107 protein-coding genes, 2 pseudogenes and 1 riboswitch (2 of these 110 cut by a window edge) are annotated in these 115,343 nt (G+C 37.3%); of the genes and pseudogenes, 33 read left to right on the forward strand and 76 right to left on the reverse strand.

Annotated features, from left to right (window positions below; all coding sequences use genetic code 11):
- Together ACIQVU_RS03810 and ACIQVU_RS03815 are read right to left on the reverse strand one after the other, a co-directional pair.
- A protein-coding gene (locus ACIQVU_RS03810; protein WP_340804568.1) for an LrgB family protein crosses the window boundary here: on the reverse strand, nt 1–241 show its beginning. The gene continues 437 nt to the left of window position 1, outside the view; the window shows 241 of its 678 coding nt (coding positions 1–241); the start codon lies at nt 239–241; the stop codon falls past the left edge of the window.
- The gene (locus tag ACIQVU_RS03815) at nt 234–686 is read right to left on the reverse strand and encodes a CidA/LrgA family protein (protein ID WP_340804567.1); all 453 of its coding nucleotides are present in this window, start codon (nt 684–686) and stop codon (nt 234–236) included. Before ACIQVU_RS03815 ends, ACIQVU_RS03810 begins: the two co-directional genes overlap by 8 nt.
- Before the next feature lie 316 nt (nt 687–1,002).
- Between ACIQVU_RS03815 and ACIQVU_RS03820 the strand changes: the two genes are divergently transcribed.
- The 5 genes from ACIQVU_RS03820 to ACIQVU_RS03840 all read left to right on the forward strand — a co-directional run bounded on the left by ACIQVU_RS03820 (nt 1,003) and on the right by ACIQVU_RS03840 (nt 6,570).
- Nucleotides 1,003–2,625, forward strand: a complete 1,623-nt coding sequence (locus tag ACIQVU_RS03820; RefSeq protein ID WP_340804566.1) for an ATP-binding protein — start codon at nt 1,003–1,005, stop codon at nt 2,623–2,625.
- Nucleotides 2,618–3,307, forward strand: coding sequence for a response regulator (locus tag ACIQVU_RS03825; protein WP_340804565.1), 690 nt, complete (start codon nt 2,618–2,620; stop codon nt 3,305–3,307). The genes ACIQVU_RS03820 and ACIQVU_RS03825 overlap by 8 nt, the downstream gene beginning before the upstream one ends.
- A gap of 126 nt (nt 3,308–3,433) precedes the next feature.
- Nucleotides 3,434–4,453 (forward strand): tripartite tricarboxylate transporter substrate binding protein, encoded by a 1,020-nt coding sequence (locus ACIQVU_RS03830; RefSeq protein ID WP_340804564.1) that lies wholly within the window; start codon nt 3,434–3,436, stop codon nt 4,451–4,453.
- 96 nt (nt 4,454–4,549) lie between these two features.
- Nucleotides 4,550–5,026 (forward strand): tripartite tricarboxylate transporter TctB family protein, encoded by a 477-nt coding sequence (locus ACIQVU_RS03835; RefSeq protein WP_340804563.1) that lies wholly within the window; start codon nt 4,550–4,552, stop codon nt 5,024–5,026.
- A gap of 17 nt (nt 5,027–5,043) precedes the next feature.
- Nucleotides 5,044–6,570, forward strand: a complete 1,527-nt coding sequence (locus ACIQVU_RS03840; protein WP_340804562.1) for a tripartite tricarboxylate transporter permease — start codon at nt 5,044–5,046, stop codon at nt 6,568–6,570.
- Nucleotides 6,571–6,624: 54 nt separating this feature from the next.
- Here the strand turns inward: ACIQVU_RS03840 and ACIQVU_RS03845 are convergent, their stop codons facing one another.
- From ACIQVU_RS03845 to pdhA, 5 genes are all read right to left on the reverse strand, one after another.
- Entirely contained in the window at nt 6,625–7,407 is a 783-nt protein-coding gene (locus tag ACIQVU_RS03845; protein ID WP_340804561.1) for an SDR family NAD(P)-dependent oxidoreductase, read from the reverse strand.
- 119 nt (nt 7,408–7,526) lie between these two features.
- Nucleotides 7,527–8,942, reverse strand: a complete 1,416-nt coding sequence (lpdA, locus tag ACIQVU_RS03850) for a dihydrolipoyl dehydrogenase (protein ID WP_053993768.1) — start codon at nt 8,940–8,942, stop codon at nt 7,527–7,529.
- 5 nt (nt 8,943–8,947) lie between these two features.
- Entirely contained in the window at nt 8,948–10,285 is a 1,338-nt protein-coding gene (locus tag ACIQVU_RS03855; protein WP_340804560.1) for a dihydrolipoamide acetyltransferase family protein, read from the reverse strand.
- Between the two features lie 49 nt (nt 10,286–10,334).
- Complete coding sequence (locus tag ACIQVU_RS03860; RefSeq protein ID WP_340804559.1) at nt 10,335–11,312, reverse strand: alpha-ketoacid dehydrogenase subunit beta; 978 nt, start codon at nt 11,310–11,312, stop codon at nt 10,335–10,337.
- A gap of 3 nt (nt 11,313–11,315) precedes the next feature.
- A complete protein-coding gene (gene pdhA, locus ACIQVU_RS03865; protein ID WP_340804558.1) occupies nt 11,316–12,431 on the reverse strand; it encodes a pyruvate dehydrogenase (acetyl-transferring) E1 component subunit alpha in 1,116 nt (371 codons plus the stop codon).
- A 395-nt stretch (nt 12,432–12,826) separates the two neighbouring features.
- On the opposite strand from pdhA, the gene def reads away from it, so the two are divergent.
- On the forward strand, nt 12,827–13,384 hold the full coding sequence (def, locus tag ACIQVU_RS03870) for a peptide deformylase (protein WP_340804557.1): 558 nt from the start codon (nt 12,827–12,829) through the stop codon (nt 13,382–13,384).
- 65 nt (nt 13,385–13,449) lie between these two features.
- Here the strand turns inward: def and phnX are convergent, their stop codons facing one another.
- From phnX to ACIQVU_RS03905, 7 genes and pseudogenes are all read right to left on the reverse strand, one after another.
- Nucleotides 13,450–14,250: a phosphonoacetaldehyde hydrolase gene (phnX, locus tag ACIQVU_RS03875; RefSeq protein ID WP_402893929.1), complete on the reverse strand. Its 801-nt coding sequence runs from the start codon at nt 14,248–14,250 to the stop codon at nt 13,450–13,452.
- Nucleotides 14,250–15,341, reverse strand: coding sequence for a 2-aminoethylphosphonate--pyruvate transaminase (locus ACIQVU_RS03880; protein WP_402893932.1), 1,092 nt, complete (start codon nt 15,339–15,341; stop codon nt 14,250–14,252). The genes phnX and ACIQVU_RS03880 overlap by 1 nt, the downstream gene beginning before the upstream one ends.
- A 13-nt stretch (nt 15,342–15,354) precedes the next feature.
- Nucleotides 15,355–16,341 (reverse strand): extracellular solute-binding protein, encoded by a 987-nt coding sequence (locus tag ACIQVU_RS03885; RefSeq protein WP_402893935.1) that lies wholly within the window; start codon nt 16,339–16,341, stop codon nt 15,355–15,357.
- Nucleotides 16,338–17,969: an ABC transporter permease gene (locus ACIQVU_RS03890; RefSeq protein ID WP_402893938.1), complete on the reverse strand. Its 1,632-nt coding sequence runs from the start codon at nt 17,967–17,969 to the stop codon at nt 16,338–16,340. Before ACIQVU_RS03890 ends, ACIQVU_RS03885 begins: the two co-directional genes overlap by 4 nt.
- Nucleotides 17,962–18,342 (reverse strand): annotated as a pseudogene (locus ACIQVU_RS03895) (ATP-binding cassette domain-containing protein); the annotation flags it as partial. The gene ACIQVU_RS03890 and the pseudogene ACIQVU_RS03895, both read right to left, overlap by 8 nt.
- Nucleotides 18,343–18,484: 142 nt before the next feature.
- Complete coding sequence (locus ACIQVU_RS03900; RefSeq protein ID WP_402893941.1) at nt 18,485–19,624, reverse strand: IS110 family RNA-guided transposase; 1,140 nt, start codon at nt 19,622–19,624, stop codon at nt 18,485–18,487.
- Nucleotides 19,625–19,870: 246 nt separating this feature from the next.
- A pseudogene (locus tag ACIQVU_RS03905) lies at nt 19,871–20,251 on the reverse strand (ATP-binding cassette domain-containing protein); the annotation flags it as partial.
- 151 nt (nt 20,252–20,402) lie between these two features.
- On the opposite strand from ACIQVU_RS03905, the gene ACIQVU_RS03910 reads away from it, so the two are divergent.
- Complete coding sequence (locus tag ACIQVU_RS03910) at nt 20,403–21,170, forward strand: DeoR/GlpR family DNA-binding transcription regulator (RefSeq protein ID WP_340804552.1); 768 nt, start codon at nt 20,403–20,405, stop codon at nt 21,168–21,170.
- Nucleotides 21,171–21,221: 51 nt separating this feature from the next.
- On the opposite strand, the gene ACIQVU_RS03915 is transcribed toward ACIQVU_RS03910, so the two are convergent.
- Nucleotides 21,222–21,992: a Cof-type HAD-IIB family hydrolase gene (locus tag ACIQVU_RS03915; RefSeq protein ID WP_340804550.1), complete on the reverse strand. Its 771-nt coding sequence runs from the start codon at nt 21,990–21,992 to the stop codon at nt 21,222–21,224.
- A gap of 439 nt (nt 21,993–22,431) precedes the next feature.
- On the opposite strand from ACIQVU_RS03915, the gene ACIQVU_RS03920 reads away from it, so the two are divergent.
- From ACIQVU_RS03920 to ACIQVU_RS03930, 3 genes are all read left to right on the forward strand, one after another.
- Nucleotides 22,432–22,641: a DNA-dependent RNA polymerase subunit epsilon gene (locus ACIQVU_RS03920; protein WP_340804549.1), complete on the forward strand. Its 210-nt coding sequence runs from the start codon at nt 22,432–22,434 to the stop codon at nt 22,639–22,641.
- A 5-nt stretch (nt 22,642–22,646) separates the two neighbouring features.
- Nucleotides 22,647–24,314, forward strand: coding sequence for a ribonuclease J1 (rnjA, locus tag ACIQVU_RS03925; RefSeq protein ID WP_402893946.1), 1,668 nt, complete (start codon nt 22,647–22,649; stop codon nt 24,312–24,314).
- Between the two features lie 529 nt (nt 24,315–24,843).
- Nucleotides 24,844–25,614 carry a serine/threonine protein kinase gene (locus ACIQVU_RS03930; RefSeq protein WP_402893948.1) on the forward strand — a complete coding sequence of 257 codons (771 nt, stop codon included), beginning with the start codon at nt 24,844–24,846 and terminating at the stop codon, nt 25,612–25,614.
- 49 nt (nt 25,615–25,663) lie between these two features.
- On the opposite strand, the gene ACIQVU_RS03935 is transcribed toward ACIQVU_RS03930, so the two are convergent.
- On the reverse strand, nt 25,664–26,497 hold the full coding sequence (locus ACIQVU_RS03935) for a TetR/AcrR family transcriptional regulator (RefSeq protein WP_402893951.1): 834 nt from the start codon (nt 26,495–26,497) through the stop codon (nt 25,664–25,666).
- Between the two features lie 99 nt (nt 26,498–26,596).
- On the opposite strand from ACIQVU_RS03935, the gene ACIQVU_RS03940 reads away from it, so the two are divergent.
- Nucleotides 26,597–29,686 carry an efflux RND transporter permease subunit gene (locus ACIQVU_RS03940; protein ID WP_340808529.1) on the forward strand — a complete coding sequence of 1,030 codons (3,090 nt, stop codon included), beginning with the start codon at nt 26,597–26,599 and terminating at the stop codon, nt 29,684–29,686.
- A gap of 60 nt (nt 29,687–29,746) precedes the next feature.
- Here the strand turns inward: ACIQVU_RS03940 and ACIQVU_RS03945 are convergent, their stop codons facing one another.
- On the reverse strand, nt 29,747–31,315 hold the full coding sequence (locus ACIQVU_RS03945) for a glycoside hydrolase family 10-like protein (RefSeq protein WP_340804542.1): 1,569 nt from the start codon (nt 31,313–31,315) through the stop codon (nt 29,747–29,749).
- A 372-nt stretch (nt 31,316–31,687) separates the two neighbouring features.
- Between ACIQVU_RS03945 and ACIQVU_RS03950 the strand changes: the two genes are divergently transcribed.
- Both ACIQVU_RS03950 and ACIQVU_RS03955 read left to right on the forward strand, forming a co-directional pair.
- On the forward strand, nt 31,688–32,911 hold the full coding sequence (locus ACIQVU_RS03950; protein ID WP_340804540.1) for an MFS transporter: 1,224 nt from the start codon (nt 31,688–31,690) through the stop codon (nt 32,909–32,911).
- Nucleotides 32,912–32,989: 78 nt separating this feature from the next.
- Nucleotides 32,990–33,532: a GNAT family N-acetyltransferase gene (locus ACIQVU_RS03955; RefSeq protein WP_402893955.1), complete on the forward strand. Its 543-nt coding sequence runs from the start codon at nt 32,990–32,992 to the stop codon at nt 33,530–33,532.
- Nucleotides 33,533–33,704: 172 nt separating this feature from the next.
- Here the strand turns inward: ACIQVU_RS03955 and ACIQVU_RS03960 are convergent, their stop codons facing one another.
- The 4 genes from ACIQVU_RS03960 to ACIQVU_RS03975 all read right to left on the reverse strand — a co-directional run bounded on the left by ACIQVU_RS03960 (nt 33,705) and on the right by ACIQVU_RS03975 (nt 36,122).
- Nucleotides 33,705–34,184 carry a hypothetical protein gene (locus ACIQVU_RS03960; RefSeq protein WP_340804537.1) on the reverse strand — a complete coding sequence of 160 codons (480 nt, stop codon included), beginning with the start codon at nt 34,182–34,184 and terminating at the stop codon, nt 33,705–33,707.
- A gap of 6 nt (nt 34,185–34,190) precedes the next feature.
- Complete coding sequence (locus ACIQVU_RS03965; RefSeq protein ID WP_340808528.1) at nt 34,191–34,853, reverse strand: potassium channel family protein; 663 nt, start codon at nt 34,851–34,853, stop codon at nt 34,191–34,193.
- A 137-nt stretch (nt 34,854–34,990) separates the two neighbouring features.
- Nucleotides 34,991–35,446 carry a TlpA family protein disulfide reductase gene (locus ACIQVU_RS03970; RefSeq protein WP_340804536.1) on the reverse strand — a complete coding sequence of 152 codons (456 nt, stop codon included), beginning with the start codon at nt 35,444–35,446 and terminating at the stop codon, nt 34,991–34,993.
- A 133-nt stretch (nt 35,447–35,579) separates the two neighbouring features.
- Nucleotides 35,580–36,122 (reverse strand): peroxiredoxin, encoded by a 543-nt coding sequence (locus ACIQVU_RS03975; RefSeq protein WP_340804535.1) that lies wholly within the window; start codon nt 36,120–36,122, stop codon nt 35,580–35,582.
- Nucleotides 36,123–36,502: 380 nt separating this feature from the next.
- On the opposite strand from ACIQVU_RS03975, the gene ACIQVU_RS03980 reads away from it, so the two are divergent.
- The 7 genes from ACIQVU_RS03980 (at nt 36,503) to thiW (ending at nt 42,951) form a co-directional block, all read left to right on the forward strand.
- Nucleotides 36,503–37,045 carry a helix-turn-helix domain-containing protein gene (locus tag ACIQVU_RS03980; RefSeq protein ID WP_340804534.1) on the forward strand — a complete coding sequence of 181 codons (543 nt, stop codon included), beginning with the start codon at nt 36,503–36,505 and terminating at the stop codon, nt 37,043–37,045.
- Between the two features lie 17 nt (nt 37,046–37,062).
- Nucleotides 37,063–38,169, forward strand: a complete 1,107-nt coding sequence (locus ACIQVU_RS03985; protein WP_402893960.1) for an ABC transporter ATP-binding protein — start codon at nt 37,063–37,065, stop codon at nt 38,167–38,169.
- The gene (locus ACIQVU_RS03990; RefSeq protein WP_340804532.1) at nt 38,159–38,968 is read left to right on the forward strand and encodes an ABC transporter permease; all 810 of its coding nucleotides are present in this window, start codon (nt 38,159–38,161) and stop codon (nt 38,966–38,968) included. Before ACIQVU_RS03985 ends, ACIQVU_RS03990 begins: the two co-directional genes overlap by 11 nt.
- Nucleotides 38,965–39,762 carry an ABC transporter permease gene (locus tag ACIQVU_RS03995; protein ID WP_340804531.1) on the forward strand — a complete coding sequence of 266 codons (798 nt, stop codon included), beginning with the start codon at nt 38,965–38,967 and terminating at the stop codon, nt 39,760–39,762. The genes ACIQVU_RS03990 and ACIQVU_RS03995 overlap by 4 nt, the downstream gene beginning before the upstream one ends.
- Nucleotides 39,759–40,832, forward strand: coding sequence for an ABC transporter substrate-binding protein (locus ACIQVU_RS04000; RefSeq protein WP_402893963.1), 1,074 nt, complete (start codon nt 39,759–39,761; stop codon nt 40,830–40,832). The genes ACIQVU_RS03995 and ACIQVU_RS04000 overlap by 4 nt, the downstream gene beginning before the upstream one ends.
- Nucleotides 40,833–40,982: 150 nt before the next feature.
- The gene (locus ACIQVU_RS04005; RefSeq protein ID WP_340804529.1) at nt 40,983–42,179 is read left to right on the forward strand and encodes an MFS transporter; all 1,197 of its coding nucleotides are present in this window, start codon (nt 40,983–40,985) and stop codon (nt 42,177–42,179) included.
- A 68-nt stretch (nt 42,180–42,247) separates the two neighbouring features.
- A riboswitch (TPP riboswitch) is annotated at nt 42,248–42,355 on the forward strand.
- A 92-nt stretch (nt 42,356–42,447) separates the two neighbouring features.
- Nucleotides 42,448–42,951: an energy coupling factor transporter S component ThiW gene (thiW, locus tag ACIQVU_RS04010; RefSeq protein ID WP_340804528.1), complete on the forward strand. Its 504-nt coding sequence runs from the start codon at nt 42,448–42,450 to the stop codon at nt 42,949–42,951.
- 101 nt (nt 42,952–43,052) lie between these two features.
- Here thiW and ACIQVU_RS04015 read toward each other — a convergent pair whose 3' ends face one another.
- The 18 genes from ACIQVU_RS04015 to ACIQVU_RS04100 all read right to left on the reverse strand — a co-directional run bounded on the left by ACIQVU_RS04015 (nt 43,053) and on the right by ACIQVU_RS04100 (nt 64,393).
- Entirely contained in the window at nt 43,053–45,650 is a 2,598-nt protein-coding gene (locus ACIQVU_RS04015; RefSeq protein ID WP_340804527.1) for a VWA domain-containing protein, read from the reverse strand.
- Nucleotides 45,634–47,379: a vWA domain-containing protein gene (locus tag ACIQVU_RS04020; RefSeq protein ID WP_402893967.1), complete on the reverse strand. Its 1,746-nt coding sequence runs from the start codon at nt 47,377–47,379 to the stop codon at nt 45,634–45,636. Before ACIQVU_RS04020 ends, ACIQVU_RS04015 begins: the two co-directional genes overlap by 17 nt.
- 11 nt (nt 47,380–47,390) lie before the next feature.
- On the reverse strand, nt 47,391–48,266 hold the full coding sequence (locus ACIQVU_RS04025; RefSeq protein ID WP_340804525.1) for a DUF58 domain-containing protein: 876 nt from the start codon (nt 48,264–48,266) through the stop codon (nt 47,391–47,393).
- Complete coding sequence (locus ACIQVU_RS04030; RefSeq protein ID WP_402893970.1) at nt 48,263–49,258, reverse strand: AAA family ATPase; 996 nt, start codon at nt 49,256–49,258, stop codon at nt 48,263–48,265. Before ACIQVU_RS04030 ends, ACIQVU_RS04025 begins: the two co-directional genes overlap by 4 nt.
- Before the next feature lie 11 nt (nt 49,259–49,269).
- Complete coding sequence (locus ACIQVU_RS04035) at nt 49,270–50,727, reverse strand: hypothetical protein (protein ID WP_402893972.1); 1,458 nt, start codon at nt 50,725–50,727, stop codon at nt 49,270–49,272.
- 12 nt (nt 50,728–50,739) lie between these two features.
- A complete protein-coding gene (locus ACIQVU_RS04040; RefSeq protein WP_340804520.1) occupies nt 50,740–51,585 on the reverse strand; it encodes an ABC transporter permease in 846 nt (281 codons plus the stop codon).
- Complete coding sequence (locus tag ACIQVU_RS04045) at nt 51,582–52,517, reverse strand: ABC transporter ATP-binding protein (protein ID WP_340804519.1); 936 nt, start codon at nt 52,515–52,517, stop codon at nt 51,582–51,584. The genes ACIQVU_RS04040 and ACIQVU_RS04045 overlap by 4 nt, the downstream gene beginning before the upstream one ends.
- Nucleotides 52,517–54,907 (reverse strand): DUF7408 domain-containing protein, encoded by a 2,391-nt coding sequence (locus ACIQVU_RS04050; RefSeq protein WP_402893977.1) that lies wholly within the window; start codon nt 54,905–54,907, stop codon nt 52,517–52,519. The genes ACIQVU_RS04045 and ACIQVU_RS04050 overlap by 1 nt, the downstream gene beginning before the upstream one ends.
- Before the next feature lie 300 nt (nt 54,908–55,207).
- Nucleotides 55,208–55,381, reverse strand: coding sequence for a hypothetical protein (locus tag ACIQVU_RS04055; RefSeq protein WP_402893980.1), 174 nt, complete (start codon nt 55,379–55,381; stop codon nt 55,208–55,210).
- Nucleotides 55,382–55,713: 332 nt separating this feature from the next.
- A complete protein-coding gene (locus tag ACIQVU_RS04060) occupies nt 55,714–56,601 on the reverse strand; it encodes a transcriptional regulator CcpC (RefSeq protein WP_340808527.1) in 888 nt (295 codons plus the stop codon).
- A gap of 68 nt (nt 56,602–56,669) precedes the next feature.
- Complete coding sequence (cbpB, locus tag ACIQVU_RS04065) at nt 56,670–57,110, reverse strand: cyclic-di-AMP-binding protein CbpB (protein WP_340804516.1); 441 nt, start codon at nt 57,108–57,110, stop codon at nt 56,670–56,672.
- A gap of 219 nt (nt 57,111–57,329) precedes the next feature.
- Nucleotides 57,330–57,569, reverse strand: a complete 240-nt coding sequence (locus tag ACIQVU_RS04070; protein ID WP_340804515.1) for a short-chain dehydrogenase — start codon at nt 57,567–57,569, stop codon at nt 57,330–57,332.
- Nucleotides 57,570–57,631: 62 nt separating this feature from the next.
- Entirely contained in the window at nt 57,632–58,399 is a 768-nt protein-coding gene (fadH, locus tag ACIQVU_RS04075; protein ID WP_340804514.1) for a 2,4-dienoyl-CoA reductase, read from the reverse strand.
- 137 nt (nt 58,400–58,536) lie between these two features.
- On the reverse strand, nt 58,537–59,721 hold the full coding sequence (locus ACIQVU_RS04080; protein ID WP_340804513.1) for an iron-containing alcohol dehydrogenase: 1,185 nt from the start codon (nt 59,719–59,721) through the stop codon (nt 58,537–58,539).
- Between the two features lie 17 nt (nt 59,722–59,738).
- Nucleotides 59,739–60,500 (reverse strand): 3-hydroxybutyrate dehydrogenase, encoded by a 762-nt coding sequence (locus tag ACIQVU_RS04085; protein ID WP_340804512.1) that lies wholly within the window; start codon nt 60,498–60,500, stop codon nt 59,739–59,741.
- A gap of 12 nt (nt 60,501–60,512) precedes the next feature.
- On the reverse strand, nt 60,513–61,829 hold the full coding sequence (locus ACIQVU_RS04090) for a GntP family permease (RefSeq protein ID WP_402893985.1): 1,317 nt from the start codon (nt 61,827–61,829) through the stop codon (nt 60,513–60,515).
- Between the two features lie 134 nt (nt 61,830–61,963).
- Nucleotides 61,964–63,484: a CoA-acylating methylmalonate-semialdehyde dehydrogenase gene (locus tag ACIQVU_RS04095; RefSeq protein WP_340808526.1), complete on the reverse strand. Its 1,521-nt coding sequence runs from the start codon at nt 63,482–63,484 to the stop codon at nt 61,964–61,966.
- A 15-nt stretch (nt 63,485–63,499) separates the two neighbouring features.
- Entirely contained in the window at nt 63,500–64,393 is an 894-nt protein-coding gene (locus ACIQVU_RS04100; RefSeq protein ID WP_340804511.1) for an NAD(P)-dependent oxidoreductase, read from the reverse strand.
- A 243-nt stretch (nt 64,394–64,636) separates the two neighbouring features.
- Here ACIQVU_RS04100 and ACIQVU_RS04105 point away from each other — a divergent pair, with 243 nt between their 5' ends.
- On the forward strand, nt 64,637–65,248 hold the full coding sequence (locus tag ACIQVU_RS04105) for a TetR/AcrR family transcriptional regulator (RefSeq protein ID WP_402893989.1): 612 nt from the start codon (nt 64,637–64,639) through the stop codon (nt 65,246–65,248).
- Nucleotides 65,249–65,293: 45 nt separating this feature from the next.
- On the opposite strand, the gene ACIQVU_RS04110 is transcribed toward ACIQVU_RS04105, so the two are convergent.
- The 8 genes from ACIQVU_RS04110 to ACIQVU_RS04145 all read right to left on the reverse strand — a co-directional run bounded on the left by ACIQVU_RS04110 (nt 65,294) and on the right by ACIQVU_RS04145 (nt 75,528).
- Nucleotides 65,294–67,303: a putative bifunctional diguanylate cyclase/phosphodiesterase gene (locus ACIQVU_RS04110; RefSeq protein ID WP_340804509.1), complete on the reverse strand. Its 2,010-nt coding sequence runs from the start codon at nt 67,301–67,303 to the stop codon at nt 65,294–65,296.
- A 30-nt stretch (nt 67,304–67,333) separates the two neighbouring features.
- Nucleotides 67,334–69,487: an RNA degradosome polyphosphate kinase gene (locus tag ACIQVU_RS04115; RefSeq protein WP_340804508.1), complete on the reverse strand. Its 2,154-nt coding sequence runs from the start codon at nt 69,485–69,487 to the stop codon at nt 67,334–67,336.
- Nucleotides 69,484–71,031 (reverse strand): Ppx/GppA phosphatase family protein, encoded by a 1,548-nt coding sequence (locus ACIQVU_RS04120; RefSeq protein WP_402893991.1) that lies wholly within the window; start codon nt 71,029–71,031, stop codon nt 69,484–69,486. The genes ACIQVU_RS04115 and ACIQVU_RS04120 overlap by 4 nt, the downstream gene beginning before the upstream one ends.
- 166 nt (nt 71,032–71,197) lie before the next feature.
- On the reverse strand, nt 71,198–72,100 hold the full coding sequence (locus ACIQVU_RS04125; protein ID WP_340804506.1) for a chemotaxis protein: 903 nt from the start codon (nt 72,098–72,100) through the stop codon (nt 71,198–71,200).
- 65 nt (nt 72,101–72,165) lie between these two features.
- Nucleotides 72,166–73,488 (reverse strand): MFS transporter, encoded by a 1,323-nt coding sequence (locus ACIQVU_RS04130; RefSeq protein WP_340804505.1) that lies wholly within the window; start codon nt 73,486–73,488, stop codon nt 72,166–72,168.
- A gap of 439 nt (nt 73,489–73,927) precedes the next feature.
- Entirely contained in the window at nt 73,928–74,794 is an 867-nt protein-coding gene (locus ACIQVU_RS04135) for an NAD(P)-dependent oxidoreductase (protein ID WP_402893995.1), read from the reverse strand.
- A gap of 276 nt (nt 74,795–75,070) precedes the next feature.
- Nucleotides 75,071–75,247, reverse strand: coding sequence for an aspartyl-phosphate phosphatase Spo0E family protein (locus tag ACIQVU_RS04140; RefSeq protein WP_340804502.1), 177 nt, complete (start codon nt 75,245–75,247; stop codon nt 75,071–75,073).
- 92 nt (nt 75,248–75,339) lie between these two features.
- Nucleotides 75,340–75,528, reverse strand: coding sequence for a hypothetical protein (locus ACIQVU_RS04145; RefSeq protein WP_340804501.1), 189 nt, complete (start codon nt 75,526–75,528; stop codon nt 75,340–75,342).
- A gap of 114 nt (nt 75,529–75,642) precedes the next feature.
- Here ACIQVU_RS04145 and ACIQVU_RS04150 point away from each other — a divergent pair, with 114 nt between their 5' ends.
- The 3 genes from ACIQVU_RS04150 to ACIQVU_RS04160 all read left to right on the forward strand — a co-directional run bounded on the left by ACIQVU_RS04150 (nt 75,643) and on the right by ACIQVU_RS04160 (nt 77,307).
- Nucleotides 75,643–75,831, forward strand: coding sequence for a YkvS family protein (locus ACIQVU_RS04150; protein WP_402893999.1), 189 nt, complete (start codon nt 75,643–75,645; stop codon nt 75,829–75,831).
- An 84-nt stretch (nt 75,832–75,915) separates the two neighbouring features.
- Nucleotides 75,916–76,533, forward strand: a complete 618-nt coding sequence (locus ACIQVU_RS04155; protein ID WP_340804500.1) for a CPBP family intramembrane glutamic endopeptidase — start codon at nt 75,916–75,918, stop codon at nt 76,531–76,533.
- 60 nt (nt 76,534–76,593) lie between these two features.
- Nucleotides 76,594–77,307 (forward strand): hypothetical protein, encoded by a 714-nt coding sequence (locus ACIQVU_RS04160; protein ID WP_340804498.1) that lies wholly within the window; start codon nt 76,594–76,596, stop codon nt 77,305–77,307.
- A 220-nt stretch (nt 77,308–77,527) separates the two neighbouring features.
- Here the strand turns inward: ACIQVU_RS04160 and ACIQVU_RS04165 are convergent, their stop codons facing one another.
- Together ACIQVU_RS04165 and ACIQVU_RS04170 are read right to left on the reverse strand one after the other, a co-directional pair.
- Nucleotides 77,528–77,974, reverse strand: coding sequence for a MarR family winged helix-turn-helix transcriptional regulator (locus tag ACIQVU_RS04165; RefSeq protein ID WP_340804497.1), 447 nt, complete (start codon nt 77,972–77,974; stop codon nt 77,528–77,530).
- A gap of 121 nt (nt 77,975–78,095) precedes the next feature.
- Complete coding sequence (locus ACIQVU_RS04170) at nt 78,096–79,463, reverse strand: ATP-binding protein (protein ID WP_402894000.1); 1,368 nt, start codon at nt 79,461–79,463, stop codon at nt 78,096–78,098.
- A gap of 310 nt (nt 79,464–79,773) precedes the next feature.
- On the opposite strand from ACIQVU_RS04170, the gene ACIQVU_RS04175 reads away from it, so the two are divergent.
- On the forward strand, nt 79,774–81,540 hold the full coding sequence (locus ACIQVU_RS04175; protein ID WP_340804495.1) for a B12-binding domain-containing radical SAM protein: 1,767 nt from the start codon (nt 79,774–79,776) through the stop codon (nt 81,538–81,540).
- A 664-nt stretch (nt 81,541–82,204) separates the two neighbouring features.
- On the opposite strand, the gene ACIQVU_RS04180 is transcribed toward ACIQVU_RS04175, so the two are convergent.
- From ACIQVU_RS04180 to ACIQVU_RS04210, 7 genes are all read right to left on the reverse strand, one after another.
- On the reverse strand, nt 82,205–83,560 hold the full coding sequence (locus ACIQVU_RS04180) for a TrkH family potassium uptake protein (protein ID WP_340804494.1): 1,356 nt from the start codon (nt 83,558–83,560) through the stop codon (nt 82,205–82,207).
- 111 nt (nt 83,561–83,671) lie between these two features.
- Nucleotides 83,672–84,430 (reverse strand): TerC family protein, encoded by a 759-nt coding sequence (locus ACIQVU_RS04185; RefSeq protein ID WP_340804493.1) that lies wholly within the window; start codon nt 84,428–84,430, stop codon nt 83,672–83,674.
- A 300-nt stretch (nt 84,431–84,730) separates the two neighbouring features.
- Nucleotides 84,731–85,816 carry an SDR family oxidoreductase gene (locus ACIQVU_RS04190; protein WP_402894004.1) on the reverse strand — a complete coding sequence of 362 codons (1,086 nt, stop codon included), beginning with the start codon at nt 85,814–85,816 and terminating at the stop codon, nt 84,731–84,733.
- A 22-nt stretch (nt 85,817–85,838) separates the two neighbouring features.
- The gene (locus ACIQVU_RS04195; RefSeq protein WP_402894006.1) at nt 85,839–88,889 is read right to left on the reverse strand and encodes an efflux RND transporter permease subunit; all 3,051 of its coding nucleotides are present in this window, start codon (nt 88,887–88,889) and stop codon (nt 85,839–85,841) included.
- A 225-nt stretch (nt 88,890–89,114) separates the two neighbouring features.
- Nucleotides 89,115–90,692, reverse strand: coding sequence for a peptide chain release factor 3 (locus tag ACIQVU_RS04200; protein ID WP_340804489.1), 1,578 nt, complete (start codon nt 90,690–90,692; stop codon nt 89,115–89,117).
- 135 nt (nt 90,693–90,827) lie between these two features.
- The gene (locus tag ACIQVU_RS04205) at nt 90,828–92,294 is read right to left on the reverse strand and encodes a UDP-N-acetylmuramoyl-L-alanyl-D-glutamate--2,6-diaminopimelate ligase (protein WP_340804488.1); all 1,467 of its coding nucleotides are present in this window, start codon (nt 92,292–92,294) and stop codon (nt 90,828–90,830) included.
- 274 nt (nt 92,295–92,568) lie between these two features.
- Entirely contained in the window at nt 92,569–93,957 is a 1,389-nt protein-coding gene (locus ACIQVU_RS04210; RefSeq protein WP_340804487.1) for an aldehyde dehydrogenase, read from the reverse strand.
- 160 nt (nt 93,958–94,117) lie between these two features.
- Between ACIQVU_RS04210 and ACIQVU_RS04215 the strand changes: the two genes are divergently transcribed.
- Entirely contained in the window at nt 94,118–94,273 is a 156-nt protein-coding gene (locus ACIQVU_RS04215; protein WP_340804486.1) for a hypothetical protein, read from the forward strand.
- A gap of 127 nt (nt 94,274–94,400) precedes the next feature.
- Here the strand turns inward: ACIQVU_RS04215 and ACIQVU_RS04220 are convergent, their stop codons facing one another.
- A complete protein-coding gene (locus ACIQVU_RS04220) occupies nt 94,401–96,482 on the reverse strand; it encodes a catalase (RefSeq protein ID WP_340808525.1) in 2,082 nt (693 codons plus the stop codon).
- A gap of 329 nt (nt 96,483–96,811) precedes the next feature.
- Between ACIQVU_RS04220 and yhfH the strand changes: the two genes are divergently transcribed.
- The gene (yhfH, locus tag ACIQVU_RS04225; RefSeq protein ID WP_340804485.1) at nt 96,812–96,937 is read left to right on the forward strand and encodes a protein YhfH; all 126 of its coding nucleotides are present in this window, start codon (nt 96,812–96,814) and stop codon (nt 96,935–96,937) included.
- Nucleotides 96,938–97,218: 281 nt separating this feature from the next.
- On the opposite strand, the gene ACIQVU_RS04230 is transcribed toward yhfH, so the two are convergent.
- From ACIQVU_RS04230 to ACIQVU_RS04250, 5 genes are all read right to left on the reverse strand, one after another.
- Nucleotides 97,219–97,794: an RloB family protein gene (locus ACIQVU_RS04230; RefSeq protein ID WP_340804484.1), complete on the reverse strand. Its 576-nt coding sequence runs from the start codon at nt 97,792–97,794 to the stop codon at nt 97,219–97,221.
- The gene (locus ACIQVU_RS04235; protein WP_340804483.1) at nt 97,791–99,068 is read right to left on the reverse strand and encodes an AAA family ATPase; all 1,278 of its coding nucleotides are present in this window, start codon (nt 99,066–99,068) and stop codon (nt 97,791–97,793) included. Before ACIQVU_RS04235 ends, ACIQVU_RS04230 begins: the two co-directional genes overlap by 4 nt.
- Before the next feature lie 100 nt (nt 99,069–99,168).
- A complete protein-coding gene (locus tag ACIQVU_RS04240; protein ID WP_340804481.1) occupies nt 99,169–100,110 on the reverse strand; it encodes an NAD-dependent epimerase/dehydratase family protein in 942 nt (313 codons plus the stop codon).
- A gap of 338 nt (nt 100,111–100,448) precedes the next feature.
- Complete coding sequence (locus tag ACIQVU_RS04245) at nt 100,449–100,976, reverse strand: YceI family protein (protein ID WP_340804480.1); 528 nt, start codon at nt 100,974–100,976, stop codon at nt 100,449–100,451.
- A 256-nt stretch (nt 100,977–101,232) separates the two neighbouring features.
- Nucleotides 101,233–101,805: a manganese efflux pump gene (locus ACIQVU_RS04250; protein ID WP_340804479.1), complete on the reverse strand. Its 573-nt coding sequence runs from the start codon at nt 101,803–101,805 to the stop codon at nt 101,233–101,235.
- Between the two features lie 164 nt (nt 101,806–101,969).
- On the opposite strand from ACIQVU_RS04250, the gene ACIQVU_RS04255 reads away from it, so the two are divergent.
- The gene (locus tag ACIQVU_RS04255) at nt 101,970–102,845 is read left to right on the forward strand and encodes a glycine betaine ABC transporter substrate-binding protein (RefSeq protein ID WP_340804478.1); all 876 of its coding nucleotides are present in this window, start codon (nt 101,970–101,972) and stop codon (nt 102,843–102,845) included.
- Nucleotides 102,846–102,891: 46 nt separating this feature from the next.
- Here ACIQVU_RS04255 and ACIQVU_RS04260 read toward each other — a convergent pair whose 3' ends face one another.
- Both ACIQVU_RS04260 and ACIQVU_RS04265 read right to left on the reverse strand, forming a co-directional pair.
- On the reverse strand, nt 102,892–103,509 hold the full coding sequence (locus tag ACIQVU_RS04260; protein ID WP_340804477.1) for a thermonuclease family protein: 618 nt from the start codon (nt 103,507–103,509) through the stop codon (nt 102,892–102,894).
- Nucleotides 103,510–103,767: 258 nt separating this feature from the next.
- Nucleotides 103,768–104,349 (reverse strand): phosphatidylglycerophosphatase A family protein, encoded by a 582-nt coding sequence (locus ACIQVU_RS04265; protein WP_340804475.1) that lies wholly within the window; start codon nt 104,347–104,349, stop codon nt 103,768–103,770.
- A 111-nt stretch (nt 104,350–104,460) separates the two neighbouring features.
- Here ACIQVU_RS04265 and ACIQVU_RS04270 point away from each other — a divergent pair, with 111 nt between their 5' ends.
- From ACIQVU_RS04270 to ACIQVU_RS04280, 3 genes are all read left to right on the forward strand, one after another.
- Nucleotides 104,461–105,180, forward strand: coding sequence for an alpha/beta hydrolase (locus tag ACIQVU_RS04270; protein ID WP_340804474.1), 720 nt, complete (start codon nt 104,461–104,463; stop codon nt 105,178–105,180).
- A gap of 83 nt (nt 105,181–105,263) precedes the next feature.
- A complete protein-coding gene (locus ACIQVU_RS04275) occupies nt 105,264–105,779 on the forward strand; it encodes a YjcG family protein (protein WP_340804472.1) in 516 nt (171 codons plus the stop codon).
- 4 nt (nt 105,780–105,783) lie between these two features.
- Nucleotides 105,784–106,212 (forward strand): GNAT family N-acetyltransferase, encoded by a 429-nt coding sequence (locus tag ACIQVU_RS04280; RefSeq protein ID WP_340804470.1) that lies wholly within the window; start codon nt 105,784–105,786, stop codon nt 106,210–106,212.
- A gap of 98 nt (nt 106,213–106,310) precedes the next feature.
- Here the strand turns inward: ACIQVU_RS04280 and ACIQVU_RS04285 are convergent, their stop codons facing one another.
- The 6 genes from ACIQVU_RS04285 to ACIQVU_RS04310 form a co-directional block, all read right to left on the reverse strand.
- Nucleotides 106,311–106,559 (reverse strand): stage VI sporulation protein F, encoded by a 249-nt coding sequence (locus tag ACIQVU_RS04285; RefSeq protein WP_340804469.1) that lies wholly within the window; start codon nt 106,557–106,559, stop codon nt 106,311–106,313.
- 111 nt (nt 106,560–106,670) lie between these two features.
- Nucleotides 106,671–106,832 (reverse strand): YjcZ family sporulation protein, encoded by a 162-nt coding sequence (locus ACIQVU_RS04290; protein WP_340804468.1) that lies wholly within the window; start codon nt 106,830–106,832, stop codon nt 106,671–106,673.
- A 65-nt stretch (nt 106,833–106,897) separates the two neighbouring features.
- A complete protein-coding gene (spoVAE, locus tag ACIQVU_RS04295; RefSeq protein WP_340808524.1) occupies nt 106,898–107,257 on the reverse strand; it encodes a stage V sporulation protein AE in 360 nt (119 codons plus the stop codon).
- A gap of 16 nt (nt 107,258–107,273) precedes the next feature.
- The gene (locus ACIQVU_RS04300) at nt 107,274–108,269 is read right to left on the reverse strand and encodes a stage V sporulation protein AD (RefSeq protein WP_340804467.1); all 996 of its coding nucleotides are present in this window, start codon (nt 108,267–108,269) and stop codon (nt 107,274–107,276) included.
- Nucleotides 108,263–108,718 (reverse strand): stage V sporulation protein AC, encoded by a 456-nt coding sequence (gene spoVAC / locus ACIQVU_RS04305; protein ID WP_340804466.1) that lies wholly within the window; start codon nt 108,716–108,718, stop codon nt 108,263–108,265. The genes ACIQVU_RS04300 and spoVAC overlap by 7 nt, the downstream gene beginning before the upstream one ends.
- A complete protein-coding gene (locus ACIQVU_RS04310; RefSeq protein ID WP_340804465.1) occupies nt 108,719–109,123 on the reverse strand; it encodes a YhcN/YlaJ family sporulation lipoprotein in 405 nt (134 codons plus the stop codon). It lies immediately after the preceding gene.
- Nucleotides 109,124–109,257: 134 nt separating this feature from the next.
- Between ACIQVU_RS04310 and ACIQVU_RS04315 the strand changes: the two genes are divergently transcribed.
- Nucleotides 109,258–109,782 carry a CotY/CotZ family spore coat protein gene (locus ACIQVU_RS04315; protein WP_053993687.1) on the forward strand — a complete coding sequence of 175 codons (525 nt, stop codon included), beginning with the start codon at nt 109,258–109,260 and terminating at the stop codon, nt 109,780–109,782.
- 62 nt (nt 109,783–109,844) lie between these two features.
- Here ACIQVU_RS04315 and ACIQVU_RS04320 read toward each other — a convergent pair whose 3' ends face one another.
- From ACIQVU_RS04320 to ACIQVU_RS04345, 6 genes are all read right to left on the reverse strand, one after another.
- Complete coding sequence (locus ACIQVU_RS04320) at nt 109,845–110,240, reverse strand: hypothetical protein (RefSeq protein ID WP_340804464.1); 396 nt, start codon at nt 110,238–110,240, stop codon at nt 109,845–109,847.
- Between the two features lie 53 nt (nt 110,241–110,293).
- The gene (gene mgtE / locus ACIQVU_RS04325) at nt 110,294–111,670 is read right to left on the reverse strand and encodes a magnesium transporter (protein WP_340804463.1); all 1,377 of its coding nucleotides are present in this window, start codon (nt 111,668–111,670) and stop codon (nt 110,294–110,296) included.
- A 397-nt stretch (nt 111,671–112,067) separates the two neighbouring features.
- Nucleotides 112,068–113,006, reverse strand: coding sequence for an RluA family pseudouridine synthase (locus tag ACIQVU_RS04330; protein WP_402894022.1), 939 nt, complete (start codon nt 113,004–113,006; stop codon nt 112,068–112,070).
- Entirely contained in the window at nt 112,981–113,775 is a 795-nt protein-coding gene (locus tag ACIQVU_RS04335) for an NAD kinase (protein WP_340804460.1), read from the reverse strand. Before ACIQVU_RS04335 ends, ACIQVU_RS04330 begins: the two co-directional genes overlap by 26 nt.
- The gene (gene yjbM, locus ACIQVU_RS04340; protein WP_340804458.1) at nt 113,772–114,443 is read right to left on the reverse strand and encodes a GTP diphosphokinase; all 672 of its coding nucleotides are present in this window, start codon (nt 114,441–114,443) and stop codon (nt 113,772–113,774) included. The genes ACIQVU_RS04335 and yjbM overlap by 4 nt, the downstream gene beginning before the upstream one ends.
- Before the next feature lie 53 nt (nt 114,444–114,496).
- Nucleotides 114,497–114,880 carry a UPF0738 family protein gene (locus tag ACIQVU_RS04345; protein WP_340804457.1) on the reverse strand — a complete coding sequence of 128 codons (384 nt, stop codon included), beginning with the start codon at nt 114,878–114,880 and terminating at the stop codon, nt 114,497–114,499.
- Nucleotides 114,881–115,007: 127 nt separating this feature from the next.
- On the opposite strand from ACIQVU_RS04345, the gene ACIQVU_RS04350 reads away from it, so the two are divergent.
- Nucleotides 115,008–115,343, forward strand: the 5' portion of a protein-coding gene (locus ACIQVU_RS04350) for a CYTH domain-containing protein (protein WP_340804456.1). 255 nt of this gene lie beyond the right edge of the window; the window shows 336 of its 591 coding nt (coding positions 1–336); the start codon lies at nt 115,008–115,010; its stop codon lies beyond the right edge, outside the window.

Below are 115,343 nucleotides of genomic sequence, written 5' to 3' on the forward strand. Positions count from 1 at the left end.
TTGCTCGTTGATTATAAAGTGGATAGGCAAGTGCAACAACTGCTGGTCCTAACATTTTTTGTAGCCACTCCCCACCTTGCATATAGGTTGCATATGGGATATCAAATACAAGTAAAATAACTGCACTGACAATTGTTGTTGTCACCAATGGAATCATAATGGGATGCGGATAGCGCTGATAAAGTTTTGTAAATAATATAAACATTACAACTGTGCTTAACACAACAATCGCTTCAATCAACTGTCAATTTCCCCTCCCTTTCCTCTGTAACAGCCTCTTTTTTTGACAGCTCTTTTTTCTCAATAAGTTGTGTCAGCACACCTGTTACATAAATAGAGATTAATGTACTAGCAATAACGGCTAAAATAATAAGCACACCTGTGCCTGATAATAGCTCTGGATAATCAATAACACCTACTGTTGCTGGAATAAAGAACAGTGTTAATACACCAATTAAAAAGCCAGCACCATCTTGAATATATTCAACCTTAATCACTTTAAAAATGAGTGAAAGTGCTAATAAAAGCAAGCCCACAATACTGCCTGGAAGTGGAATATGTAAATAAGATACAATGCCTACCCCCAAGTAATAATAAATATTCAGTATGCCGATTTGAACAATGATACGCACAGCTCGTAAAAACATTGCAGCAAAATTTTCATTCAACATTTCGCCACGTTTCACCCCCCATGTCACCTATTCTACATCTGTAGGAATTTTCTGTCTATTATAATTTTAGAAAAATAATTAACAGCTACAGAACAAAACAAATAATTCTATGAAACAGCATTAAAATTCTTTTTCTGCAAAAATATTTATGATGACATAACATAGTTATTGCTTTATGATCAACACCCTTTTACCAATTAGAAATATACACTATTTAGAACTTTTTATTTTCCTCACTATCTAGTAAATTTTTAAATTTTTCTATATAATCGGAAATTACAAAAGATACTAGCTTTTATATCATACTAAAATTTCCAGAATACATCATAAGGTGGGGTCTTCTATTATCTTTAAAACGTTAAAACTCCAAACACGCTTTGCCTATTACAGCAGCTTTTTAATTTTTATTATTGTTACTTTAGCAGGTCTACTTTTTTATGTCACAATTTCTGATGCATTACAAACACAAATTGGTAACCGAGCGCTATATTTGGCAGAAACAACTGCTAGTAGAGGCGATGTTGTGGCAGCCTTTCACACAGACAACCCATCAGAAAGTCTGCAAAAAATTAGCAATGATATTATGCATGCCGCAAAAGCTACTTATGTTGTCATAGGTGATAAAAATGGCATTCGTTACACCCATCCCATCGCAGACCGTATTGGCAAATCCATGGTTGGTGATGATAATGACAGGGCATTGCGAAACGGTGAATCCTATATATCAATCGCTGATGGCTCAATGGGACAATCTATTCGCGGAAAAGCACCTATCTTTGACGCCAATGGCTCTATTATAGGCGTTGTATCAATTGGCTACTTAACAAGCGAATTAGGGAACTTATATTTTTTATACCTTGATAATATTTTTTATACGATGGTAATTGCACTAAGCATCGGTATTATCGGCTCTATTTTTTTATCCCGTAATATTAAAAAGCAAATTTTCAATCTGGAGCCAAATGAAATCGCCAGCCTATTAACAGAAAAAAATACGTTAATCGAGTCTGTTCGTGAAGCGATTATTACGGTAAATGATAAAGGCGAAATTACAACCTTAAACAATGCTGCCGCCAATATTTTAAATTTAACTGACAAAGCTTCTATCATTGGTAATAGTATCGAGCAACATATACCGCATACACACCTTCTTAATGTGCTAATGAATGGTGAAAAACAGCTTGATAAATTAATGATTGTTAACGGACATGAAATTATTGTAAACCGCGTCCCTATGAGGGTGAATGGTAAAATTGTTGGTGCTGTTGCAAGCTTCCGTTTACAATCAGAAATTGAGCAAATGGCAATTGAATTATCACAAGTAAAACAATATACAGAAGCTTTGCGTGCACAAACACATGAATTTAATAATGTTCTTTATACAATTTCAGGTCTTATTCAATTAAATGCATCTGATGAAGCATTATCGATTATCCATAAAGAGGTACAGGGGCACTCCTCTTTAACACAATTTATTACAAATCGTGTGAAAGACCCATTTTTAAATGGTCTAATTATCGGGTTTTTTAATCGCGCTCGCGAATTAAAGATTCAGTTGATTTTTGATGAGGATAGTTATTTAGAAACATTCCCTGAAACTATCGAAAAAAGCCTTATTATTTCGATTATGGGCAATTTATTAACCAATGCCTTTGAAGAGGTTGAAAAAAATAAAGAGCAACAACCAATTGTAAGGCTTTTTATATTTGATAATGGAGAGGAAATCATCTTTGAGGTTGAGGACTCTGGCAATGGTTTAGCGCAAGAAAAATTAGATGTACTCTTTTCAGAAAATATTTCTACAAAAGATAGTAAATATCGCGGCTATGGATTAAGGAAAGTAATCACCAGCATCCATGATCTAAATGGCACACTCGCTCTTGGGGAGGGCGATTTAGGAGGTGCCCTATTCATCGTATCTATTAGCAAAAGGGGGACTATTATCCATGAATGATATTGAAGTGCTAGTAATTGAAGATGATGCACGTGTAGCAGACGTACATTGTCGTTTTTTAGAAAAAATTGAAGGCTTTACAGTCATTGCACGTGCAAACACTGGTGAAGAAGCTTTAGATTGGCTCCAATCATTTTCACCACAGCTTATCTTACTTGACGTATTTTTACCAGATATACTTGGCGTTGATTTAATTGATAAAATCAATGAAATAAGCCCAACAAGTAGCATCATTTTAATTACCGCAGCCACCGAGGCACATATTGTCCAGAAGGCTTATCGAAAAAAAGTCACGGACTATATTTTAAAGCCATTTACATTCGATCAGCTAAAAGAAAGTATAGAAAAATTCCGTTTCAAACATCTATTGCTTCAAAATAATGAGAAGTTTACACAAGAAAAAATTCAATATCTTTGGCCAAAAGCAGCTTCAGCTATCCCAAAAGATACACAGCTGCTATTACCAAAGGGCATTGATCCAACAACAATGAATCATGTGATCAATTACTTAAGTTCAATAGAGGATGGTAGTACAGCTGAACTGCTAGGCAAAAATATTGGTGTGAGCCGTTCCACTGCTCGTCGTTATTTAGAATTTTTAGTTACACAAAAGCAAGTATACACTGAACTGACTTATGGCACAGTGGGTCGTCCTGAACGACGATACTTTATTTCCAAATAAACTTTATGAACAAAATGACATTAATCCACATTATTATCACAATATTGTCACAATTCAGATATAAGTTATAGTAATGGTAGCGCTAGATTGATAGCGCTACCATTTCATTTTTTAAGGGGGATTTTTATGTGGAGGAAAATTTCAAAAATAATGGTAGCTGGCTTACTATTTACTAGTTTAGTTGGCTGTTCAGCATCAAATGGAGAAACAACAGAAGGAAAGAAAGCAAGCGATTATCCGAAAAGTAATATTACGATTGTCGCTCCATCTGGTGCTGGTGGTGGCTGGGATTTAACAGCCCGCGCAGTAGCGAAAACAATGAATGATACAGGTTTAATTGATAAAGCAATTCAAGTTGAAAACAAGCCAGGTGGTGGTGGTGCTGCCTTTATGGCAACATTTGCTACAAAGGAAGCAGATAATGATTATATGTTAATGGTTAAATCACCACCAATTCTTATTAATCATGAAAAAGCTGAAGGAAATAGTAAATTCGGCTATAAGGACACTACACCTTTAGCACAATTAACGCGTGACTATGGTGCAATTGTTGTTAAAAATGATTCTCCATTCCAAACGCTTGAGGATGTCTTAAATGCCATGAAAACCTCGCCAAAAGATATTACATTAGCAGGTGGCTCTGCACCGGGCTCTATGGATCATCTAGTAGGCATTATTCCTGCTTATAAAGCTGGCATTGATTTAAAAACAATTAAATATGTTTCCTATGATGGTGGCGGTGAGGCTGTAACAGCATTACTCGGCGGCAATGCTGATGTAATTGCAACAGACGCTTCTACAATTGCTACTTATGTTAAATCAGGAGATGTACGTGTACTAGCCGTAAGTTCATCTGAGCGCTTAGAAGGTGAGCTAGCAGAGGTTCCTACATTTAAAGAGGCTGGTATTGACGAGGAATTTACAATTTGGCGTGGTATTTTTGGTCCTAAAAATATGAGTGAGGATGCAGTTGCTTATTGGTCTGAAAAATTACAAGCAATGTCTGAATCAGAAGAATGGCAAGCTGAAGTAACACGTAATGGCTGGCAGGCTGAATACCGCAATGCTGAAGAATTTACAGCTTACTTAGATAGTCAAAATGAAATAATCGTTGAACTGTTAACAGCTCTTGATATGCAAAAATAAAGAGCAACTTTTGTCAAGAAAGGAGCACAAGTATTTTCATACAATATGAAACTACTTGTGTAATCTTCTATTATTTTCAATGGAGGTGTAAAACGATTGAGCTACACATTTGATAAAACATTTAGCATTATCCTTTTAGCACTTAGCATTTTATTTGTTGTTCAAGCAACACAAATTTCTGATAGTGCTTACGGGTCTACTGTCGGCCCTAAAATATTTCCACTAGGTTTAGGTATTGTTTTAGGTTTATTAAGTCTTCAATTATTTTATGAGTCATGGAAAAATGCTGTGAGAGAGCGTATCACAGGAGGACCAACATCAGCTTCTAAAACCTCCTCTACTGAGCTCAAAAAGTTTTTAATTATTTTTGGTAGTGCTGTTGCATATGTATTTTTCCTTGAAAAAATCGGTTATATCATTACAACATTCTTATTTTTATGTATCAGCTTCCAAGCATTGGAACGATCTAAATTGATTTATTCAATCATTATTGCAGCTGGATTTTCACTAGGCGTCTATTATTTATTTACAGGTTTACTAGGAGGAGTCTTACCTAGTTTCCCAACTTTTTAGTGTAAAGGAGTGAACATATGTCAACATTGCAATTTTTAGCTGATGGATTTGCTGTTGCCTTTCAATGGCAAAATCTTCTATTCGCTCTTGTCGGCGTTATAATCGGAACAGCGGTTGGTGTACTTCCAGGCATAGGACCTATGAGTGGTGTTGCTTTACTAATTCCTGTTACAGCAACCATTACAGCTGGGCTACCAACGGAGGCTGCTGCTACAAGCTCTATTATTTTACTTGCAGGCGTATACTATGGAGCTATGTATGGTGGTTCAACAACCTCCATTTTATTAAATACACCTGGTGAATCCTCATCAGTTGTCACAACATTGGATGGCTATCAAATGGCTAAGCAAGGTCGTGCTGGAAGTGCTCTTTCTATTGCAGCCATCGGTTCATTTTGTGCTGGTGTTGTAGCATTACTAGGTCTAATCTTATTAGCGAATCCATTATCAAAATTAGCACTTAAATTTGGACCAGCTGAATATTTTTCATTAATGTTACTAGGGCTTGCAGCAGTAAGTGGACTTGCAGGACGTTCTATTACAAAGGCTTTAATTATGACTGTTCTAGGGCTTATGCTCGGTACAGTAGGGATTGATGCCGTATCTGGTATCGAACGCTTTACATTTGGTCAGCCAATGCTGTTCTCTGGTATTGAATTTTTAACAATTGCTGTTGGTTTATTTGCATTAGGTGAAGTATTCAAAACGATTCTTGAAAAAGATGAAGAAGATGGTCAAATAGCAAAAATTAATCGTGTACTACCTACAAAGCAAGATTTAAAGGATAGCGCTGTTCCCATTGCCCGTGGCTCACTGCTAGGCTTTTTCATTGGCGTATTACCTGGTGCTGGTGCAACACTTGCCTCATTCTTTTCTTATATCACTGAAAAAAAATTCAGTAAAACACCTGAGCAATTTGGAAAAGGCCATATTGCAGGTGTAGCTGGACCTGAATCAGCGAATAATGCTGCATCAGGTGGTGCAATGATTCCATTACTAACACTAGGTATTCCCGGTTCAGGTACTACTGCTATTTTAATGGGTGCACTTATTATGTATAATATTCAGCCGGGTCCATTATTATTTGATGAGCATCCTCAGGTTGCTTGGGGATTAATTGCCAGTATGTTTCTTGGAAACTTAATGTTACTAGCATTAAACATGCCACTAGTCCGCATTTTTGCAAAAATCATTGAAACACCAAAAAAATATTTATTGCCAATTATTATTGCGATTTCAATTTTTGGTGTTTATGCAGTACAATTCGCTACTTTTGATTTATTTTTATTACTAGCTTGTGGGGTGCTTGGCTATCTATTTGCTAAAAACGATTATCCAGTAGCACCATTAGTGCTTGCACTTGTACTAGGTCCGATGATTGAAAATAATATGCGTCGTGCATTAACAATTTCGAATGGAGATTTTTCAATTTTTGTCACAAAGCCTTTATCATTAATATTTTTAATCGTTGCTATTTCTTGGTTACTTATACCACTAATCATGAAAATGCGTGGCAAAAATGTCCTTATTAACGAAGAAGGATAAAAATAGATAAAATCCACTACACTTTCTTTTAGTGATAGTGGATTTTTACTTTTGCTATAATGCGTGTGCAGAGCCACCATCAATATTTACAGCAGTACCTGTTACATAGCTAGCTGCATCTGATACTAAAAATGTAATCACATTTGCAGCTTCCTGTGTATCTCCTACACGACCGAGTGGAATCGCTTGTCCAACCTTTCGCGAATAGTCCTCCCATGATAAATTCGGCTCTTCCCTCTTCCATTTCTTTTCGATTTGATCACTGCGAATAAGCCCAATACAAACGGAATTCACACGAATATTATCCTTTCCTAAATCCTTGCTCATTGCCTTTGTTAATGCAAGTCCTGCAGCACGGCTTACCGTTGTTGGAAGCGAGCTTGCAGGAGGCGTTTTCGCCATAACTGCTGTCACATTAACAATTGCACCACCGCCAGCCTTTCGCATATATGGCGCAGCGTATTTTGAGCAATGAATAGCGCCAAATACTTTTAAATCCAAGTCTGCTTGCCATAGCTCACTGCTAACAGCTTCAAAAGGATTAGCTGAAGCTGTACCTGCATTATTAATAAGAATATCAATCTGTCCATAGTGTGCGATTGTACGCTCAATTAGCTCTTTACAATCCTTTTCCTTTGTAATATCCGTTGGAATGATTAGAACCTCTTCACCTGTTTCGTTTTTTATACAGCCTGCCGCCACTTGAAGCTGTTTTTCACCACGCGCACATAGCACCACTCTCGCGCCCTCTTTGACAAGCTGCATTGCGGTATAATAACCGATTCCTTTACTTGAGCCTGTAATAATGGCTACTTTCCCCTTTAAACCTAATTCCATTATGATCACCCCAAATAATTTCGAATATTCATTCAATATAATCACTTTATCAAAATTATTGATAATATACAAAAAAACGACTATAAAGCATTTGCTTTATAGCCGTTTTACTTTTTCTATTATCGTTTTGCTACAATATGGATTGGGTTGCCAAGTAATACTTCAGCAGCCTCCATTGTAATTTCCCCTAATGTTGGGTGAGCATGGATTGTTAGTGCAATATCTTCAGCCGTCATACCAGCTTCAATTGCTAAGCCCATTTCAGCGATCATATCAGATGCACCAGCACCAATGATTTGCGCACCAATTAATAAGCCATCTTCTTTACGAGCCACTAGCTTCACAAAACCTTCTGTTTGGTTTAGTGCAAGGGCACGACCATTTGCTGCGAATGGGAATTTCGCTGCTGTATATTCAATACCTTCTGCTTTTGCTTGCTCTTCATTGTAACCAACTGTTGCCATTTCAGGATCTGTGAAGCATACAGCAGGTACAGCAAGATAGTCAACAACTGATTTTTCACCAGCGATTGCTTCAGCAGCAACTTTACCTTCGTAAGATGCTTTATGTGCAAGCTGAGGACCAGCAACGATATCACCGATTGCATAGATATTTGGAATATTTGTACGACATTGTTTGTCAACATTAATTAGACCGCGTTCACCGAATTCAACTCCGATTTCAGCAAGGCCCATTTCATCTGTATTTGGACGGCGACCCACAGTTACTAATACATAGTCAGCTTCAACTTTTTTCTCTTCTCCGCCAACTTCATATGTTACTACTACGCCGTTTTCAGTTTCTTCAACACCTTTTGCAGATGCGTTAACTTCAATTTCAACGCCTTTCTTTTTAAGGCCTTTTTTAACGATTTGTGTCATTTGTTTTTCGAAGCCAGCTAAAATATCTTTACCACCTTCGATAATTGTTACTTGTGAGCCAAGATTTGCATAAGCTGAACCTAACTCTGTACCAATATAGCCGCCACCAATCACAACTAATTTACCAGGTACTTCTTGTAAAGAAAGTGCACCAGTAGAATTAATTACACGCTCAGAGAATTTGAATGTTGGAATTTCAACTGGGCGAGAGCCTGTTGCGATAATAACATTGTTAAATGTGTAAGTTTGAGCAGATTCACCATTGATAATGCGTACTGAATGAGCGTCAACGAAATAAGCTTCACCTTGTACAATTTCAACTTTATTACCTTTAAGTAAGCCTTCAACACCGCCAGTTAATTTTTTAACAACGCTGTCTTTAAATGCTTGTGCTTTTGAGAAGTCTAATTTCACATCAGAAGCGATGATTCCCATGTCGTCTGAATGTTTAGCTTGCTCAAAACGGTGACCTACTGAAATTAATGCTTTTGATGGGATACAGCCTACGTTTAAGCACACACCACCAAGTACATTTTTTTCAACGATTGTTACTTTTTGGCCAGTTTGAGCTGCGCGAATTGCGGCTACATATCCTCCAGGACCTGAACCAATGACAAGAGTATCTGTTTCGATTGGGAAATCTCCTACTACCATTTTTGTTACGCCTCCATTAATAATAATTCTGGCTCACTTAACAAACGCTTTAAGTGATTTAAAGCATTTTGCGCAGTGGCTCCATCGATCATACGATGGTCAAAGCTCAATGATAATGCTAACACAGGTGCGGCTACAATTTCACCATTTTTTATTACAGGTTTTTCTGAAATTCGACCAATTCCTAGAATTGCTACTTCAGGATGGTTAATAACTGGTGTAAACCATTGTCCTCCCGCAGAGCCGATATTTGTAATCGACATAGAAGCACCTTTCATTTCATGCGGTGCAAGCTTGCCTTCACGAGCTTTTGTTGCTAATTCATTAATTTCATTTGATACAGCAAATACAGATTTACGATCTGCATGCTTAATCACTGGTACAAGTAAGCCCTTTTCAGTATCCGCTGCAATACCAATATTGTAGTAATGCTTTTGAATAATTTCTTGTGTTGCATCATCTAATGAGCGGTTAAATTCTGGGAACTCGCGTAAAGTTGAAATAAGTGCTTTAACGACATATGGTAAATATGTTAATTTCACACCTTTTTCAGCAGCGATATCTTTGAATTTTTTACGATGTGCTACAAGAGCTGTTACATCGACTTCATCCATTAGTGTAACATGTGGAGCTGTTTGTTTCGAGTGTACCATCGCTTTGGCAATGGCTTTGCGAATACCAGACATTTTTTCACGTGTTTCTGGGAATTCTCCTTCCAGAACAACTGGTGCTGCTGTATGTTGTTGAACAGCTACCTCATCAGCCTCTACAGCTGCGGCTTCAGCCTCTACAGTGCCGCCACCTTTTAGGAAGTTTTCAATATCCTCTTTTAAAATGCGACCATTTTTGCCTGTGCCTTGTACTTCACGAATGTTTACATCATTATCACGAGCAAATTTACGCACAGAAGGCATAGCAATTACACGTTTTGTTTCATCAACAACTGTTTCTACCTTTTCTGATGCTGGTGCAGCTTTCTCTAGAGCCTCTTCCTCTTTTGCAGGAGCTTTTTCTACATTTTGACCAGATTCAGCAGTTGCTTGCACTTGTGCTTCTGTTTTTGCTGCTGCATGGTCATCACCCTTTAACTTTAAATCTTCATAGCCCGGTGCATCCAAGCGGATTAAAACATCGCCAACAACGGCAACTGTTCCTTCTCCTACTAAAACTTCCTCTACTGTTCCTTCAACTGGGGAAGGAATTTCTACTACTGCTTTATCATTTTGTACTTCACAAAGAATATCGTCTTCTTTTACTGTATCTCCAGCTTTAACGAACCATTTTACGATTTCGCCTTCATGAATACCCTCGCCAATATCTGGTAATCTGAATTCAAATGCCATGTGTACCCATCCTTTCTAGTTACTGTTGTTCAAGTTTAGAAGCTTTATTTTAGAATGTTAAAACTTTTTTTGCTGTTTCCATTACATCTTTGTAGTTTGGTAACCAAACACCTTCAGCTTGTGGGAATGGGTACACAGTATCTGGTGCAGCCACACGAAGTACAGGTGCTTCTAAGCTTAAAATAGCACGTTCAGTAATTTCTGCTACTACATTTGCAGCGATACCTGCTTGTTTTTGCGCTTCTTGTACAACGATTGCGCGACCTGTTTTTTCAACAGAGGCAATAATTGTTTCCACATCGATTGGTTGAATTGTGCGTAAGTCAATAACCTCTACAGAATGTCCTTCTTTTTCAAGTTCTTCTGCAGCCTTTAAGCTTTCATGAACCATTAAGCCATAAGCAACAATCGTTAAATCCTTACCTTCACGTTTAACATCTGCTTTTCCTAGCGGAATCTCATATGCTTCCTCAGGTACTTCTTCACGGAATGAACGATATAGTTTTAAATGCTCTAAGAAAATAACTGGATTATCGTTGCGAATAGATGAAATTAGTAAACCTTTCGCATCATATGGTGTTGATGGAACAACAACTGTTAAGCCTGGCTGTGCTGTCATTAAGCTTTCTAAGCTATCTGAGTGCATTTCAGGTGTATGCACACCGCCACCAAATGGTGAGCGAATTGTTACTGGCGCATTGTATACACCACCGCTGCGGTAGCTCATACGTGCCAACTGACCATTAATTGAATCCATTACTTCATACACAAAGCCGAAAAATTGAATTTCAGGAACTGGGCGGAATCCTTGAAGAGAAAGACCAATCGCTAAGCCACCGATACCTGATTCTGCTAATGGTGTATCAAATACGCGGTCAACCCCAAATTCTTTTTGTAGGCCTTCTGTCGCGCGGAATACCCCACCGTTGACACCTACATCTTCTCCGAATACAAGAACGTTTTCATCATTCTTTAATTCTGTGCGAAGTGCATCTGTAATTGCTTGAATCATCGTCATTTGTGCCATAGGTTATTTCGACTCCTTCTCTTTATAGATTTCATACTGTTCTTTTAAATTAGATGGCATTTCGCCTTTATACATATTTTCCATTAACTCTGTTACTTTTTGTTTTGGTGCAGCATCTGCCTTTTTAATGGCTTCTTTAATTTCTTCTTTTGCACGCTCGATTACTACTTCTTCTTTTTTCTCATCCCATAAGCCTTTTGCCTCTAGGTATTTACGGAAGCGTACAAGAGGGTCTTTTTGTGCCCATTCATTATCCGTATCAGCTGTACGGTAACGTGTTGGGTCATCTCCAGCCATTGTATGAGGACCATAACGGTAGCATAAAGTTTCAATTAATGTTGGACCTTCACCATTGACTGCGCGTTCACGTGCATCACGTGTTGCTACATATACTGCAAGCGCATCCATTCCATCTACTAAAATACTTGGTAAGCCTGCTGCTACACCTTTTTGCGCAATTGTTTTAGCCGCTGTTTGTAATTCACGCGGTGTTGAAATTGCATATTGGTTATTTTGTACGATGAAGATTGCTGGTGACTTAAATGCACCCGCAAAGTTAATGCCTTCATAGAAGTCACCTTGTGATGAACCACCGTCACCTGTATATGTTACAGCTACCGCTTTTTTACCACGCTTTTGAATACCTAATGCAACACCTGCTGCTTGAATATATTGAGCACCAATAATAATTTGAGGCGGTAAAACATTTACACCTTCAGGAATTTGGTTGCCAATAAAATGACCACGTGAGAATAAAAATGCCTTTTCTAATGGTAAGCCGTGCCATACGATTTGTGGCACATCACGATATCCCGGTAAAATCCAATCTTCTTGCTCTAATGCAAAATGCGAAGCAAGCTGAGAAGCTTCTTGACCTGCTGTAGGAGCATAGAAGCCTAAACGGCCTTGACGGTTTAGTGAGATTGAGCGTTGATCTAAAATACGTGTATAAACCATACGCGTCATTAATTCAACTAGCTCCTCATCTGATAATTTTGGGTCTGCCTCTTTATTTATAATTTCGCCTTCTTCGTTCAAAATTTGAAACATTTCAAACTTATCTTCGATTTCAGTTAGCGTTTGTTTAGCATCAAAAATATTATTGTTTTTCTTGCTCATTTGTCACATCTCCCTTTCAGCTGTATTAAAATAAATCACCTTTTTAACTAGTACAACTTATTCTTGACACCCAGTATACTGAATAAAATACCGTCGGTCAATCATATATTACCCCTATAAACAAAGATTTTCTCTAAAATAACACTTCAACACCACTGTCCCACACTGTATTACTTGTATTCTAAATCTGTATTATAACACTTTATCCAAACCTTATAATTCTTACGTTTGCCAACAGCTTTTCCACTAGTAGAATACCCCATTCTGAAAAATCTAATAGCATTAGAAAAATTTTTTAAGTATATTCAAATAAGTTCTTTTTTCGTGTGATTGTTTTTAAACGTGATGTATACTTATAGATAAGGCACTACAAAGTTGAAAGGAAGATTACTATTATGATTTTAATGGATGATATTGTTCGCGAAGGTCATCCGACTTTACGCATGAAAACGGAAGAGGTTAAATTCCCACTAACAGATGAAATAAAACAGCTTGCAAAGGATATGCTTCAATATCTAATCAATAGCCAAGACCCTGAAATGGCAGAGAAATATAATTTGCGCAATGGTATAGGATTAGCAGCTAATCAAGTAAATAGTTTACATCGTATGTTTGCACTTCATTTACAAGATGAAAATGGTGAGCAATTAAGCTTTGTTGCGATCAATCCTAAAATTGTAAGCCATTCAGTTGAAAGCACATACTTAACAGCAGGGGAGGGCTGTCTTTCTGTTGATCGCAATGTCCCTGGGTATGTGCCACGTCATGCTCGCATTACAGTAAAATTTAAAACAATCGACGGTGAAGAGAAGAAGATGCGTCTAAAAGGATTGCCTGCTATCGCCTTTCAGCATGAGTTAGATCATTTGAATGGCATTATGTTTTATGATCGTATTAATGAAAAAAATCCATTTGTAGAAATCCCAAATTCCATCCCTTATGAGCGTGACTAAACAAAAAACTTGGCAACTGCCAAGTTTTTTTGTGATCTATCCATCATTTTATGCAAGCTATCCGTCTATTCAAATGCTCTATCCGTCAATCCAGCCATTCTATCCATCAACGCTGGTAGTTCCTGCATTGTTTCAATTGTATAATGAGCGCCCGCTTCCTCAAATATACGTTTTGTTTTTTCAATAATTTGCTGTTGCTCCCCAGCACTTAACGCATAAAACTCCCCTTGAGAAAGACCCATCTCAGAGCTGCCAACAATCACACCTACTGCCCAAACACCTGCATGTAAGGCTTCCTTTATATCTGAGGTTGTATCACCAACTTTGACAACTTGCTTTGTTGTTGCTGAGCCTAATGCCTCCATATTTTTAAATATCATATATGGATATGGTCGTCCTTTATCACCCACCTGCGTTGGTGTCACAAGAAAATCAGGTTGATAGCCTTTAGCAGCTGCATGTTTTGTAACGACTTCCATCATAGAATCTGTATAGCCTGTTGTGGAGCCGATACGAATACCCGCTTCTCGCAATTGCTGTACAGTTTCTATTACATATGGAATCGGGTCTGTGTAGGTTGCTAAAGATTCCATTAGCTTTGACTCAAATTGCTTGTATAATGCTTGTACATCGTCTTCTGTAAAGGAGCGACCATGCACTCGTTGCCATTCCTCACTGATTCTTGGCATTTCTAGCATTGTACGAATATGATCAATTTTTAACATGCCCATTGGTTGACGAGCCTCTTCAAGCGTTACCGTTACACCAGCAGCTTCAAAAACCGTTAGAAAAACATTTACAGGAGCAAAGCAGCCAAAGTCTACTGTTGTACCAGCCCAATCAAAAATCACTGTATCAATCTTCATTATTTTTTCACCGCCATATAGTTTTCAACGACCTCACATAATGCAAGCATATCTTCCTCATGCACATCGCCAATATTACCAATTCGGAATGTATCCACATCCGTTAGCTTACCTGGATAGATGACAAAGCCTGCCTTTTTCATTTCCTGATAAAAATGCTCAAAGGAGAACGTCTTATCTGGGAATAAGAAGGTTGTAATAATGGGTGATTGTAACGCTTCTGAAATATATGGTGTAAATCCAAGCGCCGCCAAGCGAGAACGTAGCAACGCATTATTATGCGCATATCGCTTAAAGCGTGCTTCAATTCCACCTTCTTCACGAAGTTCCTCCATTGCTTTAGCAAAAGCCGCTACAACATGTGTAGGTGAGGTAAAACGCCATTTACCATCCTTTTGCATTACTTCCCATTGGCTATATAAATCCAATGCAACACTACGAGCGTGACCTTTACATTGCTGTAATGCCTCTATTTTAGCAATGACAAAGCCAAAGCCCGGTACACCTTGAATACATTTATTTGCACTGCTAATACAAAAATCAATGTGCAGGTCTGCTATATTCATTGGCACACCACCAAAGCTACTCATTGCATCTACAATAAATGTTTTATGAAACGAATGAACAACTTCTCCTATTTCTTTAATTGGATTTAAAATACCAGTCGTTGTTTCACAATGTATACCAGCAACATGTGTAATGCTTGCATCCTTTTCAAGGAAGGCTTGTACTTCCAATGCTGATGGTTGCTTGTTGTAAGGAACACTATAGACAATATGCTGCAATTTTAATGCTTGAGCCATTTCAACAATACGCTCACCATAAGCGCCATTTGTTAATATCAGTATTTTATCCTCATCACTGATAGCTGTTGTTAGCACGGATTCCACTACAAAGCTGCCGCTTCCTTGCATCAGCACCGTTGTATAATCAGCCTCGTCCACATGTGCTAAAGCTAGTAGCTGCTGACGAATATGCTGTGTAATATTTTTATAGTCATCATCCCATGTACAGCGATCCTCTAGCATTTCCTGCTTCACTGTCACTGTTGTTGTTAGTGGGCCTGGTGTTAATAATTTATAGTTACTCATGCTCGATCACTCCTTATCGTTGCGCTTCCTTAAAGAATGCTTGGTGTTTTTCTAATAAATCGACTGTTAAAGCTGTATCCCATTTTTTTAAATAAGCTGGCACATGCTCATCCTGCACCTGCTCTCCTTCATACAGCGCTATTGGATATTGCTCCAAAAGACCACTGCGCGCCTCTGTTGCAATAACTTTTGCAATTTCAATCGCCAATGCCTCGTCGCCCTCTTTATCTACAACAGCTACAGACTCTGTTAATGTAAAGTTCCCTTCTGTTGGGTCAATATAATCAATTGGTAAGCCTTCTTTTTTAGCATCAATGGCTTGAATACGTAAGCCGAAGCCAACTGCAACCTCACCTGTTTTCACCTTTTTAATAGGACCTGAACCAGAGCTTTCAATATGTGGACCTGCATTTTTAATTAAGTCCGCTAAAACCTTTTGACCTTCTTCCTCACCATACTCACTAATAATTGCCTGTACTAAAAGCCAAGCCGTTGAGGAATCCATAATGTTTGGGAATGACACTAAATCCTTATAAGCAGGGTCTGTTAAATCTTTAATTGTTTTTGGTACAGCTAATCCTTTTTGCTCTAATACATCCGTATTGACAAAGATTGCACCAACATTCCCGAGAATTGGCAGTGCGTATGTAACACCATCGTCCAACGGCTTAGCATCTGAAGCAATATCCACAAACATGGATTTAGAAGCTTGAGCACTCTCTATAAAATATGAAGCCATTGTCACGACATCTGCTTCAATATCTGTTCCTTCAACCATCATTTTGCCACCTAGCTCAGATGTCCCAAAGGATTGAATTACATACTTTCCCTTATAACCCTTGTCATCTAATGTAGACTCCATTACCTCAACGGCTTCATCATCCGCATTCGAATAAATAATGACTTGCTCACTAGAACCTGCTTCTGCTCCTCCACAGGCAACTAAAGCCACCACTGCCACACTCATTGTCCCAAACATCATCCATTTTGAATTTTTCATTTTGATATCTCCTTCACTTTTTCTTTGCGTGTTGCTATATAATCACAACCTAATTTCACAATGAGGTTTGTACATAAAATAAAAATAGAAAGTACAAAAATATCGGTATATTTTGCGAAATGCTGAAGCTCTTTTATCCGCGTTGATACAAGCATTGTCTTTGTACTCACAAGGAAAATAACGCCACTTACCGTCACCATTGCATTTAAAAAATAGTAACTAAACATTTGATAAATAGTTGACTTAATATTTGGTAGAATAATCCGTACAACCGTTTTTAACCAAGAATCTTTCAATAGCGCTGCTGTTACTTCCCATGTAGGGTCCATCTTCTGTAATGAATTTTTTGCCATTAAATAGGGTGTTGTAAAAAAGTGCATAATATTACATGCAATAATAATCAGAAATGTCCCCTTCAATGAACTACCGTTAAAGAAAAATAAATAGGATAGACCAAGCACCATTCCCGGCACTGTATTGGTAATCATAGATGCAATATCTAAGCCTTTTCTCCCTTTAAGCGGTGTTCGTGCATTAAGCAATGCTGACATAAATGTAATAACGACCCCAAATACGGCTGTTAGCATCGCTACAAGAAGTGAATTCATATAAACCTTTGTTAAATCTCTCTCTGCCAGTACATTTTGAACATGCTCTAATGTAAAGCCGAAATCATAGGGGTATCCTTTTGTAAATGGCACAAGAAACATCGTTGAAAAAATAATCAGGATAATACCAACACAAACTATGGCATACATCGTAAAGAGCCCATCGCGTAGACGATGCTGAACAAGCTCACTTTGTCCAACCTGTTTATATTGGAAATTAAAGCGCTCTAAAAATGTTAGCATCATAACCCCTAGTACAGCTGGTATTAACATAAATACAGAAATTACTGCACCACGCTCAAAATGAACAATCGAGCCAAGCATTGCTTGATAAAGTTCTGTAGCAATGACTCGATAATTTCCACCAACGGATGCAGGTATTCCAAAATCTGTGAAGCTTAAAATAAATGTTAAAATAAAAGCCCCACCAATCGTCCCTATCATTGGACGAAATATCGTATGATAGAAGCGACGTAATGCAGTGTCATGCATTAGCATCGAAACAAGTAAAAATCGTTTATCAATATATTGCATAGAATTTTGCATTAAAATAAACGCAACAGGCATTGTATATAAGACATAACCTATCATCAAACCGTTATAGCCATAAATCGTAAAGAGCGGTTGTCCCAATAATCTCGTAACAATTCCTTGATTACCAAATGTATAAATCAATACAAAGCCATAGGTAATCGTTGGCAGTAACATCGGCAGCGTAATCCCTATTTGTACAAGCCTTTTTGTCTGACGATGCATTGTTGTAAAATGCACAGAATAAGCCAATAAAAAGGCTAAAATCGTTGTGAGTATCGATGCACCAAAGGAAACTTTAAAGCTATTAAAAAAAGCTTCACGAATTTCGATATTTTTCAAAGCATCTAGATAATTTTGAAGTGTAACCGTATTGCCAACTTTGAAAGACTGCCAAAACATATACAGCAATGGCATTATTAAAAAGAATAGAAAAAATAGTAAAATTGGCAGAAAAATTAATTTCATGATGTTATTTGTTTTAAGCATATGTTTCTCCAAACAAGTGATAGATATTATGTCGCTTAATATGAAGTTGCTTTAAAATAAAGTCCTCAATAAATTGATTTTTTGGAGCAGTAATAATTTCTTGTGGTGTCCCAAATTGTGCCACTGTTCCTTCATTAATGATTAGCACTTTGTCTGATAGCGTTAATGCTTCCTCTGGATCATGTGTCACAATAATCGTTGTTAAATTAAATTCACGTGCAATGGATTTAATACGTTCCTTTATAGATTCCTTAATGACACCATCGAGCGCGCTTAATGGTTCATCTAGCAATAATATTTTAGGCTGCATCACAAGTGTCCGAGCAATCGAAACACGTTGCTTTTGACCACCTGATAATTCATGAACCTTTTTCTGTGAAAATAAATAATGCCTTTGTTTTTTGAATATTATTAAGTGGACTAGGTCATTCTATAAATAACGAAAAAAGCCAATGAGAAAGCAAAGGTACCTGTCGGAAGGTATCTTGGTTTATAACTTTTGGTTTTTGGTTAAACTAAACCAATTGTGGTTCTTTATATGGCTCCTTGTTCAGTAGCATGGAGTAAATAATCCGAAGCATTCGATGCGAAATCGCAACGAGTGCTTTTTTCTTGCCTCTTCGTGCTGCGAGTGACCAATATTTGTTCGCTAACCAACGATTTCGACTTCTTGAAACTGCCCAAGCTGCCTCACACATGGCCGATTTAATGTGTGGATTTCCCTTAATAGAACGCATACTTTTTCTTTTTCCTGCACTCTCATGATTACCAGGAGATACGCCTGCCCATGAAGCAAGGTGTTGTGATGTGGGAAACTGATTCATGTTTACACCGATTTCTGCAATGATAACTGCGGCAGTATCTTTTTTTATACCTGGAATTGTCATTAATAATTGAAGTTCTTCATGATAATTTTGTAATAGTTGATTAATCCGTTCTTCAATTTCTAAAACCAATGACTCCAAATATTCAATGTGTCGCCAAGATTGGCGAATAAGAAATATTTGATGTTCATTGAGTGTTCCAAATAAAGAATCGGTAATCAATTGTTTTTTAGGGGCTAACCTTCCATGAATATTCTTTTCGACATCGGCTTCATCTACATAACCTTGTTCAATTAATCGATTTAGTAATTTACGCCCGGATACGCCAAATACATCTGAAATCACAGTACTTAGTTTGACATTTGAACTTTCTAATACTTTTTGAATGCGATTCTTTTCAGAAGTTAAATGACCAATCCACTTTTTCCGAAGTCTTGTTAAATCTCTGAGTTCTCGAATCTCCACGGGTGGAACAAAACTCTTTTCAATCAAGCCATGACGTAATAACTTCGCAATCCATTCTGCATCTGAAACGTCTGTTTTTCTACCAGGAACGTTTTTGATTCGTTGGGCATTCGCAAGTGTAATATCAAAAAAGTCCTCCAAAATATTAAATACAGGTTTCCAATACACACCCGTACTCTCCATCGCAATATGTGTAACTTCATGGCTTTCTAACCATTTCAATAGACGAAACAAATCTTTCGTGAGCGTAGGGAAAGTTTCTGTTTCTTGATATACTTCGTTTTCGTGTCTCCCTTTTAAAACGCAAGCAACAATTGTCTCAGAATGCACATCTAAGCCTGCACAATTCTTAATAAATACCTCCATAAAAATCACTCCAAACAATAAAGATCACAAACAGTGAGTGAACTTGAAAATAAGCATTTTTCTGTACGTAGTCATCCTACTATCAAGTGGAGCTAACAAAGGGTTGAACACCAAATTCACTCAAACAGTTTTATGCCCAGGGTCTAAGCCACCAAAAAAAGCCGCGTCTTACATCCTGTTTGTGTCCCTACCATTATGGACAGGAAGAACTTATTTTCATGCCAGGGTTGGGAGAAGAAAGCTCATGATTGTTTTATGTAGATGTGGTGTCAGCTCTAAAAACTCAATATATTCTTGTATCTCCTCTTTAGACATTTGCACACTTTTATTTTTCAAGCCATAAACGATATTGTCATAGGCATTTAAATGAGGAAATAATGCAAAATCCTGAAATACAATATTAAATCCTCGCTCTTGCATCGATTGTTGTGTTATATCTTGGTCATTGTAAATAAGCTGTCCAGTTGTTTGATCTGTAAGCCCTAAAATAATATTGAGCAAAGTTGTTTTACCACAACCACTTGGTCCTAATAACGAAATGATTTCACCTGATTCGATCGTTATATTGATATCTGTTAAAACTTTCTTGTTTTTATAGCTTTTTGAGATATTTTTTAACGCTAGCAAATTGTTCACCTCTCTCAGTTCTTACTCTTAGTATAGTGACAATTTGTAAAGGAAAATGCGGTTTTATGTAAATCTTGATTAAATTATAACTAACTATTGACAAAGTTATGACTACTTTGAGTAAATATTTAGTAGAGGTGATAATATGTATATGGTAGAGAGGCAACAACATATTTTACAGTTTATACGGCAGCATAAGGTCGTGAAATTAGTTACATTGACAAAGGAATTTAATGTTTCGATGGAAACCATTCGCCGTGATATTCAGCAGCTTATACAGGATAATAAAATTGAGAAGTTTTATGGAGGCGTAAAATACATTGAACCTGTAGAAGGAATTATTGATCAACGGCTACATGAACGGTTAACAGAGAAAACTGCTATCGCCAAAGCTTGTGCTTCACTTGTGCAAGATGGTGAATGTATTTTTATTGATAGCGGAACGACTACATATCAAATGACACCATTTTTATTGGAAAAGGAAAAATTAACTGTCATCACAAACTCGTTACCTGTAGCCTTTGACCTTATTGGTTCTACTATTGAGGTTATTCTTATTGGTGGAAAAGTTCGTCATTCTGAAAAATCCGTTACATCTAATGATTTTCTCTTCCGCTTTGATCATCTTAATATTAATAAGGCATTTATTTGTGCTAGTGGTGTTTCACTAAAAAAAGGTATTTCAGATTTTAATTTAGAAGAGGCAATGACGAGAAAACAAATTATTGCTATCTCACAAGCCGTTTATATAGCTGCCGATTCCTCTAAGTTTAATAAAGATGTAGCTATACAAGTATGCTCTATCAATGATATAGACCTTCTTATTACAGATGACTCTTTGGCTAAGGAAACAGTGCAATACTTTGCAGATAATAATATACAAATAAAGCTTGCCAACACTGCTGACAATCATCAATAAATAAAGAAGCAACTAGTCGAACTACCTTCCAACTAGTTGCTTCTTTGCTTCTTATATAATAGCTAGCTCACGCATTATTTTGGCAAGCCCATCCTTATCTACATGATCAGCAATATGGTGCGCAACCTTCTTCACCCGTTCATGACCATTCCCCATGGCAACGCCTGTCCCAACTGCTTGTAGCATTTCAATATCATTGATACCATCACCAAAAGCTATAGCATCCTTAAATGTACTACCCATTTTTTCAAGCACCTTCCCAATACCTGCTGCCTTAGAGCCACCCTTTGGCAAAATATCGCAAGAATAACGATGCCAGCGCACAAATTGAACATTCGGGAATGTTTCACAGTATAAAGGTTCATCCTTTTCTTCCATAAAGATCAGTGTTTGATAGACATTATGATGCATATAATAAGACGAGTCCAATTCTGGATAAGGGTATTTCAACGTATTTAAACTTTCTGCTACTTGATAATGATCACCAACAGAAGCAATCATCCGTTTATCATCTAAAAATACAACAGGCTCATTACGTGCTTCGCCAAAGGCAATAATTTTCGCTAGCTCTTCTCTTTCAATACCATTTGTATAGATGACCTCCCCTTTATAGACAACATACTGTCCATTGAAGGTTACATATGTATTGATCGCTAGCTCTTCTAGTAGTGATTCAATCATAAATGGCGCACGTCCTGTAGCAATGGCTAGCTCATAGCCATTCTGACGTGCTGCAAAAAGTGCCTCTTTTGCGGATGCAGGTAATTTTTTTTCGCTATTATAAAGCGTACCATCTACATCAAAAAATAAAATTTTATTCATTTTACGCTCCCTCTCTATAAATATTATTCATTCAAGGTAAATGACTTTACATAGAGTGCAAATTCTATTATAATGATCCTAAGGAGTGATGTGCCATGATGAAGAAACTAAAACGGAAACTGTTGAAGCAACTTCGCGGCATACTCGGAAAAAAGTCAATTGCCTAACATTTGCCCTTCAAATAATGAAGGGCTTTTCTTTATTTTAGAGGAACTGCATGATAATATAAAGGAAATGCATTTATTTGGCTATACACAACCACTAGCTCACTACTTCCTATCTAAATTTTTAACCATAGTGCACAGTTGAAGCATTGAGATACAAGGATTACAAACGTACATTTCATGAACTGACTAGAAATTCGTTGTTTTCTTGTAGCATGTGTGTGGTAGTAGTCAAAGGTGCAAGAAAATTGTACGCAATTAAAGGAGAGCAAACTATGATTTACAAAGTTTATTATCAAGAAAATGCAAATGAAATTCCAGTTCGCGAAAACACTAAAAGTCTATACCTTGAAGCTGCTTCAGAACGCGAAGTACGTCAAAAGCTAAAAGACCGTAACTACAATATCGAGTTCATTCAACTGCTTGAAGGTAACTATTTACAGTACGAACAAGCAAGCCCGAACTTCGTCTTGGAGGAAATTTAACAAACATGAAGTTTGTTAAAAATGACCAAGCAGCTGTTTTCGCGCTCGGCGGACTGGGCGAAATCGGCAAAAATACTTATGGCGTTCAATTCCAAGATGAAATTGTTTTAATTGACGCTGGTATAAAATTCCCTGAAGACGATTTACTCGGCATTGATTATGTTATTCCAGATTATACGTATTTAGTACGCAATGTCGATAAAATCAAAGGGCTATTTATTACACATGGACATGAGGATCATATCGGTGGTATTCCCTACCTTTTACGTCAAGTAAATATTCCTGTCTATGGCGGTAAGCTTGCACTTGGCTTACTGCGTAATAAATTAGAAGAACATGGCCTATTACGTACAACAAAGCTTATTGAAATTAAAGAAGACGATGTGATTAAATTTAGAAAAACATCTGTTAGCTTCTTTAGAACAACACATAGTATCCCAGATGCATATGGAATTGTTGTAAAAACACCACCAGGTAATATTGTTCACACAGGTGACTTTAAATTTGATTTTACACCTGTAGGCGAGCCAGCCAACCTGACAAAAATGGCTGAGATTGGTCGTGATGGTGTACTATGCTTACTATCAGATAGTACAAATGCTGAAAAACCTAATTTCACAATGTCAGAACGTACTGTTGGTAAGAGTATTGATGAAATATTCCGCAAGGTCGATAGCCGTATTATTTTCGCAACATTTGCGTCAAATATTCATCGTTTACAGCAAGCAACAGATGCTGCTGTAAAATACGGTAGAAAAATCGCTGTCTTTGGGCGTTCCATGGATAATGCTATCACGATTGGTCGTGAGCTCGGTTATATTACAGCCCCTAAGGATACATTTATCGATGCCCAAAGCATTAATCGTCTACCTGCAAATGAAGTAATGATTTTATGTACAGGCTCACAAGGTGAACCGATGGCTGCCCTATCACGTATTGCCAATGGTACACATCGTCAAATTCAAATTCAGCCTGGCGATACAGTTGTCTTTTCTTCATCACCAGTTCCAGGTAATACAGTAAGTGTTAATAAAATTATTAACCTATTGTTCCGTGCTGGTGCCGAAGTCATCCATGGTGCATTAAATAATATCCATACATCTGGACACGGCTCACAAGAAGAACAAAAATTAATGCTTCGTTTAATGAAGCCTAAATTCTTTATGCCTATCCATGGTGAATTCCGTATGTTAAAAATGCATACACATTTAGCAGAGGATTGCGATGTACCAATTGACAACACATTTGTGATGGAAAACGGTGATGTCTTAGCATTAAGTGCCAATGAAGCACATGTAGCTGGCCGCATTCCATCTGGTGATGTCTATATTGACGGTAACGGTATTGGCGATATCGGCAATATTGTATTACGTGATCGCCGCATTCTTTCTGAAGAAGGCTTAGTAATTGTTGTTGTAAGTGTTGATATGGAAAATCCAAAAATTGTTTCAGGTCCTGATATTATTTCACGTGGTTTTGTCTATATGCGTGAGTCAGGCACGATGATTAATGAAGCACAAAAAATGCTGAATCGTCATCTAAATGAAACCATCCAAACGAAAACACCTCAATGGACAGAGCTAAAAAATGAAATTACAGATGTTTTAGGTCCATATTTATTTGAAAAAACAAAACGTCGACCAATGATTTTACCAATCATTATGGAAATTTAATATGCTAACAGAGAAGCTATCTGAACAGTTATGTTAACATCATTGCTCAGATAGCTTCTTTTATTTTCCTACTGTTTGATTTTATATTTCGACATTGTATAAGCCAATCTTCCAATCAGAAAAGACACTCGTTCAAAATCAGGCATGTAGAGCAATGGCTTTTATATCTATCTCCAATCAGGCTCCTTCATTGCCTTACACAATCCTCTAATATTTAACCATTTGCTATTCAAAAATTTTCACAAAGTGCTAAAACCCCATAAACAAAATTGAATATAACTCATTGATTTTTGAAACCTCCTTTTTAGTTTTACGTATATAGTAATAACAACTTTAAAAGGAGCGTTTTTATGTTAGATAAAATCCTTCATTCCTTGCTCAATCGAAAATCGAAACGCCGCTATTCCTCATCGAGCAGTCGTCACAGATATTCTAAGCGTCATAATTATTACGGGCATAAGCATTATAAGCGTCGCTCACGCAAAAGCTCACGCAGCTTTTTCAGCTCAAGAAGCTTCTTTAGCAGCTAATGTGGTGGAAGCATTTATCCGAGAAAAGCTTTGATTTAGCTGTAGAGCAGTTTATCGCCGAACATCCACACTTCACTTTTCAAACATTTCTTGGCTATGGCTCATATGGTCGTGCTTATTTAATTGAAGCAAGCTCTTCTAAGCAGCAATATGTGTTAAAATGCTTGCGTCCCAAGCATCGTCGCCATCAGAAAACGATTGATAAATTTAAGCAGGAAATTCATATATTACAACAATTACCACTGCCCTATGTTCCGTCTATTCATACAACGGGCGCGATTCAGGGTATTCCCTTCTATATTATGGACTATATTAATGGGCAAACCTTTGAACAGCTTATTTTTCAAGATGGCGCAAAGTTTACAGTTGCTCAGTCACTTGCTATTACTAAACAGCTTTTAGCGCAAATTATTGCTATACACAAGCATGGTATTGTACATCGAGATTTACGCATCCCTAATATTTTACTCGTCAATCAGCAATTACATATTATTGATTTTGGTCTTGCTACCACTTTCAAACCCAATATTGATCTTGCGACAATTGACAACCCTAAACAAGCACCCAATCATATTAGTGATCTTTACTTTATTGGTCATTTTTTATTGTTTTTACTGTATTCCAACTATGAGCCACGCAGTCAAAAAGAACAGGCTTGGCAACATGAATTACATTTACCGATGGATGTTCAAAATTTTCTTGAGCGCTTACTATGGATTCAAGAGCCTTTCACAAGTACACTTGAAGCTTTTCAATCCATACCACACTAAAAAAATAGAATTGTTCACACATCATCCGTGAACAATTCTATGTTACCACTTAAATTTGAAAGTATTTTGCACTTACATAAGCGATCCAGTTGTAGGCTGGGTCCATACGTAGATTTTCAATTAGCCCTTTAATAATCGCTTTATGATAAGTTTGGTTTTCTACTTGCTGCTTTAAAAGCTCCAGGGATTCTCTTTCAATAGAATCCTCCGTAGTATCCATATGCTGCTCCATTAATTGCAGTAAAGTATCCTTTGTCAGCTCTTGCTCATATGGCTTTGCAATCAATGCTACAAATTCTTCTGTAATAAAAGGAATCGTTGTATGACGTGCAATAATATCCGTCTTTTCTGCTAAAGATTTTGCTAATTGCTCTAAATCAAGAGGCATATCTGAAAAAATAAAAAGCTCAGCATAGCTTTTCATAAAGCCTTTGATACAATACATCACATCATATTTCGTGTCCTGTAGCGTATCTCCATAAAGCTTCTCAAGCATATAAATAATCGATTTCGACATTTCTGCTTCATAGGCTGTTATTTTATGAAATAGCTCTTTTTTTACTAAAAAGACCTTCTCATTTAGAAATACACGCGCTGATGCTGAATGCTCCTTAAAGGCTTGAAAAATACTTTTGTAAAATTCCACCAGCATTATTTCTTTGTTGGACACACATTTGACTACTCGGTCAACATCTATGATAAATTGTTGTAAGTAGTAGTCCACCATTGACATCATCAGCTCGTCTTTTGTTTTGAAGGACAAATAAAATGCACCCTTTGAAATACCACAACGTTCTGTAATTTGCTGTACAGAAGTAGCTTCAAATCCTTGTTCCGAAAAAAGCTCCAATGCTTTCTCCATAATTAATTGCTTTTTCAACATATTTTTTATTCTCTCCTAATGCATTTCGTTGACAAATGACCGATTAGTCATTATTATAAATAATTGAGTTTAGATAGTCAATTAAGGGTAGGTGTAAAGGTGAAAGGTTTAGTTAATTTCGTATTGAAAAACAAATTGGCAGTATGGTTATTAACCATTATTATTACTGTTTCTGGTATTTACTCGGGTACAAGAATGAAAATGGAATCAATACCCGATATTTCAATTCCTTATTTAATTGTTATGGGTGTATACCCCGGCGCAACGCCTGAGCAAGTAATGGATGAACTTTCTATCCCATTTGAAAAGTCTATAGAAAGCTTAGAAGATGTCAAGGCTGTTTATTCAACATCCTCTTCAAACGTAGCACAAGTACAGGTTGAATATGACTACGGCATTGATATGGATGAGAAAAAGCGTCAGTTAGAGGCAGCTTTAGATAATCTAACATTACCTGAAGGTGCACAAGAGCCAACAATTATGGCAATTAGCATGAATATGATGCCAGTTGTAGCTCTATCTGTAAGTAGTTCAGAGGAGGATATCGTAGACCTCACATCTACAGTAGAGGATATTTTACTTCCAAAAATCGAGAAAATTGATGGTGTTGCCTCTGCCACGATCACTGGTCAGCATATTGAACAAGTATCGTTTAAATATGATGAAGAAAAAATGGCATCACTTGGTTTAACAGAGGACACAGTGAAACAAATGATTCAGGCAAGTGATATGTCTTTATCACTTGGTTTATATCAGTTTACTGTTGGTGAGCAGGCTGTTTCAGTAGATGGTAAAGTACAATCAGTGGATGAATTAAAAGAATTATTAATTCCAGTTACACCTTCAGCTACCAATCCTTCACCATTTGTTCGTCTAGGTGATATTGCCACAATTGAAGTGGAAGGTAAAGTACAATCGGTATCACGCACAAATGGTAAAGATGCGATTGCCATTCAAATCGTCAAAGGGCAAGATGCGAATACCGTAACAGTTGTAAATGCTGTAAAAGATTTAATAAAGGATGAAGAAAAACGATTAGACGGTTTAAAGGTAGATATTTCTCTTGACCAAGGTGCTCCAATCGAAGATTCTGTTTTCACAATGATTGAAAAGGCAGTATTTGGTGGCGCAATTGCCGTATTAATCATTTTATTATTCTTACGTGATTTCAAATCAACAATTATTTCGATTATCTCTATCCCAGTTTCTGTCTTTATGGCATTGCTGCTTTTAAACTGGATGGACATTACATTAAATATTATGACGCTTGGTGCCATTACTGTAGCCATTGGTCGTGTTATTGATGACTCTATTGTTGTTGTGGAAAATATTTATCGACGCATCCATTTAAAGCAAGAAAAATTAACGGGTCGTGCTCTTATTCGTGAAGCAACGATTGAAATGTTTAAACCAATTCTTTCGTCTACATTAGTAACAGTCGCTGTATTTGCACCCCTGATTTTTGTAGGTGGTATGGTTGGCGAGTTATTTATGCCATTTGCCTTAACAATGACATTTGCGCTCGGTGCATCATTAATTGTAGCTATTACAATTGTACCTGCCCTATCTCACTTCTTATTCCGTAAAAAATTATACGGCGAGAAGCAAGAAAGCCAGCATAAAGAAGTTGGTAAGCTTGCTACTTGGTACAGAGGCGTTTTAGAAAAGGCTTTAAATCATAAAATTATTACATCCGCTATTGCGATTTTATTACTTGTTGGTTCTATCGCCTTAACGCCATTAATTGGTTTTAGCTTTATGGGCTCACAAGAAGAAAAAGTTATGTACTTAACATATACGCCTGCAACAGGTGAGCTTGCAGATGAAACAGCAGCGAATGTTGAAAAAGTTGAGAAAGAATTAATGAAACGTGAAGATGTGGATATTTTACAAGTTTCCATAACAGATGCTAATAACGTTGATCCATCTGCCATGATGATGGGTGGCGGCGCTGGCGGTGCATTAATGTACCTAATCTTTGATCCCGATATGGAAGATTTCCCAGAAGCTCGTAAAGAAGTCGAAGACTATGTATTTAATATTGAGCAATCAGGAGAATGGAAATCTCAAGACTTCTCATCTATGGGTATGTCCTCGAATGAAGTCAGCTATACATTATATACTGAAGACTTAGATAAACTTCGAGATGCTGTTACGCAAGTAGAAGGTGCATTACAGGATGTTGACGGTCTAGAAGATGTTAAATCGGATAACGAAGATCCATATGTTGAGCATGTCTTAAAAGTAGAGCAAAAGAATGTCCTACAATATGGCTTAACAACAGCTCAAATTGTGATGGCTTTAAATTCAAATGCAACGCAAGAAGTTTTAACAACCGTGAAAAATGATGGTAAAGATATTGATGTTATTGTGCAACGTGATGCTAAAGCAGCAGCAACTTCACTTGACGATGTGTTAGCAACTGAAGTGCCAACAGCATTAGGTACGACAATGACAATTGGTGAATTAGTAGATGTTGAGGAAGGTACAACACTTAACTCATTAGCTCGTTCAAAAGGTGAATACTTCGCAACAGTATCTGGCACAATTATCGGTGATGATATTTCAAAAGCAACGTCTGCTGCTGATAAAAAAATCGATAAATTAGATTTACCAAAAGGTGTGACAATAGGTGTTGCAGGTGTAGCTGCTGATATGCAAGAAACATTTACTAAGCTAGGTATTGCTATGCTAGCAGCAATTGCGATTGTATATTTCATTTTAGTTGTTACATTTGGTGAAGGTTTAGCACCATTCGCTATTCTCTTCTCACTACCATTCGCTGTAATCGGTGCCTTTGTTGGTTTATTTATAACAGGTCAAACAATATCTGTATCGGTTATGATGGGTCTATTAATGTTAATTGGTATTGTTGTTACAAATGCCATTGTATTAGTTGACCGTATTATCCATATGGAACATGACGGTCTTAACATGCGTGAGGCAATCTTAGAAGCAGGAGCAACGCGTTTGCGTCCAATTCTAATGACAGCTATTGCAACAATCGGTGCAATGCTTCCAATGGCATTCGGTACTGGTGGTAGTGGTCTGATTTCAAAAGACTTAGCCATTACTGTAATTGGTGGTTTATTATCTTCAACACTATTAACATTAGTTGTTGTACCAATTGTTTATGAAATGCTATCAAAAATGTTAAAGAAAAACCGTAAAGATGTAGAAGAAAATTAATAACAAACAGCCACTCATGCAATTACTGCATGAGTGGCTGTCTTATTATTTATAAGCTATTTACTTATCTTCTTTCACGACAAAAACTTCCCTGCTTTCTACACCTGTAGCAGATATAGCCGTAATGCCATATGTGTAGCTACGTTTAGGAAGAGCAGTCTTGTCCACAAATGTAGTGACACCATCCGTATTATAAACAACATCCACGATATGTTGAGGGGCATCATAAGAACCTTTACTGTTCCCCGCAAAACGATAAATAACATACTTACGTGGCTGTGTTTCATTTTCATCTATAATGTCAATTTGGCGACCAGTCTTTTCTTTTGTCACTTGTACAAAAGTCGGCTTGGCAGGTACTGTAGCATCATTCCAAGATGTATCTGGTGTCAGCGCTGTATAGTTATATAGCTGCTGATTAACAATTGTTGCATACCCCAGTTTATTGTTTTGCATACTTGTTAAGGAAAAATGCATCTGTCCCTTAGCCGCTACTTGCTCCGAACGATTCGCGAGTATTTGGCTTGGCAGCTCCATTTTATTTTTCCATGCTGCATCATTGTCATTTCCTACCTTGTAGTCAGCAAGACCAATATATAGCTGAACGGGATGTACCTCTGCATAGGTTTGTACCTCATGGCTCCACCAATTCAATAACGTACCATATTTAGCAGCAGCTAATGTTCTTGACCAATAAATTTGTGGTGTAATGTAATCAATCGTGCCATTACGAATCCACGTCCTTACATCTGCATATAAATCATCATAATTATTAACACCAGCTCGCGTATCGCTACCTGTTTTATCCAATGATTTATTACGCCATACACCAAATGGGGAAATACCAAATTGCACATATGGCTTTGTGTCTTTAATAGCTGTGTAGAGATTTTCTACGAGCTGATTGACATTATCTCGTCGCCAATCATCCACCTTTTTAAAGGAAGCACCATATTTTTTATACGCTGCCTGATCTGGAAAGGCTTCATTGGCAATTTTATATGGATAAAAATAATCATCCATATGGACTGCATCAATATCATAATTGGCTACTAGCTCTCTCACTGTATCAACTAAATAGTCTTGCACCTCTGGTAAACCAGGATTTAAGTAATATTGCCTGCCATATTTGACAACCCAGTTCGGATTTTTTCTTGCGACATTGTTAGCAGCAAGGTCTGTTAATTTTTGATTAGGCATTGTGACACGGTACGGATTCATCCATGCATGTAATTCCATACCTCGCTTATGTGCCTCCTCTACCATAATGGCAAGAGGATCATAGCCAGGGTCTGTGCCTTGCTTTTTTCCTGTTATGTAGGACGACCATGGAGCCAGCTCAGACGCATACAGCGCATCATTTGTTGGTCTTACTTGATAAATCACAGTGTTTAACCTATTGGCTTTTAATTGATCCAATGTTTTGCGTGCCCAAGCTGTGTATTGCTCCTTATTCATACCCGCTTTCATATCAATATTATGAACCGTTGAAATCCAGACAGCGCGCATTTCCCTTTTCGGCTGTGGCGTGCTTGCCATCGCTGGCTTTGCAGGGATTGTCGATAGACATAAAACAAAAATCATCGCGACTAAAGTGACAAATTTCCATGTACTCTTTTGTTTTCTCATATTTCCTCCATATACCATTTTCTATTTTAGTATACGATAAGTAATAGCTACTTGCTAGCCTATCAAAATACACCTAACTATTTTACTAGCCAATTTTAGCAAATTGATTTTTTAGTTACTGTTAAATCTTTACGGCTTATGAAACTTTATGCTACAATCAACACACATTATATAGAACGGAGGTATTCCTGATGACAGCTTCAATCAGACTACGATTTCACCTTACGAATTAAATATGTACACACTTTGCCTGCTGTGCAAAGAAACTGGGATTAGTCTGTCTGTTTTAGGAATACAGAGAAAGAGGGGCTTTGATTCCCCTCTTTTTTGTTGTCTTCCAACTTTCCACACAGGCATAACTGTTAGAAAGGAATGACAATATTGGAACATTGGAAACGTAATACAATTCTTTTTTTAAGCAGTCAAACGATTTCGCTCTTTGGCTCTGCGCTTGTACAATATGCGATTACATGGCATATTACATTAACAACGCAATCAGGCATTATGATGACCGTTGCGATTATTTGTGGCTTTGTACCAACCTTCTTTTTAGCACCAATTGCTGGTGTTTGGGCAGACCGTTATAACCGCAAATGGCTCATTATTTTAGCAGATGGCATGATTGCCCTATCTACATTAATTTTAGCCATCCTTTTTTTAATTGGCTATGATGAGCTATGGTTGCTCTTTGCAATATCAGCGATTCGTGCAGTTGGTGCAGGTATTCAAACACCTGCAGTCGGTGCAATTTTACCGCAGTTTGTACCTGAGGAGCATTTAATGAAGGTCAATGGTGCAAACGGTAGTATTCAAGCGTTTATTATGATTCTTGCGCCAATGGCAAGTGGTGCATTGCTAACAATGGCTTCGATTGAATCCATCTTCTTTATTGATGTTGTGACAGCAGCCATCGCCATTACAATTTTTTTACTGTTCTTGCATATCCCTGTTCACGCAAAAGCAGCACAGGCGCAAACAACAAGCTATTTCAGCGATATGAAGCAAGGCATTATTTATATTAAGGAGCATGCTTTTTTAAAGCAATTGTTTCTATTCTTTGCCTTTTTCATGTTGCTTGCAGCTCCAGCAGCTTTTTTAACGCCATTGCAAGTTACACGTAGCTTTGGTGATGATGTTTGGCGCTTAACAGCAATCGAGATGGCATTTGCGGTTGGTATGTTAATCGGAGGTATCGCTATTGCTTCATGGGGTGGCTTTAAAAATAAAGTGCATACAATGACATTATCCGCTTTATTATTTGGGCTTTGTACATTAGCTTTAGGGATTATTCCTAGCTTTTGGATTTATCTTGTGATTATGGGCATTACCGGCTTAGCGATGCCAATTTTTAACACACCAGCTACAGTGCTATTACAGGAAAAAATAGAAAGCGATTATTTAGGAAGAGTATTCGGTATTCTTAGTATGATTTCTACCTCTATGATGCCTTTAGGAATGCTTATTTTCGGCCCATTAGCTGATATGATTGCTATCGAATGGCTATTAATCGGCACAGGCATACTGCTCTTTATCCAAGGGTTTTTCTTGCTTGGCAGCAAGGCACTTATCAACGCTGGTAAGTCTACAAGCAATTAATCTAAGTAGCAAAAAGTCGACTCCAATACAATAGAGTCGACTTTTTCATCTAATCTCTTTTATAAAGGAGGAATAATATTGAACAGCTTGATCCCTATTTTAACAACGGAAAGATTGTTATTAAGACCTGTCACGTTGCAGGATGTAGAGGCTATGTTTGCTTATACATCTCATGCCAATGTAGCGCGCTATGTAACTTGGGAAGCACATCAAAACTTAGAAGATACGAAAGCTTTTATTACATTTATTTTAGACGGCTATCAACAAGGGAATCATTTGCTATGGGGCATTGAGTATAAAGGGACATTAATTGGCACCATCGACTTTGTCGCTATAAACGATAACCATCAATATGGGGAAATTGGTTATGTGCTTGCTGAGGATTACTGGAATAAGGGTATTACAACAGAAGCAACAAAAAAGCTTATTGACTTTGGCTTTCAGGAATTGGGCTTGGTGCGTATTCAAGCACGATGCTTTGAAGAAAATATCGGCTCTCAAAAGGTTATGGAGAAATCGGGAATGCTTTTCGAGGGACTACTACGGAAAAGTATGTTCGTTAAAGGGGATTATCAAAATATCAAGATGTACGCCATCACAGACGATGATTATAACAAATAAACTCATCTTTTAAAAAGGTAAAAATCCACAATGCTAAGCGGATTTTACCTTTTTATTAAGAAAGCCTCTACAGCCAATGTTCACTACAATATATCCGTACACATTTACCACATCCGCAAGCAATTACGCCCCAAAAAAAGCAGTGACCAGTTCAAATACTGTATCACTACTATTATTTACCATGCTGTTCAAGCAAACGCTGTGTATTTGTGGATTGTTCAAGTGCTTTTTTCTCTTTAGCCCAATAAATTAAATATTGCTCATTGTCAATAGTAAAGACCATTTGCTGCAATTCCTGATCAAGCTCAGAGCTAATTGCAACTTTTAAAATATCCACCTCATATAACGGTTTATCATTTATTTTATAAACAATATGGTAGACAGGCTGCTCTTCAAAAATCGTTCTTTCTTTTTTGGATAGGCTCCTTACATGACTAAGTGGATATTGCTCAAGATATGCTTGTGCCTCATCATTCGTGGCAAGCAATAATAGCTGCTTATCTTTAAATAATTCAATCGTATCCACTTCTGCAGCATGATCTAAAATAAGGGAGATTGCCTCCTCCTTATTTTTCTCTCTATGCTGCATCGTAAAAACACCAATTAGTAAAATACTTGCAAATATAACTAGCTTCCATCTTCGTTTTGTCATTGGCTATTACCCATTCATTGCCTTTTTTACAAAACGATTAATATCCACATCTGCTCCAATGACAAGCATAATATCACCTAATAAAATTTTATCGCTCGCCTGTGGAGATACAATAATATCTGCGCCACGCTTTATCCCTACAATATTAATGCCATATTTTGCTCGAATATCTAAATCTATAATCGAGTAGCCTGCGATTGCATCATTTGCCTTTAATTCCATAATAGAATGCTCATCTGATAGCTCTAAATAATCAAGCACAGTATTTGAGAGCATATTATTCGCAATACGAATACCCATATCACGCTCAGGATGGACGATAAAATCAGCACCAATTTTACGCAATACTTTTTCATGGTAATCATTTTGTGCCTTAACCGTAATTTGCTCCACGCCAATTTCTTTTAAAATAATGGTTGTTAGAATGCTTGCTTGAATATCTTCGCCAATCGCAACAATCACATGCTCAAAATTACGGATACCTAATGAATTGAGCACCGATTCATCTGTTGAATCTGCAACAATAGCCTGCGTAGCAATGGAGGCAAATTCGTCCACACGCTCTGAGGAATGGTCAATTGCCATTACTTGTGCACCTTGGCTCATTAATTCGCGAACAATACTCCCCCCAAAACGACCAAGCCCAATAACTGCAAACTCTTTTTTCATCATAAAAATCCCTCCGAAAATGACTATATCACCATTGTAGCGTATTCGTTGTTAGATGTATTGTCAAAACAACAGCTTTATTGTCAACATAAGACAAAAAAGACGAGGACTTCAATCCCCGCCTTCTACATTTCTTATTATTCAGCATTACGCATTTCATCTAGTACGCGATTTACGCGTTTTTCTAGCATTTTCATGCCACTACCACCAGCCTGCATATGACGTAGCTGACCATCCTTATCGAAGACAAAATATGCAGGCACATATTGATTTTCAAAAGCATCTGTTAGCTTCATTTCGCTATCTACAAAGATTGGTTGTGTAATATCATGCTCTGCCGCTACTGCTTTAATTGTAGCTAAATCAGTATCTTCCTCAGAACGTGGCATATGTACTGCTACGACATTTAGTTCATCTTTATATTGGTCACGGAAATTGTTTACATCTGGCATTGCTTCTTTACATAAATGACAGCTTACTGACCAAAAGTGAATTAATGTTGGTTTTTCACCTACTAAATCAGCTTTCGTTACTTCACCATTTAGCCAAGTTGTTGCGCCCACAAGTTCAGGCATTTGTTCACGAAGTTTCATGAAAATTCTCCTCCAACATCCTAATAGTTTGGAATTATAGCATTTATTTTTTTGCCCAATTCAGTTAAAAGTCCCCACAAGCGTGTCGTGGGGACTCTTTATTTGTACAAAATCATACAGCAAGTCTATTGGCTTATAGAGTTGCTTGACCTGGACGCCAGTTTGCTGGGCAAAGACCGCCAGTTTGTAATGCTTGAAGTACACGTAATGTTTCATCAACATCACGACCGATATTGTTATCAAATACTGTTTGATATTTTAGTTCGCCTTCTGGATTAATGATGAATAAACCGCGTAGTGCGATACCTTCTTCTTCAATTAATACACCATATTCTTTTGAAACTTGGTGGTTTGTATCAGCCGCTAATGGATATTTTAAATCACCAAGACCATTTTGCGTGCGGTCTGTGTTAATCCATGCTAAGTGAGTATGGATTGTATCTGTAGAAACACCAATTACCTCTGCATCTAAGTCTTCGAACTCATCGTAACGATCGCTCATTGCAGTAATTTCAGTTGGACATACAAATGTGAAATCCATTGGATAGAAGAAAAGAACTGTCCATTTATCTTGTGCTTTAATATCTTCTAACGATACTTTACCAAATGATTTGTCTGGAAGTACAGCTTCCATTGTAAAGTCAGGTGCTTGTTTACCTACCATGCGTTCTGCCATAATAAATCCCTCCGAAATATGTAGTTTATCTATTCCATTCGCACTAGCGAACTCGTCTTCTACGATAGCAGAGTAACCGACGTTTTTCAAACAAGTAAACTTCATCTTTTTAGATGATTTATATCGTTTGACAAAAATTCGTCAAATCCATGATATATAGTCGATTCTATACTGTTTATTAGCTATATTAGACAAAAATATGCTACATTATACGAACTTTTGCTTTGTATGTAAATATGCTGTATTTTTCACGAAAAGTAATTGCAAATTTTTTATTCTTATGTATAATTGTAAGGGTTTTAGTAAACTAAAAGTTTCGTTAAAGTAAACTTCATATTCTGAAAGTTTATGATTGCTAAACTTCTTCTAGGAGGGAAAAGATGCAAATAGGAGCAAAAATTAAAGCGCTTCGTTTAAAAAAGGGTCTTACCCAAGAGGAACTTGGAGAACGTACAGATTTAAGCAAAGGCTATATTTCTCAATTAGAGCGTGATTTAAATTCACCTTCTATTGAAACATTATTTTCGATACTGGAAGTTTTAGGGTCAACACCAAAGGAATTTTTTGATGATGAATCCTCTGAACAAAAGGTTGTTTATACAGAAGAAGATCAATCCATTTATACAGATGAGGACAAAAACTATAAAATTCAATGGCTTATTCCTACATCAAATGAAAAAGAGATGGAGCCAATTTTCCTAACATTTGCTGCCAATGGTGAGTTTAAGCAATTTGAACCATCGCTATCCGAAACATTTATTTATGTTGTCAAAGGGCGTATTCGACTTGTTTTAGGAAATGAACAGTATATCGCTAGTGAAGGCAATTCCCTTTATTTTGACGCAACAAACCATCATCAAATTTTTAATGCACACGCTGCTGAAACGAAAATTTTACTCGTTGCAACAGACTCATATTTATAGCTTAAGGAGGCATACCGATGACATCGAATACAATTATCCGCTTTGACAATGTTTCAAAATCTTATGATGATGGAACTGTTGTTTTAAAAAATATTAATCTGGAGCTGGAAAAGGGCAAATTTTATACACTTCTTGGCCCTTCTGGTTGCGGAAAAACAACGATTTTACGTATTATTGCTGGATTCACAGAGCCAACAACAGGTGATGTATTTTTCCATGATAAAAAAATCAATGCTGTACCTGCAAATGAGCGTCAGGTAAATACCGTTTTTCAGGATTATGCGCTATTTCCGCACCTGAATGTTTTTGAAAATGTAGCATTCGGCTTACGCATTAAAAAGCTCCCTGAAAATGATATAAAGGATCGTGTAGTTGAAGCCTTAAAATTTGTAAACTTAGCAGGCTATGGCAATCGTGAAATTTCTGAAATGTCTGGTGGTCAGCGCCAGCGTGTCGCAATTGCACGTGCTATTGTCAATGACCCTGAAGTGATTTTACTGGATGAGCCTCTGTCGGCATTAGACTTAAAGCTACGTACAGAGATGCAGTATGAATTGCGTGAATTACAGCAGCGCCTTGGTAAAACATTTGTCTTTGTTACACACGATCAGGAAGAGGCACTTGCGATGAGTGACGAGATTTTTGTGTTAAGTGAAGGGCAAATTCAGCAATCTGGCACACCTGTAGATATTTATGACGAGCCAATTAACCGCTTTGTAGCTGACTTTATTGGGGAGTCTAATATTGTACATGGTGTCATGATTGAGGATTTCAAGGTTGAATTTGCTGGGAAGATTTTTGAATGTGTTGACCAAGGCATGAAGCCAAACGAAAAAATCGATATCGTTATTCGCCCAGAAGACCTAGAAATGACAACAATCGACAAAGGCAAGCTTGTTGTTAAAGTCGATACACAATTATTCCGAGGCGTACATTATGAATTATCCACATACGATAAAGACGGCAATGAATGGCTTGTTCATTCATTGAAAAAAGCTGAAGTAGGGACAGAAATTGGCTTAGACTTTGACCCAGAAGCGATTCATGTCATGCGTTTAAATGAAACAGAGGAAGAATTTGATAAACGTTTAGAATCGTATGGAGATGATGAAGATGCAAACTAAGACATCGAAATCAGCACTATTTCCATACATGCTATGGATTCTCTTTTTCGTTATTGCGCCAATTGCACTTGTCGTCTATTATTCCCTACTTGATTTACACGGCAATTTTACGCTCGATAACTATAAAGCATTCTTTACATCAGTCTATTTAAAAATGACAGTAAGCTCGTTTTGGTATGCCTTTTTAATTACATTCTTTACACTATTAATTTCATATCCAACAGCTTACTTTTTAACAAAAACAAAGCATAAACAGCTTTGGTTGCTGCTTATTATTATTCCTTCATGGATTAATTTATTGTTAAAAACATATGCCTTTATTGGGATTTTTGGTTTATATGGTCCTATCAATGCATTTATCGAAGTATTTGGCTTTGATCCGAAGCAAATGCTGTTTACAGATATTAGCTTTATCTTTGTATCTGTTTATATTTTTATTCCTTTTATGATTTTACCGATTTTCAATGCTTTAGATCGTTTAAATCCAACACTTATTTATGCATCTCGTGATTTAGGGGCGTCTGCCTTCACAACCTTCCGTCGCGTTATTTTGCCATTAACAATGGATGGTGTGAAATCTGGTATTCAGGTTGTCTTTATCCCTGCGTTATCGCTCTTTATGATTACGCGTTTAATCGCTGGAAACCGTGTTATTACCCTTGGAACAGCGATTGAGCAGCAATTCCTTGTGACACAAAATTGGGGGATGGGTTCTACAATTGCTGTCTTTTTAATTTTATTTATGGTCGTGATTATGCTAATTACGGGGCAAAAAAATAAAGGAGGTCGCGTACGATGAACAAACTGTCTGCATCAGCCAAAGTCTATTTAATAATTGTTTTTATTGTTCTGTATGCGCCTATCTTCTATTTAATTTTTTATTCGTTCAATAGTGGTGGCTCTATGAATCACTTCGAATCCTTTACACTTGAGCATTATCAGGCTGTTTTTGAGGATTCTCGTCTACTGGTGATTTTAATTAATACAGTCATCGTGGCATTACTTTCTGCTTTGATTTCTACTATTATAGGAACACTTGGCGCAATTGGCATTGTCACAGTGAAAGACTCAAAAATGCGCAATACATTACTGTCTTTAAACAATGTCTTAATCGTCAGCCCTGATGTTATTATTGGTGCGAGCTTTTTAATTTTATTTACAATCGCTGGCATTAAATTAGGCTTTACCTCTGTTTTATTAGCGCACGTTGCATTTAGTGTACCGATTGTTGTCTTAATGGTTTTACCAAAATTACTTGAAATGAATACATCATTAATTGATGCAGCGCTTGACTTAGGGGCTACAAAAAAAGATATTATGATGCGTGTTATTTTACCGTATATTCAGCCAGGTATTTTTGCAGGCTTTTTCCTTGCACTAACATATTCTTTAGATGATTTTGCTGTCACATTTTTTGTAACAGGCAATGGCTTTAGTACATTATCAGTAGAAATCTATTCGATGGCACGTGCAGGTATTTCACTAACCGTTAACGCTATTTCAGGTTTAGTATTCTTTGTTACAGTGCTAGTCGTAATTGGCTATTATTTTGTCACAAGCCGCGCAACTAAAAGAACGGAGGGACAACAATGAAGTCATTAATTCAAGCAACCATTGCCATCCTTGTTGTTTCAGCTCTGTTATTTTATGCTGCTGATGCTTTAAGCGCAGGTGGCGGTAAAGGTGGCAAAAACACATTAACCATCTTTAACTGGGGCGAATATATTGACCCTGATTTATTGAAAGAATTTGAAGAAGAAACAGGCATTCATGTCGTCTACGAAACCTTCGATTCCAATGAAGCAATGATGACGAAAATTCAGCAAGGTGGCACAGCTTATGATATTGCCGTCCCTTCTGAGTATATGATTGAAAAAATGAAGGAAGAAAATTTATTGATTCCTTTAGATAAAACAAAGCTCCCTAATTTAAAAAATATTGACCCTTATTTTTTAGATTTGCCATTTGACGATAACAATCAATATTCAATCCCTTATTTCTGGGGAACGGTAGGCATTGTTTACAATCCAAGCCTTGTGGGTGATTTAGATTTTACCTCTTGGGAAGATTTATGGGACCCTTCCTTAAAGCGTAAAGTCTTTTTAGTGGATGGTGCTCGTGAAGTCATTGGGATGGGCTTAAATAGTCTTGGCTACTCATTAAATTCATTAGATGACCATGAGCTGCGTCAGGCTACTGATAAGCTAATTACACTTGCTCCAAATGTGAAGGCAATTATCGGTGATGAAATCACACCACTGATGATTAATAATGAAGCAACCGTAGCCCTTACTTGGTCTGGGCAAGCTGCTGATATGATGTTTGAAAATGAGGAGCTAGACTTTGCAGTACCTGAGGAAGGCTCAAATTTATGGTTTGATAATATGGTTATTCCAAAAACATCGAAAAACATCGATGGGGCACATGCTTTTATTAATTTTATGTTAAGTGCTGATGCTGGTGCTCGAAACGCTGATTATGTAGGCTACTCTACACCAAATATTGCTGCTATGGACTTAATGGATGAAGAGGTTGTCACAGATGAACGCTACTACCCTTCTGAGGAGCAACGTGATACATTAGAGGTCTATAAAAACTTAGGACCTGATTATTTAGGGAAATATAATGAATTGTTTTTAGAATTTAAAATGAGTATTCGTTAACAATTGTAAAAGGTCTGTCGAAGTAGCTTTATGCTCACGACAGACCTTTTGCTTGATAGAAACTATCATTTCAGACTTTCAACCGATACAATGACAGGTTCGCTTATGATAGACTGTAGTATATTTGGTGATAAAAAGGAGAGTTATTTGATGACCCAGCAAAAGTCCAATAAGGCGGCTTTATATCTTTTAATGTTTAATATGTTTATCACAATGGGGAGTATTGGTATTATTATCCCTGTTATGCCAGAGTATTTAAGAATATTTGGTGCAGCAGGACAAGTTCTTGGTATGTTAATTGCAACATTCGCCTTAGCACAATTTGTATTTTCTCCGATTGCTGGGAATCTTTCAGATCAGTATGGTCGCAAAAATTTAATTATTTTTGGTCTTATCCTATCAGGTCTTGCACAAATTGGTTTTGGACTTTCTACAGACGTATGGATGCTCTTTGTTGCCCGTTTTTTAGGCGGTCTTGGCTCTGCATTTGTAGCCCCTCCTATTATGGCTTTTGTTGCGGATGTTACAACATATGAAGAACGAGGAAAAGGAATGGGGATGCTTGGTGCTGCTATGTCACTTGGCTTTATGATTGGGCCTGGCATCGGTGGCTTTTTATCAGAAGTAAGCTTGCATTTTCCATTCTATACAGCTGGTACTGCGGCTATTTTAGCAGCACTGCTATCATTTTTCTTACTGCCATCAACAAAGCCAAGCATTGTACAAAATAAACAAAAGCAAGACAATCTTGCAAAGCAAATGGCTCGTTCTGTACATATGCCTTATTTCGTAATGCTCATTATTATGATGGTATTCTCTTTTGGTATCGCTAATTTCCAAACAACGCTATCGTTATTTGTTACAGAAAAATTCAATTATACACCTGGTGATATTGCCATTATTTTAGTGGTTGGTGGTGCATTTGGCGTAGTTGTTCAAATGTTTGTGATTACGCCACTCTTTAAGCGCTTAGGAGAGATGAAGGTTGTCTTAATCAACTTATTTGTCGCATCCATTTCTATTTACTTAATATTATTTGTGTCAGGATTTGCGCTTATTTTAGTGGTAGCAACGATTTTCTCAACAGCAACTACATTAATTCGACCTGCTGTCAATACATTGATTTCTAAGCTTGCTGACAATGAGCAAGGATTTGCCGCTGGCTTAAACAATGCCTATATGAGCCTTGGTAATATGATTGGCCCAGCATTAGCAGGTATTCTCTTTGATTGGAATATGAACAGCCCTTATATTTTTGGTGCAATTATTTTATTAGCCTGCTTCTTTATTGCGCTAATTTGGACAATAAAAAGAGCACCACACCTTATGCAGCCCGATACACATTAATGCTGAAAAATTATTGACTATTTTTTGGAATATGGTACATTATTGGTGTTCTACTAAAATTATTATTCTATTACCACTAGGGGAGTCTTTACAAGGCTGAGATGTATATGTTGATATACAGACCCTTTGAACCTGATCTAGTTCACACTAGCGGAGGGAAGTGGCGCTGCTTGCTTATTATCAATATATATGCAAGGTCGCTTCCTATTGTTTAAAGGAGGCGGCTTTTTTATTTTGCTAGTGGCTATTCGCAAAAGGAGTGAATGATATGCCCATTCGAAAACTAACGATTATGGCTTTATTGGTAGCAATTGCTGTTGCGGGCTCCACCTTTGTATCCATTCCTACAGGGATTGCACGTGCCTATCCTGTTCAGCACGCAGTCAATGTTATTGGAGCCATTATGCTTGGGCCTGTACCAACTGTTATCATTGCCTTTGTGACAGCGATTATTCGTATTTTTACAGGTACAGGCTCTTTATTAGCTATTCCTGGGAGTGTTATTGGTGCAGTATGTGCTGCGCTCGCCTATAAATATAGCCATAAAATGTGGCTAGCTAGCGTTGGCGAAATAATTGGAACAGGTATTCTTGCTTCACTTATCGCAGTACCTTATGCCCAATTATTAATGGGAACATCTGTAGCTGCATTATTTTTTATGCCAGCCTTTTTAACATCCAGTACCATTGGGGCTATTTTAGGTGTTATCATTGCAAGCAGCTTACAAAAAACGGCGCTCGTAAGGTATGGAAAATTCTCGCTTTATGAATAATTGTCCTTTTGAGCGGTGCTACGCTTTTTTTGATCACTCACCCACCCAAACAACAAAAAGCAGTGCAAAATCCTAGTTCTTTGCACTGCTCTTTTTCATCATTATGATCGTTTTTTCATGCCCTTTAACAACTGTGCAACATTTGTATCCTCAGCCTGTATGGGTTGTTGTTCAGGAATAGACGCTTTGTGCTTCGGCTTAGTAAGGAAATTCCAGCCAAAGCGTCTAATGGTAATATCCATAAAGAATAACAGCATCGCTGCTAGCATAAGCCATGTTGCAATGTTTTGACGATCCGCTCCCTTTTGTGTAAAGTCACGAAAAACCTCTTGTGGCTCTTTTATCGTAGCACCGCCTGTTTGCTTTGTTAATTCCTCGACTAACGACTCATTCACTGGACGCAGCTCATATTCAGCACTATAAGGAACACTTAAGCCTGCCTGATAAATGGCCTGCTCCTCATCAGCAATGCGGAAGAAAATCAGTCCAGGCTCTGTCTGTACTGTTGCACGAACTTGAGAAGTTGAGATCGTTTCTAGCTGTGTTGCTAGTTCCTCCCCTGCTTCATTAACGGCTACAATATCTAAAAATGCCGCTTCATTTGTAGGATCTGTAATCATAAACGAACCATCTGACTCCACTCTGACATCATAGGCAACATCATTATAGCTTGGTAGCATTTGTGAAATAAGCGTTTGCCAAAATGTTCCCCACTCCTGCCATCTAGCCCAATCACCCGTCCATTTACCTGTTGAATCAGATGTAAAGGCAAATGTTTTACCAAGCCCATATTGCCATTGCGCTAATACGGGGTCTTCTTTCTCGCTTTCCGCAATCACCGTAGCTCCCTGTTTCGCTGTTGTTCCAATATATGCATTCATTTGAGGAACGCCATTAGCAAATAGTGTATGCCATCCCGTCGCATTATAAATCGTCGGATAAAATGGATTATCCTCGATATATGTACGAGAAATCATAGCCGTTTCACGAGATAAAATAGAAGGAATTGTTTGTTCATCTACAACATCATAGAAGCGTCCACTGCCCATCTCACTCAATAACTCCAGTAAATTTGCATCCGCATCTTGCCCAATCGCTACTGTTGATAATGTAATTCCACTATCCTTGCCTTCCGCAATTAAATCTTCATAATTACCAGGCTGTGATTGTCCATCTGTTAATAAAATAATATGCTTACGTTGCAGCTCTAAATCTGCTAAATTCTCATAGGCTTGTGCCAACGAAGCATAAATTTCAGTTCCACCACCCGGTGTAACGGATAAAATTGTATCCACCGCTTCCTCTTTACTGCTAAGAGGCTTTGTTTCAATAATTTCCCACGGGCGATCATCAAAGGCAATAAATCCTAATGTATCCTCATCGCGCAGCATTTCAACCGAACGTGCTGCTGCTTCCTTAGCAAGCTCTAATTTAGAGCCACTCATACTACCAGAGCGGTCAAGCACAATTACTAGCCCTAAGGATGGCAACTGCTCCTTACCTTTAATCTCCATTTCTACAGGCAATAGTGCTTCAATCGGTGTTTTAAAATAACCACCTAAGCCAAAACTATTTTCGCCACCAACCATTGTAAAGCCGACACCAAAGTTTTTCACAGCCTGTTCAATAACGTTCATTTTTGCCTCGCCCACTAAATGGCCGGGTACATTATCAAAAATAATCGCATTGTATTGCAAATAGCTAGAGAGTTCATTTGGTAAGCTGCTTGCTGCTACAACATGATGGGATATACCTTGACTGCCAAGTGCCGCTGCAATTGGTGAGGCTGTATCATAGCCATTGACAATCAATAAATGTGGTTCACTTTGTACCATTGTAACGCTTGTTAATTTATTATTTTCAAAAATAGCATCCTGTCCGACTTGCACAACTGCTTCATATTTCACAAGCCCTTCACCAGTTGCCGCATGTTTATAGGTAAATACATTGGAGCCCTCTACAAGCTCGACCGCCTCACGATGAATAAGCTCATCATTTTCGTATAATAATAGCTCACCCTGTCCTGCTGCCATTGCATAAACCTCTGTTACTAATTGCTGCTGCTCCCCTACATATGCCACTTGTGGGGAAACAAAGCTTTTCAGTGATACATCATTAGTAACTGGCTGACTAAAAGGAACAATATCTACACTAATATTGGCTCCTTTAAACTTTGTAGCAAATGCTAAAGCATCCCCCTTTGTTTCATTACCATCCGTTAGCAAAACAAAACGTGTTGCCTTTTTCGGATCAATAATTCCAGAGGCAAGCTGTAGCGTTTGTTCAATATTCGTTTGATCGGTTGCCGTTATCGTTGTGAGCTTTGGTACGTCCTTTAATGTATTCGACAAAATAGCCTCTGTTTGTAGTGTGGAAGAAAAGGAGTATATCCCTGCAAGCTGTTGCTCCTTTTTCGACTGTAAGCTTTCCTGAATAAACTGAACCATCTCATCCTCTGTACCATTCATAGAGGCTGAACGGTCCACTAAATAAACAATTTGCTCTTCTTTAATTGGTAATAATAGATAGGGACCTGCTAGTGCAAACACTAAACAGCCTACTGCCACCATACGCATTATAAGCACAACGAGATGGCTTTTTTTCAGCCGCTGACGTTCACGAAAGTAAGTCCATCCAAAATACAGAAATAATGGAAGTAACAGCAACAATGCTAATGGCATATCAATTCGTAAATCCACGACGTCGTTGCACCTCCCACTCTAAAACAAGTAATACGACTATGATAATAATAAGCCAAGGCACAAAGGAAGCCTTTGATACTTCTTCCTTGCCATTATCAGAAATATTACCAAGTGTATAGCTTGTTCCCTGTGCAATCATACGTTCCTGAGCTTGTAATTGCACAATTAATTGTTTTTCTTCATTAGCTGAGCGTACTGTATAAACACCTGGTTGCTGCGGTGCTGTTAGTACACCATTTGCCACAGAGGATAGAAATTCATCCTGTTGTGAATAAACACTCCAGTCTTCTTGCGTTAATGCTACTACACGTTGTTCGTTCGGCGAAAAAATGCCAAGTGATGCTGTTGACTCAGATAGCTGCTGCTCCACACTCCATAAAAATAGTGGAAATGATGGATGCAAGGGCCAATCTGTATCAGCAATATCAGCCAATACAACAATATCACCTTTAGGAGAGCGCTGGATAAATGGCTGCTCCCCAATAGAAGCAATCGTTTCATAATCAGTAAAGCCCGGATAAATAGCGCTCACATAAATATCCTTTAGGTCACTAAAAGCAAATAAAGCATCATTTGTTATAGTCACTGTACCGCTTGCTGTCACTTTTTCAGTATCATCACGACCAAATAATACAAGCGGCTTTTCCATTTTTTCTAGTAATGCTGCTTGCTGAGTAATAATGGTCGCATCCTTGTTATCCGCTATTTGTAAGGATGGCACTATTTTCAAATTGCTATTAATTGCCTGAAATCCCTTTTGTATCAATTGATGTAAGCTTTGGTCTATTACTAGCTTTGCAGTCGTTGTTTGTAGTAAAACTGTTTGCTTATTATCCATCGCATAATCATCTTTAGCATCAATATGAGCTGTTATTGTTTTGTCAAATGGTAGATCCTTATAGGTTTTTGTCATTGTTTCCTGTGGTGGCACAATAACACTATCTGCTACAAGCTCATGATTCGTTGCATCGTGCAGGGTAAGCGTCACTTTTTGCTCCTTTTTTGTATCATTATGAAGCTGTACAAGTGCCATTGCAGTCTGTCCATCTGTTGTTGCTGCAAAGCGTGTAATAGCAATATTCGTTAAATCCTTTGCTGCACCTCTTACTAGCCATTTTACCGAATCTTTTTCCATCGGTAATTGCTTTTTATCAAGTGTATCAGTAAACACATAAATAGAGGTTGGTGTATCGCCCACAAATGCTTGCGCTACATCAAGTGCCTTATTGATTTCAGCAGTTTCATAGGTGACTTGTAAATCTTCAATTGCTTTTTTAATATCCTTGCTATTTGTTTCCTGCTGTAAAATTGCTTTTGGCGTTGCACCAGTTGTAATTAATGTAACCGGTCTTCCATTGAGCTCATCCATTAGCGTCAGCATTTCTGCTTTATGCGTGTCAAAAGTTGATGTGCCTTTACCTGCTAGCATTGTTGCTGAAGTATCAACAATAAATATTGTTTGTGCCCCAACAATGGTTGATTTTTTGATATAGGGATTCATCAGCGCTAAGACAAGCAACAACAATGCGAGTAGTTGTAGATAAAATAAGGCATTTTTTTGTAAATTCTTTAAATAAGGAGATACACGCGTTTCCTGCATAATTTCAGACCAAAATAATGTCGATGACACTGTCTGATCTGTATATTTTTTACGAAAGAAATAATAGAGTAGGACAATGACCGGGATGATGGCCGTCCAGCTAAATATTATTTGACTAAAGCTCAATACGGCTCACCTCACCTAACCCAATGTGCTTTTACGAATTGCTGGAAGATTGCGTGCTGCAAGCCATCCTCCACCTTTAATTGTAATTTTCGAACGCCAAAACGATGACATATGGCATCCAGCTCCTCCTCATGTAACAAGCGTCGTGCATGATAAGTATCTATTACTTTGGAGGACATTGTAACATTTACATCATTACCTGTTTCACGATCAATAAGGCGAACATCGCCTGCATAATGCGGGGCAAGCTCTTCCTGTGTCATAATTTGTACGATACGCACATCGCCAGCATAGCGCGGTAATCGTTTTAGTAGCTGCTCCCATTCCTCAATTGGTTCCAAGCCATCTGTAACAATAAATAGCACTGTACTATCTTTAGGTAATACCTTTAATGCCCCTTGCGCAAAGCCCCCCGCATAATTTGCTTTCTCAATATCTGTTACGATTTGTAAGAAAGCACGTCGATACATGGAGCCTTTGCGGCGAAATGGTGGTGTTATTTCATCCTGAACAAATGAAAAAGACAAGCGATCATCTCGACCAAGTACCATTAACCCAAGCGAGGCGACTATTTGACGAGCAAATAACCACTTGGCATCCTCCGCCATTGATTTTGTCGCATCGAGTAAAATATGTACGCGCATCTCCTGCTCATCTAAAAAGCGTTTAATAAAATATTTATCCGTTCTTGCAAAGACGTTCCAATCAATTTGACGTACATCATCACCTAAATGGTATTCTCGAAAATCCGAGAAATCAAGGGATGCCCCAAAGCGTTGCGAACGGTGTGAGCCTTTATGCTGCCCACGTAATTTGGAGGCCGTTGCTACTTGAAAGCGGCTAATTTTGGCTAGCCAGTCTTCAGGCAATAAATAATTGACTGTCACTTGCTTACACCTTGCTGTACCTGTTCTAAAATAACGTCAATCACATCATCTGCTGTTTTTCCTGAAGCCTCCCCTTCATAATTCAACAGCATCCGATGACGTAATACTGGCTTAGCAACAGATTTAATATCAGCAACCGAAACATGGAAGCGTCCATTCATTAATGCTCGTGCTTTTGCTAATTTAACTAAGCTTTGCAAGCCTCGTGGACCACTGCCATACATGGCATATTGCTTCACTATCTCAAGGGCATCAGGTCTTTCAGGATGTGTGGCTACCACTAAATCCGTTGCAAATTCCAGCATTTCATCTGCAACAAGCACCTCTTTCACCATTTGCTGTGCCTCAAGAAGTCCCTCTGTATTCATTAGCTTCTGTAAACCAATGTCCTGAGCACCTGTTGTACGCCTCATAATTTCCATTAACTCATGCTTTTCAGGATATGGAACAAGAATTTTACAGAGGAAACGGTCCATTTGCGCTTCAGGTAATGGATATGTTCCCTCCATTTCAATTGGATTTTGCGTTGCTAATACAAAAAATGGTCTTGCCATCTTTTTCGTATCGCCTAAAATCGTCACCGTTTTTTCACCCATTGCTTCTAGCAATGCACTTTGTGTTTTGGGTGTTGCTCGGTTAATTTCATCCGCTAACACCATCTGACTAAAAATAGGGCCAGGCTGAAATGTAAATTGCTGCTTACCATCTGGTGTTCGCTCAATCATACTTGTTCCTGTAATATCCGCAGGCATTAAGTCAGGGGTAAATTGAATACGTGAAAACGATAAATCAAGCACTTCAGAAATTGTACGGATCAGCATTGTTTTCCCTAAGCCAGGTAGCCCCTCTAGCAATGCATGACCATCTGCTAGCACGGCATACAATGTATAATCAATCGCCTCCTCCTGCCCAACAATAAAGCGATGGATTTCTTCTTTTACTTGTTGTAATTTCACACTCATATCTATATACTGCTGCTCTGTAAATGCCATCTTTTTTCCTCCTACTGCGACTCAATTGACGTGAAATACGATTGCACAACATTTTGTAAATCCTTCGGTAGCTGTAAACGCTCTGAGCTTTCTAAATAACTATCTCTATAGGAGCCAATTACTTCTTCATAGGGTCGGATGGAGCCCTTTGTTATTGGACCATTTCCTTGTTGTTCAGAAACATGAGTACCATCCCCTAATGCCCCACCATCCACAGATGTTTCACTTGATCCACCAAGACGATCAGGCGTTGTTAATAAATCGCGACCGCCTTGCCCCCTACCAGCTCCTTGGCCCTGTCCTTGACCACTGCCCTGCCCTGAACCAGCTCCATTGCCTGAACCTGAGCCGTTACCTTGCCCTTGACTTTGTCCATTACCTTGTCCTTGTGCATTGCTCTGTCCTTGCTGTTGACTTTGGCTTGAGCCCTGCCCTTGACCACTTTGTTGCTGTGAACCATTTTGCCCATTATTTTGATTGGCTTGCCCTGCTTGATTGCCTGACTGTGACTGGCTAGAAGACTGCTGAGCTGCTTGCTGATTGTTTTGTGCGTTATTTTGTTGATTACTACCTGCTGCATTATTAGCGCTGGCAATTGCATTTTGTAAGGAGCTGCTTGCTGGCTTACCAAGCTTGCTCATAGCTGTTTGTGTAGTACTTGCATTGTCAGTTAACTCCTGTTGCATTTGTGCAAGTTCCTTTAGCTGTTCAATCTCTTCCTTTGATAAGCCTTGCTCTTCACTGACACCCTCGTGATTTGCTGTTTGCTTATCCTTTAACTGTTGTTCCTTTAAAGCTAGCTCCTTTTGCTTTTTCACCAGCTCTCGCAATGCCTCTTCTGCTGTTTCTGACTCTTTTAACGTATTTTGCAGTTCTTGTAATTGCTCTTTTACTTCTTTTGTTTGCGCTTTTTTCTCTAGCTCAGCAACTTCTTTTTTTATATCCTCAATAACAGCCTGCTCTTTTTCAACCTCAATGGCTTCAATTTGCGTAGCTGCTGGGAATAGATGAAGCATAGCTAATACAACTGTTGCTATAAATAAGCCAAGCAATGCTTTAGGACGAAATAAAGATTTTTTACGCGCCTTAAAGCTTATAAATGCCTTTTCAATATTTTGGATAGCCTTTGTGAGTAAAGCTTGTACAAGTGGGTCCTCATTATCTTTAAAGGATAATGCTGTTACAAGCTCATTATGTGGAAAATAGTGATCCAGCGTGTGCAAAGCCTCTTGCTCCTTTACACGCTTCCACCATAGATAAACAACGGTTGCAATAAGCACAAGCACAAAAACAGCAAACGCTATTTGGCGATAATAGGGCCAGACAAATAATCGCGAAAGAGCAACGAGTGAAGCACTCGCAAGCAATGCTAAAAACAAACCATACTGTACAATAGGAATGCTTCGTTCAACTATTAAGCTGAGCTTTGCACGCTGAATATATTTTTGTAATTGCTTACGACGCTCCATCATCATTCCTCCTCATCGGTTACTTTTCATATTGGCACGCAATTTTTTAATCGCAATGGCTAAGCAAAAGATAATTATTACTATATAAACAATTAAATACGTAACCCATACAGGCAATTCCACACCTGAGAGCTCTGCCAATGCATTGTCCATATCTGAAGACACCAGCGTTAACATCAGTGCACCAGGATTAATAGCCGCCCAAAAATAGGTCATAAAGGAAGTACCTGCCCCAGAGGGATTCCCCATCTGATGGAAGGCCGTTGTTAAAAAGAAGAAAAAGGCTGTAATCCCACCTAAAAAAATAATAGAACCGTATGTGGCTATCATTGCAACGATTGTCCTTTTAGTAATGGTTGAAAACATCACACCAACACTACCAATCGCTACGACTGTCACTAAATAAAAGAATACAATAGATGCAAGCTGTGAAGGCGAAACACCACCAAATAAGAATACTAGGCTATAGAGTGGCAACCCTGCAATTAACATCAACACTAGAAATGCAACAGAGGATAGTAATTTCCCAACAATAATTTGCGTAGAGCTTTGTGTTGTTGTTAATAAAATATTCAATGTTTGCTTTTCACGTTCACTACTAATTGCTCCTGCTGTTAAACTAGGTGTAATAAAAAGCACTAGTGCCATTTGCAAAATTGTTAAAATCGTAAACATGATAAAGCTCATTTCTGGTCTAAAAAATCCTCTACCAGTAAACTCAGTTGTTAGCAATAAAAAACCTGCCACAAATAAGCAAATAACAGCTAAGTAAAACATTAAGCCTGAAAAGCTTTTAAAAGAACGGAAGCGTAACTTCAATTCCTTGACGAGCACTGGATTATACAATTTTCCCATCATTGACTGTCCGCTCCCTTCGTAATCGCCATAAAGACATCCTCTAAATCTTTCTCTTCCTCACTTAATGCATAGATCGGTAAATCCAACAGTATTGCCTTTTTCAATAATGCTACCTGCTCCGCATCTGTACCACGATAATTAAAAGCAATTTCTAGACGGCTATCCATTACATCAATAGACGAGATCGCTGGGTCCTCCTCTAGAAATGCACGCACATCCGCAAGGCGATCCACCACTTTGATGACAATTCGCTTTTCACCCTGTAGCTGTGCTTGAATGGCTGCTACATTACCATGTGCAATTAATGTTCCATTATCAATAACACCAATCTCATCACACATCTCTGCAAGCTCAGGTAAAATATGTGATGAAATAAGAATCGTTTTTCCCATAGACTTTAAATTGCGTAAAATATCTCGCATTTCCACACGAGCACGTGGGTCTAACCCTGACGCTGGCTCATCCAATATCAATACCTTCGGATCGTGGATAAGTGCTCGCGCTAAACATAGACGCTGTTTCATCCCACGCGATAATAAGTCCACATATTCATAGCGTTTATTCGTTAAATTTACAAGCTCTAATAGCTGTGGAATTAGTATTTGACGTTCAGCTAAAGAAATGCTGTAGCTTGCGCCATAAAAATCTAAATATTCATCAACCTTCAGTTGATCATATACACCAAAGAAATCAGGCATATAACCAATTTGCTTACGTACTTCCTTCGGTTCCTTGACAACGCTCTTGCCATTGATTAGCGCATCACCAGAAGTCGGCGATAGCAATGTTGCTAAAATGGAAAAGGTTGTCGATTTACCTGCTCCATTTGCTCCAACAAAGCCAAATACAACGCCCTCCTCTAACGATAAATTTAAGTGATCCAGTGCTGTAAAGGAGCCATATCGCTTTGTTAAATCATGAATTTCAATCATTATTTTGCCACTCCTTTCAGCTCTATATCTGGTAATTTTGTTGGTCCTCCAGCTGGATTTTGTCTATATTGCACTTCAATTCGTAGCTCGCCCTCTGCATTAAAATACGTTGAGATTTGCTCTGTCAGCACTTGCTTAGTATCGACTAATGGCTCATAGGCATTTGTTTCATTATTCCACAGTGATAGCTGCATATATTGCACATCCTTATTTGCAATTGTTAGCTCATTCAATGTTTCCACACTAGCCATAAATTGCTCTGGCATCGTAATCGTTACTTCATGCGCTCCCTCTGATAAATGCCATTGGTTTAACTCTCCATCTATTTGATCAGCATAGCCACTTGTTGATAATGAATTTACGGTATACGTAAAGTTATTACGCTTCATTGTAAATGGTCCTGACAGTTCATTATTTCCTTTAAATGGTTGAATTAGCATTGTAATTGGTGACATGTTTGCACTTGTTTCCAGCTCAACCCCTGTAATCGTCTGATCTGCCCAAGCTATAAGCGCTGGCTGTTTATCATTTGCTACAAGAGATACTGCTAATGATTTCATTCGCTCAATACGCAGCGGATCAACCTCATCCTTTTTCCTTGGATAGCTATAATTATAATTATTAAATGTAGCTGGGCTTTGCAAAATCGTTGTTTTAAATTCCTTGTTCACCTGTAATGTATCATTTGCTTGAATATCCCCTAGATTAACTTCTTTTGTACCAGAAATTAATGTGACATCCTTTAAGGTAAACGGGAAGTTATTTTTAACTGTACCTGTTAGCTTGTTATTTTTTAACGTAATATCAATATCCATTTTGCCAATATTTTGTGCGGATGTTTTTCCGCCAAATGATTGAACAGACCAATAGCTTAAATCACGCAATGTTAATGTTGAACCATTGGCATGCTCTTTTATATATGAGTGATCTTGTAAACTGCTCATATTGCCTGTCATATCAATAGATTTTCTTGTGGCAACCGCAGTTGTTTGTTGATCTGCTTGCACAACAAAATTCCCACTACGATTTGTTAAAATAGAGGCTAAATAATAACCATTCACACTGCTATCCTCATTGACCTTGTAAAAGGCTGTTTGTTGAACCTGTGGCTGAACAATCCGATCTTTCGCACCAATAATAAAGAGAGCAATTGATATAACAATGGATAATGATGGAATAATCCACCATGCATGCTCACGCTTGTCCATTTTTTTCAGCACAATATAAAGAACTGGCCCGATAATTAAAATATAAAGAATAATAACAATTAGCATATAGCTCACAGATACTTCAAAGGATGGGAATAATTCATTGACATCACGTAGCTCATAGGACATGCGCTCAAGCGGAGGCTGCCCCTGCATCATCGCTCCTTGCTGAGAAATGCTTTGAAGATTCACCACTTTGGCGATTAATGCGGTATAGCCATCCATAGATGCCAGCGGTTGATCACCTAAAGAAAAGGCTGTTTGCACAATTTCCCCACTGCCGACTTTTGTCTTTGATGCTAAAATTGTATCATTATCTGTTAATACTGGTGTACTGCCTTCATTATTTGTTGCTGTATACATTGAAGCTGGCTGTGTAAAAGTACCGCCACCTGTTAATTTTGTTAATGTTTCAGCAGTAACAGTTGTCATTTCTGGTGATAAAGAAAGTGGTAAATATTGTTGGAAAATACCTGCTGTTGCATTCACCTGTTCAGCTCCACCTAATAGCAACGTACCACCATCCTGCACCCAGCCTAGTAAAGCCTCCTGCTGCTTTTGCGTTAAATCAGCAATTGCTACTTCATCAACGACTATAATATTTGCCATCGCTAGCCCTTGTGCGTTCTCTGGAAACGTATAATTTTCTAGTTGATTAAGATGAAATACTTCCAAATCATTCTGTGGGGCAAATGATGTTAACTGTAAATACCCCGATAGACGATCACTTTTATCTGTTAATGTATAAATGAATATGGAGGTAGGGTCTAAAGTATTTGTTTGTAACTGTTTAGTCCCTTTATATTCCACCTTTTCACCCTTTTCAATGCCACCACGATAAAAGGCCAATAAATCGCCACTGTTATAACCATAGTTAGTGCCATCTAAGTAGAATGTAAATGTTTTTTCCTCACCTGCTGCTAAATCAATCGGCACAACATATGCTGATGCAATCTCATATGAATAAGCAGCATTAATAGCCATATCTCCCGAAAAATCCTCGCCATTATTTTTGATCGTCACCTGTAATGGCAGTGCTGTTTGATGTTTAGCTTTCCCCGATATACCGGCTGTTGCCTTCACCTCTAATGTTGCAGCCGCATGTACCTCTGTTAAAGGCATAATCAAGCTAATGATCATCATTATGAATAAGGTCAGTGCCGTTATGTTTATCTTTTTCAAATGCTCAACTCCTCTTTATGTAAATAGATGGTTACATAATTATACGATTTCTATTGTGTTTTGTTCCATTTCTTACGCTATCTTCATGAATATTCATAAACTCTTAAGAATTAAGCAATAGACCTCGACTATAGTTCGCCTAAAAACAAAAGGCTTGAAAGGAATTTACTTCCTATTCAAGCCCTTCATTTCGAATGCTTTGCTACCTGACATGTCAAGCAAGAGATGAATGCCTTTTAAACAGTGTTTTCTCTGCAAAGCACGCCCATCTTTGCGCTGTCAGCATACCTCTACAATAATCTATTCATTGTAGCGTATAAACATAATATCTTTCTCATTTTCTGCAATTTTTAATGTAACATAATCCAATCTTTCTCTCATCTCTTTATTAGCGTGATTTCGCAATTCATCAACCTCTTCAAATTTCTTGCCAATCCCTGTGAAATGACTATTCATTTTTTTCGATATTATCAACTTTTCCTTTTAATTCTTGCACTTCGCTTTTACTTCCTGCATTTCTCCATACACCTTTTCTAATAAGCTATATACTTTCTCCGTTTCAAATTACTCCTTTCCTCTTTTTTTAGCTTCCTCCAAATCAACCATACCCTTTGCTACTTCACTCAAATACAATGTCATAATAACAATCTCTACATGACCAAAAGTTTCTTTAACAGCTTATTATGTAGAACATTCTCTTGGTTATTATGATACAATTTTCTTTCAGCAGTAATGAAAAATTTTGCAGCATCATAAACAAGACTGCCCGAAAAATTGATGTCCATCAACTTTTTGGGCAGCCTATTTTATTTTGTGTAGTCAAATAAACAACGCGCGTGATCTTGTACTACTTCAACAAATGCTTCAACCTGTCTTAATTCAAAGGATGACTCATAGCCAATTAGCCAAGTATCTCGCGTAATGCCAAATTCCTTTTCATTGTTTGTTAATGGAATTTTATGAATATGGTCATCGTCATTTAATGTGATAGAAGGCAGTATAGCATAGCCAGTTCCATTTAAAGCCATTTGTTTACAAATTTCAATTTGATCCACTAATATTTGCTTTCGTGGATTTGAAGCAAAATGCTGCTGCCACCATTGCTGGATTTCCTGATAATAATTGGAATCGCTTTTATATTGAATAAAGGGACGTTCTGTTGTTAGTACATCTTCAATTGTATTCAATTCCTTATCTACTAAATAAAGTGTATCCCTAAAAAGGTGTATTTTTTCTCCCTTCCAGTCAACCTGCCCACGTACAATACCCACATGTGCCTCACCATCATAAAGAGCCCTAACAATTTCAGAGCTCCAACCAGTCATAAGCGATATTTTGGCATCAGGATATTTCATAACAAAATCCTTCAATATTTTAGGTAGCCAGTTCTGACCAACAATAGATGCACAAGCAATTTTTAATGTTCCATTGACCCTCGTTGTTAAGGCTTGAATCGTTTCGTAAATTTCCTCTTTTTTCGCTAGTATTTCCTTTGCATATGCAATAACCTGTTCGCCAGCAGGTGTAGCAGTTAAGCCTTTTTGTGAACGAATAAAAAGCTGTGCACCCCAGTCCTTTTCAATCGTTTGTAGGCGTTGCGAAAGGGCTGGTTGGGATAAAAATAGACGCTCTGCCGCTTTCCGCATATTGCGTTCCTCAGCAAGAATTTTTAAAATCTCTGCCTCTGTTGCCATCAAATTATAAACCTCCAATACAAGCAAAGAGAGCCTCATGATTGACATCTGAGCGCCCTCTTAAACTATTACTCTTTTTGATAGATATGCTTTTTCAACTGTTTTAAAATAACACGTCTTGTTAATATCCCTGCAAATGTTCCATCTTCGTCCACTACACATAAAAAGGCGTGGTTAATCACTAAATCTAAAGCACGCTGGAATGTGTCCGTTAACTTTATGACAGCGATTTCTTTTTCCATAATAGTGTCAACTTTAATATCTGGTAACTTCTCATACTCAATATGTTCAAGTCCAAGAATTGCTTCTGTTATCATTTTTATGCTAAGTAAACCTTGAAGTCGATATTTCAAATCTAGGACAGGTATGGACGAATACCCTGTACGTGTTAGTACAAGGAGTGCATGTTCAGCGCTATTTCCGCTTTGTACATGCGCGACTTTTTCAGAGGAAATGATAAAATCACTAATTGGCATTGCTAATAAGTCTTTGCTGTTAGTTGAAATCATGAACTTCTTCTCCTTTTCTGTCCTCACTATGCAGAACAGTCCTTCTCCTTCATCATATCATAGTTTTTCTATCTATGACCATGGTCAGGACGAGAAGAGTTTTTCAGGAACAATGAATTATTTGAGCAGCTTCAACAAAAACTACATATATCCTCATTCAGTGATGTTCCATTTTTTTACAATTATTTCACCACTGAAATGAGGATTGTTTATCACTATCTAATAGCCAGCCTTACTCCAATAATAAAAAATCATAATCCCTAAAAAAAGTAAAAAAATCGCATACACCCATACAATTGGATTTAACATTGTTGCATATTCTTCAACTGTTTCTGAAATAGGTGTATCATTTTCTGATTTTCGTTTAGACGTCATTTTTGCAATTTTTAATGTCGATACAAACGAAATTGCAGCAATAATAACAATTGCAATAAGAGCTGGTATTAACCACATATCCATCGGCAAAACTCCTTTCTTTTCCCTTAGTATGCGTCAACCCAGCTCTGCATTATGCAATTATTTTAGAATGGATACTGGTTTAGCCACTGTCCACCATCCAGTGTGACACATTCTCCATTCATATAGCTTGCCTTATCAGACATGATAAATGTTGCTAAATTTGCTATTTCTTCTGGTGTACCAATACGACCTAATGGCACTGATTCCAATGTACGAGTAGCAGCCGCCTCTGACTCCCAAAGCTTATCTGCTCCACCTGTACGTTCAATTGGGCCTGGTGCAATAGCATTAACGCGAATTCCATACTGTTTCCCCCACTCCACAGCCAATGTCCTTGTTAAGGATAATACCCCAGCTTTTGCCGCGGCTGAATGAATAACACCCGCCCCCGCATTCCAAGCATATGTGGCTACCATATTTACAATAGACCCTTTTATTTGCTGTTCAATCCAATACTTACCAATTGCAGAGGAACAGAAGAATGTACCATTTAGTACAATATCTACTACAGCCTTCCAGCCATTTGGTGTTAAATCCTCTGCACGCACGATAAAATTACCAGCAGCATTATTCACAAGCCCATCCACTTGTCCAAATTTTTCAACAGCAAATGCTACCATTGCCTCTGCGTGCTCTGGCACTCGCACATCCATTTGAAATGTTTCAATCGATGATCCAGCCTCGGCAATAAACTTTTTAGCTTCAGCTAAGCGTTCCTCATTACGTCCTGTAATTACCACATTTGCACCTTCAGCCACAAACTGTTTTGCCATATAAAGCCCCATACCGCTTGATCCACCTGTAATAATAATGGTTTTCCCCTGCAACATACCATTTCCCCCTTTGTTTAAAAATGAATGGCTATTCACTGTAATTTTACTATATATGCTCGAATATGTCATATTAATTCTGCAAATTCCCTCTATTATTTTTCCATATAAAAAGAGGCTAGTGATATTCTAGCCTCTTAAAATATATACGTATAAGCAATTTTATAAAGCTCCATTAACTCTTCTTTTGTTGGAATTCTTGGATTATTGGCAGGGCTACCACTGGCAAGTGCATCATCTGCCATTTTCGGTATAGCCTCATAATAGGCTCGCTTGTCTATCCCCCATTGCTGTAAATTTCCGATTTTCATATGTTTACACATTTCCTTAATAGACATAATCGCTAAATGTGCAAGCTCCTCCTGTGATAAAGGTTCTTTTGCCTTATAGAAAAATTGCCCTAAATCTGCCAGTCGATCAATGCAAGCCCCTTTTGAGTATTCTAAAACAACAGGTAGCAGCATTGCATTGGATATACCATGTGGAACATGGAACAGTGCACCAATAGGACGTGACATGCCATGCACTAATGCGACAGAAGCATTGGAAAAGGATAAGCCTGCCTGCATAGAGCCTAATGACATTGCTTCCCTCGCATCAATATCATCACCCTGCTCATAGACCTTTACAATATTATTGACGATTAAATCCATTGCAGATAATGCAAGTACATCGGAATATGGATGTGCTAAACGTGACAAATAGCTTTCAATGGCATGACTTAATGCGTCAATTCCTGTTGCTGCTGTAATCGCAGGAGGTGATGTGACCGTTAAGACAGGATCAACAATTGCCACTATTGGCATAAAGGCTGGCTGCTTAATCATCATTTTCACATCTGTCTTTGTATTCGTAATAACTGTTGCATCTGTTGCTTCAGAGCCTGTACCTGCCGTTGTAGGGATAGCGATATGTGGAATTGGTGTCTGCTCTGCAACCTTTGCCATTTTCATATAATCCCCTATATAGCCGCCATTTGTAGCGACAACAGCAATCGCCTTTGCTGTGTCAATACAGCTACCTCCACCAACAGATACAATAATATCGCAGCCCTCTGCTTGCAATAGCTCAAGTCCCTCCGCTACATATGTATCATCAGGCTCAGTCGTCACCCCTAAATACGAAACCGCTTCCAATCCTTGCATTTTTAATTGTGTCGTACACTGCTCTACAAAGCCTAGGCTGTTCATAATTGGATCACTAATAATTAGCGCCTTTGTTCCTAGCTTTTTGGCATACACCCCTACCTCTTTAAATGAATCTCTTCCGTAAACAATGGTTCCTGGTGAATGAACCGTAAAAATTGTTTTCGTTTGAATCATAATGCTCCCTCCTTAAACTATTGAGCTGTATAGCCACCATCTAAAATAATAGCCTGCCCTGTTAACCCCTTCGCTCCATCGCTTGCTAAATATAAGGCAAGCCCTGTGACTTCAGAAATATCAAGCAATCGTTTTTGCGGTACAAGAGGATATAATACCTGTTCAAGCACTTCCTCTATTTGAATCCCTCTTGTTTTAGCTAAATCTCTAAACTGATTACGAACTAAATCCGTATCAACATACCCTGGACAAATAGCATTCACAGTGATTCCATCATTTGCCGTTTCAAGTGCAGCTACCTTAGTTAAGCCAATAACACCATGCTTCGCTGCATTGTAGCCAGCCTTACCAGCAAATCCTATAATGCCATTGATGGATGCCATATTAATAATACGACCGTATTGGTTCTTTTTCATATGAGGTAACGCGTATTTCATAGCGATAAATGGTGCAACGACCATTACTTGTTGCATTGTCTTAAAAATCTCTGTCTTAAAATCCTCAATAGGAGAAATATGTTGAAAGCCTGCATTGTTAATTAAAATATCTAAGGTTGCAAATTTTTCAATTGTACAATCAATCGCCTCACGTATAGCATCTTCTTCTGTTACATCGCATAAATAGGCTGTTAAAGTAGGATTTTGTGCAACCACCTCTTTTAAAAGCTGATCATCTTTATCTGTAATGACTACATTCGCACCCTGTTCAGCAAATATTTGTGCTATTGAAAGACCAATACCACGAGCTGCTCCTGTAATGAAAACCGTTTTTCCTTTCATATAATATTCCTCCTACATGCCTAGCGAGAATAATACGATAGCTAATATTGTACCTATAATTGGGATAATAACTGTCAAAGCCCCAAACGGTAGATATGCATCCTTATGCTTCTCATTACAAACCGAATTAATGGTTGTCACTACATAGCCCCCATGCGGCAATGAATCCAGTGATCCTGATGCGATAGCAATTGTTCGATGTAACGCTTCCGTATCTACACCCATCTCAATATAATGTGGAGCAAGTAATGGCATCGCAATCGTTTGGCCACCAGATGCTGAACCTGTTAAACCTGCAATAACTGCAATTGCTAAAGCACCGCCAATTAATGGGCTTCCAGGAATATTTGTCATCACATCTACTGTTGCTACAAAGGATGGCGTTGCTTTTACTACTCCGCCAAAGCCTACAACAGCCGCTGTATTAGTAATCGCCACAATAGCTCCCATCGCCCCTGCTGCTAACGTTGTTCCAATTGACTTTGAATATTTATAACTTATTAAATAAGCGACAATACACCCACTTGTTAATGCCACAATTAAAGCAGATGTTCCTAAAGAATCATGGAAAGCAAAGGAAATACCCAGTACAACTAATAATGGAAGAAGACTAAGAATTGGACTTGGCAATTTACGTGTTTCATCAACTACTGGGTCTGTTGAGCGTTCAATAAATACTTCTCCGCTTTTAACAGCACGCTTGATCATCCAATTTAACCATAATGCACCACCAACCCCCATAAAAATAGCTACAATAATACTAACCTGCCAGCCAGCATATGGTGTTGTACCTAAATATGGTATTGGAATCCAGTTTTGAATTTCAGGCGATCCAGCAGATGTCATCGTAAAAGTTACAGAACCTAGACCAAGTGCTGCTGGAATAAAACGTCGTGGAAAATTCGCTTGTTTAAATAAGCTGATTGCCATTGGGTATACGGAAAAAGCAACAATAAAAACAGAAACTCCTCCATATGTGAGTACCGCTGCTGCTAACACAACTGCATATGCAGCATATTTCACACCAACTTTCTCAACGATCCATTTAGATACACTATCTGCTGCACCTGTATCTTCCATAACTTTACCAAAAATAGCACCTGCCATAAACATTAAATACCATGACCCAACAAATCCAGTGAAGCCATCCATATAACTTGTTAAGAAATTGGCTTGCTCCTCTTTAGCTGTTTGAGGAAAAAAGGCAAGGCCATTTGTGATCGCTGCTATCAACGCAGTTAATGGTGCAGAAATAAGTAAATTAACGCCTCTCATTGTTAAATAAACTAATAATGCTAAACTACCAAAAAGACCAATATACTCTATCATTTACATCCCACCCATCGAATTCTTTCAAAAAGGACTAGCAGGAAAGCTTATTTCTTTCCTGGCAGCACCTTTACTCTTACATATATTTTTTTAAATAGGATTTAATGATGTTACATTTTTACAAAAAAGTTGAATTAGTCATTATTACTTGGAAATGCAAATGTTGATGTTGTGGATGCATTGCTTGCTATCCAACGCTCTGAAATTGTCTTTGTTTTTGTAAAGAATCGCGCTTGATCTGGTCCAAACATATGCCCCTCACCAAAACGAGAATCTTTAAAGCCAGCAAAATTATGGTAGCCCACTGGAATTGGAATCGGTACATTAACACCTACCATCCCTACATCAATTTCTGTTGTAAATTTGCGAGCAGCTAATCCATCATTTGTATAGATCGTCACACCATTCCCTAATTCATGTTCATTGATTAACTGAATCGCTTCTTCCAATGAATCTACGCGTACAACATTACGAGCAGGACCAAATACTTCTTGCTCATAAATCTCCATACCTGGCTTGACATTATCTAATAATGTAGGACCTACATAGAAGCCTTTAGATTCTTTCACAATATCCAATTCACGCCCATCACAGACAATGGATGCTCCCTCAGCCTCTCCACGATTGATAGCTGCTATCGTCACCTCTTTCGATTGCTGTGAAATAACAGGACCGAAATCTGAATCAGCATTTGTATATGGACCTACCTTTAAACTTGAAATTTTCTCTTTCAAAATCTCTACTAAGCGATCTGCTGTGTCCTTTCCAACAGGCATAATTGTTGAGATGGCCATACAGCGTTGAGACGCTGCACCATATGCTGCACCAATAAAGGCATTCGCTACCTGCTCTAAATCTGCATCTGGCATAACAACCATATTGTTTTTTCCTCCACCAAATGCCGTTACACGCTTGCCATATTTAGAAGCTGTTTCATAAATATATTTAGCAACTGGTGTTGATCCTACAAATGAAACCGCTTGCACAGTTGGGTTTTCTAACAGCTCATTTACAGCATCTTTATCGCCATTTACAACTGTCCAAATACCATCTGGTAAGCCTGCTTTCTTCCATAATTCACTAATATAAAGAGCTGTCATTGGTACACGCTCAGAAGCTTTCAACACAACAGCATTCCCTACAGCAACTGCCATACTTGTTTGTGCAAGAGGGACCATAATTGGGAAGTTAAATGGAGAAATAGCTGCTACTACGCCTAATGGATATTTAGCTGAATAAGCGTTAATTTGACCTCCAACATTTACTGAGTATTCTCCCTTTACTAAATGTGGTGCACCAATAGCTAAATCAACGGACTCAAGCCCTCGTGTAATTTCACCTTTAGCATCCTCAACCGTTTTACCACTTTCTGTACAAATAATTTGCAGTAATTCATCCATATTTTCAGTTACTAAGTTACGGAATTTTAACAAAATATTAGCGCGCTTTGCTACTGATGTATCGCGCCATTGTGGGAATGCGGCTTGTGCTTTTTCAATAGCGTCACGCGTTTCTTGTGCTGTTGCCAAAGGAACTTTAGCAATCACATCTCCTGTGCTTGGGTTGAATACTGAACCAAAACGTCCACTTGTTCCTTCTACTAGCTGTCCACCAATAAAATGTGTTAATGTTTTCACTTCTTGTGCTGTTGTCATCATTATTTCCTCCTCTTACACTTGTTTTATTTGATTATTATTTTTTAGACTTAAATAAGCCGCAGACATATCATTTTCTCCATACCCTTGCTCCGCAATTTCACTGTAAAGGTCTACTAACTTTTCACCAATTCGCAAAGATACACCTGCTTTATCAGCCATTTCCTTCGCTAGCTTTAAATCCTTTAATAATAAGTTTGTAGAAAAACCTGGTTCGTAATTATCATTTTTCATATATTCTGCATAATTCCGTTCATAGATACGGCTTTGACCATAACTATTACTTAAAACTTCATACAATGTGTCAGCATGAATACCCATTTTTTCACCAAGAACAATTGTTTCAGCGACAGCCTCTGTATAAAAACCAATCATTAGATTATTAAGTAATTTAATGCGAGTTCCTACACTCGATGATGTGCCTAAATGATAGATATTTTGTCCCATTACTTTTAGAATTGTTGAAGCGCTTTCATAATCTTCCGTATCGCCACCGACCATAATTGTTAACGTTGCATTAACAGCTCCAATAACGCCTCCACTTACAGGCGCTCCTAAATAGCGCAAGCCTAATACTTTAGCCTCTTTATGTAAGACATCATTCAATTCAGGGTTAACGGTACTAAAATCAATCAGTAAAGCACCCTTTTTTGCATATCGTAAAATACCTTGCTCTGATTGATATACCAATTCGACAACTTTAGGAGTTGGCAAGCTGGTCATAATAACATCACATTGCTCCGCAACATCCTTTGAGGTTTCAAGCCCAATGCCCCCTGCCTCTACGAATTGTGCCAATGCCTTTGCATTTGTATCAAAGCCATACACTTTATAGCCCGCTTTTAATAAATTAATCGTCATCGGTAATCCCATATTGCCTAAACCGATAAAGCCTAACTTTTCTGTCATGTAGACCTCCTCCTGTTCTTAAAAATTCAATAACATCGCCAAATAATACACTATACTAGTCAGTGCTAGCTTTTTGTCGTAACATAAATTATATAAAGCAATTTCAGCGACCACGGTCATTGACCTCGGTCAATTAAATAATAATCAAAAGAAAAGCATTTCGTCAATTTAAAATTTTATATTTTCTGAATATTTTTATTTTAAATTATTCTAAAATATTTCATTAGGAGGTCTTATAGAGTAATGACAGCACTCACAAATAGACAAAAAAAAGCCTTAGCAACACGTGAAAAATTATTAAAAACATCGTTAGATTTATTTAATAAATACGGATTTGAGCATGTTTCAATTGAACAGATTACAAAAGCCTGTAATGTGTCAAAGGGCACATTCTACACGCATTTCCCATCGAAGTATGATGTTATTTTAGAAAAGTTTGTAGAACTCGATAGTTTTTATAGCACTGTAGAAAAAAATATTGATCGCGCATTACCAGCAAGTCAAAAAATTTTATTACTGTATCAAGCACAAATGAACTATTTAACAAATGATGTGGGAAAAGATTTATTACGTACAATTTATACGGCTGCAATGACAAACCAAGTCGAACCAGATCACTATTTAATCAATCCACAACGAAAGATTTTTCAACTAATCAATGCATATATTGAGGAGGGAGTTCAGCAAGGAGAATTTAGACAGGATTTACCTACTGCTCGTATACAAGCGATTATTCAGCGTTGTATGCGCGCCAATGTGTATGATTGGTTAATTCATAATGATGACTTTGATCTTGCTACGGAAATGGCACAGTTTACAACGGTGGTATTAAATGGTCTTAAAAATAATAAATAAAAAGTAGCACTTTATCCATTTTGCGATAAAAGTGCTACTTCGTATTTAGCTTACAAAATATTGTTGTTCAATGGCTTCAACTGGTAAAGGCTTATTATATAAATAGCCTTGTCCCTTTTGACAATGGTGGCGCTTCAAAAAGTCGACTTGTGTTAGCTCCTCGATTCCTTCAGCAACAACCTCTAAACCTAAATTATGGGACATGGAAATAATGGCTTTAATAATCGCCTCATTTTTATCATCTTTTGCAATATCCGCAATAAAGGATTGGTCAATTTTAATAATATCGATTGGATAACGCTTTAAATAGCTTAATGAGGAATAGCCTGTTCCAAAATCATCCACTGATACATATACCCCAAGCTGTTTAAGCTCTGTTAAAATAGAAAATGTTTCATGTACATTTGTCATAGAGCTTTCTGTAATTTCTACCTCTAATAATTCAGGTGCTACATTATATTTCTGTAGCGTTGCTTTAATTTTTCGTGCAAAGTTTTCTTTTTTAAACTGTTTTGGTGAAATATTTACAGCGATACGTACAGGACGGTAGCCCTTCATTTGCCACTCTCGTTGATAGCGACAAACCTCATCAATAATCCAATCACCAATATCAATAATTAAACCTGATGCTTCTGCTATAGGAATAAACTGTGCAGGTGATACAAAGCCAAACTTGCGATTATTCCATCGCAGCAATGCCTCAAAGCTATTAATACTATTGCTTGATAAATCCATTTGTGGCTGTAAATGCAAGCTTAATTCATTAAATTCAATGGCACGTCGTAAATGTGCCTCCATCAAAGCTTCATTTGGAAAAATAGCAGTCATATCTTCACGGTAATAGCGATAGTGTGAACGTCCATGCTCTTTCACCGCAAATAAAGCTTTATCTGCTTTTCGTATCAATGTTTCTAAATCTTTACCATCTGCTGGGCTAAGTGCAATACCAATTGACACGCTAATAAAATATTCCTGCCCATCTATCAAAAATGGCTGCTTTAAAGCCTCTAAAATAGCATTAGCTGTACACTCAATTTTTTGAATACTTACATCCTTTAGCACAAAAATAAACTCGTCACTATTATAGCGATAGAGTAAGCATTGTGCATAGCAAAGCTCCTGTAGCCTGTGACAAAACATCCGCATTAGCTCATCACCTTGACTTTCGCCAAGGGATTCATTAAATTTTTTAAAGCGATCAATATCCACTAAAATAAGCGCCGCTTGCTTTTGCTTCTGTGCTTTATCCTGCAAATGCTGCAGCCAATGTTCCTTAAGGGCTTTCCGATTCCAAATACCTGTTAGTTCATCCGTTAGTGCTAAATGGTAAAATATTTCACGGTCATTGATGATATACGAGCTAGCATCTTTTATAAATAAATGGACACCAATTACCTCACCATTAAAGTATGCAGGATGCGTTCTTAAATAGAAGGGCCTCTGACTTAGTAATTGCTCTTTAAATAAACATTCAGGCATGCCAAGTGTTGAGCCTGTAATTGTTTTAGCAAATAATGGCTTAAATTCATTGATATATTTTCTTTCTAATAATGAAAAAATATCTTGCCCTATTAGGTTGTGCTGCTCTCCTGATAAGAGAGAGGTAGCTGCAACATTTTGATGAATAATTCGGCCTTGTAAGTCTGTTGTTAGCACTGGATCAATATATTGTTCCACAAATTGTAAATATGGTTGTACATGATATTGTACTTCACGAAAAATAATCGCAATCATCGATATAGCAAATGGCTGTACATGAATCGCAAATTTTTTCTCTTGAAGATCAGTACCTAATTGCAGAATAGGTTGTTGATTGAGGTCTTCATTTAAAATTTTTAACAATTGTAGCCAGCATTTCCTTGTAAAGAAATGCTCTGCAGCCGTTGCTGTAACGTCTTGCAGCTCCATAAATAATGGTAGCTTATCATTAAATTCAACGACCTCAAATACGTTCATATCAACTTTCCTTAAACATACAATAGCATCGAATGGATTAAGCTGCATAAGTTGTTGATAATCTGCAAATGGCGCTACACTCTCTCTATAGTTTTTCATTTTATCCCTCACCTAAGGAGCGTGTTTGCTCTATTCTTCATCTAACGTAGGCTTTAATGCTTCCTGTAAGAAAATCTCCTGACTATTGATTGGGTCTTCCCCACGATTAAACTCTTTATAATGATATTTACCATTAGAGTCTTGAATACGTGCTTTTGCCGTATCTCGTAATTGTGTATTCATAATATCAATGATACGAGTTTTTATATCATTTGCATATACAGGGAATAAAATTTCTACACGTTTAACCATATTACGTGTCATCATATCTGCTGAAGATAAGTAAATTTTATTTTCTCCATTATGATGGAACCAATAGATACGGGAATGTTCAAGAAAACGACCAACAATACTTGTTACTGTAATATTTTCACTAATGCCAGGAATACCCGGTCTTAAGCAGCAAGTACCTCTTATAATAAGCTCTACCTTCACACCTGCAATGGATGCCTCATATAGCTTCATCATTAAATCTTTATCTGTTAGTGAATTCATTTTTGCACGAATAAAGCCATTACCATATTTTTTATGACAAGCAATTTCCTCATCCATTAATCGTATAAATTCATCACGAATATCAAAAGGAGCCACGACTAAATGATTAAATGTAGGTTTTTCTGTATAGCCACTTAAGTAGTTAAAGAAGTTTGTCGCATCAACACCGAATTCTTTATCTGTCGTTATGATGCCCATATCCGTATAAATTTTTGCAGTGGCATCATTATAATTTCCTGTTCCTAGATGCACAAAGCGCTCAATTTTGCCATGCTGACGACTAACGACAAGCGTTATTTTCGAATGTGTTTTTAAATTATTCATACCATAAATGACGAGACAGCCTGCTTGCTCTAATTGTTTAGCCCAATGCACATTATTTTCTTCATCAAAACGTGCTTTTAGCTCCACTAATACTGTTACTTGCTTGCCATTTTCAGCAGCAAGCTTTAATGCTTGAATAATCGGCGAATTGCCGCTCACTCGATATAATGTTTGTTTAATGGCAAGCACATCTGGATTGACAGCTGCCTCTGAAATAAAATCAACTATCGGTGCAAATGATTCGTATGGATGATGGAAAAATATATCTTGCTGTAAAGCTTTTTCAAATATATTTTCATCTGACTGTAAATCTAAAGGTGGCTGTGGGAAAAAGCTTTCATACTCTAAATGCTCACGACCTACTGATATGCCTTTAACAAAGGAGAACATAAATGTTAAATCTAACGGTCCATCAATATGGAAAACATCTGTTTCTTCAATTTCAAACTCTTCTAACAAATATTGAAGCACTTCGTCATTCATTTCCCCTACACGAACTTCCAGACGACTGCCTACACCCCATTTACGCTTTTTCAGCTCTTTTTCAATTTCAACTAAAAGGTCTCTAGCCCCCTCTTCATGAATAGTTAAATCTGCATTTCTTGTTAATCGAAAAGCCTGAGCAGATTTCACACTATACCCATAAAACAACTTTTCAATATGTGCAACAATAACATCTTCTAATAAAACAACGACTGTTTTTCCTTCCTCAGACGGCACTTTAATATATCGATCTAATACGGATGGCACTTGTACAATCGCCACTCTCTCACGACTTTCAAGGTCTTCCTCATCCTGCTCTAGCAATACAAGTAAATTCAATGTTTTCCCAAGCAATATTGGAAATGGACGATAAGCATCTACTGCGACAGGCGTTAAAACTGGGAAAATAGTTTCTGTAAACATTTCATTAATATATGCTTTTTGTTCACTATTCAAATCTTTCATATCTGCAATATGTACATTATGTTGTGGTAGTAAGTCATAGATTAAATGTCGATACACTTCCGTTTGTCGGCGTACTAAAGCCTGTGTGCGCTCTGCAATCTTTGCTAATTGCTCCTTTGGTGTTAAACCAGATTTATTTTCTGGCTTATGGAAGCCAGCACGTACCTGATCCTGTAGCCCTGCCACACGCACCATAAAAAATTCATCTAAATTTGAGCTAAAAATAGCTAAAAACTTTAAACGCTCTAGCAGAGGATTAGCTTCATCCTCTGCCTCCTCTAATACACGCTCATTAAAAGCAAGCCAGCTTAATTCACGATTATTATAATACTGTGGCTTTGCAATTTCCTCCAACAATTTACTACGCTCTGAAAACTCTTCCTCATGCAATTCATTACTTGTTACTTCAGTTGTCATATGTTATTCCACCCTTCTTCAATAAAATTGATTTTTAATGGGATTTTTAATGCTCGTTCTAAATGTTTTTTATGTCGATTTGCTTGGTATTTTTCAGCAGCGGCATTATTTTTTATATAAATATTGAGCTGCGCATAATCTTCCTCTGTTTGCATTTCAATCGCATGGACAACATTTCGCTTTGAAACATTTAAAGCATAGACAAACTTTAATAGCCCTCCAAAACTTCGTATTTTACGATATTCCTCCTGACTCATCCATTCTGCAAATGGAGTCGCAAATCGCTGGAAATAATCTTTATTTTTGTAGGAAGCTAGCAGTGCCAGTATCACTCTTTCTTGATGGTTTAATCCATCAATAGCTTGATTGGCAATCAAATAAAATGTATGCTGACTTGAAGAGCTTAATTCAATATACTCACCTATATTAAATACCTTCGCTGCTTTCACTAATAACTGCAAATCTTCTGCATTATATTGTAAATATCCTAAATGACAACATTCTCGATACAGCTGGTCTGCTAAATGCATTAAAAAATCAACTTCCATTTCTGTACGACCATACTGACGTGCTAATCTTCTGACATTGCCTTCAAACACATTATATTTATCAAAAGCGTTTGCATCTGTTTGTAAAATGCGTTGAATAATCAATCCCTCTCGCAAGCCTTTTTTAGTGAGCTGGAATGATGGACTATCAACAACCTCCATCAACACTCTAAATACTTCTAATGCAGGTACAATAATATCTGCACGGTCAGATGAAAGCCCATCAAGCTGATTTAACTCCTGGAAGCTTAATTGCCCTAAAAATGAACTTAAGTCATCTAAATCTTCCTTTGCCATATCGTAGCCATGAACACTTGCGATAGGATAATCATGCTTTTGCTGATGGATTTGTGCAATATTCCGTGCACTTCCGCCAATCGCGATAATCGGTAAACCAACATTCTGTATCCACGGAAGTGTTTGAAACTGCTCTTTTACGAAGGAAATTAATTCCTTTTTTTCACTGCTATTAATAATATCGCCCTTTACAAAGCGCTGTTTTAGTGACACAGTCCCAAATGGAAAACTATGAGATTGTTGAAGCTCTTTATTTTCAAACAGTGTAATTTCGGTACTACCACCACCAATATCAATTGTGACAGCAGATTTTGTCCCCATTGAATAGGCAACCGCAATATAGCCAAAATAAGCCTCCTCCTCTTCGGATAAAAGCTCTATTTGAATACCTGTTTGCTCCTTCATTTGGGCAATAATTTGATCGCGATTTGTAGCTTGACGAATCGCAGCAGTTGCAGCCGCTTTAACATCTGCTATTTCAAATTCCTCAAGCATTGCTTTAAATGTTAATAAGGTTTCCGATAACACTTGAATGCCATCTTCCGACATCTCGCCTGAGGGTTGCAAATATGTACGTAAGCGAGCTACTGTTTTAATATTTCCTAGCTCCTGAAGTCCCTCTTCATAATTGTACTGATATAATACTAGTCGAATGGTGTTTGAGCCGACATCAATAATGGCTGTTTTTAGTTCATTCAAATCATCACTTCCTTCAAGTGTATCTTGTATGTTATTTTGTTCATCATTAATCATGCTATACAAAAAAAGTCGGAACCGTTAAGGCATCCGACTTTTCTTTCATTTATTCATATACTCGCAGGATACCCATTATTAAAATTGTGAAGTATCAGATAAGGCACATATATTACAGAATAAGCTGATCTATACGTAAAATAAGCTCTGCAATTTCTGGCTTACTAATTTGATCCTCTGCTCCTACTTGATCACCCTTATGACGAAGATCATCCGTAATTAAACTTGAGAAAATAATAACAGGTAGTTTTTGTAAATCAGGATGCTCTTTAATTTTTCGCGTTAGATGATGACCATCCATTTGCGGCATTTCAATATCCGTTACAACTAATTGAATATGTTCTCCTATATCACCGCCATTTTTAACAATTCCTTCTAAATATTCATATGCATCGCGGCCATTTTCAAAGAATTCAACGTTGTTATAGCCTGCCTCATTCATTGTATCGAATAATAATTTGCGTAATAATGGTGAATCTTCTGCAATTAAAATTCGCTTTTCACTACGCTCACGTTTCCCAAGCTTCTTCACAGATTCCACACTAATACCTGATTCAGGATTAATATCCACCATAATTCTTTCAAAATCCAACAGTAAGATCATCTGCTCATTTTGCTTAATAACGCCGATTACCTGTGATGTTCCTCCTTGATACATATCAGAAGGTTTCTCAATCTGATTCCAAGAAATACGATGAATTTGTGTTACATTATCTACATGGAAAACGACACGTTGTTTATTAAATTCTGCAACAATGTATTTTTGCTGTGGATTACGTTCTATGCCTTGAATACCTAATACTCGCAGCATATCCACAACTGGCAATACCTCACCTCGTAATTGAATAATTCCTTCTACATGCGGGTGCGCGTGTGGAATAAATGTCACTGGTATCGGTTGAATAATTTCTTTTACTTTAATAACATTGATGCCGAATTTATTATTTGCCACTTCAAATTCAACGATTTCCAGCTCATTTGTGCCACTTTCTAATAATATACCTTTATGTTCCAATGCAATCCCGCTCCTTTCTCTACTTCTATTTATAATTCAATTGTATCATAGGCAATACATTTCTCCTACTTGCGATTGCCATTTTTATCATTAACTTTTAGATGTATTAATAGCCCAATCACGGTCATTACAATTAGTGTCGATAATGCAACACGGCTGGCAAGTGTGCCATACTCCTTTAGCCATAATGTAACAGTTCCATAGACGGCTGGACCGATAATGGATGATACTTTGCCCGAAAAAGCAAATAAGCCAAAAAATTGCCCGCGTTTTTCTGTTGGTGATAACTCAATAATATATGTTCGTGATGTTACCCACATCGACCCAAGAGATACACCGAATAGACTACCTGCAATCCAAAACATCCATTGTGCCGTTGCGAGAGTAGCAAGCACTAAAGCACCAATCATAATAACTGCCACAATCGTAATAGCACGCTTAGCCCCTATTTTTTTCGTAATATGACCAAAGGCAAAGGAGCCAATAATAGTGGAAATCGTCGATACTAAATAAAGAATAATAAATTGACCAGAGCTAAAGCCAACAATCGTTGTCGCATAGACTGCCATCATCGCAATCGTTGTCGCAATGGCATCATTTAAAAAGAAGTAGGCAATCATAAAGGTAAAAATTGCTTTATATTGCTTCATATCCTTAAAGGTTTGAATAATTTCTTTGTAGCCATCAAAAAACTTAATTGGCTTTCGCTTTGATTTTGGAATTGGCATATCTTTGTTAATAAAAAATAATGGCAATGAAAATAACAAATATAAAATAGCAGTTGGAATAAAGGCTCGATGAAAACCGCTATCTCCTACATATAAATAGACAAGTAAGCCAAAGATTGTACCAAGATAGCCAACTGCCACCCCATAGCCTGAGATGAGTGGCATTTCCTCTTTTGTACCTAAATCGCCCATCATAGAATCATAAAATACAAGACTTGAGTTAAAGAAAAATTTAGCAATCACGAAGCTAACAACAACTAAAAATAAGCTTAGCGGTACACCCGAATAATGGATTGTTGTATGCCAGTTAGCAAAAACCCCCATCATAAATGTAAACAGGATAGAAATAGATGCAAACCATACAATAAATTTCTTTTTATAGCCTGTATTATCAATCCATACACCAAAAAGCGGTGAGAAAACGACTAATAAAAAGCTTGCAATAGCATTGGCATAAGAAATAAAGGTGCTTGCTACTTGCTGCATCACTTCATTCGTTCCTAAAACTTCATCCATATAAAATGGGAAAAATACTGTATTTATATTTGAAGAAAATATTGTATTAGCAAAATCATAAAATGCCCATGACAGTATTGGCAATGATAAATAAATCGCTAACTGACTTCGATGCTGCCCTTCTATTGCTGCGCTCTTCTTCATAAAACCCTCCTCTATTCTCTATAATAATCAAATAATTTTTCTCTGTAATAAAAAATATTTTTTTTAAAAGAAAATTAATATTATTTACAATATAACAGTAAAGCCGCTTCTACATCACTAAAAAGTAATTAGGCAAACCATTCATCATTATTTCCGCTCTATGGCTGGTAACAGAGCAGTTAACATTTTTTACCCATTTAGCGTCAATAACAAAAAGCCTAAAGTATCTTCTGTAAAAATAAGGATACTTTAGGCATATTGTGTCAGTAACAAAAGGAGCCTTGTTGATACGGTGAGGCATGATCACGTGTATTCCAGCGGTGTTCAATCAGCCGTTAACCCCTTCAGGCATCTCTACTATCAAAAATTCCTTCTTGTGAAGTGCATCATGTGCTATTTTTTGATAATAAAAGTCTGCACTAGTTAATCAGTACACCTATTATTGATAATATTTGAACAATGCTTGTGTGCCATTATCTGCGTAGCCCTCTTCGACAAGCTTGTCGTACATCTCATAGGCTAATGCAAGACCCGGTAAAGAAATACCCATTTTTTCGGATTCATCTAAAGCAATTTTCATATCCTTGACAAAATGTTTAATATAAAAACCCGGCGCAAAGTCGCCTTTTATCATACGTGGTGCTAAATTGCTTAATGACCAAGAACCCGCTGCTCCCGATGATATTGATTGTAAAACGGTAGATAAATCTAGCCCCGCCTTTAATCCATAAGCTAATGATTCACAAACACCTATCATCCCAGAAGCAATCGCAATTTGATTACACATTTTGGAATGTTGCCCTGCTCCAGCCTCACCTTGATAAACAATATTTTGTCCAAAATGCTGCATAATAGGTAGCAGCTTGTTGTATGTAGCTTGATTGCCACCAATCATAATTGATAATGTCCCATTTTGAGCTCCAATATCTCCACCAGAAACAGGTGCATCTAAAGCCTCTACTCCCAGCTTTTGTGCATGTTCAAAAATTTTCTTCGCTAAGGATGGCTCTGAAGTCGTCATATCAACGACAATATTGCCAGACTGTGCTGTTTGAAATAGACCGTTTTCCCCAAAATACACTGCTTCTACATCTGAAGGATAGCCAACCATTGTAAAGGCTATGTCATTCTGCTGAAATGCCTCAGCGGGCGTGCTTGCCCATGATGCTCCTAAAGCTATTAGCGGCTCCGCTTTGTCCTTTGTTCGTGTATATACGGTTACCTCATGCCCATTGTTTAATAAATGCTTAATAATACTAGCACCCATAACGCCTGCGCCAATAAATGCAATACGCTGTTTACTCATATGTATATGCTCCTTTGCCCACATATTGTTCTGTATTTCTTCAGTTTAGGTGAATCCGCAAAAAAATTCAAACTATTCTTACGGCTTGTACTAAAATCGAGATTTGTCACATATATACCGAATAAGGCAAAAAAAAGAGAGCGAGTGATTGGGGGATCACTGCTCTAAAGGGGGAAATGAGAATGTTGCTGTGTTCATAATAAGTTATTCCCCAACGGAGCACATTTTAAACATTTATTTTTAAATGTTTATATCCTGAATATCGGAACAATCTTGTTAATCATCCTGCTCTTTTTCTTCCTCAAATGCGGTCTCTCTATAATAAGTATTCATTAACTGATCTAACCTACGACTCAGTTGAATGGTTTTTGCATTTTGTAACCCATTTTCTACACCTGAGCGAATCATCATCTCACGTGTTTGTTCCATTTGTTTCAAGAGTAGATTGACCATTCATACAACCCTCCACATACAAATAATCATACCATTATTATACATTTATATTTCATTTCTTACAGCATTAACTTCCGACAATATTCGACAAATCAACTTCTAGGTATTTCACTATACGTATAAATAATTCGTCCGTTCTGTTTGGCCTCACCTCTGAAATGTTTAAATAAAGGATGTTTCACTAGAATTTCCCGAAAATCGTAAAATTCTTCCTTTTCAATTTCAATACTTTCCCTTTCCCCATTTTGTAATTGCTTAAGCATATTTTCGTATTTTTCCATTTATTTTATTCCTTTCTTTTGTGTCATTAACCTGAATTATTGAAAAAAAGCTTTACGTTTACACATTTTTCATGCAAACTGTATATTATTAGTCGATGAAGGAGCTGACTGTCTGTGAAAATAGCTGAAGTTGGAAATATTATCGAGTTTAAAAATGGTCTTCAAGGTATTGTTGAAAAGGTCAATGAAAATTCTGTAATTGTTAATTTAACATATATGGAGAATTTCAATTCCCTTGAAATTGAAGAAAAAACAGTCGTCAATCATAAACGTTATAAAATTTTATATACGAATGAAGTTTAAATCAAAAGTCTGAATAGTCCCTATTTGTCTTTATAGATGATATGGGGCTTTTTTTTTGATAAAATTAAAGCATGGAGGTCGAATATGTCAATAAATTCGAAACAAACAATCATGCTTCTCCTTTCTTTATTATTCGTTTATAGTATGCTTGCCTTTACTTTTGCTAATCAGGCTGTATTTTGGTACATGTATGCATTTACGCTACTCGTATGTATTGCCATCGCTATTTTAGCAGGTACTATTGAAGACCAACTACCAACATGGCAATTTTTACTTTTCGGTATTGGGTACGGCACAATCACATATGGAATTACTCGCTTTGGTTACTGGCTCGCACCGTATATTAACGATAATTTAGTACAGTCTGTTCAAAAATTTTTAGCAACCTATGGACCGCAAAATATTTGGCACTATGCTTTACTTGTTTTTATCGTTTCCATTGGTGAAGAACTATTTTGGCGTGGCTATGTTCAACAGCAGTTAAAACGCTTTATGCGCCCAGTTTTTGCTGTTATTGTTACTGCTGTACTATGCGCTATATCAATTGCTATTAGCGGCTTTATGCTTGGTGTCATTGCTGCGCTTGTCGCAAGTCTTCTTTGGGGCTTTTTATATGAATGGCGTAAAAGCATGCCCCTTGTTATTGTAGCCCATGTCGTTTTTGTACTACTATTATTTTTGGTGTTACCTTTAACATCATAACATTAAAGTTGGAAACATTTTATCTTTACAAACGTTTAATTTAGAAAGGGAGGGTTTTTTATGCAAAAAAAATTATTTTCTATCCTTGCATTATTACTAACCGCTGTATTAGTTGTAGGCTGTAACACCTCTGAAAAAACAGGAGATACAGATGCCGAACAAAATGAACCTTCTAATACTGGCGCCGAGCAACAACCATCCGATAATGAAACACCTGATAACGAAGCACCTGATCAATCAGAGGAAACAGACGCTAGTGATGATACACCGACATCTGATGATACAGAAACAGATGGCACTGCTGAGCAGCCTCAGCAAGATGTTAACTATGTGCAAAAAGGTGAAAATAAAACTGAAACAGCATCTGAGTCTAAAAGTGCTGATCAAGGCTATAAGCTACAACAGCTTCCAGGGTTTACATTAACACAAGAAGAGCCAGGTAAAGATATGCTGGTATCAAATGATGATGACGAAGTATTTATGCGTATCGAGGCAATCGATGCTTCACAAGCAAGCTTTGCAGATGTTAAAACAACTATGCAAGATTATATGAATGCTGTAGGCGAAACAGTAGCATTATCTGCTGATGAATTAGCAGCATTCAAGGATGTACAAAATATTGAAGGTTATGTTGTTGACTTTGATACAGAAAAAGTAATTGGCGTTGTGTTTGAAAAGGATGGTCTGATTACAAAGCTAACAATCCATGATAATGATGAACAAGATTTAACAGATGCTATGTTAAACATGGCAGCAACTATTTCTAAAAAATAATAATGCATACACTTAAAGTAAGGTGGCGTCTGAACAGTTATGTTGAGGCGCCCCTTCTTTTTTATTTCCATACAAAAAAGCTGTCTTAATTTAATAAGACAACTTTTGATAATACTCAATAGGTAAGGTGCTTCTATCTTCAAACATACGGAAGCAAACATCAAAATAACTATTCCTCTCTTCTCATACATCGGAATAATCATTTTGGACTTATTGCAAGTTAATAAGACAAATCTTTAATAGAAAGGCCAATTTTCTTTAATAGTATAATGGCTTGCTCTTGCTCTTCGGGAGATAATACACTCATCAATTCATGTAAATGCTTTTCATGTTTTGGGAAAAGCTCTCTCATAAAAGCTTCACCCTCTTCAGTAATTTCAGCATATGTAACACGACGATCTGACGGGCATGAAACACGCAATAAATAGCCTCTCTTTTCAAGCTTATCAATGACATACGTAATAGACCCACTGGCAAGCAAAATTTTATTGCCTATTTGCTGTAATGGCTGTCTTCCTTTATGATAAAGCAGCTCTAAAACAGCAAATTCAGTTGGGTTTAGACCATTTTCTTGAAATAATTGATGTGTTTTTTCATTAACAGCCTTAAGCGCACGCGATAATACAATATATAATTTTAAAGATTGCTTTAAATCTTCTGACGTCATATCCTTTTCCCTTTCAATTCACTCTTCTACTTGACATTATAGCGATATTAGAAAAGCATTGTCAAAAGCAATCTCTCATATAGCATATTTATTGTTTATTAAATAAGCATTTTTACTCTTATTATGTTACTAAATAAGCAGAGTTTTTCGCGGGCACTTCTAACGTATCCATTTGATTAAATGTGTAAATTGGGAATTGTAAATGGAAACTTGTTCCTTTCTGTAACTCACTATTAACAGCTATTATACCATCATGCTCTTCAATCACCTTTTTTACAAAAGCAAGGCCTAGCCCTGTCCCTTTTGATTTTGTTGTATAAAAAGGCTGGAATAGATTTTGTAATGTTGCACTATCCATACCGACACCTTCATCTTTAATCATTAGTTCAGCAATTGAACAATCATTTGTTATCATTTCAACAGTAATCGTACCACCACTATGCATAGACTCCATTGCATTTTTAATCAAATTCATAAACACTTGCTTTAATCGACTTTCATTGCCACCAATATACACTTGTTGAGAGGTAGAAATATACTGAATCATAATATCTTTCATCATTGCATCAGGCAGCATAAATTCAACGACCTGTTTCACAAGATGATCCAGCTCTAATAATTCCATCTTCATCGTTGTTGGCTTGGACAATACTAATAGCTCAGATAAAATTTGTTCCATTCGTTGGAGCTCACTATCAATGACAGAGAGATACATACGTGATTCATCGTCAGCGTTTAACTTCAATAATTCAGTAAACCCTTTTAGTGATGTCAAGGGATTTCGAATCTCATGCGCAATGCTTGCAGCCATCTGCCCAACAACATTTAACGCTTGTTGATGCTCAACTTTATGCTGCAATTGCTTTTTCTCTGTTTCATCGTTAATCACTGTCACAATAATATTATTATATTCATCAAAAATACTTGAAATTTCATAATAGCATGTGCTGCTAACCTGTGTTTCATCCACTACATGAATACTTGCATGCTTGTCACCCATTAGCTTTGAAAGATATGTGGTAATCTGCCCTTTTTTTAATGTAAATGAATCAAATATATGTTGATGTGCTTTATGGAGAAGCTGTGAACTTTCCACTTTTAGAAACATTTCTGCATATTTATTAAGCCCAAGTATAATGCCACTAGCATCACTTACAATTACTGCATATGGTAAGTAATCATAAGCATTAAAAGATTGGGATTTCTCATGTACCTGACTAACGTATAATTGATGAGCAATATCATCCGTTAATGTTGAAATTTGTGCTACAATTTCCTCTGTATGTGGATCATAAAAACACTTAAATGATAGCATTTCGAACTCATTTCCAGTTGTTCGAATATTAAAGATTTCTTCTGACCGTAAATCACATTGTAGTTGTTTAACAAATTTTGCCCATTTTAAATTAGATGGCTCGTCCATAGCTAAATAGCCAATATACGTTAAATTAAGATTAAAAAGTTGGATAGCAGCCTCATTTACGTTCAAAATTTTCCCTGCTTTATTGAGTATAAGTGTTGGTGACGAAGTACTTTTCATAAGATTTCCAAAACATTGATTAATATCATTTTGCTTCAACTTTCTCACCGAACCTTTCAAAAGAGTAAAAAACCTCTAAATCGAATTTTGAGCCTTTACTATACTTTATGACAGTACGATTCTATTATTACAAAATTTAGTAAATTTAAGTATTTTAAATTATTTCACGAACCGTTCACAAAATAAATAGGTAAAAAGAATTATATTGTATGTCAGATACTTGACTGTTACAATTAGATATTGAAAGGAAGATTGTTCTATGAATACTATTTTAACGACTTTAAACGCCAAATATATACACACAAATTTAGCATTGCGCTATTTAAAGGGCGCCGCGCTACCAGAATTTAATCCAATTATAACAGAGTATACAATTAAAGACCCTGCATTTAATATTGTATCAGATTTGTTCCAAAAAAAACCTGATATTGTTGGATTTAGCTGTTATATATGGAATATCGAAGAAACAATTCATGTTATTAAGATGTTAAAAACTGTCTGTCCAAATATTAAAATTTTGCTTGGAGGACCTGAGGTTTCTTACGATTCTCATCATTGGCTACGTCGGATTCCAGAAGTAGACTTTATTGTTATGGGTGAAGGGGAAACTTCATTTAAACAACTATTACGTTATTTACATGGTGAAATATTGTTGGAGGATGTTCCCGGGATTTGCTATTTAGTAGATGATAAAGTAAAAATTCACGCGCAGCCACCAAAAATTGATTTACGTGAATTACCAAGTCCGTTTCGTTTTGAGGAAGATTTACCACATCTAAGTAAACGAATTCAGTACATTGAAACAAGTCGTGGCTGTCCATTTAGCTGTCAGTTTTGTTTATCTTCAATCGAGGTTGGTGTGCGCTACTTTAACCGTGAAAAAATAAAGGATGATATTCGCTTTCTAATGGATCACGGAGCTCGTACAATTAAATTTGTAGACCGTACCTTTAACATTAGTCGCAGCTATGCGATGGAAATGTTCCAGTTTTTAATTGATGAGCATAAGCCTGGTGTTGTCTTCCAGTTTGAAATTACAGCAGATATTATGCGTCCAGAGGTTATCCAATTTTTAAATGATAATGCACCAAAAGGCTTGTTCCGTTTTGAAATTGGTGTCCAGTCAACCAATGATTTAACCAATACACTTGTGAAACGACGTCAAAACTTTGAAAAATTAAAACGTACAGTGACAATGGTTAAAGAAGGTGGCAAAATTGATCAGCATTTAGATTTAATTGCTGGCTTACCTGAGGAAGATTATACAAGCTTCCGTCAAACTTTTAATGATGTTTTTGCTATGCGTCCAGAGGAGCTACAGCTTGGTTTTTTAAAGCTTTTACGTGGGACAGGTCTTCGAGTAGAGGCTGAAAAGTTCGGTTATACTTATGTGGATATTGCCCCTTATGAAATTTTCTCCAATAACGTTCTAACATTTGACGATATTGTACGCATTAAACATGCAGAGGATGTTCTTGAAAAATATTGGAATGATCATCGTATGGATAATACGATTGAATATTTAGTAACAGAGGTTTTCGCCACACCATTTGATTTCTTCCAAAGCTTTGGCACATACTGGGAAACAAAAGGTTGGTCACGTATTGGCCATCAGCTAGAAGATTTATTCCGCCGATTATTGATGTTTTTAGAAACAGTGGATGATGCAAATTTAGATATTATTAAAAGTCTAATGCAGCTAGACTATTTGATGGCTCAGCAATTCCAACCGCGCAAGCTATGGTGGAAAGAGCGACCGACAGCACAACAGCAGAAAGCTATTTATCATGCACTACGTGAAAATCCTGCGATTGCTGGTGAAGAGTTTGCAAGCTTTAAGTTAACTGAAAAAGAGTTGTTTAAACATACATTAGTGATTCCATATGCACTTGATTACCAACATTTCCTAAATGGCAAAATCGTACAAAAAAACGGCTATCTTTTAACTTATTTCCGTCATGGTCAAGCTCCTTACTTTGCTACAATCCATTTTACAGAACAATATGCTGAAATGACAGTAAAGTAATATAAGAAATCTGAGAATGTAAAAAATCTGCCTCGCTTTTATAGAAAAGCAAGGTGGATTTTTACTATCTATTAGTAGATTTACGTTATTTCTAATAAATGTTAGAGCTATTAGAAATCAGTATAGTGTTCACAAGCTTTTTCGACAAAAATTAGGTCAAAATCCTTAAATAGAGGTAAATTAAATCTGTAAGTAATACCCATTCGATCTATTTATATTCGGGAAAGTTAAATTTAAAATTTTTTGAATTTTTTATGTCCACTGCTCTATTTTAATATTTTCTTGCAACTTATATTAAATATCCATAGTGAACTTTCCACAGGCTAGATTTTAGCCTCTATGCTCTATGCAGGGTTTTTAACTCTAGCATATTTTTATGCCATAAAGCTTTGTATACCATCGTGTTTCACTATACTCACTTTCTCTGTATACAACTTCAACCTATTCTCAATATGACAGGGACGGCTTATCCATTTTAAAATCTCTAGTAATTGTTAGTATAGGGAGCAAATAAGAAGGCGTCAATCTTTCTTTACCTACAAAATTCGACATCTTCTATTATTTTTTTACACTATATAATAGAAGAAAGTCATAAAAATAAAAATCAGGTACTTAGTTAAGTGCCTGATTTTTATTTGCATACTTCATGCTAAATAGTGATAATTTATCCAATAATCACACGTTCCTTTGGATAATGGAAGCTTGATTTTTTGCCCCTTCCACCACCACCAAGCGTATAAAGGAAGGAAATTAAACCAACTCGACCAATAAACATTAACATCATAATAATAACTTTACCGATGATAGATAAATCAGATGTAATGCCTAATGACATCCCACACGTACCAAACGCTGATGTAATTTCAAAAATAATTTGAATTAAGGACGCCTGAGGCTCTGTAATGAGCAAAATAATAGTGGCTGTTAACACCATAAAAAAAGCTAATAAAATAACAACAAATGAACGGAAAACATCAATTAAATGAATTTCTCGTCCAAATATTTGGATATCCTCTTTACCCCTTGCATAAGTAATTAAAAATAAAATTGCTATTGCAAAAGTAGTTGTACGAATCCCTCCACCTACTGAGCTTGGTGAAGAGCCGATAAACATTAAAAAGCTCATAAATATATCTGTTGCTTCACTAAATGTCGTCACATCATATGTTGTTAAACCAGCTGATCTTGTTGATACAGAATGAAACATTGCTGAAAAAAGAGCCTCATGCCAAGACATTTCCTTAAAAGAGTGGAATGACTCAAGCAATAAAATGACAAGTGCTCCTACAACAAATAAAATTGCATATGTTGTTGTAGTGATTTTTGTAAATAAGCTAAAACGAAAATTCATATGTCGTTTAAGCAAAAATGTTTTTAACTCAATTAATACAGGGAATCCAATAGCCCCTAGCACAATTAGTATCATTGTCACCATTTGAACAAAATAATCATCATGAAACGGCAATAGGCTCATGCCTGTAATATCAAAGCCACCATTAGTTGTAGCCGAAATCGAGGCAAATACGCCATGTAAAAAGGCTTCTTCAAATGTATCAAAATAATTGGTAAAATGGAGCGTTAAAATAAAGGCTCCTGTTACTTCAATACCAATTAAAATTTTAACAATTTCTCGAATCAATTTCACAACGCCTGATAAATTGTATTGATTATGGTCAATCATAATTAATTGGCGTTCACGCATGCCAATTTTTTTCCCTACTAATAGCCATACAAATGTTCCTAATGACATAATTCCAATAGCCCCTAGCTGTAAAATCACAAGAATCATCATAAGCCCAAAGGTTGTATAGGTTTGTGATACATTAATCGTTGTTAATCCTGTCACGCTAACTGCACTAACTGCAGTAAATAAGCTATCTAAAAAGGAAACCTTTACCCCTTCTTGATGAACGCCTGGAAGTCGTAGTAACAGGAAGGAAATCGCTATTGCTATAAAATAATAAGAAACAAGTACCTGAAACGGTGTGACAAGTCTATTAGATGATTTTTTCCAAGGCACTGTAACAACTCCTCCCATCTAGGTTGCCCAACTGGATAGATAATAGTATAGAAAAAATTGTTACAAAAAGAAAGAGGAATAGTTGTCGCTATCCCTCAAAATCAATATTCTTTATTTTTTACGGCGAACACCCACTAAATAGCCGATAAACGCTATCGCTATTAACACAATCCAGAATGTTAATTCCCATGGAGTCGAATGTGGGAATTCTTGCGGCAATATGCCTACTTTTTCATGTGCTAATGTTAAAACAACGAGCTTTACACCTACCCAGCCTACAATTAAAAATGCTGCTGTTTCAAGTGAAGGATAATCATTTAATATTTTAACAAACCATTGTGCTGCAAATCGCATCATAATCACACCGATAAATCCACCAAGCAGCATCACTATAAACTGCCCACCATTGATGCCACCAATATCAAATTCCCCCAAATGCGGCAACGTTACCGCAATCGCAACTGCTGCCAGCATGGAGTCAATGGCAAAGGCAATATCAGCCGCTTCTACCTTAAGCACCGTTAACCAGAAGCCTGAGCCTTTTTTCGCTGGCTTATCATCTGTGTCTTCTTCAACATCATCCCTATGTTTACGCAAATCATAAATATTTTTAGCAGACATAAATAGTAAATATGCTGCACCGACCGCCTGGATTTGCCAATAGTTGACCAATACTGTAATAACAAAAAGAGCTGAGAACCGAAAGATTAACGCGCCAAAAAGTCCATAAAATAGTGCCTTTTTTTGTTGTTCTTGTGGTAAATGCTTCACCATTACAGCCATAACAACCGCATTATCTGCAGCAAGTAATCCCTCTAATACAACAAGTACAATAAGCACCCAGCCATACTGTAATAAAATTGCTTCCATATTAATGCCTCCTCTAAGCTCTCTACCCTTAAAATGACCATTCTAATGTAAAAATAATCGAAAAAAACCTCTGCCTTTTTTCAGGCAAAGGTTTCGCTAAGTAAATAGGTACTACATTTATGCACCAATCTACACGTCAGTCATTTTACGTATAGAGCAATTCACCATCATATTCGATTTGAACGAATATAACATCAGGTAAACCATTGTTACCTGTTAGCTACTTCCCTTTAACAAAATGTGTAAGGTATCCTCGCTAAATATTATAGCACTATCATTTATAACTGACAAAAATATCTATTATTTAATTTGAATTTGATACGTTTTATCTTCCTTATGTGCTAAATAAAATTCAATCATCCTTGGCATTGTCTGGATAAAATCAGGACATGTAATACCGCCTTTTTGTAAAATACGTTGTGCTTCTGAAGTATCAAATACCGCGTTCCATGTTAGATAATCTAATGTTTCTTGTTCAACCCCTAGTTTTTTCCGAATAAATGGCACTTGTAAGGATAGCCTTGCCAATGAAAATGGTAAGCGTCCCCTTGGATAATTGTTTGTTATTAATTTCACCATTGTACGGTACACTTCCTGTACAGGATGCGGATTAGGGTCTGTTAAATGAAATGTTTTTCCCTTTGCATCCTCTTCATTCATTAGAAATATAGAGGCATTTAAAATATAATCAACTGGCACTACATTGATGGTCACTGTTGATTGACCAATATACGGAATAAAAGGCAGCCCCTTTAAACGGTCCACTAAATTCAAAAAGAAATAAGGTCCATCAAATTTTGTCGTTTCCCCTGTTGCTGAATGCCCTCGCACAATACCAGGTCTAATAATGGTTAGTGGAACTTCTGATTTTAAATCTTCGACTCGAAGCTCAGCCTCATATTTGGTTTCCTCATAGTAATTTTTAAAGGCGAGCGGTCGAATCAGCTCATTTTCACGCAATATCCCTTCACGCATACCAGCTACATAGGCTGTGCTAAAATACATATAGCGTCTTAAGTTAGGAAGGCTACGTGCAAAATCATTAACCATTGTTGTTCCATGCACATTTACCTTCCAAGCAATATCGCGTGGCACAGCTAAATCGTAAATAGCAGCTAAATGCCATAGCACCTCAATTTTAGGGACAATTTCCTCGATCATCTGATCGTCTAGTCCAAGATTGGGTAATGTAATATCCCCTTCTACAATACGAATGGAGCAGTCAGGAAACTCCTCTAATAATTTTCTTTTTTCCTGATTTGCCTTCAAGGTTTCTCCTGCTAATACAATGGCAATCACTACTTGTGCCTGTTTTTCTCGAAATAATGCTCGAATTAATTGCTTAGCTATAAATCCCGGAAAGCCTGTAAAAAAGTGAAGCTTCATCTCCCATCCTCCCTTAAATCCATCACATCTTCCTTGTTTCTTTATCCACTAAACTATAGACAACTGGTACAATATACAGCGTTAATAATGTTGAGGTCACAAGCCCTCCAATTACTGCAATGCCCATTGGCTGATTCATCTCTGTTCCTTCACCAAGACCAAATGCTAGTGGCAATAACCCTAAAATAGTTGTTAATGCAGTCATTAAAATTGGACGCATTCGATCCTGTGTTGCAAGTAAAATAGCGTCATAAGCTGTCATTCCCCTTGCCTTTTGCTGATTAATATAATCAACAAGCACAATGCCATTATTCACAACAATTCCCACAAGCACTAATATACCGATAACAGAGGTTACACCGATTAATGTATGTGTTGTAAACAGCGCTACTGCTACACCAATAGTCATTAATGGTACTGTAAACATAATAACGAATGGATACTTGAACGACTCAAATTGAGCAGCCATGACAATATAAACAAGGATAATTGCTAAAGCAACTGCCAGTAGCATATCATCTATTGCACTATCATAAAGCTCACGATCTCCGCTAAAAACAATTTGCGTAGTTGGTGATAAATCAGCTTGTGCTAATGCCTTATCTACCTTTGCAGAAATACCACCCAATGATTCCTTTGTTTCATAATCCACAAAAAACGCTACCGCTGCTGCCTGATCTGAACGACGAATAGAAACAGGACCCTCCTCGATAGAAATGGTTGCAATATCTGCTAATTTTACAAATAATCCTGCTGGTGATCGTAGCTGCATCGCCTTTAATGCATCAACACTATGATTAAATGCTTGTCCAAAGCCCGTATAGACAGGTAATACAGCACCATCTTCCGCAATAAGCTGGGATGTTAATTGCCCCTTTGTCATTTGATTAACAGCTTGAGCAATTTGTGCTGGTACAAATCCATAATCTTTTGCCTTTTCTCGATTCACCTCAATTTGAATTTCTTGTACAGTGTTATCTAAATCCGTAGAGATATTTGTTATTTCAGGAATATTCTGTAGCCCCTGCTGTACTTCATGAACGGCAAGCTGTAGCCTTTGCTCATCAGAGTCTGTTAAGCGGAATGTTAATGTATTTGGTGATGAGCCAGTAGCCGTTGATACACTAAATGTAATATCAGCTTGCTGCCCTAACTCTTCTTGTAAATCTTGCTCCACTTCCTCTACAAACTCAAAAATTGAACGCTCTCGTTGTGCTAATGGAATAAGCTTGACATATAATTCTGCTTGATTAGCACTTGTTTGATTGCGTGCCTGTGATTGCTGTGTACCACCAATTAAGCTAACATAGACATCCACATCCTTTTCCTGCTTTAAACGCTTCTCTATTTTCTCAACAACCTTCTCTGTTTCTGAAACAGCAACACCCTTTTCAAGATTAACGTTGATCGATGTAAAGCCCTCATCTGTTGGCGGCAAAAACTCTGTACCGATTCTTGTTAGTCCAAATAATGCGCCACCAAAGCAAATGATGGTCACAAAAATAACAAGCAGACGATGCTGTAGCACCCATATAACCGAGGCTTTATAGCGTTGATAAAAGCGTGAATCACTACGTTTTTGATAAATATTCGTAGTTGTTGCTTTTAGTAGACGACCTGCTAGCATCGGCACTACCGTTAGCGCCACTACTAATGATGCGAAAAGACTAAAGGAAATCGTTAATGCAAATTCCGTAAAAATTTGCCCAATCAAGCCTTCAATAAACATCACAGGAATAAATACTACTATTGTTGTGAATGTTGACGCTGTTATGGCAAGAGCTACTTCCCTTGTTCCTTCCTTTGCAGCAGTAATAGGGTCTTTCCCCTGTCCTAAATGTCGTTCAATATTTTCAATAACAACAATGGCATTATCCACAAGCATCCCAATGCCTAATGCTAAAGCGCCTAATGTCATAATATTTAAGGTGAAATCAGCAAAAAACATTAACACAAATGTGACAATAACTGAGTAGGGAATAGCAATCCCTATAATAATTGGACTTTTTATATTTCGTAAAAAAACAAATAAAATAAGCATTGCAAATAATCCACCTAGCAATAAGGAGGAGCCAATATTTTGAATAGCTACATCTACATAGCTACCTTGGTCAACTAATATATCCGCTGTAATGCCCTTGTACTGTTCTTTGGCTAATAGCTCATCTAATGCTTGCTGGAATTCCTTTGAAACCTCTGCTGTATTTGCACCTGATTCCTGCAAAACAGACATTAATACGGCTGGATGGTCATTAGCTCGTGTTGTTGTTAGCGCTTGCTGCTCTGTTCTTTCTACTGTGGCAACATCACCAATCGTTAATGGTTCACCATTTAAAGGGTTCACAGACACAATAAGCTGTGCAATACTTTCAGGTGATGATAATGTACTAACAATACGCGTTGTTAGCATTTTCTCGTCATCCGTTAAAACAGGCTCGCCAGGAAGCGAAACATTATTTGATTGGACGATTTGAATAATATCTGTCTGTGTTAAGCCCTTTTCAACAAGCTTTGCTTCATCTAATGTAATTTGTACTTCCTCTATTAGCTTGCCAGAAACATTAACACTAGCAACACCCTCTGTTCGTTGCAGCTCCTTCTCTAATTCCTCTACTAATAGGCGCACATCAACCTCATTATTCTCTGCACGAAGTGATAGCTGAATAATCGGGAATTGAGATGGGTCAAATTTTAAAAAGCTTGGTTTGCCTGCATCAGTTGGGAGCGGTGTCATATCAATGCGCTGTAAAATATCAAGTTGGACATCTTCCATATTAGTAGACCAATTAAACTCAAGGACAATTAAATTGGTTCCTTCTTGTGAGGTTGATTGTAGCTTTTTAATACCGGGTAAGGTGGCAAGTGTTGCCTCTAAGGGCTTGGTAATCTTCTCATTAACTTCAGCTGGACTTGCTCCTGGATAGGAGGTGACAACCACTCCTATTGGAGGATTTAGCTCTGGAATAAGTGTTATAGGGATTTTTAATAATGATACACCGCCTAATAAAATAACAAAAAGCATTGTCACTATTGTAAAGACGGGTCTTTTAATGGAAAAATTACTAATGTTCATAGCAAACAGGCTCCTTTTCTATCTCTTCCTTTCTATGATAGCCGAAAAGGAGATTATTTTATCAACAGGTTATCTAATAGCTCTCTGTTTAAATTCTACATACAACCTTAATTTTCCTTGTAAAAAAACACGAATCGCAAAATTGTCGATTCGTGTTTAAATATTTATATTTAGCTAGCTTCTTTACTATAGAAGGCGGAGCGCTCAATTAATTTCATCTTCATATTATAGAAGGCTATAAAGTTTGATATTTTCGTTTTTGTCAGCAAACCAGCGCATTGCAAATTCATTTTCAAATAGGAACACAAGGTTGTCAAAGCGGTCTTTCACTAGCATTGAACGGCTTGAAGACATCGATTCTTTAACATCCTCTTCATTTTCAATCCAACGTGCAATTTTTGAACCGATTGGCTCCATTTTTACTTCCACATTGTATTCATTTTTCATACGATGCTCAAATACTTCAAATTGTAATTGCCCCACTGCACCAAGCATAACTTCCTCTGTATGCAATGTTTTATAATATTGGATAGCACCCTCTTGCACTAATTGCAAAATCCCTTTATGGAATTGCTTTGACTTCATCACATTTTTCGCTGTTACACGCACAAATAGCTCTGGTGTAAACTGTGGTAACTTTTCAAACTGGAATGTTTTCTTACCGCCTACAACTGTGTCACCAATTTGATATGTCCCTGTATCATATAAGCCAATAATATCGCCAGCAACCGCTTCATCCACTGTTTCACGGTCATCTGCAAGAAACTGTGTAGACTGTGTTACTTTAAAGGATTTGCCTGTGCGAGAAAGTGTCATATTCATACCACGCTCAAATTTACCAGAAACAATACGCACAAAGGCAATACGATCACGATGGGCAGGGTTCATATTCGCTTGAATTTTGAAAATAAAGCCTGAAAACTCCTCATGTTCCACAGGGTCAATAAACTGCTCATCCTCTGTAATTCGTGGCTGTGGTGTTGGTGCAAACTGTAAATATGTTTCAAGGAATGTTTGCACACCAAAGTTTGTTAATGCTGAGCCAAAGAATACAGGTGTTAACTCTCCTCGACGAATTTTTTCCTCTGAGTATTCATTACCAGCTTCATCTAATAATAGAATATCATCCATTGCCTGTGAGTAATAAGAAGTCACCTTCATTGGATGCTCTACAGCAAGCTCTCCATTGTCATCAATTGGTAAAAATCGTTCCCCTTCATCTGTTCGGAATTGCTCAATACGTTTATTATAACGATCATAAATACCAAGAAACTCTTTCCCCATCCCAATTGGCCAGTTCATTGGGTATGCTTGGATACCAAGTACCTCTTCAAGCTCTTCAATCAGCTCAAGCGGCTCTTTTCCTTGACGATCTAATTTATTAATAAATGTAAAAATCGGAATACCACGCATTTTACAAACTTTAAATAGCTTTAATGTTTGTGCCTCAATCCCTTTTGCAGCATCCACTACCATCACAGCACTATCAACAGCCATTAACGTACGATATGTGTCCTCTGAGAAATCTTGGTGACCAGGTGTATCTAAAATATTAACGCGTGACCCATTATAATCAAATTGCATAACGGATGACGTAACAGAAATCCCACGTTGCTTTTCGATTTCCATCCAGTCTGATGTTGCAAACTTGCCTGTTTTTTTCCCTTTTACCGTCCCTGCATCACGAATTGCGCCACCGAACAATAGTAATTTTTCTGTAATCGTCGTTTTCCCAGCATCAGGGTGACTGATAATGGCAAATGTACGACGTGATAATATCTCTTTTTCTAAATTAGCATTCATCTCGTCATTCTCCTTTTTTCATACTTCCTAATAATAAAAGAAGTCCTGCCTTTCGTACAACCTTTTTACATAAAATCTCCAAAAAGAAAGCCTTTTAGTGGCGACTAAAAGGCTTTCCTAAAATCTTCTCTTCCATCAAACAAATTTTAAACGACCTGCTTCTAGTGCAATTTCTGCATCACTATGCGGATATTTTGTGTTTTCGATAATTTGATAATCCTCATGCCCTTTACCCGCAAAAATAATAATATCATCTGGCTCTGCAATTTCAATTGCATGACGTACTGCCTCTGCACGATCTCCAATGCAGGCATAATTGCTATGCTGCATGCCTTTCGCAAGGTCACTTGTAATGCTGTCATAGTCCTCATAGCGAGGGTCGTCTGTTGTTAAAATAACATAGTCTGCTGCGGACGCTTTTTCAGCCATAGCAGGTCGTTTCGATTTATCACGATTGCCACCCGTTCCAACTAAGAAAATCAGCTTGCCCTTTTTATAAGGTTGTGCTGCTTCGATGGCTTTTTCAATAGCATCTGGTGTATGTGCATAATCAATAAAAATTTGCACAGGCAAATCAGAGCATACTTTTTCCATACGCCCTTTAACAGGCGGTAATTGCTCAATTTGTTCAATAATGGTTTCCATGGAATAACCGCGACCATAGAATGCCACCATTGCTGCTAATACATTATAAATATTAAATTCACCAAGTAAATGCATTTTTACACGATAAATTCCCTCTGGCATCTCGACATCAAAGATTGTCATATAATCATGATATTCACAGTTAATAGCTCGGAAATCCGCTGTTTCATTTTTTAAGCCATATGTCCAAACTGGAAATGGTGTCATTGCAGCATAGCGCTCTGACCAAGGATCATCCGCATTTAGTACAACAAATTTATTTTTTTCTAAATCTTGCCCAAGCTGGGAGAATAATAAACCTTTTGCATGCCCATATTCCTCCATCGTGCCATGGAAATCAAGATGGTCGTGCGTGAGATTTGTAAAAATAGCAATATCATAATCCACCCCTGCTAAGCGTCCAAGCGCTAGTCCATGTGAGGAAACTTCCATCGTCATTAAACGACAGCCTTCCATTTTTGCACGAAAAATCATTTGCTGTGTTGATAGCGCATCGCTCGTTGTATTGGCAGATTCATATAAAATTCCATTTAAGTTAAAGCCAATTGTACCCGTTAATGCAGATTTTTCACCCATGCCTTGCATAATGTTTTGAATAATGCCTGTGACAGATGTTTTACCATTTGTGCCTGTAACTCCAATCATTGTTATATCCTTTGAAGGATAATCAAAGAACTTGGCAGCTAATAAACCTACCGCACGATCCGTATCTTTCACAATAACCTGTGCAATATTTTCACTTAAGGGTAATTTACGTTCTGTTACAACAATTGTTGCACCGCTATCTATAGCCTTTTGTGCATAATCATGCCCATCAACCGTATAGCCTTTAATACAAACAAACATACTATTTGGCTGTACACTTCTTGAATCTATTACAATATCACTAACTTGACTTGGCAGCTCGCCAATTATTTTTTTCAAAGGTAATGCACTTAACAATTCCTCTGCATACATTTTCATAGTCCTCCAATCAATCTCTACACTCATATCATTATTTTTGCCTATTCGACAAAATATGACAATAAAAAACCCCCACGTTCTATTGAACTTATTTTACTACTTATTTCTTGATAAATAAAATGTCTCTCATGCATTTTTTCAACAAAAACGCTTTCATTGTCATAAAAAAATACGTTTTTCTTAAAATTTTTACTAATAATGAATAATCGTCATTTTTCGACATGTTTGTATAGAGCTCTGAAAGAGGAACATCATATAGCCTCATTTGTTATTTCATAATTGAACGTATAATCTTCACCTTTTGTTTATATGGAGGGAAAAGAACATTCGTTTCTAGCTTAGAGGATTTCTTTAAAATAGATTTAGGGTGCGTAAAGTTTTCAAAGCTGGCTTTACCATGGTATGCTTTCACGCCTGAAGGACCAACACCGCCAAATGGTAAATGTAAGTTTCCGACATGTGTCACTGTATCATTAATACACCCACCGCCAAATGGAAGTTCCTCTAGGAAATATTGAATGGCCTTTTCATGCTCTGAGAAGAAATACGCTGCTAATGGCTTTGGCAATTGTCGAATTTGATGAATAACAAGCGGTAAATCCTGATAAATCATCACAGGCAAAATAGGTCCAAAAAGTTCCTCCTGCATAGATGGACTTGACCATTTCACATATTCAATAATTGTTGGCTCAATATATAAATCATCGCGATCTACTCGTCCACCAAATGTAATCGCATCGCGTTCCTCCATAATAATCTGCTGTAAGCGATCAAATTGTTTAAGGTTGACAATACGACCATAGTCAGAGCTTTTCAATGGATTTTTCCCATAAAATGAACGTATCGTTTCTTTTACAAGTTTCATAAAAGGCTCATAAACATCCTTATGCACCAATACATAATCTGGTGCTACGCAAGTTTGACCTGTGTTGGTAAATTTCCCCCATACAATACGCTTTGCCGCTACTTCTAGATTAGCTGTTTGATCGACAATAGCTGGGCTTTTTCCACCTAGCTCTAGCGCAATTGGTGTTAAGCGCTCTGCAGCTGCCTTTGCAACCACTTTTCCAACCGCTACACTGCCCGTAAAAAAGATATAGTCGAAGGGCGCATGAATAAGAGCTGTTACCTCTTCTTTTTCTCCCTCCACAACACGTACATAGGAAGGATGGAAGGTTTCTTCAATTATTTTTTTTACAATCGCAGCTGTATGTACAGATGCCTCTGATGGTTTGACAATCGCTGTATTACCTCCCACAATAGCCCCTACTAGCGGCTCCATAACAAGCTGAAATGGATAATTAAATGGTCCAATAATTAATGTTACACCGTATGGCTCACGCACAATAAAGCTTTTTCCCATTTGATATTGAATCGGTGTTTTAACAGCTTCTGGTTCCATCCATTCCTCTACATGCTTAACCATATATGAAATACTGTCTAAAACGATTCCAATTTCTGTAGCATAAGCCTCAAATTCACTTTTACGAAGGTCTAAATATAATGCATTGACAATATCCTGTTCATATTTTAGGATGGCTTTTTTTAATTTTATTAGTTGCTCTTTGCGGAATTTTGCACTTTTTGTTGCACGAGAAAAATAAAATTGACGCTGTTCCATAATCATATTTTCTACATCTTGTGACGTAAAATTCATTCATCAAGCACCCCTTTTTTGAAATTGGCATACATAGTTTTGTCATTTTGAAACAAACTATCATTGTCTATACGATACAACATTGATAGGCAAAAATCCTCTTTCTTTATGTTGAGGGTCTACAACTACATATTTAAAATCGAAACGGGGGCGTAGATGAATGACAACAACAACTGGAACTTGGTGGGAGTCTATTTTTTCTGGACCATTGGCACACGGGATTTGTGAAGAAAAATTATTGCTTTTGCAAGACGAGGCTTTCTTATATCTCTCTACAACGCCTGTGGAGCAGAACGAAGAACCTGAAGCCAACTAATAAAAAGGCACATTATAGGATGCAGTTCATGCCCCTATAATGTGCCTTTTATTAATGATTTATAGGTGCTTTTCTAGCTCCGCGGGTGTTCACTCTACTCGCAAGTATTCTGCTTTCATCAAACTATTTAATAAATATTTCGTTGCCAAAATCGTTGTTGAGCAATGGCAGCTACAAATTTTTTGGCAAAGTCTTTGTTGCCTGTTGCTAAAATAATACCGGGACCAATATTTGCATTCGACATATTAAAAAAGGCTGTGCCTGTTGTAGCGAATCCAAGCGGCTTATAGTGTCGATATGCTTCATTAATATAATTGACAATATGTGTATTAAATTTAGCTTGATTATTTGCTCTTACACCAACAATATAGAGTGCATCAAATAATACTGCATCTGTCGTGATAAATGTTTCGTTTGCTGTTAATTGAACACCGCTATTGCTTGTGATTACGCCTAGTCGATCAGCAACAATGCTGTAGCGCACGCCCTGCCTTGTTAAATGTTTTAATACCTCTCCAACCTCGTTTGCATCAAAGCCATCCCCAATTAAAACACCTACTTTCAGCGTATAAGGTAATTTTACTGTATTGGCTTGACTCAGTGCAGGCGATGAGGCTGTTACCTTGGACTGCTCTCCACTAGGACGATTCACACCAACATTGTCTGCTACCGTTGTAGCTAGTGCTTTATCGACATGAGCAAACATATCCACTACTTGCTGACGAACGGATTTACTTTTCACTTTTCCGACCTCAAAGCTAAAGGCATCAATAATATGCTGCTTTTCAGGCTGGGACATACTATTCCAAAATAACCGCGCCTGTGAGAAATGATCATCAAAGGATTTACTGCGCGCTCTAGTAATGCGACCTTCAACCTTTTCCTCGTAATGAACATAGCCTCCCTCTTTTGCCGTTGAAGTGGCAGGCGTATTATTGGCTAGTGAATTTTTATGATAGCTGACCTTCCCTACATTAATTGCCTGTCGATTAAAGCCATTACGTTGATTATTATGGACAGGGCAGATAGGGCGATTAATCGGAATTTCTGTAAAATTCGGTCCTCCTAAACGAATTAACTGTGTATCTAAATAGGAGAAAAGGCGACCCTGTAATAGTGGATCATTAGTAAAATCAATACCCGGGACAACATTTCCCGGATGAAAAGCAACTTGCTCTGTTTCAGCAAAAACATTATCGACATTGCGGTTTAAAGTCATTTTACCAATTATCTTTACGGGTATTAGCTCCTCTGGCCAAAGCTTTGTAGCATCTAAAATGTCAAAATCAAACTTAAATTCATCCTCTGGTTCCAGTATTTGAATACCAAGCTCGTATTCTGGATAATCACCGATTTCAATGGATTCCCATAAATCTCGACGTTGAAAATCAGGATCTTTTCCTGCAATGATTTGTGCCTCATCCCAAACAAGTGAATGCACACCAAGTACGGGCTTCCAATGAAATTTCACAAACCTTGATCTTCCTTTATCATTAACAAAACGGAATGTGTGTACACCAAAGCCTTCCATCATACGAAAGCTTCGTGGAATAGCTCGGTCAGACATTACCCACATCACCATATGGGCAATTTCCTGATTATTCGCTACAAAATCCCAAAATGTATCATGGGCAGAAGCTGCTTGTGGCATTTCATTATGTGGTTCAGGCTTTACTGCATGAATTAAATCTGGAAACTTCATCGCATCCTGAATAAAAAAGACAGGAATATTATTTCCCACTAAATCATAATTTCCTTCATCTGTATAAAATTTTGTCGCAAATCCACGGACATCTCTCGCTGTATCCATTGAGCCTAAGCTACCAACAACTGTCGAAAATCTTACAAATACAGGGGTTTTCTTTTTCGGGTCCTGCAAAAAGCCTGCCTTTGTATACTCCTTCATTGATTCATATAATTCAAATTCCCCGTGCGCAGCAAAGCCTCTTGCATGTACAACTCGCTCTGGAATTCGTTCATGGTCAAAATGAGTCATTTTTTCCCTAAAATGAAAATCCTCCATAATGGTAGGACCCCGAACACCTGCCTTCAGTGAGTCCTCGTCATTGGACACTCTTAACCCTTGATTCGTTGTCATCCTTGTATCATCATTGTCAACACGAAATGCCTCTAATTGCTGATCCTTTGCATTATCCTTTACATGTTTGTGTTGATTTGACTTTGAGTTATCCACGCAATCCCCTTTCATCTTATACTCTATTGGCTCCATATACACTATATGTTTTTCAGCTATAAACATGCCTATATTTCGACATAAAATGGCTATATCTTGACAGCCCACCATATGTCGTGTCTATATTTGTGTCCTTTTTACCAACTGCCTCCGTCCCCTAAAAATAAACGCTTGTACCCTTTCATGGATAGGTTTGCTAAATATAGAATTATTCACTGTCATAAAATCGACAAAAATAATACGAAATTTTCTGATTATTCTATTGACGTTCACTAACTGTTATAATACAATACGATTATCAAATAAATTATATATAACAGTTACCTGTTGAGGAGGAAATAGATATGTTAGAAAACGTTATGGAATTTTTCAGAAATTTACCAGAGAAAACTTGTGTAGAGTGTGGAGAAAAAATGGAAGAGCAAAGTGAATGCTACAGCCATCACTGTGAAAACTGCAACACTTTATAATCAACAAAGCCATCAGCGAAACAATGCTGATGGCTTTTCTTGTACTATTCATATATGTATTAGATGATTAGCCACAAGACATAGCTAAATTTTTTATTTTTCAGCTCGAGTATGAGCAATATTACCATCAAAACAGTAATGGCATATGGTTTGCCCGTGTAAAGCAGAGATTGACCTCCACCACTAAATGCCTCGTACCAATTCCGCTGCAATATGACTCATCTGCAAATTTACTTTCAACGAATCCTCGATCATTTGACGATATGGTAAGTTATCATTCGTTAAAATATGTATTTTATCATTTCATGTACGTTACAGTACGGATTATCACGGCTCTCTGTTTGCCTTAGTGCCATCATATTAGCACAGTTTTTAATGGCTACCTCATGACGCAATGCGATAGGAGCAATAATGGATTCATCGGCTTTATGACGGAAATAACGCTTGACGCCAAGATGTTGCTCCATTTTATCGTTTAACACAGTTCTTGGGTATTTTTCTGTACTATCAACTTCCTCAAAATGTAGCAGCAGCCATAATTCAAATGCCTCATTTGTATAAGCAATATGGATATTTTTTTCTTCGCAAAAGGTATTCACTTCCTCCAACTGCTTTTCTGTTAAATCATCCTTATCAAAAACAATCCAAACCTCATCAAAATATTGATAGCTAGAATCTCGATATGCATGCTGAGCAAGCTTAATGGCAGAACGTTTCACATTTTTAATTTTGACGCTTACCATTTTTGATCGTTTCAAAATACGCATTTGCTCAAAATAAATGCGCTCCGTTTCACCCTCACAATAAATTAAAATCGTTTTACGCAGTGTTCGGTTCCCTTGTTGACGTACTCTCACTGCTTCGATACCTCCGCTTCCTTTAAATATTGTTCTGATAAATATTCATTAATCACAGGTGTTGCGCCAAATTCTCCTTTTAAATAACGCTTTGCATATGTCACATCTCCACGCTTCTTTTGCAAATCTGCAAAATCAAATAAAGAATATAATTCAGATTCATTTTTAAAGCTTTTATTGACAAACCAAATTTGGTCTGAGCGCAGTGGCTGATCTAGCAACTCGATTTCATGGCTTGTTACAACAAATTGATTGCTTAAATTGCGCTTACTATTCATAATCGTCATTAAAAACTCACAAATTGATACATGAAAAGCTGTATCAAATTCATCGATAAAAATGGTCTTTCCTTTATTATACGCATCTACCATGACACATGCTAAATGCAGCATGCGCACTGTGCCCTTTGAATCCATTGTCCAATTAATCGTATCCGTGCCTATCGGTGCACCCGCTTCATCAAATGCTAAATAATGCAGGTCGATATCTACTTCTTGAATCACCTCAGAAGTGTCAAATTCATAGCCAATGGTATTTTTTTCTCTGCGCTCCACACGTCTAGCTGTAACATCTTGAATTGAAAAATCTGCAATTTTAAGAAGCTTCATTACTTCCTTTTTAAAAGGCTCCTCTTCAAGTTTACGAATAAGAGGATGGCTTGATAACCGATTCGCTTCATCTAAGAACAAAATTTTATGTAAAAACCAGTCGAATATTTTGATTGCATCTGGATCATTGAAAACATGTAAAACAGATAAAAAGGCTGTATTATTACGTGTATATTTTGTTAATTCCTGTGCTGTCGCATGCAATGTTTCATATTTATATTCTATGCCATCCCATTGTCTAGCAAATAGTTCCTCTTTCATTGTGCCTGCTGTTTTAGTTAAACGCTCAAAAAGAACTTGAGTAGCATTATACTGTACTTCATAATCATATAATATTCCATCTAAAAAAATAGAAATCATAAACTCTGTTGGTTTGTCCTGCTGCTTTCCTAATTTAAATGGTTGATAAGGCAGACGTAATTGCTTGACATTATTTAAGCTTTCAAAGTTAAACAATAGGGAACGTAATACTTTAATGGCGGTAAAAAGATTGGATTTTCCACTGCCATTTGGTCCAAAAATAAAGGCGCTTTTCACAAGACGAAGTGAATCAAACTGCATGGTATGTGTATCTTTCCATTTACGAAGTCGACTTCCTGCCACCATCGAAAATAATGTTTCATCTTTATAACTTAAACAATTTTTCACGCTAAAATCTACAAGCATATAGAGCCCTCCGTTCAATTCTACAACCAATTCTTTAATGAATTATTATACTATAGACATAAAGAAGAGGGCATCTTAAAGTAGATAGCCCTCCAATCATTTAGCCGCTATTTTGTTGAATTTCTGTTAATTTTTCATGCTGTAGTGCCTGCAATGTCCGTTCAATTCCCTCAGCGAGTGAAACTTTAGGCTTCCAACCAATCGCTTTTGTCAGCTTATCATGATTTAAAAAAGAATGTTCAACATCACCTTGTCGTGCTGGCGCATATTGAATTTCAAGTGGGTGGTTGAGATGCTGCAATAATAAGATGACTTGATGAATCGACCATGCTTCATTTGTAGATACATTGTAAATCCCTTGCAAGCGTGCGCTGACACCAGCATAAATTGCGTCTGCAATATCATCTACATAAATAAAATCACGCGTTTGTTCACCAGTGCCAAAAATCGTAAATGGTTTTCCCTCCATACTACTTTTTAGCATGCTTGGAATTACTGCAGCTTCACCGTGCATTTTTTGTCTTGGCCCAAAAACATTTGCAAAGCGGTAAATTAAAATTGGTAGCTGATAATCCTTTTGCCATTTTTCACAATAGGTTTCGCCAATGCTTTTATTTAAGCCGTACATAGAAATCGGCTCGCAAACATCCGATTCCTCTAATGGCGGGTAATGGCTATCTCCATAGACTGCTGCTGAGGAGGCAAAAACAAAATGCTTTACCTTATATTTTGATGATAAAAAGAGCATTTGGCTAAGCCCCACGATATTTGTTAAAATATCCTTTACTGGCTCCTGTATGGATTGCTGAATACTTGTTTGTGCTGCACAATGGATAACAATATCGAAGCCTACCTCTTTAAAAAGATGCTCACAAACCTCATCCTCAATATTTAACAGGTATGATTTATGTTCAAAATCTACATTTCGTAAATGACCCGTACTTAAATTGTCGATAATATAAACGGTTGCACCTTCTTCAAAAAAACGTCTGCCTACCGCACTACCAATAAAACCATAACCACCTGTCACCAACACATTCATCCTATCGCCCCCAAAAACAATATGATGATTTATATGCAATTATCACAAAAAATATGCAAGAAACTTTGGCATATTATTACAAAATCGTTGATCATATAAAGAAATCTCTCCTCTTTCTGCTGACAATGAAAAAGTATGTTTCCTGTTGTTCAAACATAAGACTATTCATAAAATTTTTATACACAGCAGGGACTAGCTTTCCACTTTACATTTTGTATGTGGCATCGTAAAGCTCTTTTCTTAATCTTATTATGTAAAAAAGAAGCATGCTTGCATAGAACTGTAAGCATACTTCTGTTCATTTATATAAGCTATTCGTATGGAAGTTTTTATAATGATTAAGCTGGATTTACTTCTAGTTCAACAGAAATTTTAATGTCTTTGCCAACAAGAACGCCACCTGTTTCTAATGCTGCATTCCATGTTAAGCCGAAATCTTCACGATTAATTGTTGCTTCTGCTTCAAATCCATAAACTTCTTGCCCCCATGGATTTGTACCTTTGCCATTAAATTCTGTATCGAATGTTACAGATTTAGTAACACCTTTAATTGTTAAATCACCTGTTACTGCGTATGAATCGCCTGATTTTTTGGCAATATTTGTTGATTGGAATGTAATTGTTGGGTACTGCTCCGTATCAAAGAAATCAGCCGATTTTAAGTGATTATCACGATCTTCGCTGCGTGTATTAATGCTTGCTGGATCAATTGTAAAGCTAATGTTAGCTGTTGTTAAATCTGCAAGGTCTGCAGCTTCAATATTTGCTGAGTATGTGTCAAATACACCTTTTACTTTTGATACCATCATATGCTTTACCTGAAAGTTAATTGCTGAGTGTCCTAAATCGATGTTCCATTTTGCCATTATAAATTCCTCCAGTTAGGTTGATTTTATCTCGATTCCGAGATATATTTTAAAATATGAAGTAACTACATTACTTATGTTACCCCGATTTTTTTAAGGTAAACACTATAGTTACTTAATTTGCTTCCGTTTTTCCGTTATAAAAAGCAATCAATTACTTTATGTAACCTACTATATATTAATAATTTCATTACGTCAAGTAATTAAATATAAATTTTTTGTAAAGCAGATAGATAAAGTCATAGTCTATAATATGCTATTTAGCAAAAACCTCAAAAATACCAATAATAATTAGCAGCCATCCTGCAATCACGGTGGAATAGCTACCGATAAATGTTTTGGCTAGTAAGGAACCAAAACGACTGCCTACCCCAATAGTAATAAATGAAAAAACACCAATCGACATAACCATCCATAGGGCAGAAATGCCATTCGCACCAATCGCAATTCCCCCTGCTAAGCAATTCGCAGATAAAACAAAGCCAAGTGCCATTGCCTCTCGAATCGAAATCACTAAATTTTTATCCCCATCAAATAATTCAGGATTACCTGCTATTCGTTGGTTCGAAAAGCTATTCGATAGTAATGTCCACACACCGATCACACATAATAATAAACTCCCTAATAAATTGGCTATATACGGCGAAATATATAACACAACTGTGCTACCAGCTGTCACAGCAACATATGTAACAAGCATCGCTATCAGAGCAATGACCGCATTCGATAAAATAGGGATTTTTACTTGCTTTATTCCGTAGGCTAGGCTAATTCCTAAATTATCTAAATTTGCGGCAATGCCTATGAGAATAATCGTAATCCAATGCACACTAGATCCCCTCCCATTAAGTCCCTATTTTCACCTATCATATGTCATATCCATAAAATTTTATGGGCTTATTGACAAAAGTAACAACTTATTTATAAAATTAAGTTGTTACTTGTAATTTTCATACAGAAAAAATAATGTTATGGTTCTTAAGGGGGATTTTTATGAGATCTTGTCGATTATGGGGAATAGGGTTAGCTGTTTTTTGTTTGTTCGTTTTAGCTGCATGTGGTTCAACTAATACAGAAACTGAGAATAATGCTAACAAAGAAATTAATTTAGCATATGTAGAATGGGATACAGAGGTTGCCTCTACCCATGTAGTAGGGCAGGTTTTAGAGGATTTAGGCTATCGTGTTACACTTACACCATTAGATAATGGAATTATGTGGGAAGCACTCGCGAATGGAGAGGTCGATGGCATGGTATCTGCTTGGTTACCACAAACACATGCTCCACAGGTAGAGAAATATAACGATAAAATTGATAATCTAGGAGAAAATTTAACAGGTGCAAAAATTGGCTTAGTTGTGCCAAGCTATATGGATGTAGACTCTATCGAAGATTTAACAAATCAAGCCAATCAAACGATTACAGGCATTGAGCCAGGAGCTAATATGATGGCTACAACAGAAAATGCTTATCAAGAATATCCAAATCTAAAAGACTGGCATGTTTTAACGTCTTCTGCTGGTGCAATGACGGCTGCACTTAGCCAAGCCATCGCTAATAACGAAGAAATCGTTATTACAGGTTGGTCACCCCACTGGATTTTTAATGCCTATGATTTAAAATATTTAGATGATCCAAAGGGCTTATATGGTGTTGAGGAGTATATTGGTACATTTGCACGCAATGGCTTACAAGAGGATGATCCTGAAGCATACAGTGTCCTTCAAAATTTCCACTGGACTGCTGAAGATATAGAAAGTGTGATGTTTGATATTATGGAAGGAATGAGTGCCACAGATGCTGCGAAGAAATGGATTGACAACAATCCAGACAAGGTAGCCGACTGGACAAAAGATGCTCAAGCATAACATAGAAAAATCCATTTACTTTACGACGAGTAAATGGATTTTTTGTTTAGTTCATTACCTCTGGATGGAAGCCATCTTTTTGGAAGTAATTCTCATGTGACCAAATATTTAATTTTGCAGCCTGTGCTGCTTGCTGAATCTCTCGAAACTCTTCTTCAAATGTATTATTTGGCTTATGAATAAAGCGTACAGCAGCAAGCCCCTCCTGCAATAAGGCTTCCTGCAATAGGACATCATCTACAAAAACATAGGCAAGCAAACGATCATAATTATCTGCTTCTGGCCCAACATCATAGACTGCTTCAATCTTTTTAGCATTTTCCAATAAATCCATTGTATAGTTCTTCGCTTGTTCAGCATACGGCTGGGCTTCACCTTTGTTATAATTCATTTCTGGCGTATCCACCATTAACAGTCGAATCTTTTGCTTATTATCATCAACTGTCACCTGAAGGGTATCCCCATCATAAGCTTTTATATATGCTACATCAAAACGCTTATTCCCTGTTTTTTCCTCTACTTGTTCAATACTGATTATGCCTTGTTGTTCTGTAGCCGTTTTTGTATCTTCTTCAGCAGGAGATTTGCCAAATATCATATACAAAGCTACAGCAAGAATAATCGTACCGCTTGTTATTAATGTTTTTATATCTTGCATTTTCATATAGTAAGCCCCTTAACAACCTGTTATCTTTGTCCATTTATATAAGCTGCTCCACTCTTTATCCTAAAAGACAAAAAGTTTCACGCTGTTTCTATTGTAAAATATCAGGCTACTACATTCAAGCTATGTTGTTGAAACGGCTACCTAATGGTTCGTACAGATTGACCGTTGCCACACCATCTTGTCAGCTCTATTATCATAATTTTTGGTAACAGTATAAGAGCCTTCTCAAATTTTCCGAGAAGGCTCTGTTATTTATTAAATTTCATTATGTGATTTTGGCTTTGGACCAAGTTCCTCTGGTTCAATATCTGCAAATGTTCCGCCTTCTTCTTCTAGGTCACGCATGCGATGAGCGATACGGGAAGCTGCTGAAGCTGCAATACTAGCAACTAAATCATCTAAAAATGTATTTACATGATGTCCAGGCTCTGTATCAAGCTTTTTAATAATCCCTATTTTTTGCTTATCTAAATGACCAAAAGTTGTTACTGCAATGCTGCCATATGTAAAAACAGAACCTAGTGCAATTGTTTCATCTATACCGAATAAACCTTCATCGGATTCAACAATTTGCTGCAATGGTGAGGATAATAATTTTTTCTCCGCTAGTTCATCTAGCTCTATTCCTACTAATAAAGCATGTTGTACTTCTCGTTTACGTAATACACGTTCAACTGAATGAATACAATGCTCCAATGTTAGGCCCTCATTATAGGATTTTTGCATCTCATAAACAATTTTAGCGATATCCTCTATCGTTACACCTCTGCGATTTAACGCGGCCTGCGCTGCCTTTGCTACTTCATCAGAGTGTACACGTATACTTTTATTATGCATATCTAACCCTCATTTCTTTTTTATTGCTAGTTAGTGCTAGCCCAACCTATTATACCTTTACTTTCGTAATATGGTACAATTTTGTCACAAACATAAGAAGGAGTGTCATCATTGGATAAGGGAACAGTACAGGATTTAACATTTTATAGTGCAGCATTACAGGAAGAATTACAACTCTATATTTATGTTCCTGCAAATTATTCTCCATTATATAAATACAATATTTTAATTGCATCAGATGGAAAAGACTATTTTCAGCTTGGTGGCATTACAAAACTTGCTGATGAATTAATTGATGATTATGAAATTGAAAATTTAATTATCGCCTTTGTACCTTACAAAGATATTAAAGATCGACGTCATAAATATTTGCCAAGCGGTGAACAACATGAAGCCTATTTGCGCTTTTTAGCACATGAGCTTGTGCCCTATTTAGATAATGAGTTTGCCACGTATCAAATGGGAATGAGCCGTGGCGTTATCGGCGACTCAATGGCTGCCACTGCTTCCTTAATGGCTGCATTGAAATACCCAAGCATCTTTGGCAAGGTTATTTTACAATCACCATATGTGGATGAAGAGGTTTTACAAGCCGTTGAAAACTTTAAAGACCCAGGAGCTATTTCAATTTACCATATCGTAGGAAAAGAAGAAAATCAGGTTGTTACAATGGATAAAACGGTCAAAGACTTTTTAACACCAAATCGTCAGCTACATGACCTTATGATAAAGAAAGGGTTTTCTATATTTTATGATGAGTTTGATGGCAATCATACATGGAAATATTGGAAACCAGACCTTCGACGCGCATTAATTGAAAATTTCAATTAATATTAACGCATTCAAATTACGAAAGGCGAAATTTCTGTTATACTTAAATAGAAAAATTGTTTATTTTCGGGAGGTAATGGACTATGAAGTACGGTATTGTGGCATTTCCATCAAAAAAATTGCAAGATTTAGCGAACACGTATCGCAAACGATATGACCCTCATTATGCGAAAATTACTCCGCATATGACGTTAAAGGACAGCTTTGAGGCATCTGAAGAGGAAATTCAGACGATCGTCAAGCAATTGGATGAACTTGCTGCTAAGCATGCACCTTTAAATATTCATGCATCACGCATAAGTTCGTTTTTCCCTACAACAAATGCGATTTACTTCCGCATTGAGCCAACTGAACAATTAGCAGCATTCCAACGCGAACTTCAGAAAAAAATCCCATATGGGGAAATGAAGCATGTCTTTGTTCCACATATTACAATTGCTCAAAAAATGTCAGACTCTGAGCATGATGACATTTTCGGTCAATTACGTATGACAGGCGTTGATGAAAAAGATATTATTGACCGTATTCATCTTTTATATCAATTAGAAGATGGCTCATGGACAACATACGAAACATTCCGTTTATCTGGAGCTGAGTAATCTATTGTATAAGGTTAAAATTGTGAAAACAAAGCAAGAGCATGATGATGCATTTGCCATTCGCAAAAAGGTCTTCGTTGAAGAGCAAGGAGTTCCGCTTCATTTAGAATATGATGCAGAGGATGCGGCTGCAACGCATTTTATTATGTATGAGGATGATAAGCCTATTGGAGCAGCACGTTTACGCAGTATTGACAATACTGTAGCAAAAATTGAACGTGTCTGTATTTTACAAGACCAACGCGGTAAAAAGCTTGGCGCTTTAATGATGAAGGAAATGGAGAGCTACGCTATTTCAATGCAGATCAAAACATTAAAGCTTCATGCAGAAAGCTATGCCATCCCATTTTATGAAAAGCTCGGCTATGTAGTAACATCTCCTGAATTTATGGATGCGGGTATCCCACATCGCGCTATGGAGAAAAAAATATAATCAAAGGGTGTTACGACAATGCACACTGCATATCGTAACACCTTTTTTCTAGAGCTTGCCTCGCAACAAGCGGCTTTTCCCTTTAAATATGCCATATGCTACTTCATCATTCTAGTAATTTTATCAAAATCTAGTGATGCACCATCCTGAATAATAGATTGTACTAGTTTATCTTCTAATTCTTGCGTAATTGATCTATTAGAAACTTTCGCTACACGTCGTACAATTTTTCTTACGTGTTTTTCACTTGTAAAATCCGCATGTTGAATCGCATTCGCTAATGCGAAAATTTCATCCATCGATACACCTGTTTTTTGCTCAATTGAATTAAAAAGCGAGCGATGCATGTTTTCCCTCCTATCGTCTAAACTTCAATACATCCTGCCCAAAATATTTTGCAAATGGTGGAGGCTTTAGCTTTTAAAATTAAAGCTAAAGCCGTTATTGTGATGATTCAATTAGATATAAGTAGCGCCAACAATAATTAAAAGGATAAATAGGACAACAATTAAAACAAATGTTGAGCCATAGCCATAGTTGTTATCTCCACCACAATAGCTATTGTTCCACCCACCAACATTATTTCCATACGGTTGTGAGCACCAGCCTTGATATCCCATAAAAGCACCCCTCCCTTCTACAACCTATAATATGTTTTGGTCATAGCAATGGGAGGGGTATTCGTCTAGTCAATATTGCCTTTAGGTTTAAATATTAATGCACCAATAAAGCCAAAGACAATGGCTGCACTGATGCCTGAGCTTGTTACTTCAAACATGCCTGTTAGCACGCCGACAAGCCCATGCTTCTCTGCCTCTGCCACAGCCCCGTGTGTTAAAGAATTGCCAAAGGAAGTAATGGGCACTGTAGCACCTGCTCCAGCGAAGTCAATAAGCGGCTCATATAAGCCCATGCCATCCAGTATAGCGCCTAGTACCACTAATGTACTTAATGTATGCGCTGGCGTTAAATTTCCTACATCCATTAATAATTGCCCTATAACGCAAATAATGCCTCCAACGATAAATGCAAATACAAATGTCATCACCATAGTTTTTGCCTCATTTCATTGTAATTTCAATTGCATGTGCCGTACATGGTATGGTTTCCCCTTGTTGATACGATAATGGTGATAGTAATGCACCTGTCGCCACAAGTAATACACGCTTATAGCTACCTGCTCGCATTTGCTGTAGAACATAACTAAAAAAAACAGCTGCCGAACAGCCTGCTCCACTTGCCCCAGATTGAAATGCTTCATCTTGTCCATAAAATTCAGCACCTGCATCACGTAAAAATGTTAGCTCCTCATTTTTTACACCATTTTCAACGAACATCCCTTTTAACAGCTTTAAGCCTAGCTGCCCTAAGTCACCCGTTAAAATTAAATCATAATGATAAATTTTTTGATTGCGCTGTTGTAAATGATCTTGAATGGTTTGAAAGGCAGCTGGAGCCATTGCTGCCCCCATATGGAATGGATCATCCATGCCATAATCAATGGACTTACCAACTGTTGCCGCTTCTATAGTAGGGTATTCCTCATGATGTTTGCCAATTAACGCATAGCCAGCAGCAGTTACTGTCCATTGTGCTGTTTGGGGCTTTTGTGCACCATAGTTAATCGGATAGCGGAATTGGCGCTCAATCGAGTTATGTTGGCTGGATGCACCAGCGAGTGAAAAATTAGCTGCACCTAGCTCTGTTAGTAAGCATGCAATAATAACGGAGGATACAGAGGTTGCACATGCAGAAAATAAACCGATAAAGGGAATTGCTAAATCTCTAGCAGCAAAATTAGTTGGTGTCATTTGATTGACTAGATCGCCACCCATAAGATAATTAACATCGCTACGTTGGATATCCATTTTTTTCATCGCAAACTCACAAGCCTCTTCAATCATTTTACGATGCCCTTGCTCGTTTGTTTTCATTTGCCAACGTTCATCATCATAGAGAGCATCAAAATACTGACTAAAAATACTACGATTCTCCAATGGACCTGCTACAACCCCACCTGCTAACAGGGATGGCTTCGATTGAAAAACAATTACCATGAAACCACTCCCATCGTCACAAGAATATATTTAATAAGCGCAACAAAAAAAGCTGACACAACACCAAATAACACAACAGATCCTGCTAGCTTAAATAAATTACTACCAACGCCTAATACTAAGCCTTCTGATCGATGTTCAATTGCTGCGGAAATAACAGCATTACCAAAGCCTGTTACTGGCACCGCTGAGCCTGCACCAGCAAATTGACCAATTCTTTTATATAGTCCAAGTCCTGTTAAAAGCATGGCAAAGAATACCATCGTTGCTACAGTTGGGTTGCCCGCTGTTGCTTCTGTAAAATTGAAGAAAATCATATAAAAAAGGGATACAGCTTGTCCAATTGCACAAATAAAGCCACCAACGAAAAATGCCTTTGCGATATTTTTTAAATAAGGTGGCTTTGGTGTAACATATTGCTCCAACTGCTGATATTGCTCTTTTTCCATTTATGTTTCCTCCTTTGCAAGCTTTATTAGTTTTTTAATTTTATCGTTCAGCTTATTATCTTCAATTTGATCCTTTTTTATTTTGTTGGCCTCATAAAAAATTTTATAATCTGCTGACACAAAGACGTCCTTGTTTGGATATTGCTTTTCAAATTTCTTTTGTAATTTTTTCTCCAGCTTAGCCTTTCTCCACTTATCCCATGGTTTAATTTGCACTGCAACAAGCATACTATCGTCATACTGGATAACCGTTGTACGATCCACAAAGTCTTCTTCTTTAATAAGGGCTTCGACTTCTTCCTCATTTTGTGGTGAACCATAGACAATAAATTTTTCTTTTTCAGCACAACCATTTAACAGCATTAAAACGACTAAGAGAGGTAATGTTTTTCCTAGTAGCCTCAAGTTTTACCCTCCTTTTCTTTACAGTTTCACCACAATAAAAAAAACTATTCATACGAAGAACATATACGAAAGCCCGAGTCCAAATTTCAAAAGTACATATTGTAGAAGTAGTAACAAGGAAAGGAGGTGACAATATGGGTTGTGGTAAGCCAACAAATCCTATTGGACCAATCCAATCAGCAGGCTGCGTTTGTGACGTAGTTCGCGCTATTTTAGATATTCAAAATCAAGCGGTGCGAGATGAGTGTTCCCCATGTACAGCTAACTGTTTCTTAGAGCCACTAGGCGGAATTGTAAGTCCCGCTCGCTCTCATGCAGATACACGTGTATTTATGTTAATTACAAAAGATGGTACTCCATTTAAAGCTTTCTTTAATTCTCCAACAGCAGATCCTTGTATTTGTACATCTGTCTTCTTCCGTGTAGAAGATATGTTTGATGAGTGCTGTGCAACTTTACGTGTTTTAGAGCCATTATGTACATTTGACTCTAGCGAAAGTACAGTAGACTTATTAAGCCGTGACGGTTGTTGCGTAAACATGAAAAAAATCTGCAAAGTAGATGACTGGAACTCAACAGATAGCTGTATCACTGTAGATTTATCTTGCTTCTGCGCTGTACAATGTATCGCTGATGTTGACTTAGGGATTTGTGACTAATTTTTTCACCTTTGACACACACACATAAAAAAGTGTACAGCATCCTCTGCTGTACACTTTTTTTACAATGTTGGCAATTTCTTTCCACGCCAAAGTATTTGTTGTATATCTTCAAAATAAATGATTTCCTGTGTTTTTAATTCTAATGATGTCAACATTAAAGAATCCTTTTGGACATCTGAGGCAGTACCCGTTAATTTTCTTCCATCCTTCAAGCAAACTAACAATGGTTGATAGGCTTTTTGACGAAACGGCTTTTCTAAAAATTGAAGCTGCTTTAGCAAGTACGGATCAATTTGTATATCCTCTGCTCGCTCTTCATTCGCCGCCGGGTTATCATATACATGATCCTTTACATAGACAGACGTACTTTCATCCAAATCAAGCTCATGCAACATCTTTGAAATATTTAAGAAGTACGATGGTGATTTTATAAACAAGCGTGGCTCTCGACTCACATTACTCACTTCCCTTTTTTCCATACAATATGCGAAAGCAAGTCATTTGGTTCTTAGCCTATTTGACTTAGGAAAACTGTTGCTAGCCCTAAGTAAATTAAAATACTTGTAATATCATTTAATGTTGTAATAAAAGGACCTGATGCAACGGCTGGGTCAATTTTTAGTCGATGCATTAATAGTGGAATAAATGATCCTGCTAATGTTGCCACTAAAATCGAGCCACAGAGCGCTGCCCCTACTAGCATACCTAAAACAAGTTCATGCTTCCAAAAATAAACGATGCCGATCACAATTAATCCACAGACAACGCCTGACATTAAACCTGTGCCCGCTTCACGAAAAAGCAGCTTAAATTTACTATGCTCTTCAACATCCCCTGTTGCAATTCCTCGTATTGCCACGGCTAATGCTTGTGTGCCGCTATTCCCTGATGTTCCTGAAATCAATGGGATAAATACGGCAAGCAGTGCCACCTTATCTAAGGTATCCTCAAATTGTCCCATTAAATTAGCTGTCAGCATACCTAAAAATAATAACACGACAAGCCAAGGTAAACGCTTCTTAGCTGCTTGTAATGGTGTGACATCAAATTTATCCATATCGGAGATACCGGCTAATTTAGAGTAATCCTCCGAAGCCTCTTCATCAATAACGTCAATGATATCATCGACTGTAATAATACCAAGCAATTCGCCCTGATGATCAATAACAGGTGTTGCTAAGAAATTATAATCTTTCATAATTTGTGCAACTTCTTCTTGGTCATCATCCACATGTACCATAACAACACGTTCATTCATAATGGAACGAATAAGCGTATCCTCATCTGCAATAATTAAATCTCGTAGTGAAACAACGCCTGTTAAACGATGATTTTCATCCACCACAAAAATATAATAAATTGTTTCTGCATCTGGTGCTTCTTTTCGTAAAATCGTCATTGCTGAACGCACAGTTGAATTTTCTGGAATAGCTACATATTCCGTGGTCATAATGGAACCAGCTGTATACTCGCTATAGCTTAACAGCTCATTAATTTCATCTGCTGTTTCCTCATCCATCATTTCCAAATAGCTTTCTCGCTGTGCTAAATCTAATTCATTTAAAACATCTGCTGCATCATCTGCATACATATGAGAAAGCATCTCTGCACCATAGGATGGGTCCATTTCAGCAAGGTATGCTTTATACTCATCATCTTCAATATCGATTGCCTCAAAAATATCAGCCATTTCTGTCGGAGACAAGAACGAATAGATGATCTTCCTTATATCAGGTTCCACCTTTTCATAAAACGTTGCCTGATCATATGGATGAAGCTCTAAAAACTCATCACGGAATGCGTCAATATTATGTGCTTCGAGCATTTCTCGTAAATGTGCCTCGTCAAATTGCACATCATCCTTTTCATTTCTTTCCTCTATCATGCTTGTCCCCTCCTTCCGAGCTTTTAATCATTATTACGGGCAATGCCGTAAATCCACCTTCTATATAATAGAGTGATTATACTTTTTCTGCAAACCCTTTTTATTTTATTATAATCAGTTTCTACAATTTAATTTTCTAGCCAACTATCATTGAAAAATAACATAAATCCTCTATTTTACTATACATTATCTTCATTATTTCTTTGTTAATAGGTCGTTAACTTATCATTGAATAAATTCGAATACAACTATTACCACATAATTAAAATAAACGGGCTTTTCACCTTAAAAATATTTGTATTTCTCACTTATTTAAAGTTATTAAGAACATAGCTGCTTGAAAAATGATAAGGAGATGCCCGTTTGCGCGAACATCTCCTTTATGATGAAGATAACTTTAAATAGAGGATTCCTTTAGCAATGTAAGCATATCTTGATTAAGCATACTTGTAAGCTGCAATGGCTGATTTGTTAATGGGTGCGCCATCTGGAGGGATACACAATGTAGAGCTTGACGGTCAATATAATCACGGCTTCCTCCATAAAGATCATCACCAACAAGTGGATGCCCAAGATAGGACATATGTACACGAATTTGATGTGTACGTCCTGTATGCAATTGAAGGCGTACATATGTCATTGGTTCAGAAGCAAGAACAAAGCGTTTTAATACAGTAACATCTGTATGTGCATATTGCCCATCCTCACATACCTCTCGCTCAATAATGCTCGTTATTTTACGACCTATGGGTGCTATAATGGATTGGCTATCCTGCTCGATATGCCCATGCACAATTGCTTCATATTGCCTTGAAATTTCCCTATTACGCTGTGCAAGCCCTGTTAAATGATGAATATGTGCATGCTTTGCAATACAAAGTAAGCCTGATGTATCACGATCCAGCCTTGTGACAATATGAGCGGTGGATGCTAAGCCTTGCTGCTGAAAATGGCCGCAAACAATATTGGCAATGCTACCAGTTGGATGCTCTCGTGAGGGAATCGTATTTTGATGGGCTGGCTTATCAATCACTAAAATAGCTTCATCCTCATAAACAATGTTTAAATGACCATGCTCAATCGTTAGCCCCTCACTTTTTTCCTCTGGTGGAAAAGTTACTTCCACACAATCGCCCAGCTGAAGAATATATCTAACATTGCGCTCCACACCATTAACGGTTAATAGGCCGCCCTCAAATTTAATAGCTGTTAACGCACGTTTAGAAATACGCCATTCTTGCAATGCCTCTCTTAATAGCTGACCATCCTTTTGGACGATAAACCGCAATGTAAATCTTGTATCCTTCATTTTATTCATTTGCAACAAATGATTCATGCACACGCTCCCAGAATGGGAATGGACGGAAGCGCGCAAAACGTACTTTTTCATTTGCAACATTAAAAGCAATCGCCTTGACATCACCCTGTGTAATTTGCAAATGGTCAACAGTCATATTAAAGTTTTGGTCATTTACTGGGCGCAATACACAATGATGGTGTGCTGGTAAAATTAATGGTGAGCCAACTGTTCGAAACACACGATTATTAATCGATGCAATTTCAGTTACTTGGAGCGCTGCTAATGTTGGATGGATAATGGCTCCACCAAGCGCTTTATTATAGGCTGTACTACCAGAAGGCGTTGACACGCAAAGACCATCTCCTCGGAAACGCTCAAATTGGTTGCCATTTAACTCAACATCCATTACAAGTGTAACATCAGGTGATTTGACAGTAGCTTCATTTAAGGCGAGATACGTATTGGAGGCAGCGTTATGATGCTCTACCTTCACCTCTAATAATGGATACTCCACAACATTAAAGTCCTTTTTTGCAATGGACAGCACTAGCTTTTCTAATTCAGATGGTTTCCAATCCGCATAAAAGCCTAAATGCCCTGTATGGATACCGACAAACGCCACTTGGTCTAATAGATGCAAATAGCGATGAAAGGCATGTAAAAGTGTTCCGTCTCCACCTATTGAAACAACAATTTCTGGTGTTTCCTCATCATACGTTAGACCGAAATCCTGTAAATAGGTTTTAGCTAGCTCTGTTAGTTCATTGGATTGCGCATCTCTACGTGATTGAATCGAAAATTTCATTGTGTGTCACGCTCCTTCTCTGATAGTAAACTAGGATTCGATGCTTCTTTATACTCGCTAAAATAAGCCTGCGCCTCTTGAATTTCACTGCGAATCGATGACATTTCTTCATCCAAACGAAATGCTGCTTCTGCCGCACTTTGTAAACGATTTTTAATTTCCTCTGGAAACATGCCTTTATATTTATAGTTTAAAGAATGCTCAATCGATGCCCAGAAATTCATCGCAAGTGTTCGTATTTGAATTTCAGCTAGCACTACCTTTTTCCCTTGAATCGTTTCAACAGGATATTCAACAATCATATGGTAGGAGCGATAGCCGCTTGGTTTATTATGCGTAATATAATCCCGTTCCTCCACAACGCGCATATCATTGCGTTGACGAATAAGCTCTGTAACAGTCGCAATATCATCAACAAATTGGCACATAATACGAAGCCCAGCAATATCACCAAGCTCATCACCAAGCTGTTTAGATGGCTCAAAGGCTAGTCCCTTTTCTAATGTTTTATCGTATATACTTGCTAAGGGCTTAACACGTCCTGTGACAAACTCAACTGGCGAATTGGTATTGATAATCCCAAACTGCGAACGCATCCCCTTTAGCTTTACTTTTAATTCATCTACTGCCTGTTTATAAGGACTTAAAAAGATTTCCCACTGTCCCATCGCAAAAACCTCCCGACATTCGATATCGAACACCGTCTGTTCGTTATGTCTTTCTATTCAGCAAGAATTGCTCTAAAATGTTGTTCCACTGCTTGGACAAATTCTGCCCCATAATTGAAATTTCCCTCAATATTATACACGAGCATTTCCAATTCTTCGTAGAAATTTGTCAGCTCAATACGTTCTTCCCCTAGTCGCAATATTGGGTTTTCTTTTTTTTGTAAAATATGTACAAGATTTTCCCAACTACTTGGTGGAAAACGCAAGTAATGATAGCCTTCACCTGCATCTAGTAAATAAATAAATGCAAAATCATCTGAATCTGCAATAAGCTGTCCAGCAGGTTTTAACTGTAAATTTCCTTCATTGTCGTTTAAACTAAAATGAAGTTGATCTTGTTCAAAATTCGATGTTTCTATTGTATAAATTTTACGCACATGCGGTTCCCCTTTTCGTTGTACTCTCCCTCTTATTTTAGCACACAGGGTAAATAGTTGCAGTGTGTAAATATTAAATCAAGCAAAACAATGAATGAAAAATAAAAAATAAAAGCGGTGAATATATATGACACAAGAAATTGAAATCGAGTTTAAAAATCTCCTAACAAAACAGCAATATGAGCAACTGTTACAAGCTTTCCATATCAACACAAATACTATCCATCGTCAAATAAATCATTATTTTGATACACCTACTCAAACACTAAAGAATCTACAAAGTGGGCTGCGTATTCGACAAATCAGTCACTATTATGAATGCACCCTTAAGGAAAAAAATGCAGAGCATGCCCATCTTGAAACAACGGATGAATTAACAGCAGAACAGGCGCAAAAAATGCTCAATGGCAAGGGCTTCTACGCACAGGAAGTAGCAAAACGACTGGCGCTTCACAATGTTCCA

Source organism: Lysinibacillus sp. NPDC098008 (assembly GCF_044760715.1).
GTDB lineage: Bacteria > Bacillota > Bacilli > Bacillales_A > Planococcaceae > Lysinibacillus.

Coding starts and splice junctions, on each gene's coding strand:
- ACIQVU_RS04165 (WP_340804497.1), bottom strand. CDS start 77,974: ATGACGTCAGAAGATTTAAAGCAATCTTTAAAATTATATATTGTATTA.
- spoVAE (WP_340808524.1), bottom strand. CDS start 107,257: ATGACATTTGTATTTGCATTTATCGTTGGAGGCATTATTTGCGTTATA.
- ACIQVU_RS04185 (WP_340804493.1), bottom strand. CDS start 84,430: ATGGAAGCAATTTTATTACAGTATGGCTGGGTGCTTATTGTACTTGTT.
- ACIQVU_RS04100 (WP_340804511.1), bottom strand. CDS start 64,393: ATGACAGAAAAGTTAGGCTTTATCGGTTTAGGCAATATGGGATTACCG.
- ACIQVU_RS04135 (WP_402893995.1), bottom strand. CDS start 74,794: ATGAGTAAACAGCGTATTGCATTTATTGGCGCAGGCGTTATGGGTGCT.
- phnX (WP_402893929.1), bottom strand. CDS start 14,250: ATGAAGATTGATACAGTGATTTTTGATTGGGCTGGTACAACAGTAGAC.
- def (WP_340804557.1), top strand. CDS start 12,827: ATGATTTTAATGGATGATATTGTTCGCGAAGGTCATCCGACTTTACGC.
- cbpB (WP_340804516.1), bottom strand. CDS start 57,110: ATGATTTCAACTAACAGCAAAGACTTATTAGCAATGCCAATTAGTGAT.
- ACIQVU_RS04200 (WP_340804489.1), bottom strand. CDS start 90,692: ATGAATGCTAATTTAGAAAAAGAGATATTATCACGTCGTACATTTGCC.
- ACIQVU_RS04040 (WP_340804520.1), bottom strand. CDS start 51,585: ATGATGGGAAAATTGTATAATCCAGTGCTCGTCAAGGAATTGAAGTTA.
- thiW (WP_340804528.1), top strand. CDS start 42,448: ATGCCCATTCGAAAACTAACGATTATGGCTTTATTGGTAGCAATTGCT.
- ACIQVU_RS03900 (WP_402893941.1), bottom strand. CDS start 19,624: ATGGAGGTATTTATTAAGAATTGTGCAGGCTTAGATGTGCATTCTGAG.
- ACIQVU_RS04240 (WP_340804481.1), bottom strand. CDS start 100,110: ATGAATGTGTTGGTGACAGGTGGTTATGGTTTTATTGGTAGTGCGGTA.
- ACIQVU_RS03985 (WP_402893960.1), top strand. CDS start 37,063: ATGACATCGAATACAATTATCCGCTTTGACAATGTTTCAAAATCTTAT.
- ACIQVU_RS04145 (WP_340804501.1), bottom strand. CDS start 75,528: ATGGAAAAATACGAAAATATGCTTAAGCAATTACAAAATGGGGAAAGG.
- ACIQVU_RS03930 (WP_402893948.1), top strand. CDS start 24,844: ATGTGGTGGAAGCATTTATCCGAGAAAAGCTTTGATTTAGCTGTAGAG.
- ACIQVU_RS03845 (WP_340804561.1), bottom strand. CDS start 7,407: ATGGAATTAGGTTTAAAGGGGAAAGTAGCCATTATTACAGGCTCAAGT.
- ACIQVU_RS03970 (WP_340804536.1), bottom strand. CDS start 35,446: ATGAAACTTCGTGAACAAATGCCTGAACTTGTGGGCGCAACAACTTGG.
- ACIQVU_RS04140 (WP_340804502.1), bottom strand. CDS start 75,247: ATGGTCAATCTACTCTTGAAACAAATGGAACAAACACGTGAGATGATG.
- ACIQVU_RS04315 (WP_053993687.1), top strand. CDS start 109,258: ATGGGTTGTGGTAAGCCAACAAATCCTATTGGACCAATCCAATCAGCA.
- ACIQVU_RS03885 (WP_402893935.1), bottom strand. CDS start 16,341: ATGAAAAATTCAAAATGGATGATGTTTGGGACAATGAGTGTGGCAGTG.
- ACIQVU_RS04155 (WP_340804500.1), top strand. CDS start 75,916: ATGTCAATAAATTCGAAACAAACAATCATGCTTCTCCTTTCTTTATTA.
- ACIQVU_RS04115 (WP_340804508.1), bottom strand. CDS start 69,487: ATGACAACTGAAGTAACAAGTAATGAATTGCATGAGGAAGAGTTTTCA.
- ACIQVU_RS04335 (WP_340804460.1), bottom strand. CDS start 113,775: ATGAAATTTTCGATTCAATCACGTAGAGATGCGCAATCCAATGAACTA.
- ACIQVU_RS03880 (WP_402893932.1), bottom strand. CDS start 15,341: ATGAGTAACTATAAATTATTAACACCAGGCCCACTAACAACAACAGTG.
- ACIQVU_RS04235 (WP_340804483.1), bottom strand. CDS start 99,068: ATGCTTGTAGATTTTAGCGTGAAAAATTGTTTAAGTTATAAAGATGAA.
- ACIQVU_RS04220 (WP_340808525.1), bottom strand. CDS start 96,482: ATGAAAGGGGATTGCGTGGATAACTCAAAGTCAAATCAACACAAACAT.
- ACIQVU_RS04275 (WP_340804472.1), top strand. CDS start 105,264: ATGAAGTACGGTATTGTGGCATTTCCATCAAAAAAATTGCAAGATTTA.
- ACIQVU_RS04215 (WP_340804486.1), top strand. CDS start 94,118: ATGACAACAACAACTGGAACTTGGTGGGAGTCTATTTTTTCTGGACCA.
- ACIQVU_RS04160 (WP_340804498.1), top strand. CDS start 76,594: ATGCAAAAAAAATTATTTTCTATCCTTGCATTATTACTAACCGCTGTA.
- ACIQVU_RS03860 (WP_340804559.1), bottom strand. CDS start 11,312: ATGGCACAAATGACGATGATTCAAGCAATTACAGATGCACTTCGCACA.
- ACIQVU_RS03825 (WP_340804565.1), top strand. CDS start 2,618: ATGAATGATATTGAAGTGCTAGTAATTGAAGATGATGCACGTGTAGCA.
- ACIQVU_RS04285 (WP_340804469.1), bottom strand. CDS start 106,559: ATGCATCGCTCGCTTTTTAATTCAATTGAGCAAAAAACAGGTGTATCG.
- ACIQVU_RS04035 (WP_402893972.1), bottom strand. CDS start 50,727: ATGGAGCGTCGTAAGCAATTACAAAAATATATTCAGCGTGCAAAGCTC.
- ACIQVU_RS04080 (WP_340804513.1), bottom strand. CDS start 59,721: ATGATTCAAACGAAAACAATTTTTACGGTTCATTCACCAGGAACCATT.
- ACIQVU_RS04005 (WP_340804529.1), top strand. CDS start 40,983: ATGACCCAGCAAAAGTCCAATAAGGCGGCTTTATATCTTTTAATGTTT.
- ACIQVU_RS04245 (WP_340804480.1), bottom strand. CDS start 100,976: ATGGCAAAATGGAACATCGATTTAGGACACTCAGCAATTAACTTTCAG.
- ACIQVU_RS04000 (WP_402893963.1), top strand. CDS start 39,759: ATGAAGTCATTAATTCAAGCAACCATTGCCATCCTTGTTGTTTCAGCT.
- spoVAC (WP_340804466.1), bottom strand. CDS start 108,718: ATGGAAAAAGAGCAATATCAGCAGTTGGAGCAATATGTTACACCAAAG.
- ACIQVU_RS04060 (WP_340808527.1), bottom strand. CDS start 56,601: ATGGCAACAGAGGCAGAGATTTTAAAAATTCTTGCTGAGGAACGCAAT.
- ACIQVU_RS04300 (WP_340804467.1), bottom strand. CDS start 108,269: ATGGTAATTGTTTTTCAATCGAAGCCATCCCTGTTAGCAGGTGGGGTT.
- ACIQVU_RS04195 (WP_402894006.1), bottom strand. CDS start 88,889: ATGAACATTAGTAATTTTTCCATTAAAAGACCCGTCTTTACAATAGTG.
- ACIQVU_RS04190 (WP_402894004.1), bottom strand. CDS start 85,816: ATGAAGCTTCACTTTTTTACAGGCTTTCCGGGATTTATAGCTAAGCAA.
- ACIQVU_RS04105 (WP_402893989.1), top strand. CDS start 64,637: ATGACAGCACTCACAAATAGACAAAAAAAAGCCTTAGCAACACGTGAA.
- ACIQVU_RS03980 (WP_340804534.1), top strand. CDS start 36,503: ATGCAAATAGGAGCAAAAATTAAAGCGCTTCGTTTAAAAAAGGGTCTT.
- ACIQVU_RS03920 (WP_340804549.1), top strand. CDS start 22,432: ATGATTTACAAAGTTTATTATCAAGAAAATGCAAATGAAATTCCAGTT.
- rnjA (WP_402893946.1), top strand. CDS start 22,647: ATGAAGTTTGTTAAAAATGACCAAGCAGCTGTTTTCGCGCTCGGCGGA.
- ACIQVU_RS03935 (WP_402893951.1), bottom strand. CDS start 26,497: ATGTTGAAAAAGCAATTAATTATGGAGAAAGCATTGGAGCTTTTTTCG.
- ACIQVU_RS04175 (WP_340804495.1), top strand. CDS start 79,774: ATGAATACTATTTTAACGACTTTAAACGCCAAATATATACACACAAAT.
- mgtE (WP_340804463.1), bottom strand. CDS start 111,670: ATGATAGAGGAAAGAAATGAAAAGGATGATGTGCAATTTGACGAGGCA.
- ACIQVU_RS04205 (WP_340804488.1), bottom strand. CDS start 92,294: ATGTATGCAGAGGAATTGTTAAGTGCATTACCTTTGAAAAAAATAATT.
- ACIQVU_RS04290 (WP_340804468.1), bottom strand. CDS start 106,832: ATGGGATATCAAGGCTGGTGCTCACAACCGTATGGAAATAATGTTGGT.
- yjbM (WP_340804458.1), bottom strand. CDS start 114,443: ATGGGACAGTGGGAAATCTTTTTAAGTCCTTATAAACAGGCAGTAGAT.
- ACIQVU_RS03995 (WP_340804531.1), top strand. CDS start 38,965: ATGAACAAACTGTCTGCATCAGCCAAAGTCTATTTAATAATTGTTTTT.
- ACIQVU_RS04130 (WP_340804505.1), bottom strand. CDS start 73,488: ATGAAGAAGAGCGCAGCAATAGAAGGGCAGCATCGAAGTCAGTTAGCG.
- ACIQVU_RS04330 (WP_402894022.1), bottom strand. CDS start 113,006: ATGAATCATTTGTTGCAAATGAATAAAATGAAGGATACAAGATTTACA.
- ACIQVU_RS03945 (WP_340804542.1), bottom strand. CDS start 31,315: ATGAGAAAACAAAAGAGTACATGGAAATTTGTCACTTTAGTCGCGATG.
- ACIQVU_RS04255 (WP_340804478.1), top strand. CDS start 101,970: ATGAGATCTTGTCGATTATGGGGAATAGGGTTAGCTGTTTTTTGTTTG.
- ACIQVU_RS04070 (WP_340804515.1), bottom strand. CDS start 57,569: ATGGATATGTGGTTAATACCAGCTCTTATTGCAATTGTTATTATTGCT.
- fadH (WP_340804514.1), bottom strand. CDS start 58,399: ATGTTGCAGGGGAAAACCATTATTATTACAGGTGGATCAAGCGGTATG.
- ACIQVU_RS03840 (WP_340804562.1), top strand. CDS start 5,044: ATGTCAACATTGCAATTTTTAGCTGATGGATTTGCTGTTGCCTTTCAA.
- yhfH (WP_340804485.1), top strand. CDS start 96,812: ATGTTAGAAAACGTTATGGAATTTTTCAGAAATTTACCAGAGAAAACT.
- ACIQVU_RS03890 (WP_402893938.1), bottom strand. CDS start 17,969: ATGCTTAAAACAAATAACATCATGAAATTAATTTTTCTGCCAATTTTA.
- ACIQVU_RS04045 (WP_340804519.1), bottom strand. CDS start 52,517: ATGATTGAAATTCATGATTTAACAAAGCGATATGGCTCCTTTACAGCA.
- ACIQVU_RS04210 (WP_340804487.1), bottom strand. CDS start 93,957: ATGAATTTTACGTCACAAGATGTAGAAAATATGATTATGGAACAGCGT.
- ACIQVU_RS03915 (WP_340804550.1), bottom strand. CDS start 21,992: ATGAATAAAATTTTATTTTTTGATGTAGATGGTACGCTTTATAATAGC.
- ACIQVU_RS04095 (WP_340808526.1), bottom strand. CDS start 63,484: ATGACAACAGCACAAGAAGTGAAAACATTAACACATTTTATTGGTGGA.
- ACIQVU_RS03990 (WP_340804532.1), top strand. CDS start 38,159: ATGCAAACTAAGACATCGAAATCAGCACTATTTCCATACATGCTATGG.
- ACIQVU_RS03975 (WP_340804535.1), bottom strand. CDS start 36,122: ATGGCAGAACGCATGGTAGGTAAACAAGCACCTGACTTTACAATGGAA.
- ACIQVU_RS03830 (WP_340804564.1), top strand. CDS start 3,434: ATGTGGAGGAAAATTTCAAAAATAATGGTAGCTGGCTTACTATTTACT.
- pdhA (WP_340804558.1), bottom strand. CDS start 12,431: ATGAGCAAGAAAAACAATAATATTTTTGATGCTAAACAAACGCTAACT.
- ACIQVU_RS04085 (WP_340804512.1), bottom strand. CDS start 60,500: ATGAAAGGAAAAACGGTTTTCATTACAGGAGCAGCTCGTGGTATTGGT.
- ACIQVU_RS04090 (WP_402893985.1), bottom strand. CDS start 61,829: ATGATAGAGTATATTGGTCTTTTTGGTAGTTTAGCATTATTAGTTTAT.
- ACIQVU_RS04110 (WP_340804509.1), bottom strand. CDS start 67,303: ATGAAAAACTATAGAGAGAGTGTAGCGCCATTTGCAGATTATCAACAA.
- ACIQVU_RS03855 (WP_340804560.1), bottom strand. CDS start 10,285: ATGGCATTTGAATTCAGATTACCAGATATTGGCGAGGGTATTCATGAA.
- ACIQVU_RS03950 (WP_340804540.1), top strand. CDS start 31,688: ATGACAATATTGGAACATTGGAAACGTAATACAATTCTTTTTTTAAGC.
- lpdA (WP_053993768.1), bottom strand. CDS start 8,942: ATGGTAGTAGGAGATTTCCCAATCGAAACAGATACTCTTGTCATTGGT.
- ACIQVU_RS03910 (WP_340804552.1), top strand. CDS start 20,403: ATGGTAGAGAGGCAACAACATATTTTACAGTTTATACGGCAGCATAAG.
- ACIQVU_RS04030 (WP_402893970.1), bottom strand. CDS start 49,258: ATGGCATTTACAGAGCAGCAGTATATAGATATGAGTGTGAAATTACAA.
- ACIQVU_RS03965 (WP_340808528.1), bottom strand. CDS start 34,853: ATGAAAAAAGAGTTTGCAGTTATTGGGCTTGGTCGTTTTGGGGGGAGT.
- ACIQVU_RS04265 (WP_340804475.1), bottom strand. CDS start 104,349: ATGCATAATAAAAGTATACGTGTACACTCTGATGAAGTAGCAAAGGCA.
- ACIQVU_RS04260 (WP_340804477.1), bottom strand. CDS start 103,509: ATGAAAATGCAAGATATAAAAACATTAATAACAAGCGGTACGATTATT.
- ACIQVU_RS03960 (WP_340804537.1), bottom strand. CDS start 34,184: ATGACAAAACGAAGATGGAAGCTAGTTATATTTGCAAGTATTTTACTA.